Below are 115,343 nucleotides of genomic sequence, written 5' to 3' on the forward strand. Positions count from 1 at the left end.
ATGTCAGGAATTATTCGCGTAACACCAGCAGAATTGGATGCTATGTCATCACGTTACAGTCATGAGTCAAGTGAGGTTGCTTCTCAAATCGGCCGTTTGGACGGAATGATTGGCGAATTGCAATCCATGTGGGAGGGTGCTTCTAGTGCAGCCTTTGCAGAACAATATGAAAGACTTAAACCGCATTTCAACGATATGCGTGAGCTTTTAAGTGAGGTTAGTGTGCAATTAAGTCGTACTGGTCAAGCTCTTCAAGATGCTGACCAACAAATTGCTAGCCAAATCAGAGGGTAAGAGTTGCAATGTGAAGGATGAAAACATAGAGCGTCATTCCACTGCGGAAGGCGCTTTTCCTTCTTTTTCTTCTATTTTGGTTAGCTTTAATACTCTTTTCGAGAGGTGAGATTTGTGTATATAGAGATTACAGTAGACCTTTCTAAGTATAACGGGAAAATTATTGACCTCCGGCTATCCGATTATTACACGATGAAAAAAATGATTGATATTGCCTGGCAGGCTGCTTCCATCTCAGAACCAAAGCGAGAAGGACATTGGATACGCGTGGTAAACAAAGATAAGTTGTTTCCAGGGCATTTAACTATGTCTGACTGTGGAATTACGACCGGCGATCGAATTGAAATCATTTAAGGAGAAATGGATATGGCCTCTAAAAAGAAAGAAAAGATTAAACAAAGAGCTAAAACAATTAAAACTTATACATATTTAAAAAACAGAACCGGTGCGGAAATAAATGAAGAAGCAAATAAAACCACATTTGTATTCCAGAAGGAACGAGTTGCTTTTAAACGTACAGAGGAAATTATCTTCTTAAAAGAAGTAAATCCTAAAATATCTAAAGATATAGTTATCACAGATGACGAGCTAATTCTTCAGGCAATGATTCCAAAGGATTATATGCGTTTTAAAGACATTCAGAGGGAAGAGGAAAAATCCAGATGGATGCTTGGTTATCAGCTAGTAGAAAAAGTATACTCACATCCATATCCTCGATTAAATCTGATTGTATGTCCTGAAAATATTGTATATAGCAAGGCTGTTGAGCCGATGTTTCTCTACTACGGTGTTCTAGGGAGTCTTCCGCCATATGAAACGGATGAAGAGAGGCTTTGGCTAGAGACAAAAGCAGTAGTAGCAGCTGCAATTGATGGTTCATTTACCTTTGAAGAGTATTTAAAGTACTCCGAAATATTAGAGCTAAAAGAAATTGGAGCTACCATAATGGGGATGAAGAATAGTCAATCCCTTTTAGACTACATTGCAGAACAAATGGAACAACTAGAAATAAAAGAAAGGAGCAATGTAAAACTACCAAGAAAGAAATGGAATTGGACAAAATATTTAGCTATAGGTCTAGGCATTTTAATTCTTCCTGCAATCATATTTACTGTTATTTATTTCGTACATGAAAAGCCTAAACATGAGGCATATACATTGAGTCACGAATACTTTCTTGGCCAGAATTATAGTCAGGTAGTGACATTATTAAGTCCATATAGCGTAAAAGGGATGCCTTATGTTGTTCTTTATGAGCTAGCTTACGCCTCTGTAACAAATGAAAGACTTGATGAGGAACAGAAGAAAAACGTACTATCCAATATCACGTTACAGACCGATTCCTCCTATTTAAAATATTGGATACATTTAGGGCGTGGGGAGGCAGAAGAGGCCGTTGACCTAGCGCGAGGAATGGAAGACGGTGAGTTAATTACATTTGGTTTATTAAAAAGACGTGAAGAAGTTAAGGCAGATAAGGATCTGAGTGGGGAAGAAATGCAAATACAGCTTAATGAAATAGATCAAGAGGTAGAAGAATACGAAAAATTAATGTTAGAAGCAGAAGAGGCTGAAAAAGAAGCGGAAGAAAATTCTAAGAACTAACATTGTAAATACGACATATAGCGTTCTATTCGTTTTATTATGTATTCAGTATTTGCTCGCACAAAATTATGAGTGATTGAAAGAAGGTGTTCAGATTGTTACAGCTATGGGTGTTTTATGGAGAAGATTATCAACGAATAGAACTAAAAGAAAAAGACTTCACAGCGCTTACCATTGGCCCAGCTATTGAGCACGATGTGACCGTACAAAACTTTCCGTTTCTTTTTGGAGAAATTAAGATAGAAAAAAAGGAAAATCGTTTAGTAGTTAACGATGGGTCCCAGGAGGTTGGTGAGTTAACAGATGAAAACAGTTTAACGATCGAGCAAAGAGAAAGATTTCTAAAGCTCTATATAACATCAGCTGCGCTCCAAGCAAAGACATACTATACCGACTATGAAAATGAGGTATCTTTTGACAGTAAAGGGGATAATGCAACGTTTTATCGTCATAATTTACAGTTTCCTGAGATAGAGCTTGGACATTTCTCTGTAAATAAAATTAATGATGGTTGGATAATAAAGAAGGATTTTCTTTGTCCCTTATATTTGAACGGAAAAAGATGTCAAGCAAATCAAATTATCCAATTAGGGGATGTCCTTCAATGGGCTTTCATGGAGATAAAGCTCGTTAAAAGGGATTTAATCGAGGTAGTTACTAGCTCAAACTATACAAGTTTACTACCTGAAATAGAGCTTCCCAAATCCGAAAGATATAGTATGTATCCTGAATATAGACGAACTCCTCGGATGATATATGACCTCCCGGAGGATAAAGTATCCATATCCTTTCCAGCTCAGGAAAGTGATTCAACAGGAAGAAGTTTGTTATTAACGATTGCCCTACCACTTGTAATGCTTATTGCGATAGGTACAATCACGATCTTTGTACCACGAGGACTATTTGTCATTATCTCCATTACGATGTTCATGGCGGTTCTTGTAACCTCGACGATTAACTATTTTAAGGAACGAAAAAAGCGAAAAGAAAACGAAGAGAAGCGAAGAAGAGTATATGCAGCGTATATGGCTAATTTGCGTGAAGAGTTGTATGAGCTCTCCGAAAAACAAAAATTTGTTTTAGAATATCATTTTCCTTCATTCGACGAAATGAAACAAATGACTGAGGAGTTATCCGGTCGTATTTGGGAAAAAAGCTTAGAGAGTCATGACTTCCTACAGTTTAGATTGGGTAAGGGGGATATTCCTTCTAGCTACGAGATAAAGCTTACATCAGGAGACCTGGCAAACAGAGAAGTCGATGATTTGTTAGAAGAGGCTCAAAGAATGGAAAAAGTATATCAAACGATTCCATCTGCGCCAGTCACAACTGACCTCCATAAAGGTATTTTAGGTTTGATAGGTAAGGAAAGTGTTATTAAACGCGAGCTTCAACAGATTATTGGACAATTGGCATTTGCTCATAGCTATCATGATATTCGTTTTATTAATATTTTTAAACATGAAGAATATGAGGATTATGAATGGATGAAGTGGCTTCCCCATTCCACCCTTCCAAATATGCACGCGAAAGGCTTGATCCATAACGAGGAAACTCGCGATCAACTTCTTTCTTCTCTATATGAAATAATTCGAGAACGCGACGTCGATGAGATGAAAGGGAAAGTGAGATTTGCTCCCCATCTTGTTTTTATCATCTCGGATACCTCCTTAATAGCGGAGCATGTCATTATGGAATATTTAGAGAAAAAAGACACGAGAGAATTAGGCTTCTCTGTTATTTTTGCGGAATCTGCTGAGGAACGAATGACTGAGAATGTTCATACACTTGTCCGATATGTAAATGAACAAGAAGGAGATATTTTAATAGAAGAAGGGAAGGCAGTTAACAAGCCATTTCATCTGGATGAGTACGATTCAGCTACGAATGAACGATTTTCTCGTATGCTAAGAACTTTAAATCATCAAATTGGGATGAAAAATTCTATTCCTAATTCTGTAAGTTTCTTAGAAATGTTCGACGTCAAAGATGTGGATGATATTCCGATTAGCCAATACTGGAAAATGAATGAATCCGCTAAATCATTAGCCGTTCCCATTGGATTAAAGGGTAAGAAAGAGCTTGTTCATTTAAATTTGCATGAAAAAGCTCATGGTCCCCATGGATTGTTGGCAGGGACAACAGGTTCTGGTAAAAGTGAATTCCTTCAAACATATATTTTATCGCTAGCAGTTCATTTCCACCCACATGAGGTTGCGTTTCTATTAATCGACTATAAAGGAGGAGGTATGGCTCAGCCATTTAAGAATATTCCTCACTTATTAGGAACAATCACAAATATTGAAGGTAGTAAGAACTTTAGTATGCGTGCCCTTGCTTCGATTAATAGCGAACTAAAGCGGAGACAGAGGCTCTTTGATCGCTATGAGGTTTCTCATATTGATGACTATACAACGCTTTATAAAAATGGTGTGGCATTAGAGCCTCTCCCGCACTTATTTCTTATTTCTGATGAGTTTGCGGAGCTAAAGAGTGAGGAGCCAGAATTTATTCGAGAGCTAGTAAGTACTGCTCGGATTGGGCGTAGCTTAGGAGTTCATCTAATACTGGCAACTCAAAAGCCTGGCGGGATTATTGATGAGCAAATTTGGAGTAACGCTCGTTTTCGTGTTGCTCTGAAGGTACAAGATGCAAATGATAGTAAAGAAATCCTAAAAAATAGTGATGCTGCTTCTATTACAGTCACAGGTAGAGGTTATTTGCAGGTAGGGAACAACGAGGTTTATGAGCTATTCCAATCGGCTTGGAGCGGGGCACCTTATATGGAGGAAACACTTGAAGGAGAAGAAGACATTGCTGTTGTAACTGATTTAGGACTCATTCCGCTTACCGGAATCGAAACGAAGGTAAGTAAGAAAAAAAGCAATATGACCGAAATCGAAGCAATGGCAGCTAAAATTGCACAAACGCAAGATGATATGTCAATTCAAAAGCTACAAAGTCCGTGGCTGCCTCCTTTAGCATTAAGAATCACCCCGTTCGAGTATGCAGAACCACAAAAGGATTCATTTTTGTTAGGTATGATTGATGAACCAGAAAAACAGGCACAAAATCCAATCTATTACGAGTGGAAGAAGGATGGGAATGTAGGTATTTTTGGTTCCTCTGGATATGGAAAATCGTATACCCTATTAAGAATCCTACTAGGCATAGCGCAGAATCTTAAACCTACAGAGGCTCATCTATATATTTTAGATTACGGAAATGGTTCCCTTCTTCCTTTAAAACGACTTCCGCATACGGCGGATTACTTTACCATGGATGAGGAATTAAAGCGTGACAAGCTAGTTAAGCTATTAAAAGATGAAATTTCCAATAGAAAGGTAGCCTTCCAAAATGCCGAGGTAAGCAATATCCATATGTACAATAAATTATCGGATACTCCTTTACCATTAATTTATGTTGCCGTGGATAATTACGATATTGTGCGTGAAGAAATGGAAGAGCTAGAAGCACAGCTGATACAGTTTGGTCGAGACGGTCAATCTTTAGGTATTCACCTTCTTATTTCCGCAACTAGAGTGCAATCGATCAGACAGTCTCTCATGAACAATTTAAAAACGAAAATAGTTCATTATCTAATGGATAACACGGAGTCTTACGGTGTAATCGGTAGAGTCCCATTTGACTTAGAGCCTTTCCCAGGGAGAGCCATTATTAAGAAGGAAGACGCTAAATTTGCACAGCTTTTCCTACCAGTGCAAGGGAAAGATGATTTTGAGGTACTTGAATCTTTAAAATCAGAAGTACAAACATTAAGAGCTGCTTATGCAAGTCAGCAAGGTCCAAAGCCTATACCAATGTTGCCGCTTGAGCTAAGCAGCAACAACTTCCAAAATTATCTAGAAGAAAAGTCTGCCCAAGGTATGGTTCCACTGGGCTTAGACGAAGAGACGGTTCGACCAATCATGATTAACTTCAAAAAGAATCGTCATCTAATGTTAATCGGACCTGTTCAACGAGGCAAAACGAACACAATCAAGTGGTTAATACACCAATTAATGGACCAAGAGAATGGTTTTGTTGCTATCTTTGATTCATTCGATCGGGGACTTGCAACTTTCTCGGACGATCCACAGGTGGAATATTTGGAAACGAAGGATCGATTGATCGAATGGATTGCACGCGTAGAGCAACATTACACAGAGGTAGAAAACAGTTATCTAGAGAGCTTACAAAATGGTCAATCACCAAAGATTATACCTGCTCACTTTATCATTGATGGCTATACAAGATTTTTACAGGTGGCAGATGTGGGCATCCAAGATCGCCTATCTAAGCTTATGAAGAAATATACACATCTAGGCTTTAATGTGATTGTATCTGCTAACAATTCAGAAATAACTAAGGGATTCGATGCGTTCACTAATGAATTGAAGCTAGTTCGACAAGGATTAGTCTTTATGAAAAAATCGGAGCAAACGCTATATACAGTTCCTTATGAAAGAAAAGAGGCTGAGCTGCCACTAGGCTATGCTCATTACGTATTCAATGGAAATGCTACAAAGGTTTTAATTCCGTTATGTAAGATGGAGAGGAAGATCACGCAATGAAAAACTTAAAAAGCTCGGGGTTGTGGAAAATAGTTGCTGGGATTGTTTTAATATTAGCTCTCCCTATTTTGTTCTTCCAACTGATGGGGGTCAGTATATTGGATTTGGATAACCCAAATAAACGGGTTATCGCAATTGTAAATGAGGACCAAGGTATTACAAAGGGGCAGGAGAATATTGACATGGGGGTAGAGGTAGTTACAATTCTAGCTACCGACTCACCATATGAATGGAAGGTAGTTGGTCGAGGGGCTGCTGAGAATGGGCTAAAATCCAATCAATATGAGGCAATCGTGTATATTCCTTCTAACTTTTCATCCAATATTATGTCCTATGATCAGCAAAACCCTGCCAAGGCAGAGTTTTCGTATAAAGTGCACTCTCAAAAGGCTGGTCTTCGTAAAGAGCGTGTACTACATGAAATAGAGTCAGCTAGCAATCGAGTGAATGAAAAAGTATCAACTCTATATTGGACTTATGTGGCTCAAGAGATGGATCACATCAAAAAGGAATTCGCCAACATTTTAGGTAAAGAGACTGAGTTTTTAACGACAATGTCTGATTACTATAAACCTGAATCTGAAACGCTTGCTGAGGAAATGAAACGACAAAAAGAGCAGATGGCCGGATTGCTTTCCACGATCAGCTCCGCAAATAATTCCCATGCATCTAGAATTCAAAACGCAGAGACCTTTGGTAACCAAATGGATGGATTTATAAGCTATGTTCAGCAATATAAAGTCTTCCAAGATAGCCAAAAAGAAATTTTGAAGCAGGTTCAGGATGATAGCTTGGCCAAGATAAAAGTAGCGGCATTTTCGCAGGCGGAGAAATTTAACAAAACAGTACAACAGCTTGAAGAAAGCAATGAAAAGTTAAACGATGAAATATATAAGGTCAATGAAATCATAGATGTCAATCAAGAAAAATTTAATGCTTTGTCTGAGCTACGAAAAGGTGAGGTAGACAGACAATTGAATGATCTGCTTGCCGTCCAAAAAACTGCAATTGATCGTTACAATTTCTCTGTTCTTAATAGTTTAGAAAAAGGAATTGAGGCTAGAAAGAATGGTACAGCTGTTTTAGGTCTAATGGATATTGGGACAGATCCACAGCAGCTAAATACAATTCGCGAAGAAATGGAGCGCAAGGCTGCAGCTAAGTCGGAAACTCTTCTTCCAGGCTTAGAGGAAGAGCGTACAAAGGTCAATGAAATTCTGACCGCGCTACAATCTTTAAAAACAAAAGTAGCAGAAACAGACCCTACTTCTACTTTAGTAACTGATTTAGAGCAGCTGCAAGGAGAGCTGACGAATGTTACTGCTCTTATTTCTCAAAAGGAAGGTATTTGGAATAACTCAAAGCAAGAAGGAACAAATGATTATGCTGCAGCAACTGAGGAATATAAAAATCTTTTAACTAACTATAATACGGTATATGGAGAATACAAATCCGTTCAACAAATCATCGACACCTATCCGGCTGATACAGTGAGATTGGGATTAGAGATTAGCCAAAAAGAAGAAGCTCTATTGAATCACGCTCAATTAACAGCAGAACAGAAAACTAGATTACAAGAATTATTTAGTAAAAGAGTTACCAATACGGAGCTAAGCTCTTTATTGTCCTATTACGCAACACTAGAGCAGTTCGAATTCACATTAAATGAAGGTGGAGATAGCGTCAATAAGGATGCACTGCTTGAGGATGAAATTTTAACTGCTTTACTAAAAAATGTCGTAGACGTAAATGATTTGGAATTAGAAAGCTGGACTGCGGTTGAAGAAAGTATTCCGCAAACGCAATTAGGTATGACAGACCTTAGCACAACGTTTGCGGCTATTATGTCAGGTCAAAGAGAAACGGTAGAAGAACAGCATTTATCACTACTCAATGATTTAGACACTATTGATAAGCAGGCAAATCTTTTGCTACAACAGATTCAAAACCCAGCTACTATGTTAGGCACTGGTGAGCCTCAACAAACGGTAGGTGAAGGAGAGGTTGTTTCTAGTCAACAAAATGTAAGTAATCAGCTTCTTTCACTTAGCGAAATGATGAACACCTTATCAGAGCGCCAGAATAACCTAGTGAATTATGCGAATGATTTACATGCTAAAGCAGATGATATTAAGTCAACTTCTAACGAGTTTAGTAGCAAATGGGAAACTAACGTGGATGCAATGACCGACTTTGATGGAGACATACAAAGTTTCCTAGCTAACACATATGTGGATGGACAGGAGAATGGATATGCATTTAACCATTTTGTTAATCCATTAGGAGTAAAAGGAGCAACTGCCGTATCAGAAGATGGACAAAAAGTTCCGCCAGTTATTTTATTTATCATATTACTCATTAGCAGTTTATTAATAGGGTATTTTACTTATCAATTAAAGGATGGGGCAATTGGGCTTCGCGTAGCGATGACGATAATTTTATCCGTTCTAGTAGGAATAATTATCAGCTTATACAGTGTCAATATGTATATTCTTAATGATGAACGTGCCATTCAGTGGACGATTTTTACAGTGCTATTGCTATTGGCAAGTGCTTCTATAGTTCGAGCGGCATTAGAATTTGGTCAGGCAGCAGGCTGGCTGGCTAGTATAGCACTTATGTGTGTGTATATCGTTCCTTTACTAATACTTGCAGTTCCAGATGTAAGTGTTCCAGATATTTTATCGAATGTATATTTATCTATTAAATATGAGGCAGACACAAACTTTTTGGTGGGAGTAATTATTACAGGCGCTATTGCTATAGTGATGCTAGTAATTTCGTATTTTGTGAGCAAGAATAATGGCCAAAATGCTACAACTGTAGATGAAGCCTATGAAAGCTAACAAAATTATTTTGATTATCTTCTGTGCAGCACTACTCTGTTTTTTTAAAAGTGGAGAAGTGCTAGCAGATGAAAATAAAACAATTGATGAATTAGAACCTTTGCTATATGAAAAATTAGAATTCAAGAAGAATACCGATTATCTACACGATGTAAAGAAGACCGAAATGAAAAATACTATTCCTGTTAAGCAATTTAATATCTATTTTGATGGTAGAAATAAGTTACCTGATCGAAACGACTCCGCTTTCTTATTTCAACATGCTGAAAGAGGAGAGAATAGTACGGTAGCAGCAAGATCGGTAGAATTAAAGCTATTTACTTCAGGCGACAAAGAGACAAAAGTACAAACGAACACCTCTTTTCAAGAGGAAGAAAGCTCAAGCAACAATCTTCTTATCTTCATTTTTCTTTCCATTATAGTCATTGGGATTATCATTCTTTTCACTGTATTTTTACCAAAGCTTGCTCAACCAGCAAACGGTGTTTCTAGAAGAAAAGATCAAAAACCTTTAGGAGAGGGGTAATAGAATTGATCGCACATTATTATGCCATGATAGCAAAAAAAGAAGAGGAAATAAGAAGATTGAACGAGTGTCAATCCTCTTTAACTGGAAAACAATCTGAGTTTACATCGAATGAACCGAAATGTATGGAACCGGAGTTAACTACTACAACCTGGTACGGGACGCTAGCCACTGCTTTTGATGAAATACGTGAGTCAGGAATAAAGGCTCCTTACCAAGAAATTATTGGGACGCAATTTAGCGCGGTGTTTAGCGCAATTTCAGCTAAAATAGCAGAAATTCAAGCAGAAATTGCCGCTCTTAGGGCAACAATCGCAAGAATAGCGGCGGAGGAAGCTGCTAATCCGGGAAGATATACAGGAGTATAACAAAGGAGGTCTTTTTATGACTGAGGTAAAAATTGTCTACGCTGATGTAGAAAATCAATTAAAGGAAATGACGGCTGCAAATGAGGGACTAAATCCTACAAAAGAGTCGCCCATTGAAGGAAATGTATTAGATGTCGTTGATAAACTAAATGAACTTTCTACAAATCTAGAAACCTTATTGACTAAATACCAGAATTTATTGAATGAAAATATCCTTACTACTACTAGTTCTGTTGAATTTATGAAAGAAACGGATGAAACATTATCCACGGGTATCAAAGGCTCTGGAGGATATAGGATGTTGGCGCAATGAAGGTACTAGATGTAGATTTACTTCAAACTGGTATAAAGAGCAATTTGGATATGTTGACTCGTTTGGAAGAAGAAATAAAAGAAATAGAGAAGACTATAACAGGCTTAGTGGGAATGGATAGTAGTCTAAAAGGGCAGGGTGGAGAAGCTATTCGCTCCTATTACAATGATTGCCATCTTCCTTTTCTGAAATTCTTTTTACAATTTAAACAAAATTTTAAAACAAAGCTTGACCAGCTAAAATCTGCTTTAGATTCATTGGAGCCAGACACAGAGGGGTATATTCAGGAAAGTTTCCTTTTAAATGAGGTAGAAGAAGGATTAGCTGAAATATCTAGAATTACTGGTAATTTAACAGATGAGTCCAATGCCATAATGGACCAGGTGTCCGATATTGTGGCACTTCCTCATTTAGATGATAGTGACGTTCAGCAAGGGGTCATCGATTCTAGAAAAAAGAAAGATGACACAATAACTGACTTGAACGAGTTTGACTCAACTCAAGTATCCTCTATGCTATCAGTCGAATCGAATATAAAAACAATGGATACATGGTTACAGGAAATGGAAGGAATGATGAGCTCAGGGCTCTCCGACATTCATTTTCCTGCGGAAGCTTGGGCTCAATATACGGCTTATACCCCAATTTTGAGTAATCTATCGAGCAGTGTAAACGATCCAGGTTCTGTAGCGGAAAAAGATGCTTCTGAAAGTACTGGGGATGTTTCAAAAGATGGTAATTTTAGTGAGTATGTAGGTCATTATGGTAATGCTAGCACTATCATAACTGACACTAAATCGGGTATTCACATGTATAATGCTACTAAAAACGGGCAACTATCTACTTCTAGGCATTTTGTTCCTGAATATGGTAAAACTTCCTACCGAATTAATGCTAGTGCTACAGCTATGGGGAAATTAGGTTTTCCCAATGAATCTGGAGGAATGCTTAAATATGCTGGAAAGAAACCTGGACAGTCAGGCTGGTCAGCAAAAGGAGAAATGGTTTTAGAAAAACATCCCCATCTTCGGTATTGGGGAGATAGCGCCACTTTTGGTGAGAAGGTAAAGACCGTTGGTTCTGCAACGTTTAAAGGAGCTGGAACTGGTTTTACTGATTTAGTAGACTTTAAAGGAGTTACACAAAATGGTGTGGCAAAAGGATTACTAAAAGGAGCTACTAAAGGAGTTGCCCCTCTTACTGCTGCGTTGAGTTTTAATGATAATTATAATACCGCTAAGGATGATGGATTGAGTGGAGGAGAAGCCGTAGCAAGAGCTACAGCAGATACCGCTGCTGATGTCGCGATTGGGAGTGCCATTCAAGTAGGCCTGACTGCAGCTGGTACTGCATTTATACCAATACCAGGATTAGGAACATTTGTTGGAGCAATAGCAGGAGTTGGGGTCAATATGTTACTAAACGCTAAAGGGAAAGATGGTAAATCCGCTTTGGATACACTGAAGGGATGGTTCCATTAAGAAAGAGGAGAGAAATTTGGCAAGTAGGTTAAAGGAAGAGGATTTTGAGGTATTAAGGATTCCTTTAGAGTCCGGGAGACAAGGGCCAGCTCAATTGGCAGTAGCATTAATTTTAGGGGCAATTTTTATGCCACTGATATATGCTTTAGAATACTATGTGGCATCATACGATAGTATTTTTCCTTATAAACAGGAAATTCTGAATGTGCACTTTTGGTTTACAATTATTTTAGCCGCTTTGTCAATTGTTTATGCTATTCCATTCATTTATCGTAGAAGCCAAAAATTCCAATATTTATTAAGCATACTAGTTTCTCAAAATCTTTTTACATTTCCCTTATTTATTTGTGCTTTATTTTTCATCGGGAGAGACGGAGAAGGGATGAAGGCTACGCCTGAATCTCTTCTAAACTTTACATATGTTTTATTATTTATTGGTTTACTGGTTTTTGTTGTAACATTTATAAGATTTTATATTTTATTAAGAAAAGGGCAGTATAGAAAGGGTTCTCGTAAAGAGCAACTTCGAACAAAATTTGAGAAGAAGTCCTTGTTATCTACTGCTATATTTGTGGGAATTGGTTTAGTATTGGTTCTCCAATTTATCATTAGGAAATCTGCTATCAATGATTTCAATATGTACGGTGTAGTCCTAATTGGTATAACTCTTTTTTATGTTATGCTTTTTATTCTTCCGGAGCAGCTTATTATTCTATATTGTAAAATGCGTTTTAAAAGCTTTAATTATAATGAACGTGGTTATTTAAATGGTTTGGAAACTGATCTGAGAGGGTGAACTTGATGGGGATTGAATTATGTGCACTAATGTTTGAAAATTTGCTAGTCTTTAATGCCGAGGGGAATAAGGAAGATTGGCAGGAAGGTATTTATCATTTAGAGGATATTGCATTAACCAAGGATGTATATAGAAATGGACCTTTGTTTTTCTCGTTTAAAAGTGTGAAAGATAACGAGTCTTTTGGAAAATTTACTTATTATCTTCCGATAAATAGTCAAGTGGAAGTTGCAGAAGATGCGAACTTTTCTTTTCAAAAACACTTTAAAGTGGATAGAGCATTATTATTACGCCAGGCGGATGAAAAACTTAATATAAACACTGCGTTCGATGAAATAAAATCCTATTCCAATTTAAATAATATAGAAATTGAGGATTATTATTATTGTATCCTTCTAAATGTTTATGGGGAATACATAGTAGATTTATATGTACCATTAAAAAGCCAGGGTGATGAATAATGATAGTAGAGGACCATCAAATTGCTTATCGTAACGTAGTATCAAAAAAATATAATTTTGTTCCAGAAGAGATTGAATTAGCCTTTCAAGACTTCGTACAGCTATTATCGAAGCATAATTATTCACCAGCAGGTGTAGTATTTTATACTATTCTTAGTGAACCAACCGCAGAGGTTATGACTGCAGAGATATTTTTGACAATAAATGAAGATAGCTTAGTTATTCCTAGTGAGGAAGCTGTTAAATTTACTAGCTATTTTTGCGTAGACAATTTACTGATGACTAGAGTAAAAGATGATTTCGTTTTAAAATCTCAAGAAAAATACTGGGAGTTATTTAGCTATATGGAGCAAAAAAAATATGTTCAGAAGACCCCACTTTTCATTCAAATGAAAAAAATGCATACAACTAATTCTACATACGTGGAAATGAGCTTAGGCGTATTTTAAGGTTAATAAGTGCCCGGTTTGTAGCATTTTTAAGATGAAAATTCAAGAGCCCTTATTAAAGCCTGTACCCGAGATGGTATGGGCTTGCTTATTATTTATTACAGGTGCCAGGCACTTGTAATATATTGGTCATAATTCATAAGAGTATAGACATTTTGAAAACGCATCCTTTTAAGAAGGATGCGTTTCGTTTTATTTGGTATAAGAATGACTCTTTAATGTTAACTTCTAGCTCCAACGTGGTTATCGCTGTTTCTTAACTTGAATTCGTGCAACTTGGTTTAGATTAATGGTGTATTGGTTATCTGTCACCACGAACATTCCACCATTTATGTATTCGCGCTCTGCTGTTCTAATATCCGTGTTTGTTTCAAATAATAGTTGATGGCCATCGTGAAAAGATAATAAAAATTTATATTTTTTTATTTCATCGACGTTCTCCAATTTTTCACCCCCTTTTAATCGATAGTATCATTTGAATAAATTAATTTCAATATAATTGGTAATAAAGTGTGAAAATTTACTCATTGTATTTGCTGAGTAAATATAAATAGGTATAAGCCCTTTCTTGGTATATAATAAGTGGACAAACATAATTGTTTTAATAGAAGCTAAAAGGAGTTTGAATTGATTGAGTAAAAAGTCTATAAAAAATGAGTTGCCTGAAAACTATGAAGAGCTAAAGAAAGCAGCCAATCGTACTGGAAGCTGGAGAACTCGTCTTAGTGCCGTTGAAGAATTAGGAAATTATAATACAAGCCAAGTAATAGATATCTTAAAAGTTAGATTAACCCATGATCCTGTATTCCAAATTCAAGAAGAGGCTTTCCGCGCATTGCTAGAATTAGGAGAAAATGTAGAATTACCTAAGCGTAAAAAGTTTGAACTAGTTAAAGGAGCGAACAAGGTGTTCGTTCGAGTGAAAAAAAGCTTACCAAAAGATCATACTTTTGATGAGTATTTAACTAAGCTAAAAAGAATGAGAATCGATGTTTATGATGCATATGAGGGTGAAAAGGGCTTAGACTGGTTAGAAGAAGAGTGGAAAAATTTAAAGTAACCTTTTAGAACAAGGTCAATCGAGCTAGATGATTGGCCTTTTTTTATTATAAAATACATGATTTCTGGCTTTATATAAATAGCTTGAGAGATTTTATTTGTACAAAAACTTGATTAACTTTATAGTTCTTTGAATTTTTTTAATATTTATATAAAATTAACTTTAAAGATAGAGTATAATATTATTTTAGGAAAAGTTTTAATTTTTATTCTAGCCCAGCTCCTATCCTTTGAGGTAAATGGGTGCTTGGATTTAATTATATTTATTGAAATGGAGGGAATACAGTGACACAACTATTATGGAATACTCCCCAAAAGCTTCGCGAATTGTTATGCGAGCTAGTGAGCTGGAATAGTATCACCTTAACTGACGGAGAAAGAGAATTTGCACCAAAATTATTAGAAAAAATTAGAGAAATAGAATATTTTAAAAATCATCCAAGTCAACTGCAAATGCATGATGCTGGTTTGGGGAGACAAGCGGTTACAGCTTTATATAAGCATCCAGAAGCGACTGAGACAGTAGTGCTTATCAGTCATTTTGATACAGTTCAAACGGAAGAGTATGGAACATTGGAGCCACTGGCATATTTCCCAGAGGAACTGACGAAAGTGCTAATGGAGAATCCAAGTGAACTGCCTGAGGGAGCACGCGCTGATTTAGAAACAGGTAAATATTTATTTGGCCGTGGGACTATGGATATGAAGATGGGTTTAGCCTTACATATGCAATTAATAGAAAAAGCAACTTTTGAAGAGTGGCCAATTAATTTAATTCTTACAAGTGTCCCAGACGAAGAGGTAAACTCTGCAGGGATGCGAGCCGCAGTAACTCAGCTAGTAAGGCTGCGAGAAGAATTTGGACTTAACTATAAACTGTTTTTAAACAGTGAGCCTTCCTTTTCTCAAAATCCTACTGACATAGACGAATATATATATTCAGGAACTATCGGTAAAATAATGCCTGCCGCATTGTTCTATGGTAAAGAAACACATGTAGGAGAGCCAATGAAGGGGATGACGGCAAACTATATTGCTTCTTTCTTAACGCAACGTATGGAATTTAACCCTTTGTTTACAGAAAAGGATCTTGGTGAAAGTACGCCTCTACCTGTATCTTTGCAGCAAAAGGACTTGAAAATGTCTTATTCTACACAGACTCCTTACCGAGCAGTTGCTCTATATAATGTATTTTTATTTAAAAGAACAGCTAAAGAAATTATGGATTTGTTTGAACAGGTAGCTAATGAGGCAATGACGGAGTTGAATCAAACTTATAAAAATATTTGCGAGCGTGAACATGTAAAAGGGGTAGGACAGGTCAAAGTCTTAAAATATGAAGAACTGCTTGCTTATGCAAATAAAAAGCTTGGAGAAGAAGAAGTACTTAGGTTAAAGCAAGAGGCTTTGCTAGATGAGGAATGGGATGACAGAGAAAAATCTCTTCGTATAGTCGATAGTTTGATGATTCAATGTCAGGAGCTGGCGCCAGCGACGGTTCTACTATTTGCACCACCTTATTATCCTGCAGTGAATACTTCTCATGATTCAATCATCAAAAATGCGGTTGAGCTAATGAAGAAATCGGCCGAATCCTTTGATAATACAGTAAAGCAAGTTCACTATTTTAATGGAATATGTGATTTAAGCTATGTAAATTATGAGGACGAAGGAAATGGCTGGACCTCATTTGAAAGTAACACGCCAGTATGGGGTGATACGTATAGCATTCCATTTGGAGACATGGCAGAACTAAAAGGACCGGTATTAAACGTTGGTCCATTTGGGAAAGATGCTCATCAAAAAACAGAGAGATTACATATAGATAGTGCTTTTGTTGAAATGCCTGTAATGTTGGAAACACTCATCAAAAGTTTATACTGATATATACAGAATATTGCTTGGTTCTTAAAAGTGTAGGGAAAGTCATTTTGACTTTTTCTACACCTTTTTTATTGGTTCATGATTAGAATTTGCCATTCTGAAAATTTATTGACCGGGAAATAAATGAATTGTTACAGGTGCCAGGCACCTGTAACAATTTAATCACGAAAGGGCTTCTTCTGTTTTCTCTATGTGGTTTTTTAGATATTGAAGAACGCCGGTTGTAAATAATTCTACACCTACGGAAAGCATATTTTCGTCAATATCGAATTTTGGATGGTGATGACCGAAAGAGTTTTCTTTTCCGATGCCGATAAATGTAAATGATGCAGGGATTTCATGTGAATAATAAGCAAAGTCTTCTCCTCCGAGAATTGGATCTATATCGATTACTCTCTCTGCTCCAAATAAACGAGTTGATGTTTGTTTTATAGAAAGAGTAAGGTCTTTGTCATTCATTAACGGTGGATCACCATGAAGGTATTCTAACTCATATTTAGCTCCAAATGACTTACAAACGCCGTCTACAATTTCTTCGACTCGCTTATGGATTAATAGGGAGATGTCTTTGTTAAAGTAGCGAACAGTTCCAGATGCAAAAGCAGTGTCAGGAATAACATTGTAATTACTGCCAGCGCTTAATTCTCCAATACTGATAACGGCATGGTCTATTGCCTTAATACTGCGACTAACAATAGTATGAAGCTGAGTAATGATATGTGAAATGACAAGTGTCGGATCAATAGTAGTTTCTGGCATAGAGCCATGACCTCCACGTCCAAGGATTTTAATAGAGAAGCGATCAACTCCTGCCATTGTTGCTCCTTCTCTTACACCAATTATTCCTGTTGGAATTGGCTCCCACAAATGATAACCAAATATAGCATCTATACCTTGAAGTCCATTTGCTTCAACTATTTCTACCGCACCGCCAGGAACTTCTTCCTCAGCATGCTGAAATAAAAGATGAATTTTTCCATATATTTTATCTTTGTTCTCTACTAAAACTTTGGCGATTCCAAGTAAAATGGCCATATGCCCATCATGGCCACAAGCGTGCATTACTCCACTATTGTCTGATGAAAATGATAGGCCGGTTTCCTCTAATATTGGTAGGGCATCCATGTCTGAACGGATAGCGACAGTTTTCCCAGGATGAGCTCCCTCTATAACTCCAACTATATCCTTACCGGTAATAGAATAGGTGTAAATATTAAGTTCATTGAGTCTCTCCTCAATATAAATTTTCGTTTTTGTCTCGAAATGAGATAATTCAGGGTTTTTATGTAAATGTCTTCTTTGCTCAACAATCCATGAATTTAAAGAGGTACTAATCTTCATAAAAATTAACTTCCTTCCTTCAAATCTTTTTTAGTAAGTATACATTCTTCCTTTAAAAGTGGGAATAGGCATTACAGAATTATTGCAGGTGCCTGGCACCTGCAATAATTCTGTAATATAATTTGCCGATTAATACAAAAAGCTGCTCAGGTTTAATGAGCAGCTTTGTTGTTTATAGTTTGAATTTGTTAATGAGGTTTTGGAGTTCCTGTGCAACCTCATGGGTTTCTGCTGAACGATTGGATATCTCATCGATAGAAGCGGTTGTTTCTTCTGTCACTGCTGAGATGCTAGTAGTAACCTCTTCTATTTCACGCATAGATTCAGTCAGACTTTCAATAAGTGCCACTACTTGTTTAGAATTGTTGGCTTCTTTGGTTGTCATTTTGGATATAAGAGAAATTTCTTCAACTGTTTTAGAAACTGCTGTAGAGATGTCACGTAACGATTGAGAGGTTTGCTGAACTGTAGCATTTCCATTTTCGATTAGCTTTGTGCTTTCATTAGTGGAATTAACTACATGGCCAATGCTCTCAGTGATTTCACTTACAATTTTTTCAACCTGACTGACTTCTAGATTAGATTGTTCTGCAAGCTTACGAACTTCCTCTGCTACTACTGCAAAGCCTTTTCCGTGCTCTCCAGCACGAGCGGCTTCTATTGATGCATTTAGAGCTAATAGATTTGTTTGAGCTGCAATTCCTGCAATGGATCCGGTAATTTGCTGAATTTTATTAGTTGCTTCATTCAATTTTACAATTGTTGCACCAGTTTCAATGGAGGAGCTGTGTATTTTCTCCATATCCCTGCTTGTTTCTGCAGCACGTTTAAGCCCTTCTTGAGCAGTTTGCATTGTGGACATGGAGTGTGTCGCACATTGGTCTGCAGTTCCTTTAGAATGTTGTAACCCTTCTGCTAGATTGTTTAAAATAGCGGAGGAACTTTCTGCGGAAGCTGTTCCAGTAGAAATAGATGCAACGTTTTCACTCATATTATTGGCGATTTGGTGAATGGCTTCCTTCATTTCATTTAAAGAGAAGGAAGTCTCCTCGGAATTTCTCGTAAGTTGGGAGGAGGTATTTTGGACAGTGCCAATGATAGTGCGTAAATTTTCAGCTACTGTATTAAGCGTTATACTTAAATCGCCAATCTCATCCTTGCTAGTAAAATTCGTATCCTTAACGGACAGATTTCCTTTTGCAATCTCTCCAGCGTGAGCAATCAAAACCGATAAAGGTTTCGTCTTTCTTCTTATTAAAAATAAAGTCGCAAGAGAAGCTAAGATTAAAGGAATTATACTTACTAATAATCCCTTGCTTACTACGTCCCAAGTACGCTCCGATACGATGTCTGCATTGAAATCTATTACACTAATTGCAATTATTTCTTTCGTAGGATCGTGATCCTCAAAAATAGGTGCATATCCTGATAAGCGATTCATCCCAGCATATTCGTAGCTTTCTGAATAAGTAGAGTGACCCATCGAGACAAGCATATTTATAGCTTCTTCGTCTATGTAAAATTGATCTCCTGCTTTAAAGCCGGTTTCTTTTAAATTATCGTCTAGAGCTAATATCTTTCCATCTAAATCTAGTATATATTGCGTTTCAAATATATCTTTGTGTGCAGTTGTCCAATTTAGCTTTTCACCTATGCTGTTAACTGCAGCAGAGTCTCCGGATAGAATTTTTTGGACATCCTCTGGCGTCAGTAGGCCAGTAGTTATATTAGCGCACCCATATGCTTCAATACCAGCTGCTTTATATAGTTCCCCATAGGCAGTTTTATAGGTAGCGATAGAAGTGATAGTTAGCATGACAATCATTACGCCCACAATAATAGCCCCAAGATGGGTTGTAAGAGTATTCTTCCATTTCCATTTCACAATAGATATCTCCTATTCTATTTTTTAATTGATGAAAACTTATTAACCTTCTATTTATAACACGTTTTTACTAATAAAAGATAGAGGAAATGTACATATTACTTATAATACTTACATAATAATTAGGCATATTTACTTAAAAATACATATTTTTAATTAGGGAGAGAGTATTAGCATAATTTTTGCTTGTAATCTTTTTGTTACACAAATGTAAAAGCGCTAGTGTTTATTCCATGTTAGGATGGGTATAGATAAAATTTCAACGAGAAAGTAATAGAGAAATTTTTCAATACTTCTTTGGGGGAACATCAACTTTGAAATCTATGTTAAAAAAAATCATCACTATCTTTACTCTGACTCTAGTTTTAGCCATGGGAACATTTGCAGGAAATACAGAAGCTGCTAGCACTGTAGCGTCCAACAAAATAGTATCAAGTGCGAATAATTTAATAGGAATAAAATATCGATATGGTGGTACAACTAAAGCAGGATTTGATTGCTCAGGATTTATTGGATATGTATACAAAAGCAACGGAATCTCTCTTCCTAGAACAGCTGCTGGAATGTATAGTAAAGGAACATCAGTAAAAAAAGCTAACTTAGCTGTTGGTGATCTAGTTTTCTTTAATACATCAGGTAAAGGTGTTTCACATGTTGGAATGTTCATCGGCAACGGAAAATTCATTCATGCTTCTACTTCAAAAGGAGTAAGAGTTGATAAAATAAACGATCCATATTATTGGGGCAAGAAATACGTAGGCGCTAAAAAAGTAGCGAACGTACAAGTAGCGAAAAAATAATGAGATAAATAAAACCGTTTCGGCTAAAGCTGAAACGGTTTTTTGTGTGCATAAACTCTAAGGTTAGTCTTTTAATAATAGGGCTAGTTGGAGTGCTAATGCATCCTGAAAGTTATTAGGATTATAGCCTGTCAAATGGGCTATTTTGTTTAATCGATAGGTAAGCGTATGGCGATGAATTCCTAGTTCTTCCGCGCAAATACCTAGTTGCAGATTGCTTTCAAAATATTTTTGTAAAGTTAGCTGTAACTTCGAGTCAAGGTGTTGAAGTAATCTTTCTGTATACGTTTGAATTTCAAAGGCTTCTTTACTTTTGAAAAGTGAATATATTTCTACTTCCTCAAAGGAAACGATTGGTTTATTAGGATTACCATACTGATGGGCAAGCTTAGCAGTTTGGTATGCATAATGAACCTGTTCTAGGTTGGCAACTTCTCTTCCCAATCCTAAAGAAATAGAATAATATTTTGTCAATTTATCAGCGAGTAAAGAAACCTTACGGGAAAACGTTTCTTGATCTAACCCAGATATTAAAATAAAATGCTCACTCGCCTGATAATGTCCTACTAAAATGGAGTCAGTTTCTAAATAAAACTCTATCTCCTCTATAATATTTTGATAGGAGGGAGACTCAGGATCAACCTCAAGCATCATAGCATAAAATGGAGCTTTATTTTGAAAGCCAATTTTATTTAGTCGTTCCTGTAAATACTTCTGGATAGGCTGTCCACTCATTAATTCTTCAAATACCAACTCTTGAATTTTTCGTTTCCACTCTCTTTCTGAAACGATTAAGGCTTGATGAACCATCATTTCTGTTGTGAGTTGAACGAGTTTTGAGATTTCTTCAATCTCTTGTGGCTCTCCGGTGACTCCCATGACTCCAACTAAATCCTCCTGAAAAAATATAGGCAAATTAATGCCTGGTTTTGTTCTAGGAAAAAGGTGATTATTATCTTTTGTAATCCATAGAGGAGACTTAGTTCGGGCTACTTCAATTGCTCCTTCATGAATTCGGTTAACTCTCATCTTGTCTCCCGAGGCAAGAATGACTCCATTAGTTTGCATAATATTAATGTTTCGGTGAAGACGAAGCATAGTCTGTTGGACAATTTGCTCGGCTAATTGTTTGGTTATCAAAGTATTCACCTCAATGTATAAAAAATCTTCTGTTATAATACAGATAATTTATACTTTAAGTATAATGCAATGACTTTTCCTTTGCACTATAATTTTTGTAAGCGCTTCACTTAAAAGGAGGAGATCTTATTAAAATTGTTGTTAGCCCTGATTCCTACAAGGGTTCATTGTCTGCAACTGAAGTTGCAAGAGCCATTGTAGAAACTATTAATCAAATTAACCCAACTATTGAAACTGTATTACTTCCTGTAGCAGATGGTGGAGAGGGGACATTAGAGCCTCTTATTTTTGCAACTAAGGGACGTTTTGTGAATGCTACTGTAAGTGACCCGTTAGGAAGACCTATACAGGCATTGTATGGCGTTTTAGGAGATGGAGAAACCTGTGTCATAGAAATGGCAAGGGCTTCAGGTCTTACTCTTTTAACTGAACAGGAAAAAAATCCGCTAGAGACATCTACCTATGGAACTGGAGAGCTTATTCGACATGCTCTCGATCAGGGATTTAGAAAATTCATCATTGGGATAGGTGGAAGTGCAACCAATGATGGCGGGGTAGGAATGCTTCGTGCATTAGGTATGAAATTTAAGAATAAAGTAAAAGAGATAATCCCTAATGGAGGGGGCTATCTTGGGGACATAGAAGAAATTGATATTAGTGGATTGGACGAAAGATTGCAAGGTTCCCAGTTTAAATTGGCTTGTGATGTAGACAATCCTTTGATAGGTGCTAATGGAGCAACTGCTGTCTTTGGTCCTCAAAAAGGCGTGACCCCTGATATGATCAGTCATTTGGATGCGAATTTACATGTTCTAGCAGACAAAATTGCTGAAGTAACAGGTATTCATGTGCATCATACACCTGGTGCCGGTGCAGCTGGAGGACTTGGAGGTGCATTTCTTGCATTTTTTCCTGTCCATTTGAAGCCTGGTATTGAGGTGGTTATGGAAGCCATTCATTTTGAAAATCAAATAGAGGGTGCTGATTTTATTATTACAGGTGAAGGAAAAACAGATCAACAAACTCTATCTGGAAAAGCACCAATGGGTATTGCTAAAGCTGCAAATAAAAGAGGTATTCCGGTTATATTAGTCTCAGGATTCATAGAGGCTGAAGATAAAGGTGAATTGTCATCCTACTTTTATAAGCTTGTGAGTATAGTAGACGATTCCGTAAGTGTAGATGAATCTATGGAAAATCCGATTCATCATTTGAAGGCAAAAACAAAGGAAATAATGCAAGCTATCCTAAAGAAAGAGGTGTAGGAAGATGTTGTTTTTAGTTATATTGTTAGGGGTAATTTTTGTTGTTGTTGCTACAGCCATTTTTAAGCTCCACCCTTTTTTAGCTTTATTAATTAGTGCTTTCTTTGTAGGAATTGCCTCTGGTATGCCATTGCTAACAGTGGTAGAGAACGTAAACAGTGGTTTTGGTGGGTTGATGACAAGTATTGGTATTGTAATTGTTGCGGGAACAATTATTGGAGTTATCCTAGAAAAGTCTGGTGCAGCATATCGGATGGCAGAGGTTGTCCTTCGTATTTTAGGTGAAAAACGACCACAGCTCGCTATGTCAATCATAGGCTTTATTGTTTCAATTCCTGTATTTTGTGATTCTGGTTTTATTATTCTATCAAGCTTAAAAAAATCATTAGCAAAACGTGCGAAGGTCAAGGTAGCTTCAATGGCAGTCGCTTTATCTACAGGTCTTTATGCGACTCATACATTAGTTCCTCCTACACCCGGTCCTATCGCAGCGGCAGGTAACATTGGGGCAACAGATTATTTAGGTACAATTATTTTAGTTGGTTTATTTGTTGCAATTCCAGCTACTATTGTTGGGTACTTATGGGCTGTTAAGGTAGGTACAAAAATTGATGTACCTGCTGACCATGAAGAGGCGCTAGATTATGAAGAGGTTATCAAGTCTTTTGGGAAAATGCCTTCTACATTTAAATCTTTCTTGCCAATCGTCTTGCCTATATTATTAATAGGAATCGGGTCAGTAGCTGCATTAGTTGGGGATGAGTCAGGATGGACGAATTTCCTTAGATTCCTAGGTTCACCTACAGTAGCACTGTTGTTTGGTGTGTTTGCATCTTTCCTATTGTTACCTGAAATTAGTGAAAAAACGTTGTCAGGCTGGATCGGTGAAAGTTTAAAAGAGGCAGCACCGATTCTATTAATCACAGGAGCTGGTGGTGCGTTTGGTACTGTTATTAAAAACTCGGGAGTAGCAGAATTACTGCAAGAAATGGATTTAGGAGTTCTGGCAAATGGAGCATTATTCCTGTTAGTACCATTCCTAATTGCGGCAGCTTTGAAAACTGCTCAAGGCTCCTCTACAGCGGCGCTTGTTATTACATCATCTTTAGTAGCCCCAATGCTTCCAACTTTAGGAATAGAGGGAGCATTACCGCTTGCATTAGTCGTAATGGCGGTAGGAGCAGGTGCAATGACAGTCAGCCATGTCAATGATAGCTATTTCTGGGTAGTGACACAATTTAGCGGTATGAAAGTTACAGATGCTTACAAGGCGCAAACAATGGCAACACTACTGCAAGGTATTACCACTATCATCGTCACAGCAATTCTTTGGTTCATATTTGTGTAAGTCGTTTAAGAGGTTGACTAGTATGTTACAGGTGCCTGGCACCTGTAACATAATACACCCTGTAAAATAAAAAATTGCAAAGTAAAAAACCCCATTTAGACACTGCTTGCCAGTGCTTAGACGGGGTTTTAGAATTTACTTGAAGTTCATCATGTCGTCGCGATAGTTTTGTTTTAAGTCAGATTCAAGGAAATTCATGTAACGAACGAGCAATTGTGAAGCTTTTCCTCGAGTAAGAACTTCGTTAGGGTTAATACGATTCTTTTTGTCAGGATCGATTAATCCTAATTCACTTGCTACATAGATACTATCTTTTGCAGCTTTCGGTATTTTGTTATCATCGATAAATTTCGTTGTATAGCCAGGAGTTGGAGCACGTCCTTCCAAACCAAGCGAGCGTACAATAATAGTTACTGCTTCTGCTCTAGTGATGGATTTATTTGCACCAAAAATGTCAGCGTTCACCGGATTCACAATTTCTTTATTTAAAGCACTTTCGATATAGACATAGTTGGGATCTTTAACATCTAAATCTGTAAATATAGCTTTTTTTACATTTTTATTATTCTTTGGTTTTTCTTCTAAGACACGTAAATCTACTGCCTTTGCTACCGCCACAGTAAAGAGATCCTTTTTCATTGCTGCGTCTGGAGAGAAGAAGTTACTTGATTCATCGAAAATACCTAAAGAATAAAGTTTCTCTATATTTGGTTTTGACCAATGTTTTTCGATGTCTCGGAATTTAGGGACGATCAATCTTTCCACGGTAGGTGTTTTATCTTTGTATAAGTACTCAGTTCCCGTGGGGTTATACAGATTAAAAGGTATTTGATAATCATACTGGGCAACCATGTTAGACTTGCTTATAACAGAGTGTCCTCCAACAAAGCTAGAAAGAGAGGGAATATGTTTTTCATATTCTAACACTCTAGATTTACTGTCAGAAACCTTGCTAGTCACAAATGATGTCCCTTCTGGAGAATCTATTTCATAATCAATCAATTGGGTGTCTGTAGAGCCCCAGAAATTTTTGTAACCAACATTATTTCCTTCCATATAGACAGTTATTAAATCATTCGTTGTTGTTTTTCCATTTTTTTGAGTGCGTTTGTAAATTTTACGTGCGATTATATTCCCAGAATAATAATCAGTTGCTGGACGATTATCAATAACCGAACCTTGAGAAAACTGATAATCATCTAATGTAAATGTAGTTTTATTAGCCAATGTCACTTTTTCGGAATAACTCTTAATAGTAGTGTTAGCAGTCGTTTGATTCTTCTTTGTATGAATTGTTAAATCAGAAACATAGACAACGCTTCTCGTTAATTTATCTCCATACTGATTACTTAAATTGAATTTGTAGGTAGAGGTTAATTGATTTTTATTTTCTTTTTCAGTTACAGTTGCTTTTCCTGTGAATGTAATCGGAGAACCATCTAGAAAGAAAACCTCTTCATAGGAATATTCATCTAAAATGCCACCATTAAAATCTGGAACCTTGGCGCTAGCCTCATTTATACCTAGATTTAGTACAAGGAATATAGCCATCAAGGAAACAATTGTCTTGTTCATTAATTTGTTTTTCATTTTAATTTCATTTACCTCTTTCTGTATGTAATTGAGGGTATGAAACTTCATACCCTCCAAGTTGTTAGTCTACTAAAATAATTTTTGCCTGGTAATAGCTGCTGTGGATCATATAAAGTCGATCATTTCTTTTAATATCCTCTGCTTTTATCACTTTTCCTTCTTTTATGAACATAGCGTTAGTGAAATCTATATAGTTCCGCTGAGAGGCAGCAAGCCAATCGCCGTATAGCCATTCACTTACATCTTTTAGACTAAGCCGGTGGTCCCAATTATTAAAGTTGTATAAATTATTTAATCTACCAATGGAAACGGATGTTTCCGGTGTAGTATAACCAACTATTTTAGCCGCAACAATATGGTTATCCTTCACGTAGAAGTAAGCGTTTTTCCCCGTACTATAAGTAAAATCTTTTGTAGAGCTATTAGAATCCTCCGTTACTACTGTATCATTGCTGAAGCTGAAGTTAGCGTTCCCTGTTGAGTACCAATAATTATTAGAAAGCATTTGAGTATTAGTTAATGAAAGATGATATTGATTCGTATAACTAATTTGTCCAAAATACAATTGATGATCAGATAAGTTAGCGCTTTGGAAACCGTCGTTTGTTATATGGATGACATTAGCATATTGATTAGAAGAAGCTCCATTGGAAATGACAAAAGCTTTTCCACTAGGCTGAAGAGCAATAGGATCCACTAACCGGCCATTTCTAATAATAATTGTTCCACTATGATATGGAATGTTTCCAGAAGCGGATAATTTAATTGTCTTGTTTTTCGTATCTACTGCATTCAAATTCTCGTGAAGTGTTCGCTCATTTGTCTTTTTAATAATCATTTTTTGGATTACTTCTTTTCCGGATTGCTTCACTGTCACATAGTAAATCTCGTTGTTTCGATAATTACGAAGTTGGCTTTTATCAATTTTTTTAGTACCGAGAAAGATTGGTGTCTTATCTGTAAAACTCTTTGAATTTATAGTATTGCCGTTAGTGTTGCTCCAAGTCCAATTAATAAATGCTTTCTCTTCTTTAATGACTAGCTTATTTTGTTTGGAGTCAATTTGTTGAATGACACCTTTATATATATTTTCTACCTTGACACCATCTTTAGTAATTTCAATGGAGGATAAAATAGAATTGTCATATTCGGATGTTTGGAGTTTCACTCGATCTCCGACATATAAAACACTTAAATCTACTATTTTATTGTCTTTATATAATTCTGTTTCAGAATCTAAATAGAACCTGGTTGATTTTTTGTCTTTTAAATTTATTGAGATAAATTTTCCGCTTTTGTCTATTTCGTTTATAGTACCTGTAAGACTTTGACCAATGGCTTCAAGGTCACTCTTGTCAGGTGAATCTTGCTCAATTTGAACCAGACCGTTCAGTTCTATTATTTTGTTTCCCTGAAGCTCTGCTTCGACCCATACACCTTCCTTAAAGGCTCCAATAGAGGTAGGGGTTGAGTCCATGTATAGAGGGGTATATTTGTCTATACTTAACGTTATTTCTTTCCCGTTTTGATTCATCAAAATTATGTGAGTCAATTTTTTCTCTGTTGTTTTGTCAGCTAGTATGACCTCTTCATAAATTGTTTTGACGAACACGCCGCTTACCATCGAAGATGCTTTAGCAGGAGTGGACGAAAAAATGGTGCTTATTAAAAGTAATAAGCTGAATATGTATAAAGTATTTCTAAACACATATTTACCTCCTATCTTTTGGTATTTTCATATACTTTATCTATCGGATTAAAGAAGGGGATATTTAGACAGCAAAGCTTCAATTTAATTAATCATAGGAGGAAAATAAATATTCCTAAAAAATCCACAAAATGTTTTGAAAATTTTATAAAAAGGTATTTTCAAATTTAATAAAAGGAGTATAATTGCATATAATATATTGCACATCTATAAAAGTCGCAATTTACAAAATATTTAATTGATTGGGGAAATACGTCATGAATAGTGTAAAAATTAGAATCACTGAAAATGAAATGAAGAACGAAAAAACGCCAGCTAGTCAACTTGCCTTTGGTACGAAATTTACAGATCATATGTTTATTGCGGACTATACTGCAGGAATTGGGTGGCATGATCACCGTATTGTCCCTTATCAACCGCTTACGTTAGATCCTTCAGCTACGATATTACATTATGGGCAAACTGTATTTGAAGGAATGAAGGCATATTTATCGGAGGATGGAGTAGTCAGACTGTTTCGTCCCGAACAAAATATGAAACGAATGAATAGTTCATGTGACAGATTGAGCATGCCTCAAATAGATGAAGATTTTGCTTTGGAAGCATTAAAAGAATTGCTAGAGATTGATAAGGAGTGGATTCCAACTGAGCCAGGAACCTCTCTATATATTCGACCATTCATGATTGCAACGGAGGCTCATTTGGGTGTTTCCGCTTCTAAAACGTACAGCTTTTTGATCATTATGTCGCCAGTTGGTTCTTATTATAAAGAAGGTATTCATCCTGTTAAGATATTAGTAGAAAGTGAATATGTTCGTGCTGTTGCAGGTGGAACAGGAATGGCTAAAACAGCTGGAAACTATGCATCAAGCTTAAAGGCGCAGGAAGTGGCTGACAGAGAAGGCTATTCACAAGTTCTATGGTTAGACGGAATTGAACGTAAATATATTGAAGAAGTAGGAAGCATGAATGTGTTCTTTAAAATAGACGGAGAGGTTGTTACTCCATCATTGAATGGTTCTATTTTAGATGGTATTACTAGAAAATCCATTATTGAATTATTAAAATATTGGGGAGTGCCAGTAACAGAACGTAAGGTGTCTATGGAGGAAATACGCGAAGCTTATTTAGACGGTAAGCTAGATGAGGCATTTGGTACCGGGACTGCTGCAGTTATTTCTCCTATTGGTGAGTTACGTTGGAAAGGCGAATTATTCTATGTGAATAATGGAGAAACTGGCGAGATATCTAAGAAACTATATGATACTTTGACAGGTATACAACATGGCACTATTGAAGATCCATTTGGATGGGTCGTTGAACTAAAGCAGTAATAAGTATCGCTCCTAAAATTAGGAGCGATTTTTTTATGGCTCTCTTAAGTTTGAATTATATCAATTAAAATTCATCTCGTAACTAAAGTGCAAGTCCTGTCTAGTACGAAAGTTTTCACAATAAGCTACATAGTTTTCTTCTTTGATTTCTGGATATTTTGCTATCAAAGAGGGGAGTAGTTCGGTGTTTACAAAAGGATAGTCACTTTTTTTATCGTAAAAGTAAAAGGCAAAGGAGCTATAAGGATAATATTCCATTCTACTAGCCATAGCTTTAGAAGTTGTAAGTGGATTTTGGTGAATATAACTACTAACATTTAATAATCCAATGGGATCAGAAACCATACTGGAAAAAAATCTTGTTTCGTAAAGTTGTCCAAAATAATTATATTTTCGTTTGAAGTATTCAGAGTAGGTCTTGTTAATGGATAACATAACATCCGAAAGTGGTGTTTCAGGGGAGCGTATTAAAAGGTGATAATGATTATTCATAATGCAATAAGCAACAATAGTAAATTTTGATTTTTTATATGTACGTTGTAAAGCTCTAAAAAAGAGAGATACATCGCCCTCATTTAAGAATATATTCTGTCGATTATTCCCTCTCATTGTTACGTGATAATAAAGCTCCGGCTGCCAAATCCTCCTCATTCTGCCCATTCCAGTTACCTCCATCTGTCCTTTTAAACTAACATACTATAAAGCTCTCAGTTCTTCAATGACTTAAATTATGTAATATTCATAATAATTTGATTTTTGGTGTAAAAAGTCGTTTGAATTCCTATTTTGTCGCTAAATTATAGCCTAAAATATTATAAAGCAGCTTTATTACGAGAGTATTACTGGTGCCTGGCACCAGTAATACTCTCGTAATGTTTGGTTTAGGTTGCTTAAATAGGTTGTAGTAGATTGTGTTAAAATAGGTATAAAGAGGAGGGGTGCGTATGAAAGAGAATGTATTAATTATAGAAGATGAGGAAAATATTGCGCGTGTTCTTCAGTTGGAGCTGGAATTCGAGGGTTATTCTGTAGAGATTGCTTATACAGGTACAGATGGCCTTATAAAATATAGAGAGCAAGCATGGGATCTTGTGTTGCTAGATTTGATGTTACCTGGCTTAAATGGGCTGGATGTTTTAAGACGCATAAGAGCGACTGAGGCTAATACTCCAGTTATTTTGTTGACAGCAAAGAGCGGCTTAGAAGACAAAGTAAAGGGTTTGGATTTAGGAGCGAATGATTATGTGACGAAACCTTTTGAAATTGAAGAATTACTTGCGCGAGTGCGCTCTGCCATTCGCTTCAACAAGTCCTCTCTCCCTATACCGGTTAAGCAGGAGAATGTTCATGTCTTTCATTCTATCGTTTTAAACGAGCAAACTAGAGAGATTACTAATGAAGGGGATCAGGTAAATCTGACTCCGCGCGAATATGATTTGTTGCTGTATCTAATGAAGCATCCTAACCAAGTGTTAACAAGGGAACAACTGTTGGATGCGGTATGGGGATTTGATTATTATGGTGATACGAATATAGTGGATGTTTACATAAGATATGTGAGAAAAAAATTAGAGGAAAACGATCGCCTCTCTTACATTCATACGGTAAGAGGCGTTGGATATGTTTTAAAGGAGCTGAGAAATGAAGCTTAAAGTTAAGATTCATTTATTCTCAACTTTTTTGACGTTAATTATTTTAGGCTTAATGAATGTAGGAATCTATTTTATATATGAACAAATGGCATTCGACACTGAATACAATCAATTGAATAGTGACGTGGACGAGCTAGTCTCAGCTCTCAGTAAGATGGGAGTAGATGATGACCCGGCTACAATTCTGAGAGCTTTTATTCCACCAAATGGGGGTATTAGGGTTTTCAATAGTGAAAAAACCCCCATTGTATTTGTAGAATCTATCGAAGAGATGAATGAATATTTTCCAGAATTACAAGAGGGAGAACGATATACCTCAGGTTATTTTCATGGTGTTCCGGTTCTTACGATTATAAAGCCGGTAATTTGGGCGAATGGTGAAGTAGTCGAAGTACAAACTATGAAACAGCTTATTGAAGTGGATAAAAACTTGGACTTTCTACGATGGACTTTAATCAGTGTGACATTAATAGGGATGCTGCTTATGACTATTTCAAGTGTCGCTTTGGGAAACATCATTACGAAGCCTATTAACAAATTGATCAATACGATGTCTCAAAGCAGACTATCTGGAAAATATCAAAAAATAGAGTTAAGTAAAAACCGTAAAGATGAAATGACACAGATGGGCATTGCCTTTAATGAAATGATGGAGCAGTTAGAGGAAAACTACAACAAGCAGGAGCAATTTGTGTCTGATGCCTCTCATGAATTAAAAACGCCTCTAACTGTCATAGAGAGTTATGCGAAGCTATTGTCTCGACATGGCTTTAAGAATAAAGCGATAGCTGAGGAATCAGTGAATGCGATTATTAATGAAACGGCCAGAATGAAAGAGATGATTACTCAAATGCTTGTATTAGCTAAAGGGAATGGTCAGCAAACACAAAAAACAGAAACAATTGATTTATACGAACTTGTTGAAAGCACTCTACAATCTATGCGTACAGCTTATAATCGAAACTTTATCCTAAAAGGTGAGGGACCAATTTATGTAAACACAGATATGGAGCAGCTAACGCAACTTCTTTTTATTATTCTGGATAACGCTAGAAAATATAGTGAAAAGGAAATAAAAACAACAATATCAGAGTATGAGGAAAATACAGTGGTTGCGATTCTGGACTACGGTAATGGAATTCCTAAAAAAGATATTAATTATATTTTTGATCGTTTTTACCGAGTGGATGAGGCTAGAAATAGGAAAACTGGGGGAACGGGTCTGGGACTATCTATTGCTAAAGAGATAGCAAATCGACTATCTATAAAATTGGAAATAGATAGCACAGTTGGATTTGGTACTACAATTTATATTTTTATTCCAAAATCTCCAATTCTCATCAATTTTTAATGTTTGTCTTTTAAAATAGAATTGGGGGGAGGGAAAGCATGAATGAAATTTACTAAAATCAAAAAGTACTCATTGATTTTTGTATCAGTGACAGTTATTGTGGGCACTGGGTTCTTGTTGAATGTCACCCAATCGAACAGAAATTCTATATCAGAAAGTGAAGTTCGTTCCCAGCTAGAGCAATTATATGGTGCAGAGGTAACAGATATAACATTAAAAGAAGATGTGTATAAAGCACTTATTATGAAAAGCGGGACAGTTTATTTAGTTGAGATTAACCCTGAAAACGGTGACGTGTATTCATTGGAGCAAACTACTGAATATATGATTGAGGATTCAGCTTATTATGCAGGTAAAACACAAAGTGCTACATTTGACGATACTTTTGAAGTAATGGAATACCCATTGACTAGCAATATTCGACAAATAGAAAACAATAATAATATTGTGGTAGAAATGAGTCCAATCACACAAATTGAAATAAAAGAAAACAATAAAAACTCTATAAATAAAGTAGAAACTGCCCAAGCAACTGAGATTAAGTTAATCAAGTCTAGTATTTCTGCAACTTCTAAGATTGAGGAAAAGACTAACGATACTAAAGTTGATAAGCCGATAACAGAAGTGATTAAAAATGCAATAAAGGATGCCTTGAAAACTGAAAATACTAAAGTAGAGGAAGTTAAAAAAGACACCGTCAAAGAAAACGTTGCAAAAGCGGATGACACAAAAACAGAAGTAAAAACAGACTCTACTAAAATCGAGGGTATCAAAACAGATTCATCAAAATCAGAACCTGTAAAAAATGAAGTTTCTAAGACTGAAACTTCGAAGACAGAGAGTAATAAAACGGAGTCTGGTAAAGTGGAATCCGTTAAAACTGAGACTAGTAAAACAGAAACGACCAAAGCAGAAGAGGCAAAAAAAGAGGAAGTAAAAAAAGAAGAGGATGACTCTAAATCTTCCACTACTAGCACTACTCAAAGTGAGTCTAAAAAGCCTGAAGAACTAAAACCAGAGAAGCCAGCTACTGTTTTGATCACAGCTGAGCAAGCAACAAAAATAGCACAGCAACAACATAAGGGTACAGTTGAAAGTAATTCCTTTATAAAAACAAACGAAGGCGGTTACTATTTAATAGTAATGCAAACAGCGTCTACAGATGGTGAGTCAAAGGATAGTAAGGATAAGAAAACGAAAGCAACGATTCAGGTGCATGCGATTTCTGGAAAAATTCTTTCTGTGACATGGGAGTAATTAATTCTCATCAATTTCTAATAAAACTCTCTGTGTATTCTCATTTAGTTCCTATATGATGAACTTATAGCAAAATTAATATAAGTTGTTGAACAAGTTTTGAAGGAGCTTTTTCACCAACTAAGCATAATAGGGGATACTTTTTACACACGAGCGATAAAACGATGTGGAAGTAACGAAGGTAAAAAATTACGGCGATTTAAATATACCCTTGAGCGATAACAAGGAAAAACATCTCATTCTACCATCCCCGTAGAATGAGATGTTTTTATTATGTCTAAAGATAATTGCCTAGAGAGTATACAATTTGTATGATCGGACCTCTATTTGATTTCGCTTTTATTCCTAGTTTAAAATAAATGGACAATATAGGAGCAATATGGAAAAATTGTTTTGAATAAATAATCTAAATAAAAGTACTGAATAATTTTAGCTTACAATATTAATAGAGGTGAAAGACAAATGTATGACGTAGTAGCATTAGGTGAAATATTAATCGACTTCACTCCTTATGGTAAATCCGAAAATGGGAATATTTTATTTGAAAGAAATCCGGGCGGAGCACCAGCAAATGTACTAGTTATGCTGAGTAAGCTTGGATTAAAAACGTCCTTCATCAGTAAAGTAGGTGCAGACGAATTCGGAAAATTTCTAAAGGAAACTTTAGATTCCTATAAAGTAGATACAACTGGACTAGCTATAACTGACGAAGTGAACACCACTTTGGCTTTTGTTCATCTGCAGCCTAATGGAGATCGCTCTTTCAGTTTTTATCGAAAACCAGGTGCAGATATTACTTTGGAGGAAAAAGAAGTGAACTACAAATTAATAGACAGAGCCAAATTATTTCATTTTGGTTCTGTTTCAATGACTAATGAACCTGCAAGGCAAGCCACTCTTAGTGCAATTCAATATGCTAAAGATAAAGGATTACTTATTTCTTATGACCCCAATTTACGTGAAAACCTGTGGGAGGATTTGAAAGAAGCGAAGAAAATAATCTCCGATAGCTTATACTTTGCGGATATATTAAAAGTATCTGAAGAAGAGCTTCTTTTTTTAACCGATTCATCTGACTATAAAGAGGGAACAGAAACATTATATAGAAACTACGGAATCTCATTAATTTTTGTAACTCTTGGAGAAAATGGATGCTTTTTTAGATATAAGGATAAAACTGAAATTATTCCACCTTATGTAGTGAGAGCTATTGATACAACCGGATCCGGTGATGCATTCTTCGGAGCATTGTTGTACAAAATTTTAGAGAAATCTCCTATTGAAGAAATGAATATAGAAGGTCTAAAATCTAGTGTGCTCTTTGCAAATGCTGCAGGAGCATTAGCTGCTACTAAGAGAGGTGGCATACCTGCTCTTCCAGATTTAAAGGATATTACTCAGTTCCAAGAGGCAAACCATAAAATATAATTAAGAAATAAAATATTTTTGAATTATCTTCATGCTATTAACGAAAAAAACTGCACTACCTGTTGGTAGTGCAGTTTTTTTGTTTACTATTTTCTTTTTGTTAGTCTTCCGATGGCAAATGCACCAGCTGCAATACCAAGGATTGTATTTGTTTTTTTGTTGAAAACTTGTTTTACGACAAGGTTCATGTTCGCTGGTCGTTCTGCAAGGCGACGCATGAAGTATCCATACCAGTCTTTACCGAAAGGAACGTATGTGCAGAAGTTATAACCTTCTTTAGCAAGCTCTAGTTGCATATCCGTGCGGAAACCATATAGCATTTGGAATTCAAATTTGTCATATGAAATATTGTTGTCTTTGATAAATTGTTTAATATGGTTAATCACATTATGATCATGTGTTGCGATTGAAGTGAATTTACCATTCAATAAATGCCATTCAATTAATTCAATGTAATTTTTATCGATTTCTTCTTTTGTTTGGTAGGCTACATCTGCTGGTTCTTTATAAGCACCTTTTACGATTCGAAGTCGGAAGTTTTTATACTTTTGAATATCTTCAGCAGCTCGGAAGAAGTATGCTTGAATTACTGTACCTACGTTATCAAATTCCTTAGACAATTCGTCTAGGATATCAAAGGAAGGTTGTAAATGTTTGTTAGATTCCATATCGATATTAATAAATGTATCGTATTTTTTTGCTACTGCTGCGATATCTTTTAAGTTTTGTAATGCAAAATCATAATCTATATCTAGCCCTAATTGAGAGGGTTTTAATGAAATATGAGCATCAACCTGATGTTCTTCAATTGCTTCAATAACAGCGATAATTTGAGCTTTTGCTTCTAAAGCTTCTTCTTTTTCAAAAACAAACTCACCTAAATTATCTACCGTACAAGAGATACCTTGAGCATTAAGTTTTTTAATACTTTGCATTGTTTCTTCGATATTCGTTCCTGCTACAACATGTTGAGCACCCATTTTTAAACCATATTTTTTAGCTGCTCCGTTTAATGCTTTGTTTTCTGATAATGTCATAAAAATATCTTTTAACATGATAATACTCCTATCTCTATTGGGATAACTAATTATAACATAAATCACTTTCATTCGTAAAAATTAGCGTGAGTCGACAGGGAATTAACAAGAAAAATGATGAATTATTAAGATATTATAAATATTTGAAAACATCTTGCTAAATCTATTGAATTACGATAACTTTTAGTAGTATATGAATATTTTGACAGATCATATATTAGATAAACTAGGAGGTAAGACATGAAGAACAAGACGATCAAAAAAACGGCGGTAGCTGCAATTGTGGCGACATCATTATTTTCTGCATCTAGTATTTCCTTCGCAAGTACATCTATCCAACAGGTGATTGACAACGCAAGAAAAGATATCAAACAAGCTTCTTATTCTTATTCGACACCTGCTCAAGCAGGCAAATTGGCAACGAGCAAAGAATTATACCCTATATTAAATAAAGCAAAAGCAAATTATCAAAAAGCTAAAAACGAAATTAACAAATCTAATGTAAAGAATAAAGCAGCACTTCTAAAAAGCTTAGACGATTTATATTATGAACGTGTAACAAAAGGACTTATTCCGTATATCGATGCGTATAACTATGCTGACAAATATTTAACACCGATTATGAATGAAATTGAAGCAGCAGAAGCTAACAAAGACTGGGCTAAGATCGAAAAAGGTTACCATAAGCTATCTGCTCAATTAAAAACTAGAACTGCTATCTTATACCGCTTTACAGGAAGAGACGCTCGTCGTCTATTACTAACTCAATATAAAGATCCAGCTAACGAAGTAAGAAATGAATTGATGGTTCCTGTAACTGTATTTATGAAAGTTAACCAAGCTGAAGCCCTACTTTCTGCAGGAAAACAGGATGAAGCAAACAAAGTGATTGCAACAATCCAGCCACTTCTAGAGAAACTCCCGAATGAAAAGGATCTACCAGCGGTTAACCAGCTTTTGGAGATGGTACACAGCTTAAATTCTCAAGTTGACGCAGATTTTTCTCTATCTCTAATGCATGTAAATGATACTCATGGTCATGTGGAGAAAGCACCAAAGCGAGTCACTGCAGTAAAGGAGTATAGAGCTTCTCACAAAGACGCTCTACTTATAGATGCAGGGGATGTATTCTCTGGAACGCTTTACTTCAATGAATTTAAAGGCCAAGCAGATTTAGAATTTATGAATCTAATGAAATATGATGTGATGACATTTGGTAATCATGAATTTGATTTAGGAACTTCTACAGAAGGACATAAAGCATTAAAAGAGTTTATCGAAAAATCTAATTTTCCGTTTGTTAGTTCAAACGTGGACTTCTCACAAGATGATTTGTTCAAAGGGTTATTTAATGTAAAAGTATCAGATGATCCTAAAAATGGACAAATCTACAGCGGTATTGTAAAAGAAATAAACGGTCAAAAAGTTGGTATCTTCGGTTTAACTACTGCTGAAACAGAAGGTATCTCAAGTCCAGAAAAAGTAAAATTCACTGACTACATTAAAGCAGCTCAAACTATGGTTGATGAGTTCGAAAAGCAAGGAATTAATAAGGTTATGGCTGTCACTCATATTGGTTATGATGACAACCCGGCAGTAGATAATGACTTAATGCTAGCAGCTGCAGTTACTGGAATTGATGTAATAGTTGGTGGACATAGCCATACAGAGCTGAAAAAGCCTGTAGTTGTAAGTAAAGATAGTAAAGGTGCTGAAAAGGATCCTACTGTTATTGTGCAAGCTTATCAATATAGTGATTTCCTAGGAACTTTAGAGGTAGACTTTGATAAAGAAGGTAAAGTAATTGCTCATGAAGGTGAGTTAATTCCAATTAAAGATCAAAAAGATGATGAGGAAGCCCTAAAGCTTTTTGAAAAGTACTCAACTAAAGTAAAAGAAATTGAATCAAAAGAAATTGGTGTATCTACGGAGAAGGATTTAGAAAATCCTCGAGTAAGCGAAGATGATTCACAGCCAAGCGTACGTAAAAACGAAACAATTTTAGGTAATATCATTACAGATGGTATGCTAGCTAAAGCTAAAAAGTATGATAATAAAGTAATTATGGCGCTTCAAAATGGCGGAGGTATACGCTCAGAAATCAAAGCGGGACCACTCACAGTTGGTGATGTAATTACTGTTCTTCCTTTCGGTAATACACTAGCTACAATGGAAATCAGTGGTGCTGACTTAAAAGCAGCATTTGAGATTAGCTTCAAAACCTATCCAAAGGAAAATGGCGGATTCTTACATGTGGCAGGTGGTAAGGTAACATTTGATTCTTCTAAACCTGCTGGAGAGAGAGTCGTTTCCATTCAATACTATGGAGCAGATGGTAAATTAGTAGATATTAAGGATAATGAGACATATGTAGTTGCCACAAATGCGTTCACCGCTAAAGGTGGAGATAGCTATGATGTGTTTAAGAAAATCTACGAAGCTGGTAAAGTAACTGATTTAGGTCTTTCGGATTGGGAAAACCTACGTGAACAATTAGAGTCTCTTGTTAAAATACCTACAGAAATTGAAGGTAGAATTGTTGATGTAAAAAAATAAAATAAATCCTTTAAACCCCTTATCTTTTTAAAATAGATAGGGGGTTTTTATATGCACACTTATTTCCAACATAACGTAAAAAATAAACAAATATATTGTATGTGTGGTCGGAAATGGATTTCTATTACTCTAAAATTCACTTCTTTTTTATTTGTTCGTAATATTATGTCAGAACCTTCTCTTTCATAACAGTTGATTAACAATGATTTTACAACCGTTTAGTAAGAATTATGCGGGGTATTTTAAAGATTAGGCACCTGATATTTACACTTAGGTGTATATCTAACTTCCAGCTTCAAGTCGAAGCGAGTGCTTACTTTCCAAAAGAAAGAGGAGGCGTTTTCTTATGAAGAAAACAGGTATAAAAGCAACAGCTGCAACAGCCCTTCTATCAGCTACAATTTTAGGAGGACCTTTAGTTGGCAGTGCACATGGAGGACCAGGAGATCACGGTGGCCCTAGTAAAGATAAGGGACATTCAAAAAACGGATATAAATCTCATCAAATGATGGAGAAAAGGGAACAGCAGAAAGATGAGCGTAGAGACGGATTAGAGCAGAAACGTGGCCAGTGGAACAATAATGTTGATAACGTCAGTAATGTACAGGATAAAAAAATTGATAGAAGTAAAGGAAATGCGGGAGTGGCCCATCAGGATAGGGAACATGTGAAACCAAATATGCCAGAAGTTTCAGGAGTTACTTTTGCAGTAGCAGACGCTTATGGTAAAAATACTATTTTGCCACTGTTAGCAAACATTAATACAGCAGAGGCAAAATTAGATTGGCCAGTCCTTGCAGAAAATTATCATCTGCTATCTAAGGAATTAAAATATGGCACGGCTATTTTTTATAAAACGACCGGTGAAGAAAATAGAAGTACCCTGATCGCTAACTATAAAGCACCTGCAGAAGAAGCAAGGGGAAAGCTAGCTTTACCATTGTCCATTTATACAGGACTAGTCCAAGCTGAAAAAGAGCTGGATGAAGGTAATGTAGCGAAGGCATGGAAAAAAATTGAGAAACTTAAAGTACTAGCGAGCAAATTAGACAATGTGGAAAACAATGCTTTACAAAAGGACATAGTGAATAAAGTAAATGCTTTAGAGGAAAATGTAAAAAATGATCTCCCAGATCAAACTTTCTCTAAGCAACTATAGGCTTTAATAAAGTGATCTCCCTTACTTGCTAAAGTTGTAATTTGATAGCTTAAACAGAATAAAATTTATAAAAGGGTTGTAAGTGTAGCTTGGCACTTACAACCCTTTTAGTAAAGTATATGCTTTCTTTTTATCTACAGCGAGCCTCTATAGAAAAAGCTATAGTAGATGGTCGTTTAATTGTTTACTAACTTGATTTCTTAATATGCTGATTTAAATATCCAACGGTCTATTGTGAATTTTTTTATAGTCTCCATATTCGGTTCATAGCCTATTCCGTATCCAGTCGGGGCAGTAATGTATCCATCTTTAGCAATAACCTCTGGACTAATAATATCCTCATCCCAATAACGGGAAGAACTAGATGTATCTCCTGGAAGAGTAAAGTTTGGTAAGGTTGTAAGCGCAATGTTGTGTGCCCTACCGATACCGGCTTCTAGCATACCTCCACACCAAACAGGTATATTTTTTTCCATGCAATAGTCATGTATTTTTTTCGCTTCTGTCAGTCCGCCAACACGACCTATTTTAATATTAATAACTTTAGCGCTGCCTAATTCTACTGCTTTTTTAACATCCTCTAGTGAGAGAATACTTTCATCCAAGCAGATGGGAGTTTGTATTTCATTCTGTAGCTTAGCGTGGTCTACAATATCATCGTAATCTAGTGGTTGCTCTATCATTAATAGATTATATTGGTCGAGCTCTTTTAATAATGAGATGTCTTTAAGTGTATAAGCTGAATTAGCATCGGCCATTAAAGGTATATTTGGGAAAGCTTCTCTTAGAGCTGCTATTAAATTGACATCTTGTCCAGGTTTTATTTTGACTTTAATACGTTTATAACCTTCATGTATGTAACGACGGACTACGTTTAATAGCTGCTCTGTGCTCTTTTGTAAACCAATACTTACTCCTACTTCAATTTTTTTAACTGAACCACCGAGTGCCTCGGAAAGTGTTAAGTGATTTCTTTTTGCGTAAAGGTCCCAAATGGCTCCCTCTATACCGGCCTTTGCCATATTGTTTTTTCTTATAGGAGAGAATATGGCAGATACTTCGTCAGGGTGGTTTATTTGTTTATTTAACACTAAAGGGATTAAAAAATCTTTTATGATATGTAAATTGGTTTGAAAGGTTTCCTCGTTATACCAAGGCGCTTGGAAGGCAGTAGTCTCACCCCAGCCGATATTTCCCTCTTTATCCATGACTTCAACGAGTAGGAAAGGCTTCTCTTGAACACTACCAAAGCTAGTGACAAAAGGGGTTTTCATATTCATATTCAGATGATGTAACGTTATTTGTTGAATGATCAATTTTATATGGCTCCTTTGTTTGGAGGTACTTCAGGATTTTTTAATAAACTGATAATAATTCACCGGCTCATTGGTTTTTCGAACTGCAATAATAGAGTAATCCTCTATAAATAAAGTTTGAATAATTTTTCTAATTTGCAGATTCCACTTTAATGCTAAATCAGGCTCGGTAACCCGCATTTCCTGTATCAGTTGAGGAATTGGCACCTCATATGCTTCCTCTGTCGGAATAAATAAACAAGGTTCAATTAATACTGGATAATTATGTTCTGTAATGGCAATTTGAAATGGTTGTTTAAAAGTTTTATTTTCCGACATCCAATTATCCTCCACTTTCTCACTCTTAATCTACCACTTTTTCATAACTGTTTCATTGATATTCCATGTAATTTTATGAATCCTCGTCAGTACTTTCAAAAAGAAAATGACTCGGAATACTTTGATACATAATCTGCCTATTTTTGAAGGCATCCTTTTGCTCCACAATTAACCCAGAAACGATAGCATTCATAAATGAAAATAAGGGGGCTACTGCATCAAAGGTCGATTTATTTTGAGAAAACACAGGAAATAATACGTCGCTAAATTCATGAATAGGAGCGAGCATAGAATCACTGATACCAATAACATAAGCCTTTTGTTTTTTGACAAGCTCAGCAATTTGAAGTGTTTCCTTCAAATAACGATGAAACGATATAATGATGACAACTGAATTCGAGTTCATCTGGGAGACAGTTCTAATCACATCTTCAGTATCTGGTCTTATAAAGTGAACATTTTCTTTTACTAGCCCTAAAGAAAAGGAAAGCCAATTCGCTGCTGGATATGAAGTACGTAGACCCAAAACGTATATTGCTTTAGCCTTTGACAGGCGCTGAACAGCTGCATAATAAGAAGCAGCATCTATTTGATCCATAGTTGTGAGGATGGATTGGCGATCTTTCTCCATAACCTGTTTATGAAAGCTATCTTCTTGAGACAGCTCAATTTCTGTGTGCTGATAGGGGCTAGTCGTGGGTTCATTTATAAAAAAATGTTCTCGCATTCGTTTTTGAAGCTCCACATAGCCTGAAAAGCCAAGAGAATATGAAAATCGTATAACAGTTGATTCACTTATCCCTATTCTTCCACCTAATTCGGCGGCGGAACAAAGCGCAATATCCCTAGGATGATCTAGTACATAAGTAGCCATCTTTTTTTGACTTTTAGACATACTAACGAAGTTATCTCGAATCAGATTATGTAATATCACATTGTTCTCCTTTTGAAGTTAAGGCATTATTTGAGATCCTTTTTGAAGTAGAAGCTTCATTTTCTATTATTGCTTAATTTATCATAATATTCCATTGATTACAATTACTTTTTGGTAAATGGTAATTATTACGTAAATTGTTTATAATAGCTTAATCGTAAAACGAAAAAACCCACTTATTAGTGGGTTGAAATTATTTTGTATTTTCTTTTTTCTCGTTTTTTTTATCCTCTTCGGCGATAAAATCAGGACAACCTTCTCCAACCATGTTAAGAGAGGCGATCTCATCTAAATCTCGCCTTCTTTTCATTTCATTCGGATCAACAGGATTTGAATGCAATTATTATCCCCTCTCAACTTTTACTTCAATATATTCTTTCAAAAAAGAAAAAAGTCCAAAAAAATATTTTGTCCATAAAAAATTGCTTAAATTTGTATTATGTGCAGGAATTAAATCACAAATGATTCTGATAATTGTAAAAATAAAATGAAATAGTAAAATAAAATTAATAGAGGGGAGCGTTAATCGTGCCAGTTAAACATTTTGTCCATGGAATGAATAAAAGTATTAGTCATGTCGAAAAATCTGTAGAACAAATGGTATTTCAAACGAGTATGACTAAGGCGGAACAACAACAAATTATGCAAGCTTTACTAGAACTAAGTGAAAAAGTAAAACTGATTGAAACATATATTAATATGGAAAAAAGAAAAGACATCTCTTAATGTCATTTCTTTTAACAAATATTTAAGCATGCCCAGGTTATAAAGACTCGTAAGAAAGTGCCTCAGCAATTTTTGTGATCTCTGTCAAAGGTGGATGACAAATATTGTTTTGACATATTTGCACAGATAAGGCCTGTGGCGAATCGTTCATTGACCACACATCAAATGGTCTGTATGTTGTCTGCAGGAGAGTGGTAATATCTCCAAATGGATGACCGCTTAATTTTATTTGTCTACCATTACTATTTTGTGACATAAAGCCAATTAGTAAAGAAAGATGAGAGGTAGGGTACAGTGTGATTTCCTCAGCAAAAGTTGTGACTGTTCTTTCAGCCTCTTTCAGTAGAGCCATGTCATCTGTAATTTTTGCTAGTTTCCATAACTGCCAGGCAACGGTTCCGTTTCCGGAAGGAATAACCTGATCCATCACGATTTTTTCTCGAACCAATAGTTTTTCGGCATTATTGCTTGTAAAATAAAATCCTCCGTTTACTTCATCCTTAAATTGCTGTGTAATTATTATTGCTGTTTTTTTAGCTTTTTCTATATATTTTTCTTTTCCTGTAGCCTCATATAGTTCGATAAATGCCCATAATAAATTAGCATAGTCATCCAAATATGCGATATGCTTTGTCTCGCCTTCTCGATATGTTGCATATAGTGTGCCTTCCCTTATAAGATGGGATTCTATAAATTGAAGTGCATCTTTTGCTAATTCGATAAAGGGAGAGTTAGTAAATACGGCTCCTGCCTTTGCAAGTGCAGCGATCATCAACGCATTCCAAGAAGTAATCACTTTGTCATCCAAATGAGGGGAGACACGTGATTGACGCTGCATTAATAGCAAGGTCCTTGAATTCTCTATACGTTCCTCCCATTCATCCTCTGATATATTAAACTCTTCTAGAATAGAAGCTGGATCGATATAAATCAGGTTCGGTATGTTTTCGCCCTCGAAATTTCCTTCTTCCGTAATATCATAGGTCTTAGCAAAAAGTAAGCCTTCCACGCCTCCTAAGACCTCCATTATTTCATGATAAGACCAAGTATAATACGTACCTTCTTTACCTTCACTGTCTGCATCAAAAGCAGAATAAAATGCACCATTTGGATGTAACATTTCTCTTTTAAGAAATTTAACCGTATTATAAACAATTTCTTCATATTGCGGGATTCTGGTGATTTGGTACGCCTCTGTATAAACCATTAGAAGTAAGGCTTGATCATATAACATTTTTTCAAAGTGAGGTACAAGCCAAACCTCATCTGTAGAGTATCTAGCAAATCCATAGCCGAGATGATCATAAATTCCACCACGAGCAATCCCATCTAAAGTAGTTTCTACTATGTTTAGAGCGTCTGCATCCTTTGTTGTATCATAGTATCTCATCAAAAAGAGCAGGTGAAGAGGAGAGGGAAACTTTGGCTCTTTTCCGAATCCGCCATATTGGGAATCAAACATACTCGATAAATGTTTGAACGCAGTTTCAAATATAGAAGGTGGTAGAGTTTTGTCTTGACCCATTTCCTTTTCGGTAGCTTGAAGTGCCGCAGTGAGCTTTTCACTAATCTCTTCTATATGTTCAAATTCGTTTTGAAATACATTATGTAATCGTGGCAGCAATTCAAGCAAGCCGGGTTTTCCGTACTTTTGTTCCTTTGGAAAGTAAGTTCCTGCATAAAAGGGCTTTTGCTCAGGTGTTAAAAAGACATGGAGTGGCCATCCTCCTTCTCCAGTTAGCATCTGGCAAACGGTCATATAAATAGAATCAATATCCGGGCGTTCCTCTCGATCAACCTTTATGGATATAAAATACTTATTTAAAATGTCGGCGATTTCTTGATCCACAAAAGATTCTTGTTCCATCAAGTGACACCAATGACAACTACTATATCCAATACTAACAAAGACCGGCTTGTTCTCTAGTTGTGCTTTTTCAAATGCCTCCTTGCTCCATGTAAACCATTCGACTGGATTATAAGCATGTTGCAGTAAATAAGGAGATTTTTCAGTGATTAGTCTATTAGGTTTATTATTAGGCATTAAATCAACTTCCTTCTGTAAGAATGATTTATTTGTACTTTACCCAATAATTGATCTTTTAATAGTTATCAATGGCTTTAGTATTATATTTTCTTATATATAAAGCAGAGTTAACATCTAGTTTGTATAGAAAAATATATAAATATAATTATATTCTATTTGTCTTTTTAAATGGTACAATGTGGAATGTATATAGTGTAAAGGGATTTATATACATAAGATTTTAGTAACTAATAGGTAATAAATACAAAAGGATTGTGTATGTAAATGAAATTAGAATTGCTTTTAAATGAAGTAAAGAATATTAAGGGAAATCATGAACTTATTCAACGGAAAACTGGAGGCTACTATAATATTTTTGAGATTACCAATATTGCTCATGATGAGGTACGGATATGCCGTTTCCTCTATGATTTATTAAATCCGAAGGGTAGTCATTATCAAGGAAATATTTATTTACAACTTTTTATCGAACATGTCCTTCAATTAGAAATACCTTTAACGGAAATAGAACACGTTAATGTATATCGTGAATTCTTAATTGAAAATAATCGGAGAATTGATTTAGTCATTCAGACGCCTAATTATTTTATTCCAATTGAAGTTAAAATTTTTGCAACAGATCAAGAAAATCAGTGCGCAGACTATTTAAAAGTAGCCCAAAATGCCAACGTTTTTTATTTAACTCGTTTTGGTGAAATGCCTTCTGATAGTAGCATTATAGAGAAGAAACACATTACTCCAATCTCTTTTTCTCTAGATATTATCAAATGGTTAGATAAATGTCTTGAGCACCGTGATATTATCAAGGTTGCATCCATACGAGAGGTACTTTTTCAGTTTCAATCAGCTATTAGGAATTTTACAAACCAATTGGAGGATGAGCAAGAGATGGAAATAAAAGAGCTGCTGAAAACCTCGTCTGCATCAATGAAAAGTGCTGTTGCAATTGAGAAGAGTTTAAAAGGGGTAAAAACTGATTTATTGCTTCGTATATTTAAAGGATTAGAAGAACGCATAGGGTTGGGAAAATTACATAATACATATGATTATGAATTTAATAACATGAAAAAAATAGAAACCTTTTATGATGTAAAGGGCAGTACTTGTCCAGGGATTAGTTATTTATATAAAGAAAATGTGAAGCCAGGAGTGGATATTTGGTTTCGACTTGAAATAGAAGATTATTTAGATGCTGGATTTGTCGTGGCTAAAAATTCAGAGCTTACTCAACAGGTTTTAACTGAAGAAGAAATTAAACTTCATATTCCTCATTTAAATCCCGAGCTCTTAAACTGGTGGGCGTATTGGGAACACTTACCTGTAGATGATGCAAATCAAGTTCCTAATTTTAAATATTTAGATGATGAAAATTTATATTTTAAGCTTTTTGATGAATGGTATTTTAAAGAATTTATAAACGAGTCAATGAAACGAATTGAATTAATTTTTCCATATAGAAAGTAAAGTAATTTTCGAGGTAGGATTTTTTTGCTCTATCATTATACAGTTGCTAGTAGAACGCGAACGTAGCTAATACCCCTCAAAAAGCCCAAAAAATGAATCATGTTTACATAAAAGTAAACATGATTCAAAACAAATCGGCTACAAGCTAATACCGGTAGAAAGTAGTAAAAAGTTTAGTGAAACAACTGCTACTGAGATGTGCATTAAAACTGTTAACCAGTTTTTGCTCGAGCTTTGGAAATCCTGTACAGTCATAGCTACTGACCATATGAAAATAAACAAATATGCTAATTGTAAAAATATTGCTGGCAACATCATAACACCTCCTCTTTTCTATCATATTGCGACGAGAGGAAAAGAACTCCACTAATGTCTATCTTTTATTTATTAGACTTTTATTGAATGTAAAAATGTTAACAATGGCATGCTAAAGCTATGAATTTAGTATCTCTCTTACAAATGTTAATTTCACATAAAGTATGAGATAACAAATGCAGAAGTTAAGTTGCATAAAGTATGGTGATTTCTACTAACTATGAACGCATTAGCTTTGGAAAGCGACAAGTTCTCCATGAAGCCTATGCGTCTTTTTGATGCTGTAACTGTCTCAGTCGTCCTAATGGTTTTTCTGACCTCCTGGAAATAAAGTTATAAAACCTTTGACAAGCTATAATAAATCGTGTAAATTATCCAATGGACGAACAATTTATATTTTATACAATAAAAATATTCGTGTTTAGGAGTGTTGTAACGTGGAAAACGTATTTGATTATGAGGATATTCAATTAATTCCTGCGAAATGTGTGGTTAACAGTCGTTCTGAATGTGATACTACAGTTTCTTTAGGTGGACATAAATTTAAATTACCGGTTGTGCCTGCAAACATGCAAACAATCATTGATGAAAAAATTGCATTGTATTTAGCGGAAAATGGATATTTTTATATTATGCATCGTTTTCAGCCAGAGGAACGTGTAGATTTTATTAAGAATATGCAATCCAAAGGTTTAATCGCATCTATTAGTGTAGGTGTAAAAAAAGAAGAATATGATTTTGTTGAACAATTGGCTAATGAAGCATTAGTTCCTGAATTTATTACAATAGATATTGCTCATGGTCATTCTAACGCAGTAATCGATATGATAAAGCATATTAAAAAACATATACCGAAAAGCTTTGTCATTGCTGGCAACGTGGGAACACCTGAAGCTGTGCGTGAGTTAGAAAACGCTGGTGCAGACGCTACGAAGGTAGGAATTGGACCAGGCAAGGTGTGCATTACAAAAATCAAAACTGGCTTTGGAACTGGCGGTTGGCAATTAGCTGCATTACGCTGGTGCGCAAAAGCTGCTAGTAAACCAATTATAGCGGACGGTGGAATTCGTACCCATGGTGACATAGCTAAGTCTGTAAGATTTGGAGCATCCATGGTTATGATCGGTTCGCTATTTGCAGGACACGAGGAATCTCCTGGAGTAACAATTGAAAAAGATGGTAAACGTTTTAAAGAGTATTTTGGATCAGCTTCTGAGTTTCAAAAAGGTGAAAAGAAAAATGTAGAAGGCAAAAAAATGTTCGTTGAGCATAAAGGGAATCTTGAGGATACCTTAAGAGAGATGGAGCAGGATTTACAATCTTCTATTTCTTATGCAGGTGGAAACAAACTTGACGCTATACGTAATGTAGACTATGTAGTCGTTAAAAACTCCATCTTTAATGGAGATAAAGTATATTAAAAAGTATCTTATTTTGGAAATAATTTCTATTAATTAACAAGGTGATATGGTACAATTTCTCTGAGATTATTATTATTTCAATAACAAAAAATAGGGAGTGTTTCATATGGCTGTTAATGTATATATTAACTTTAATGGGAATTGTCGAGAAGCAGTAGAATATTATAGCCAAGTTTTTAAAACAGAAGAGCCACAAATAATGACTTTTGGTGAAGCACCAAAAGATCCAAACTTTAGTCTTCCAGATGAGGTCAAAGATTTAGTTATGCATACTCGTCTTAATATTGGTGGTAGTAATGTGATGTTTTCAGATACTTTCCCTGATTATCCTTTTGTTGTTGGAAATAATATTAGTTTAGCTTATATGAGCGAAGACGAGGCAGAAATTAAAGCCGCTTTTGAAACTCTTAAAGAGGGTGGAAAAGTTGGTATGGATATACAAGAAACCTTTTGGAGTAAGTGCTACGGAATTGTAACAGATAAATTCGGGATTGAGTGGCAATTGAGCCTTGAAATGAATAACCATTAGTACATTTTAAAGAGGATGGGACAAAACCCACCTTAGAAAATTACGAGTCCCGAAAATTTACCGATTAGTAAATTTTCGGGACTCTTTTCTATTACATAGTGGTGTTCTCCGCTACAGTGGACGCTTTCCTAGGGCACGGATCGAGCCCATAGTCTCTCCCACACGCTATCTTAAATAAATATCTTGCCTGGATTTAAAATACCATTCGGATCAAAAAGTAATTTAATAGACTTCATCAATTCTACCGCTTCGCCATGCTCTTTTAGTTGATACTTCATCTTCCCGACACCTACACCATGCTCACCTGTACAGCTCCCACCTAATTCTATTGCTTTCATGGCAATTTGGTCGTCTGTATATTTTGCTTTAGCTTTTTCTACAGGATCGTTAGGATCATACATGACCATCGTATGGAAATTACCGTCACCTACGTGTCCAAACACACCACCGATAAGACCGCTTTCCTCTAATAGTGTACGACCGAATACTACCATCTCGGCTAGCTTAGAGATAGGTACGCATGCATCGGCACCAGTAGAAGCTTTTCCTTTAATATGCTTGTAAGAATAGGCTAGCTCATGACGAGCCTTCCACAAATCGGCACGATCTTTTGGGGTATTGGCGCGTTCCCAATTGCTACAACCGAATTCCTTCATTAATTCTTCTACAACCGAAGCTTCCTCTTCAACAATGTTAGGTGTACCTGCAAATTCAAAGAATAGTGAATGCTCTTCTGGGAACGCATAGCCCCCATAACTATTCACTTGTTTAATACTCTCAGCATCTACTAGCTCCATTCTAAGTACTTGTATCCCACAGGACAAGACTGCCTGAGCAGCTTCTGCACATTCTCCAGGTGTATTAAATGTACAACGTGCAGCTAAAACCTTTTCAGGTATGCCATGTAGCTTGAGTGTAGCCTTTGTAATAACTCCTAACGTCCCTTCGGAGCCAGCCATTATTCCATTCAAGTTGTAGCCAGAAGAGGACTTCTTCGCCTTTGAACCAGTATGTATGACAGTGCCATTTGCTAGAACAACCTCTAAATCTAATATTTGGTCTCTCATAGACCCATATCGTACGGCCGTTGTGCCGCTTGCATTATTTGCGATCATTCCTCCAATCGATGCATCCGCACCTGGATCAATTGGAAAGTAAAGTCCATGCTTATTTATAAATTCGTTTAGCTGAAGTCGGGTGATGCCTGGCTCTACTGTTATCATCAAATCCTCAGGATAGAATTCTATAATTTTTTTCATATTATCGAAGTTCATAGAAATTCCTTTGTGAATCGGAATAGCTTGACCTTCTAGTCCGGATCCTGCTCCATAGGGGGTAACAGGAATTTTATGCTCATTTGCTATTTTCAATACTTTCACAATATCTTCTACGCCTTCTGGAAAGTACACAAAATCTGGCTCCACGTAGGGATGGGAGGATTCATCTCGACTATGTCTATATAATTCTGATTCGCTTTTACTTATTTTTTCTTTTCCAAGTACCTCTACAAATTGCTCATATAAATAGGTTTCCATGACAATCCTCCTGTAAATCTAAAAATTCAAAATATTTATTTACAATAATATTAACATAATATATTATTCATGTATACAGTATACAGAAAGGAGAATGCTCTTTGTGAAAAAGCTATTTCCAAAAGAATCTCTTGCTGATCAAGCTTTTAAGGCTTTAAAGGATGCAATTATTACGGGCAAACTTCCCCAGCAGGAAGAATTACCAGAAGAAAAGTTAGCGGTAGATTTAGGGATTAGCAGAACTCCAATACGTGAAGCTATAAAAAGGCTAGCAGTCGAGGGTCTTGTACAGTTAAATAAGTCTAAACCAGCAACTGTAGCAACTTTTAAGAAAGAGGACGGACTCCATTATATGGAGATACGAAGGCTTTTAGAAATCTACAACATCGACAAACATGCCCATCAAATCTCTGAGGAGATACTGTGCGCCTTACAGGATAACCTAGTGGAGCAATTAGCATCGATTAAAAACGAAAGCTACAATACATTTATTGACTTAGACCAACAATTTCATTTGCTAATCGGAAGTATAGGAGCCAATCGCAAATTGAGTGAGCTGATAAATGAAGCCAATGCTGGAAGTAATCGTGCTTTTTTAATACTCTCCAACACGTTAGAGGTCAGTGCAGAGGAAGCCTATTATGAGCATGAAGAAATTTTAAAAGCGCTTCGAATACATCATAACGATTTAGCCAAACAACTTATGACTCGTCATCTAGATAATGTAGAAAGAAGATTTTTATCATATTTTAATGAGGAGGATAAGAAATGAAGAAATTATTCACATTACTAATTATTACATTAATTACGTTAAGTGCATGTGGAAGACCATCCACCAATACATCAACATCTAGCTCGGGGGAAGAACAAGATCAATATACTATTAATCTTGCATATTTGGTGTCCGAAGAGCAGTCCACACATTTAGCAGCCAAAACATTTAAGGAAAAGCTAGAAGAAGAATCTGATGGACGTTTAAAAGTAGAGTTATTTCCAAATGGACAGCTATACCCTTCAGACAGAGAGGCTATTGAAGCTGTTCAGTTAGGTAACATCGAAATGACTATTCCAGCAGTAGCACCATTGGCATCTTTCAATAAAAAGTTCATGGTTTTTGATTTGCCATTTTTGTTTAATGATCATGAGGCAGCATATAGAGCGCTTGATGGAGATTTAGGGGATAAGTTGCTTGCGGAATTAGAGAGTAATGATATGAAGGGATTGGTTTTCGCTGAGAACGGCTTTCGTCATATGTCTAATAACAAAGGTCCAATTGAAGGTATAGCAAATCTGAAGGGGTTGAAATATCGAACGCTTGAAAACCCCGTACATACGGATACCTTTAAGGCCTTTGGGGCAAATGCCTCTCCATTTGCTTTTGGCGAATTATACACAGCACTTCAACAAAATACATACGAAGCAATGGAGTCTCCAATTTCTTTGTATTATACTAACAAATTTTATGAGGTTCAGGATTATCTAACTCTTACTAGTCATGTTTACGCTGCAACTATTTTGTTGATGAACAATGATTTCTATAATAGCTTACCTGATGACTTGCAGGAGCTAGTACAAACTGCTTCTGAGGAATACAGAACAGAACAACGAGAAATTGCACAAAAACAAGATGTAGAATTCCTAAAAAAATTACAAGAAGAAGGAATGAAAGTCAATGAACTGACTGAAGAGCAACGCAAAGAATTCAAAGATGCAACTCAATCCGTTTATGACAAATACGTAACTGAAATAGGAGAGGATCTTGTCCATATGGCAGAGGAAGCAAACAAACAATAATGGAGCAGGGGTGAAATGTATATGCTAAAGAAATTTGCCAAGTTCGAAGAGATATTGCTAGTCTTCTCCCTAGTTTTAATGGTTGCACTAATTTTTGGTCAAGTAATAGGCAGATATGTCTTCTCCTCAGCACCAAGCTGGACAGAGGAAATGGCAAGATATATTCATATTTTCCAAGTTTGGATTGGCGCAAGCTATGCGGTCAAATTAAGACAGCACATTAGAGTGGAAGCGTTTATTACTCGCTTCCACGGGGTGTTTCGCCAAGTACTAGAAATATTATCTATCCTGATTTGGTTTGCAATGGCACTATTTTTGGCGGTATTTGGTACAGAACTTGTTCTGAGTAGCATTAATCATGGTCAACTGGCACCCGCTATGCAAATTCCTATTTGGATTCCTTATTTGGCTATACCACTTGGTGGAATTGGAATGGCAATCCGATTAGTGATTCAAATAAAAGAAGTCATACGCGGCAATTATGAAAAACCTGAAGAAGAGGAGATCATACTATGACGGTAGCTCTTTTGTTTGGTACTTTGTTTATTTGCCTATTGATTGGCGTTCCTATTGCAATTTCGTTAGGGGTTTCTGCTTTAGTCGCTATTTATTTTGGTTCGAACCTTCCACTCGGCATTATAGCTCAAAAAGCATTTACATCTTTGGATTCTTTCCCCCTATTGGCAATCCCTTTTTTCATGTTAGCAGGGGTTCTGATGAGTAAAGGAGGAGTCTCTAAAAGGTTATTGGATATGGCTGCAGCCTTAGTAGGTTGGATTGTTGGAGGGTTATCTTTAGTAACTATAGTGGCATCTATGTTTTTTGCAGCTATATCAGGATCAGGACCTGCAACGGTAGCAGCAATTGGTGGTTTTATGATTCCTGAAATGAAAAAAAAGAAATATGATGGTGGATTTGCGGCTGCTGTTTCCGCTTCTGCAGGATCCATAGGTGTGATTATTCCACCAAGTATTCCTTTTGTTCTTTATGGAGTAATTGGGAGTGTGTCCGTAGGAAGTATGTTCCTTGCAGGAATATTACCTGGTATTATTATCGGTATTGGTCTTATGATCACTGCTTATTTTATTGCTAAAAAACGTGGCTATAAGTCAGAGGACAACGCAAGCTTTTCATTTAAGGATGTATTAAAAGCTACATACGATGCAAAATGGGCATTGCTAATACCTATAATTATTTTGGGTGGGATTTACGGGGGCTTTTTCTCTCCTACAGAAGCTGCAGTAGTAGCAGTCGTCTATGCATTAATTATTGGATTGTTCGTGTACAAGGAGCTTACTTGGAAATCCGTTTTTGAATGCTTTCGTGAAGCGGTCGTCATTAATGCTACTACGATGATTATTATTGGACTTTCAGTATCTTTTGCGTATTTTATGACTTTAGAACAGGTACCCAATGATATTTCTTCTTTCTTGACTGAATTATCTACCAATCCAATTGTCATTTTAATAGCTATTAACATCATACTATTAATAGTAGGAATGTTTATCGATACAATATCTGCATTAGTCATCCTAACACCGATCCTTTTGCCAATTGTTATTGCCGTTGGTGTCGACCCTATTCATTTTGGGGTAATATTAGTTACCAACTTAGCGATTGGTTTTATCACACCACCACTTGGTGTAAACTTGTTTGTAGCTTCTAGTGTAGGTAATGTAAAGTTTGAAAAAATAGTAATGGCTGTCATTCCGTTTTTATTCAGCATGATCGTTTGCTTAATCCTAATTACTTTCTTACCGAGTCTATCTTTATGGCTTCCAAGCATTCTAGGCAATAAATAATTGTGAAAGAAGGATAAATAGATATGTCTTTAAACATTAATCCACGTGCAAGAGCACTTGAACAACCTGGCATTCGTCAGTTTTCTAATCAGCTCGTTAACTTCCCAAATGCTATTAATCTTACAATAGGACAACCAGATTTTCCAACTCCACAGGCAGTAAAGGATGCTGGAATAAATGCTATTCAAAATAATTTAACTGGATATTCTCATAATGCTGGATTAATAGAATTACGAGAAGCAGTTAATAATTTTTTTACAGACAAATATGGTTTCTCCTACAATCCTGCTAAGGAAATTGTCATTACGAACGGGGCCAGTGAAGCCATCGACACAGTATTTCGAACAATTTTGGAAGAGGGCGATGAAGTTATATTGCCAGCTCCTATCTATTCCGGCTATGAACCTGTCATTAAATTTTGTGGAGCTAAGATTATTTATCTAGATACGACAAACACTGGTCTTCAACCATCAGCCGATGCACTGGAAAAACTTATAACCGATAAAACAAAAGCTATTTTGTTTAATAATCCATCAAATCCTACGGGCATGGTCATTGAAAAGAACGTAATGGATGACCTAGTTGAAATGCTGAAGGATAAGGAAGTTTATATTGTCTCTGATGAGATTTATAGTGAAAATACCTTTTTAGGAGAGCATGTTTCCTTTGCTTCATATCCGGTGCTAAGAGAGAAATTATTTTATATCCACGGTGTTTCAAAATCCCATTCAATGACAGGCTGGAGAATTGGATTTATATTAGGTCCTGAAAAAATTATGGAGCATGTGCTTAAAGTACATTTATACAATTCAATTTGCGCTTCCTTGCCATCACAGTATGGTGCGTTAGAGGCATTAACGAATTCGAAAGATATCCCAAGTGCGATGAATGTAGAGTATGTAACAAGACGTGATTATGTATATAATCGTTTGTTAGAAATGGGCCTACCTGTCATTAAGCCTAACGGAGCATTTTATATATTCCCTTCTATAGAAGCATTTGGCATAAAGTCATTTGATTTTGCTACTAAGTTGCTACATGAAGGCGGTGTTGCTGTTGTTCCGGGTAGTACATTTACTCCATATGGAGAAGGATATATTAGAATTTCCTACGCTTATTCCATGGCAGTTTTAGAAGAGGGTTTAAATCGTTTAGAACGTTTTATAGAAAAACTATAATTAATAGTCCCAAAGATTTCTATTACATGACGAAATGGAGAATACAATGAAAAAAATTATTTCGTATTCACTTGCAATTGGTATTTTTAGTAGTGCTCTTTTTACTCCAGTGGCTAATGTACATGCGGCTTCTCTAACAAAAGCGGAAACACTTGTTCAGAGAGCGCAGAAAGAAGCGACGGCTCTAAAATGGCAAATTTCCTACGAGCATACTAACTCTATTAAAACTCCAGATATGAGGGTTTTTAATTCGACTAAATCAGCTTACCTAGCGGCACAAAAAGAAATTGCATCGATCAATGACTCTGCAAAAAGAGCTGAACTAGAAAAAAGGTTAGAGGAAACGGTAGGGAGCCATTATAAGCGTTCCATGGGATACGTGGATGCAATCACGTCTGGAAATAAAATTCAGAAACTATCAGATACCCTGGAACTAGAGTACAGGAAGGACCCAAGCTCTAAACTTACGGAAACAGCTTATCGTGCCTTGTCTGAGGAGATTAAAAAACAAGGAAAGCTTCTCTATAAAGTATACGGCAAGTCTACGCGTGAAGCTTTTATTACTAAATATAAGTCGCCTGCCGAACAGATGCTACTTAATGTAAAATCTGCGAAAACAGCTACAGGCTTAATCAATGACCTGGATCAGGCGATTCAAAAGAAAGCAAAACAACAGGAAAAGGATTCTATTTTAAATCAGTTGTTTTTAAGTTTAGAAGCGCTAAAAGATGATTCTATGTATTATCAATTATTTGATGAATACAGCAAGATAATTCGAAAAGACTCTAATTTTCTTTCTCAAGAAAAAGAATTAACAGCTTATTTTGAACATATGAATCAGCTAATAAATAAAAAGGATATAGCTGGAGTTTTTGCATTGTATAGTGAGGAATTTCCGGACTATCAATATTTGAAAGAAGATATTCAAGGCTCTTTCAATGAAAATGATACAAAATTCGAATTGTTAAATGCATATGTCTATACAATCATTAGTGATTATGCCTATGTTGAAGTGGAGGACTTGGCGACAACTGGGAATCAGAAAGAATCTATTCTAAATGTATACTTACTGAAAAAAGAAAGTATGGAATGGAGAATTGTGGATATTTTTACTCCTTACTAATATATGAATTTCTAACAACCAATGGGCTATAAACTTGTTGGTTGTTATTTTTTGTTTGAAAGAATGTTAGAATTATTAATATAGAAAATTCTAATAACTTTATAATTGCTTTCGAGGAGGAAAATAAATGAAGAAACTTCTTTTAACAGGATTTGAACCGTTTTTAAATTATACAGTGAATCCAACTATGAAAATTGTAGATGAATTGGATGGTTTAGAAATCAATGGTTATAAAGTGGTTAGTAGAATCCTAACGGTAGACTTTCTTTTGTCTGGGCAACAATTACTTCAATTATTGGAGGATGAAAAGCCAAATGTCCACATTTCATTGGGCTTAGCAGCTGGCAGATATAAAGTCACACCGGAGAGAATTGCTATTAATGTTAAAGATGGAGATGCAGACAATGTAGGAAATAGACCAATTGATGAACCTATTCAACCAGAGGGAGAGCCAGGTTACTATTCCACGCTACCAATTCGCAAAATGGTTGATAAGCTAATAGAAAATGGTTTTCCTTCAGAAATTTCTAATACCGCTGGCACTTATCTTTGTAATAATGTGATGTATGAAGCATTACATTACGTGAATACGACTAATAGTTCTATAATATCAGGGTTTATTCATATCCCAGCCTCTCATGAACTGGCTATTGAGCATGGTAAAGTTCCAAGCTGGTCTCATGAAGATTTAAAAAATAGTGTTATCACTTGTATAAGTGTTTTAGATTCTAATGAATAGAGATAAGCCTAAGTTCTTTAGAACAGGTGAGAGAACCCTGCGTTTTAGTTTCCAGGAGGCTATTAGTCACGAAATACTAAATAACGTACATTCCTTTGCCGAAATGATTTCTTTGGAATGGAGTCATTATATAGAAGAAATCGTACCAAGCTACCATACGGTTACTGTTTTTTTCTACACTTCGTCTACTTTAGAGAAGGCAAATATAGAGGAATTACTAATAAAATGGCAACAACAAAAGCAAATGGATAAAAACAAATCGACTATATTAGTACATATTCCGGTTTGTTATGAAGAGTCATTTTCAATTGATATAGATAGAGTAACTTCTATTAATAAATTATCTAAAGAAGAGATTATTAAACTTCATACGCAAACTTTATACACCGTTTATATGGTTGGATTCTTGCCTGGTTTTCCTTATTTGGGTGATTTAAATAAAGATATTTGCGTATCACGTTTAGATAAACCCAGAGCTTTTGTACCAAAAGGATCTGTTGGAATTGGTGGAAGTCAAACAGGTATATATCCAATCGACTCCCCAGGAGGGTGGAATATAATTGGTAGGACCCCTTTGGAAATATATTCGGTTAATCGAAAATCACCATTTTTATTGAAAGCAAGAGACCTTCTTCAATTTTATCCTATTTCTTTGAATGACTACAAAGAGTTAGAAATCGAATTGGAAAAGGATCCAGAGGCAATTTATCGTTTTGTAGAGGAGCTGTGACCATGAGGATTGACATAAATGCTGATGTTGGAGAAAGCTTTGGTAGCTTTAAGGTAGGAGAGGATGAAGAATTATTTAAAGTCATTACATCTGCAAATATTGCTTGCGGATTTCATGCTGGAGATTTCACGGTAATGAACAGTACAGTTCAAGGGGCAAAGAAAAATAATTTATCTATTGGTGCTCATCCTGGTTTTCCTGATAAACAAGGATTTGGACGTAGAAATATGAATATGTCTCCAAATGAAATTTATGAAATGATCATTTATCAAATAGGGGCGTTAAAGGCTTTTTGTCAGATTCATAATGTACAGCTTGCTCATATAAAACCTCATGGAGCACTATATAATATGGCAGCTATAAATAGTTCTATTGCTAGAGCGGTAGCTCGAGCAGTCTATGATATAGAACCGAATGCGATTCTATTTGGCTTAAGTAACAGTGAAATAATAGTCGCTGGGAAAGATCTTGGACTTCAAACTGCCCAAGAGGCTTTTGCTGATCGACTTTATGATGAAGAAGGTTATCTCGTTAGTCGAACTGAACCAAATGCTGTGTTAGCTACTGTGGAGGATGTTGTCAATCAAGCATTACGAATTGTAAAAGGAAATGAAGTAAGGACCAAGACAGGTAATATAATAAGTATTCATGCCGATACTTTGTGCTTTCATGGTGATGGAAAAAATGTCTCGTCTATAGTTAAGAAAGTGAGAATGGTGCTAGAGGAAAATAATGTAAAGGTTGCACCTGTGGAGTTGAGTAAGTGAAAGCACTATTTAAAGTAATAAAAGAGGGGGTATACGCCTCCTATCAAGATTTAGGAAGAACAGGGTATCGAAAATTTGGTATGCCAGTGGCGGGGGCGATGGACAAGTTTGCTTTTCAAATAGGTAATAAAATAATGAATAATTCTCCAAATTCCCTTACTTTAGAAATATTTTTAGGAGGAATTTCTCTAGAAGTATTAGATACTCATAAAATAGTCATCTGTGGAGCAGACCTCGAAGCTGCTTTAGATGGAAAGCCCATAACTTTATGGAAGTCTTTTAGTGTCTTTAAGGGACAAGTCTTAACTTTTAAAGGACCAAGGGGTGGAAGTATTGCATATATAATACCAGTAGGAGGGTTTTGTGCTGACACAGTCATGAACAGTAAATCTGCATATCCACGAGCTGACATAGGGGGTTTGTTGAAGCCAGGAACGATCTTGTTTGTCCCAGATATCCCTTATAGTAAAGTGCAAACTGGTTTAATACCATCTTTTATTCCTAATTATGAAAAAGAAGTTACTGTAAATGTATGGAAAAGCCCCCATTTGTCTTTGTTTAAACCAAAAAGTATCGAGACTTTTTTGGACTCGGCATACATTTATAAAGCTGGTGATCGAATGGGGTACTACATAGAGGGCCCAGAGCTGGAATTTGTTTCAAATGGAGACATCTTATCCGAGGCTACACAGTTTGGTACTATCCAAGTCTCTAATAATGGTCAGCCTGTTATTTTAATGGCAGATGCACAGACAGTTGGCGGATACGCAACAATAGGAAAGATAGCTGAGGAGGATTTGTGGAAGGTTTCTCAGTTGAAAATTGGTGGTATAATACATTTTCAATGGATTATATAACTAAACTGTCATAATTTACGAGTATAGAGTTACCGTATTTTATGACAGTTCTAAAAAATGATATTTATAGCTGGTTTGTAAAAGATAATATTTGCGCTTCTACAGAGCTTTCACTACATTTTTAAATGCTCGTTCATTTCCCTGGAAATATCATTTAATTCATCCTCGTTCATCATATAATACCAAATACCATTCTTTAACTCTCCGACACCGTCCTCAAAGGATAAAGATTCAATCGTATTTATGCTTTTTTTATATTCCTTTTGTATATTTAGCATCTGCTCGAAGGTCATATTGGTTTGTATATTTTCTTCGATAATATAGAGGAGCTCATTATGCTTTAAGAGTATGTTAAAGTTGGCTCCCTTTTTTAGTAGGGATTGAATTACTTGTTTTTGACGTAATTGCCTTCCAAAATCTCCCCGTGGATCATCCTTACGCATTTGTACATAATCTAAAGCCTGATCTCCGTGTAAGCTAATTTCTCCTTCTTTGAAGATAGTATCATTCACCTGGAAGCTCCTGTCATTGTTAACTGTCACGCCACCTATAAAATCCACAATGTCCTTAAATCCTTCCATATCTATTTGAATCACATAGTCAATTGGAACATTTAGTAGATTTTCAACTGTATTTACAGACATTTCTATGCCCCCGAATGCATAGGCATGATTGATTTTGTCTTGAATTTCTTTTCCGATGATCTCTGTATAAGTATCGCGAGGAATGCTAACCATTTTAATGGATTCGCTAGTAGGGTTCACTGTTAGGAAGAGAATTGTATCAGAACGTCCTTTATCTCCTTCTCTTTTATCCACGCCTAAGATTAATAAGGAAAAAGGGATTTTCTTCTGTAACACAATCTCATCTTTTCTTAATACAGAAACTTTTCTTAGCTCTGGCTCATGTATTTCTTGAAGAGTGGTCGTAACGTCACTATATACATTTTGGGCATAAAAAAATAAACCTATAAAAATACAAAAGAAAAATAATAGAACTAACAGGATGATATTCTTTTTAGACATAAAAAGTCTCCTTAAATAACATATTCTTATGTATTTGTATGAATTTATTGAAGTAAGTAGTAGTAATATATGTCCTGTTAGAAAAGTATTTTTTATGCTTGAGCTAGTAAATTGAATATTTCAATATATAGATAGATTTTTATTGAATATTTGATTTAGATTCTTCTGCATTCTCCATCAGCACCGATTCATAAAATGATTAAAAAATAGTTGTTTAATGTAATTTTGTGATAATTATCACAGGGTGTTCGATTGAATATAGGTATAATTATTCGTGAAAGGGGTGTAATTATATGAAGGGGTCTGTGAGAAGTAAACTTTTAGTCCTAGCTTCAATCGTGATATCAATACCTTTACTAATGGTAGGTCTAAACAATTATTTATTGGCAAAAAACGAATTAGATGAATTAGGCAAATTAGGAATTCAAAATGGTACCTACGCAATTTTGGATTTAATTGATGAGTTAAGCAAAGAGGTAGAAAAAGGTAATTTAACTTTAGAAGAGGCACAGGGCCGAGCGGCCGATAAAATCATAGGCCCTTTAAATGAAGACGACAAACGATCGATCACTAATCCGGCAACCTTTGGGGACAACTTCTATTATTATGTAATGGACGAGAAAGGTACATTATTGGTGCACCCTAGCATGGAAGGAGAAAATTTATATAATAATCAATCCGAAGATGGTAAGTATTTTATAAGAGATGTAATAGAAAAAGCAAAAAATGGTGGGGGGTTCGTTTCTTATAAATGGCCACTCCCTAGTGACCAAGAGCAAGTGGAGCCTAAAATTACATACAGCATATTAGAACCTAACTGGGGTTGGGTGGTTGTTGCTGGCACGTATGAAATGGAATTTAATAAAGGTGCAAACACCATTTTACTTACTACCATTGTCACTATTATTATATCTCTTTTATTGGGAATTGGGCTCTTCTGGTTCTTTGCGGGAAAAATGACCTCTTATATAAAGAAGATTATGGTTACAACCTCGGATATAGCGGGCGGAAAGCTTAGCGGAAACGTTATTCCTATAGAAACAAAGGACGAGCTAGGTCAGCTAGCTATAAATGTAAATAACATGAAAAAGAGTCTAGAGGAAATGGTAAGTCAAACAAAAATATCATTAGAGCATATGAGAGATTCCTCTGAAGCACTTAGTGCGGTGACGGAAGAAACAACTGCAGCAACTAGTGAAATTTCTCATGTCATCACAGAAATCTCTAAGGGGGCAGTTATACAAGCGGAAGATGCGGAAGTTGCTTCTGGCAAAGTAAATGACCTTTCTGCTGTGATAGAAAAAACGCTTGAGCAATATAAAGAGATTATAGATGGTGTTAGCCAAATGACGAACGTGCAAGAGAATGCCGTATCTAACATAAATATTTTGACTAACAATACCGATAGATTTCAAATCGTTATGGATGTGCTTCAGTCGAACTTTACTCAGCTTACTAGTCGGATGGGAGAAATAGGGCAAATTGTTCAAACGATAAATGATATTTCTGCTCAAACTAATCTACTTGCTTTAAATGCTAGTATAGAGGCTGCTAGGGCAGGAGAGCATGGCAAGGGTTTCGCGGTGGTGGCAGAGGAAGTTAGAAAGCTTTCAGAAGGTACCCAAGTTGCTACGAACAGTGTAGGCAGTCTCTTAAAACAAATTGAACAGGATACACATTCGGCAGAAGAAAAAATGAGAGAAACCCAATTTATCTCAAATGAACAAATTATTTCAGTAGGATATACAAAACAGGCCTACCTCGAACTATCTAATTCAATCCAACGAATAAAGGAAGGGCTTATTTATTTAAACGATTTAATGAATAAAATGTACTCTAATAGAGAAGTAGTTGTCGGAGCAATTTCTAATATTGCTGCAGTTGCAGAGGAATCTGCAGCTGCCACTGAGCAGATGAATGCTTCTATAGAAGAACAAAGTAATGCAATTGCTTCTATTATGAATTCAGCTCTTCAACTTCAAGATGAGGCAGAAAACATGCATGACTTGGTATCGAGATTTGAATGAAATATTTGATAGTTATAACTTCATAACTAATGGAACATTCGAACTCCTATAATAGAATATGCAAAATATGGTTTATCTTCTTTCTATGTTATAATAGATACATATTTTTATTAAATAGAGGAGTTTTAAATGATGTCAAATTCACCCCAAAAATATAAAACAGAAATTAATTTCTCAAATGACTGGGACATTTCAACACAGGATAAGTATATTTTCCAATTTTTTCATCAACAATTAGAGGATTTAGAAGCTAACCAATTACATGTACATGGAGTAAAGCTATATAAAGTAGAATCAAGTATAGTCGTTACAGCAATTTTAAGACACTCCCTTCCTAAAAAGTTATTGTTAGAACAAGTCGTCCTACTAGTAAAAAATAAGGATGGTAAAGAGCTTGCTAAAAAGCAATTTGATATGGCTTTATTCGGAGAATTAGAACCATGTACTGCGAGACCATGGAAGTTCTTATTTGAAGAGGCTGATCTATTAGTGCCGCTTGATGAAATTGAAAACGAGATGGACTTTGAAATGGCATTTGAATATTATGAAAAAGTTATAAGTGACTTTGAATTATATTTAGATGAAAACTGGTCTAACGGCCTTACAGTAGATCAACAAGGATATGTTAAAAATTTAGTATCAAGTCTAGAGCCTATTAAAGTAAATGAGATTTCTATAGTAGGGTTCCATTTCGAAGAATCTGAACAAGCTGTTAATATATTTATCATTATACGAAATGCTTTTTCTCAATCATTAACTATAGAAAATCTGCCTATACAATTGTTTGATGCTACAGGAGCTATAGTTTGTAAGCTTGGTTTCCCAATTGGGGAATTTCAAATCGCATCTAAACAGGCAAGACCAATTAGCCTTTCCTTTTCAAAAGAAGTTTTCCAAAAAGAGAATCCTGATTTTAGTTCATGGAAAATTGAAATGGTTCCACAAACACTATAAAAAAACAGTCTAGAGGAAATCCTCTAGACTGTTTTTTATTCCATATCCTTTGTTACTTGTACTTGTAGGTAATAACGAATGACATCACGGAAGAAGGAGTTAATCATTTTATTGAAAAGATCCAAAGCATCAAATGAATATAATCGATAAGGATCTTCTTGCGCATATCCTCTGATGGAAATTCCTTCTCTTAAATGATGTAAGTTATCTAAATGGGTAATCCAGTAACGATCCAAGGTTTCAATATAAATGGCTTGAATATCATTCCAACTTTCGTCTTTTGAATCTATACTTTCGAGTGTTTCAAAAGATTGATTGTATACTGACTCCAATGCTTTTGTTAGTTGTTCTTTGTTTTCAGGGTCTAACACTGTAAATTTACTATCATCTTTTGTAGTCAGCATTGTCATTATTCTTACTTCATCCATAATTTCATTAAGGATTGACGAAGTGGACTCTTCTGAGTTTAATTCAGGAATCTCTTGTACAAAGCCAAAGTAACGTTCTTGAAGTGCTTTTTCAATTAAATGCTTCATGTTCTCAACATGAAGTGCTCTTTCCCGATAGCTATAAATAACTTTTTGCTGGTCATTATTTATTTCATCTAGTTTTAAAAGGTGGGAGCGGCTTGAAAAATGAATGCCTTCAATAACCTTTTGAACATTATAAACAAATTTTGTTGGATTTGGTGAAACAATAAGGCCCGTTTCGTCTGTTTTTACTTTGTTTTTATACCTAGCAAACTCTTCTTCGTCATAATAATAAAATAGCTCATCCTCTAAAGATACAATAAATTGCGTACTACCAGGATCTCCTTGGCGACCACTACGCCCCCTCAGTTGCATATCTATACGAGCACTGCTGTGTAGCTCGGTTCCGATAATGTGTAAGCCCCCAAGTTCTGCAACTCCATCACCAAGTAGAATATCAGTTCCTCGACCAGCCATGTTTGTAGCGAGCATGATTTTATGCATCTGACCAGCATTTGAAATGATAGCGGCTTCATCTTCTTCAGTTTTAGCATTTAAAATGTTGTGTTCAAGACCAGCTTCTTTCAGACGTAAAGAGAGCAATTCTGATTGTTCGATTGAAGTTGTACCAATCAAAACTGGTCTACCAGTCTCGTGAAGTTTTTTTGTTTCTTCCACAATTCTCTTGGTTTTATCTTCATGCGTTAAATACACTAGAGTATCCATGTCAATTCTTTTGTTAGGCTTATTTGTAGGAATTTCCGTTACTCTTAAGCTATAAGTTTCCCAAAACTCCTCTTTCGAAGGAACAGCACTACCTGTCATTCCAGAAACATGTTGATATAGTCTAAAATAATGTTGAATAGTAATAGATGCTTGGGTGTTGTTTTCTTCTTTAATGGAAACCTTCTCTTTAGCTTCTATAGCTTGATGTAAACCATCACTATAAGTTCTGCCCTCCATTATGCGACCTGTGTACGGATCAACAATCTGAATTTTGTCATCCTTTACAATATAATCTACGTCTTTGCGCATTATCACTTTTGCTCGAAGTGATTGCATAGCGATGTGCATGAACTCACGATGTTCACTATCATAGACATTTTTTATTCCAAATGCTGCTTCTAGTTTATCTGCCCCTTTATCTAATAGGACAATTTGTTTTGTTTCTGGATAATAATCATATTCCTTTTTATCCTCGAAAGTGTCGATCACCATATGCATTATTGGAAAAAGGTTTAAACTTGCATTTGATTTGCCGGCAATAATCAACGGAGTTCTTGCCTCATCGATTAAGATGCTATCTACCTCATCTATTAATGCATAGAAAAGTGGTCGTTGAACTAGCTGGTCTTTACTTTGAATCATATGATCTCTTAAATAATCAAAACCAAATTCTGTTCCTGTTCCGTAAGTGATATCGCTATTATAAGCAGCTTGTTTTTCATCACTTTCTAAGCCTGCTACATTTAACCCTACTGTAAGACCTAGAAATTCAAAGAGTGGTTTCATTTGCTCATAGTCCCGTGTAGCCAAATATTCGTTGGCAGTAATAATATGAGTACCTTTACCATAAGCAGCCATTACATAAGCAGGTAGAGTGGCTACTAAAGTCTTACCTTCACCTGTTTGCATTTGTGCAATTTGCGACTGAGTTAAGACAGCGCCTCCCATTAACTGAGACTCATAGTGTCTCATTCCTAATACTCTCTTAGAAGCTTCACGCACTACAGCAAAGGCTTCAATAATTAGTTCCTCAGGAGATATTCCATTATTTAATTGCTCTCGGAATTTATCAGTATATGCTTTAAGTTCTGTATCACTTTTTTGAGCAAAAGTTTCCTCTAAGGAATTTATTTTATTTACAATCTTATTCAGCTGTTTTAACTCTATAATTTCTCCTGAAATCATTTTCTTAATAGATTCTAGCATATATGTCTAATCTCCTATCTTTTATTTCCAGTATTATTATATCATGAAACATTAGTGGTAGCATTTGCTATATATATTGCTAACATTACATTTTAGTTACATGATTATATTTTAAAAGTTACCAAATCATGTTAAAGTTAGAATAGTTATGAAAGGGGTTAGAATGTTGAAAAAAATTAGTTTGACGATGATTGCTGTTATGTTAGCTTCGCCAATGAGTAATGTCTATGCTGAAAATATTGTAAAAGAGACAAGTGCTGAACAAGTTAAAGAGATAGAAAGTTTAGTAAGAGAAGAGCCAATAGAGGAAACTGTTGAGGTAGATAACTCAGAAGAATGGTTGGACGATATCATTGAAGAAAAACCTGTGGAAGAAGTTATTGAAGAAGGCTATGAAAATTTAGGGCCTATGATTTTTAAATCTTCTGCTGTATCTGCCAAAATCGCACCAAATAGTGAGGGCGACTATTTTATTTATTACATCATGCATGGCTCTCCAGCGGCTCTAGTTGTTGTTGACTATAAGTCAAAGGAAATCTTACATACGTTTACGTTAGAAGATTCAAAAAGTGCATGGGGATTAGATGTGGATGAAAACGGTAAGCTTTGGATTGGTGGATCTGTTTCTAGTGTGCTTTATAGCTATGATCCTAATGAGGAAGTATTTGAAAAACATGGAGCTATTTTTTCAAACAAAAGCGACACTTCTATTCAGGATTTAATTGTATCTGGTAAAAAAGTATATGCAGGCTCTGCATACGGAGGATCATTGGTAGCTTTCGATACGGAAACAAAAGAGATTGAAGAGTTCGGACAAATTCGTAAACGCAAAGAATTTGTAAAAGCTATTGTAGCAGATGAAGAAAATGATGAAGTGTATGTTTCTATTGGCTCTCCTATGGACTTACTTATTAAAAAGCCAAATACAAAAAATTTTACAAGCTTTCTTCCTGTTAAGTACATGTCAGAGAAGTATGCTCAAGATTTAGTTCTAACAGAGGATTATGTTATAGCAAGATTGCATCCATCCAATATGGCAGTAATTTTTGATAGAAAAACACTTAAGATAGTTGATGAATTTGAATTGAATTCAAAGACTGTCTCTACAATATCTCCTAACGGAGAAGGTATGTATTATACAAAAGGTCAACAGTTGGTAAAGTATGATTTTGATACTAAAGAGCATACAGAACTTGGCCTGTTTTTACCTAAGGGAACTGAAGCGATTAATTTAGATTTCATTATAACAAGCCCAAAACCTGCAAAAGATGAAAATGTTGAAGCCAAGGAAAATAGCTTACCTGAAAATCCAAAGGTAACAGACCCATCAATTAAAAACAATTCAGGTAAAATTACCGTGGATTCTAATATCACTACTACATTACCTCCGGTTATTGGGAATCCGACTGAAGAAGATAACATTGAAGCACCTATTGAAGAGGAAACGAAAGAATGGATTTTATCAGGGATGGTCGATAACTTAGGTCAAATCTTTGAATATAATCCGCAAACAGGTGAAATTAAACATCAATCTTTTGATTTGCCAGAGCAACCAGTGGAATTATATACATTAGCATCCAGTTCCGATGGGAAAAAGATTTTTGCAAATGGATATATGTCCGGAGGTCTAGGGGTTTATGATGTTCAAACTGGAAATAAAGAACTTTACCGAAATGTGAGTCAAATTGAATCCATGTATGACATTAACAACAAGCTCTATATTGGTGCGTATCCACTTGCTAGACTGCTAGTATACGATCGCTCTAATCCATGGGGAAATGGGAATCCAACAGAAGTCATTAGAATGAGTGAATATGGACAAGAACGTTCAACAGCTGTTACACCATACAACGGTGGTAAAGAAATAATATTAGGCACGCTTCCTGATACAAGCGTCGGTGGTGGGGCATTAGTGTTCTATGATACCGCTACGAATAAAACGGAGATATTTGAAAACTACATTTATAACCAAAGCATCGTTTCATTGGTAAGCCGGGGTACACAAGTATTTGGAGGAACTTCTATTCATGCGAACCAACAAATAAATCCTCGTGGAGCAAGACTATTCTACTTTAATAGATACAACCCTGAAGATAAAAAATACATTCATCTTCCATTTAGTGCAAGTATGATTACAAGTTTAATAGTAGATAAAGAGAATAAAATTTGGGGTATGGCAGATGGAAAGCTATTTAATTATACAGATGAATGGACAGATGTAAAAACAGTTGAATTATTACCTCTTATATCCGGTCGTTTCCGTAATGCACAAATCTTAGAAGGTGTCGATGGCTACATTTACGGAAGTGTGGAAGGTAAGCTATTCCGCGTTACTAAAGATACTTTACAGGTTGAATGGTTGAAGGATAAAGGAGTTTATGGGCTTGAACAGGACTTAAACGGTAACCTTTATTACTACGATGGAAGCAACCTTTGGAGATATACGATTGAGAAGAATAGAGGAAAACAAGCTGAAAAAGCTGAGAATTAAAGGAGAATTAAATTAAAATGAAACGAAAATTGCTATACCTTTTTGTCGTTTTTGCAGTTGTCACGAGTTCACTATTCCAACCAAGTCAAGTAGAAGCGCAAGCAACGAAAGTATATTGGGACGGTATTTTAATGGTTCCAGGTCAAGTGGGAAAAATTAAAGTAGTAAAACCGATCAACCTATGGAAACGTACTTCAAATGGTCTAGTGTTTGAGAAAATTCTAAAGCCAGGGGAACAATATCGTGTTTACCGATATGATAATTTATACGGTGGCCAGTACGGTCTAGGTGGAGGAATGTATATAACAAAAATGGCGGGATATGTGGAGTACAAAACACCGTCTAAAGCAAAGCTAAAAGAATTGGAAAACGCTCAGGGAGGAACTCCTTCAGTAGGAAATCCTTCATCAAATCTGTTTCCCAAGGAAGCTATTCCTAACCTATCTATTGGAAAGGTAGCAGCTCAGGCAATTACGCAAATAGCTCCTGGAGTAAGGAAGAAGCTTATAGATATTGAGGGGGCTGTAGGTCCTCAAAAGTTATTTGTCATTGATTATGATGGTAAAACATCCAATATCCAAATGAAGACAGAGCTTGCTAAAGATCAAATAATCGGGTTTGAGACTACTTCTTCTCAAGCAAATAGTGTTCCTCAAAATGATTCTTATCACGTAGTAGCAGGTGTCAATGGAGATTATTTTGATAAGCAAGGCCAGCCTGTTGATTTAATGATGATTGATGGAACAATTGTATCGACACCACAAACAGCATTAAGTGATCTAGCAGTACTAGGTATTACATCGAACGGAAAGGCAATTATTGGTGCTCCTCAAGTAGCGATGAACCTTTCTGTAAACGGAAAATCTTATCCAATTAACTCTGTTAATAGAAAAAGGTTAGCCAACCATTTAGTAGTATATACAAGAGATTTTGCTCCAACTACTAATACGAATGAGTTAGGTACTGAAGTTCGTGTCAAAATTGACTCAGGGAAGCTCAATGGCGGAGAGACGCTAGTAGGTACAGTTACAGAGATAATAAGCGGCGCTGGAAATGCTGCTTTAAATCCAAATGAGATTATTTTGTCTGGACATCATTTTGCAGGTGATTTCTTACAAGGTATAACTGTTGGTGACCAAATTCAAATTGCTACTAAGTTTACTCCAGCTGAATGGAATGATGTTAGAGAATCAGTAAGTGGAAGATATCACTTAGTTAAAAATGGGGCACTTCAAACTATTAAAGTTGCGGGAGTTGCACCTAGAACAGCGGTCGGAGTCAGAAAAGACGGAAGTCTATTTACAGCTGTAGTAGACGGGCGTACAACTGGAAGTAAAGGACTTACATTACAAAATACTGCAAAGCTAATGAAAGATCTGGGAGCTAACTACGCGATGACTTTTGACGGCGGGGGCTCTTCCACAATAGTAGTAAGAGAGCTTGGAAACAATAAAGTAACTGTTGCCAACAAACCCTCGGATGGCTACGAACGTTCTGTAGCTAATTCTCTTCTATTTGTTAGCACATATAAAACGGGTCCAGTCGCAACAATTGCTCCTGCATCTGATGTGGTAGAAGTGTTCCAAGGTGCTTCTTATACTAATTTATCAGTACCTGTTAAAGGGATAGACCAATTTATGAATCCCGTAGCAATTTCTGGATCAGGAAAAGTAACATCCTCTATTTTAACTAACTCAAATGGGAAGCAGGTCGTAAATGCAAAACCTGGTACCTATGCAGGGATAGTCAATTATGAAGGAAAAACTACTAATATACAATTAAGAGTAACAAACACGCTTGATAGTATAAAAGCTTCAGAAAGCTCTCTGCAAGTAGCTAAAGGACAAACTGTACAGCTGTCAGTAAGCGGTATGAAAAATGGACAAGCGGTATTAACAGATGCAAGCGCGTTTACTTGGACTAGTTCGGTAGGTAAAGTCCAAGCAAACGGTAAATATACTGCACTAAATAAAGATGGTATTGGTACTATAACTGTTAAATATGGTTCTAAATCGTTAAGTATTCCTATTATAATAGGTGACGTTCCACCAACTATTCTAGAATCATTTAACAAAGGGATATTTAACTATGAAGCTACTAACGACCGAGCTAATAATGTTACTATCTCATCTGTAACCAATGATCGTGATGGCTCGAAAGCTATAAAACTAACTTATGATTTTAATAATACTACGGGAACTTCCGGTGCATATATTAATGCTAAAACTAATTTAACAATTAGTACTCCTTTAAAGAAAGTTGGTATGTGGGTTAAAGGAGATGGTAAAGGGAACTGGTTAAGGTCCCAAGTAATAGATGCTACAGGTAAAACGGTACAATTGGACTTTGATAAAAACGTAACTTGGACTGATTGGAGATTTGTTACTGCTGAGGTACCCGCTGGACTTTCTTATCCGTTAAAAATGGACCTTCCTGTTCGTTATATGCAAACAGAAAATGCTAAGAAAGCAAATGGTGAGATTATCATTGATGACATTCAAGCTATTTACAAGGATTAAAATGAGTAAATAGTAGTAGTTGTTGCGTAGCAATTTAAGGTATGATAATTTAATAAGTATCGATTTTTGCTAACTTGGAGGGAAGTACATGACTTCGGAAGAAAAAAGTAATGAAAACAAAACTGAAGAAAGTGCCCAGAAAGTAATAGGTTTCTATAAGAGACAGGCTTGGGCGGCTAAGGTTTTTGAAAAAATAGAACAAGAAAATATTGTAGAAGATGGAAATGGAATAGTACTTGTTTCTTCTATTATTCAATCAAGCAACAACTTATACTTTCCTGCCTTTATGAGAATAAACCTGAAAGAAAATGGGAAAGTAGCTGGGGCTTATATGATTATGGAAGAAGATGATAGCTTTAAACTATTGCCATTAGAGATATTGCTAGAAGAACCTGAAATGGAAGGACTGCTTCCACTTAAGTATCGAACGATTGAAAAGATAGAAGGCGACACTTATCAGGTTAATTGGCCAGAATTCTCGTAATAAAGTACTAGAGAACAAGTAAAACTTTTTACTGGAATAGAAAGGACTGATTTTTGCTCATACTAAAGCGAAAAGTCAGTCTTTTCTTTCTTTATATTAAATTTGGTTACAAAGCTATTTTTATAGTATAATCATTTATTGAAGAAACTTTCATGTCGTTAGTTCGTCTATTTTGTAGAACCTAGCGATAAATGAAAATAAAAAAACAAGGATGATATTTTTGGATATAAAATTACTTCTTGCTTTTATCATATCTATGGCCACGGCAATCGCAGTTACCCCGTTAGTAATCAAGCTTGCTCATAAAATAGGGGCTGTGGATAAACCTTCTGAAAGAAAAGTACATCAAAAAGTGATGCCTCGTTTAGGCGGACTTGCGATTTTTATAGCAGTAACAGTTGGTTATTTCGTTGCGGGATTGTATGAAGCAAAGATTACTGGAATTATGGTTGGGGCTATAATTATTATTGTCTTAGGTATTATCGATGATAGACATGAAATCTCCGCCAAAGTAAAATTATTAGGTCAAATTTTAGCAGCTTGTGCAGTAATGGGTAGTGGACTAACTATTGAGGTTTTAAATATCCCTTTCTTAGGAGTATTTGATCTTGGTATCTTCTCATATGTAGTAACTCTTTTTTGGATTTTAGCAATTACTAATGCTATAAATTTAATCGATGGATTAGATGGACTATCAGCTGGAATCTCATCCATTGTATTTGCAAGTATCGCATTTTTAGCATTTTCTGCAGATAAAATGTTAATCCTTACACTTTCTTTAATATTACTTGGAAGTACATTAGGGTTTCTATTTCATAATTTCCACCCTGCGAAAATTTTCATGGGGGATACGGGTTCAATGTTTTTAGGGTACGCTATTGCTATTTTGTCTCTTTTAGGACTATACAAAAGTGTTACACTCTTTAGTTTTGTAGTTCCAATTATGATTTTAGGAGTACCAATTTTTGATACTTCGTTCGCGATAATACGGCGATTGGTTAACAGGAAGCCTATTTCAATGGCAGATAAATCACATTTACACCATAGGTTATTAGCTCTTGGACTTTCGCACAGAGATACCGTGTTGGTAATATATGGTTTTGGTTTGATATTTAGTATATCAGCCATTACTTTTGAAACACTAACGTTACGCTGGGCGATTTTCATTATTTTATTTATCTTAATTGCATTTGAAATAATTGCAGAGAAAATTGGACTTGTGAATGAGGAATATCGACCAATTATTTCTGTTTTTCAAAAAGTTGTTGGGTATAAGCGTAATTAACCACTAGAAAACTCTTTAGAAGTTCATTTGGCCACTTATGAGTGGTTTACGCTTTTCACATATTAAATAATTCATACAGGGTTGGTGTAAACAAAATGAAAGTACCAATGTTAGATTTATCGGAGCAATATGCATCGCTGAAAACAGAAGTTTTAGAAGCATTAGATGGAGTTATGAGTAATTCGGTCTTTATTCTAGGAAGCAATGTAAAAAAACTAGAAGCAGATATTGCTGAGTATAGCCATGTGGCGCATGGTATTGGTTGCGGTAATGGTAGTGATGCAATCCACATTGCACTACAAGCAGCAGGAGTAGGACCTGGAGATGAAGTAATTACAACTCCATTTACTTTTTTTGCTACTGGTGGAGCAATCGTTAGAGCTGGTGCAACACCTGTTTATGCAGATATTGACCCTGTTTCTTTCAATATAGATCCAGCTGAAATAGAAAAGCATATCACAGATAAAACAAAGGCGATTATACCGGTCCATTTATACGGCCAAATGGCTGATATGGTAAGTATTCGTAAAATAGCGGACAAGCATAATTTAATTGTTATTGAGGATGCCGCACAAGCAATAGGAGCTCGACAAGGAGATTTTACTGTTGGAGAGTTAGGGGATGCTGCAACTTACAGTTTCTTCCCAACGAAAAACCTTGGGGCATATGGTGACGGTGGTATGATCGTTACTAATAATGAAGATATCGCTGAAAAGTGCCGTGTAATCCGTGTACACGGTAGTAAGCCAAAATACTATCATAGTGTATTAGGTTACAACAGCCGACTTGATGAACTTCAAGCTGCTGTATTGAACGTTAAGTTCCCTCATTTAGAAGATTGGAGTAAACTACGCAGAACTCATGCGGATTTTTATACTCAGCTATTGAATGAAAAAGTTGGAAACTATGTTAAAACTCCTGTTAAGGTAGAAGGTTTCCATCATGTATTCCATCAGTACACAATTCTAACTGAGCGTCGAGATGAGCTTCAAGCTTACTTAAAAGAAAATGGTGTGGAAACTATGATTTACTATCCACTTCCACTACATATACAACCGGTATTTGAAAGCTTAGGGTATAAAAATGGGGATTATCCTAAAGCTGAAAAAGCAGCCAATGAGGCTCTTTCTTTACCAATGTTCCCTGAGCTAAAAGAAGAACAGCAAAAATATGTAGTAGAAAAAATTGCTGAATTCTTTTCTGGAAAATAATGATTGAACAAGTAAAGGGAGACGTTTTTGCGTTTCCCTTTAACTACCTATATGAATGTATTTAAAGGAGAAGAGATATGTCAGAAAATAAATCGTATCGTCTATATGACTCTCTAGAGTTTTTCTGGAGGAAAAAGATTTGGTTCATTATTATACCGATCATTGCAGCTTTAATAGGTTACGGAGCATCATTCCTAGTGCCATCAGACGGAAAGTATGTTGGTAAAAGCACAATCTTTACCGGCTCGGTAAAGCTAGAGGCCTTAACTAATCCAGACCATATTATGACAAAATATGGAGAACATTTTACTGGTGAGACAGAAGTTTTTGTTCCTACAAGAAGTTACATAAAAACAGAGACTTTTGGAGATAATGAAGAACAAGTATCAAAAGAATTAACGCAATTTAATGATCAATTACTCGCAGGTTTAATGGAGCAACATGATAAAGTCATTGGTGGAACAGAAAAATATGCATCTATACAAACAGAACGTATTGAATCTCTAAAAACTGCTATAGAGGATTACAGAAAAGTATTAAACGAATCAGATAATCTAACAGTAATTAATAATTTCACAACATTGTTATCCACAGCAGAGATGGATTTAACTAATGCACTAGCAACAGAGCAAAGAGTTAGAAATGACATCATTGCTTATGAAAAGCCAAGCCTTGCTGCTGAAACTTATGTTGTAAAAACAAAGACATATGGATTAGAAGGTGCAATAGCAGGATTCATATTAGGGATTTTATTAGCAATTCTTACTTTATCTATGTGGAAGTATATTATAGATGCTAGAAAGAGCAAAAGAGCTTAAATAAAGAACCCAGTCTTATAAGACGTGACAATAGCATCAATTATTAAATAGTGGGTTGATATATGAATCCTAGAGATGCTATTGTACGTTATTAAAGTGAAGAATATTAAATGATAAATTGCTTAGGATATGATGGTGTGATAATTTACTATTGATATTTTGAGTTATCTTAGATTAGTGAATAATTGAGCAACACCTATAAAAGGAGAGAAAAATAATGTCTACATATTATGAAGAATTATTGGCAAAAATTGAAAATCATACCGCTGTTATTGGGGTTGTAGGTTTAGGTTATGTTGGCTTACCGCTAGCAGTAGAAAAAGCTAAAGCTGGTTATCACGTTATTGGCTTTGATGTACAGGAATCTAAAGTACAACAAGTAAATGAAGGTATTAACTACATTGGTGACGTAGTAGATGTTGATTTGAAGCAAATGGTAGAGTCTGGTCATTTAAAAGCTTCTTCTGATTACGGTTCAATTAGTTCCGTTGATGCTGTAGCTATTTGCGTACCAACACCTTTAGATATTTATCAACAGCCTGATACTTCTTATGTAGAAAGCTCAGTACATGAAATTGCTAAATACGCTAAAAAGGGAACATTAGTTGTACTTGAATCTACTACATACCCTGGTACAACAGAGGAAATTATTAAAACAGCGCTTGAAGAGAAAGGGTTTGTAGTTGGAGAAGACATCTTTATTGCTTATTCGCCTGAACGTATCGATCCAGGTAATAAAAGCTTTAATACTAAAAACACTCCAAAAGTAGTTGGTGGTATAACTGATAACTGTACAACAGTTGCAGCGGCTCTATACAGCAATGTTTTAGACGGAGACGTACATAAAGTTTCTAGTCCAGCTATTGCTGAAATGGAGAAAATTTTTGAAAATACATTCCGTCATATCAATATTGCACTTGCTAATGAAATGGCAATTCTTTGCGAAAAAATGGGTATCGATGTATGGGAAGTAATTGATGCAGCTAAAACAAAACCATACGGCTTCATGGCATTTTACCCAGGGCCAGGGCTAGGCGGTCACTGTATTCCAATCGATCCATTCTACTTAACTTGGAAAGCAAGAGAATATAACTATCACACAAGACTAATCGAGCTTGCTGGTGAAATTAACAACTCAATGCCGGAATATGTAATTACTCGTGCAATGCAAATTTTAAATGATGATGGTAAAGCGTTACGTAATGCTAAGGTTCTTTTATTGGGCGTAGCTTATAAAAAAGATATCGATGATATGCGTGAATCTCCATCCCTAAAATTAGTTGAGTTATTAATGCAACAAGGTGCAGAATTTAAAACGGTCGATCCGCATGTAACTTCATACAGAGTAGCAGGACAAGTAATTGAAACAGTTGAGTTAACTGACGAATTATTGGAGTCAGCAGATATCGTTGTGTTAGCTACGGATCATACTGGTTTTGACTATGCGAACATTGCTCAAAAATCTAAAGTTATTTTTGACACTCGTAACGCGTTTAAAGGAATCGAAACACCAAATCGTTACATTAAACTTTAAGGGCGGGATTATAAATGAATTTTATACATGAAACTGCCGAAATAGGCGAAAATACGACAGTTGGACATTTTTCTGTAATAGAAGAAGGAGCAAAAATTGGCGATAATGTTCGCGTAGGCAATCGTGTTACAATTCACGCTGGTACCATCATTGGAGATGGTACCACCATCGATGATGGTGCAGTAGTTGGTAAACAGCCAAAGCCTGCTAAAACAAGCACAATGCAAATCACTAAAGAGATACCGCCGCTTGAGCTAGGTAAGGAATGTACAATTGGTGCAAATACAATTGTCTATAGAGGGGCTAAAGTTGGAGAAAGTACATTAATCGCTGATTTAGCAACTGTACGTGAAGATGTGGAAATTGGTTCTTATGTAATCATTGGTCGCAATGTAACAGTTGAAAATTTTGTTACTATCGGAGATCGTACAAAAATTCAATCTAACTCATACATTACTGCACATTCTACTTTAGAGGATCATGTATTCATTGCGCCTTGTGTAACTACTACTAATGATAACTTCATGGGTAGAACAGAGGCACGATTTGACAAGATTAAAGGTGCAATTGTTAAGCGTGGTGCTCGTGTGGGCGGAGCATCTATTATTCTACCTGGTATAACAATAGCTGAAGAAACATTCGTAGCGGCTGGAGCAATTGTGACAAAGGATACGGAAGAAAAAACTGTAATTAAGGGATTCCCAGCAAAATTCTTGAAAAATGTACCTGAGGAGGAGCTTCTCTAAGTGTTCTCTCAGTTAAAACGTTTAGGAGCGGATTCGCTCCTTTATGCATTTATGAACGTAGGAACTAAACTAATCGCTTTTATATTGTTTCCTTTGTATGCACATTATCTTGAAAAAGAATCCCTAATTGGTGTGCTTCAAATGGTAGATACTACCGTATCTATGCTTACCTTCCTAGTGATATTTGGAACCGATTCTGCTCTTGCCTATTATTATTTTGAATATAAAGACAAAGAAACCCGGGAGAAGTACGTTCGCTCAGTTATGACTTTCCGTTTATCTATGGTTATCTTACTTTTTGCCATATTTTTAATCGGTGGAGATTGGCTGGCTGCTATAATATTAGAATCGGCAGGCTACTCACAGCTATTCTATATTGCTTTAGGTACGTTGTGTTTAGATACAATCATTACACTTGTTTTAACCATTCTAAGATACGAGTTTCATACTAAAAGAGTGGTATTTACAACTATAGGTAAAATGTTATTAATCGCAGTTGTTTCGATACTTTTCTTAATGTTTGTATGGACTTCTCTAGAAGGAATACTTGTAGCACGTTTAATCAGTGTCGCAATTATTGTAGTAGTCTTAATAAAGCCTACTAGAGTATATTTAAAACCACTGTTCGATAAAGTAATTTTAAAGAAAATCTTAGTTTACGCAGCTCCTTTAGTGCCAGCGTCTTTAGCATTTTGGATAATTGCCAATGCCAATAATTTCTTTATACGCGCATATGGTACGTTAGATGATGTTGGTATATATGGGACAGCTATTAAGTTTGCAACATTTATCACATTATTGACTAGTGGGATCCAGCTAGCCTGGAGACCATTCTCTATGTCTTTAAAGGATAAAAAAGATAGCCCTCAATTATTTGCAACATTATATGCGGCATTTTTAATAATTGGCAGCTTTGGAGTTTTAGCTTTAGCGACCTTCATGCCACTGATTATTTTGGTTATGCCGGAGAATTTTAGAATTGCATTTCAATATGTGGCACCAATATCGATTGCAACATTTTTAAGTTTTTACTATATGATTGTTTCTACAGGGATATTTTACTCTAAACAGACAAAACATATTTCTATAGCATTTGGTATTGCAGCAGTTGTTTCGGTTGTATTGAACTTTATATTCGTGCCGTACCTTACTATTTGGGGAACTGTTATTTCATATGTAGCAGCATATTGTTTAGCCTTGTTTATGGTATTTCGTAAAAGTCAGAAACTATATTATGTACCTTTTTCGGGATTTAAAATGGCTTGGACAATATTATGGCTAATAGCTGCAACACTTGGAATTGTATATATTCAATTAAATGATTTAAATAGCTGGTTAATCCTAGGAGTATGGATAGCATTTATCATCCTGGTTTTACTAGTTCGCATGGATAAATATTTTGTAAAAAGAAAGTAATGGGGGATAAGGCATGTCGAAAAAATGTATAACTAACCTTAGGCATAAAGATTTTTATCCTATAAAAGGCGCTGGGTATGAAGGTTTTTTGAGAGGATACTTCTACTATGAAAATCAATATGTCACCCATGAAAACTTCGCTAGCATTATTGATGAAGAAATATTAGCTTCCAAGGACTTTGCTAAGTGGAATGGAGAATATGCACTTGTCTTTACTACTGATGGGTGCACAACTCTTGTTACGGATATGAAACGTTCTATTCCGCTGTTCTATTCAATGGATGACTCAGGAAACTGGCTAGTACAAGACTTCATACAGCCTCATGAAGGAATGAAGATGAATTCGGAGGCAGAGGAAGAATTCCTCATTACGGGCTTTGTTTTTAGAGACAAGACCTTATTTGAGGAATGGAAGCAAGTTCCTGCAGTGTCTTATCTTATTTTAAAAGAAGAAGCATTCCAACACTATTATTATTCATATGTATTACCAAAAGAGACAGAGCCAATTGATGTATTCGCAAAAGAGCTTAAGCAAGTTTTCAATGACTTGTTTGATGATTTAGCAGATAGATTAAAGGATCGTCAAATTGTCATTCCGCTAAGTGGTGGGTATGACTCACGGTTAATAGCATTAAACTTAGTGGAACGTGGTTTAAAGGATAATATTACTGCCTTTACATACGGTAGGCCAGGAAATGGAGAATCCACTGTAAGTAAGCAGATTGCCGACAAACTTGGTTTAAAGTGGAAGTATTTTGCCTACGACAAAAAGATGTGGGAAGATATGTACAAGTCTGAGGAATGGAAGGACTATGTAGTGTATTCTAGCAATGGTGTTTCAGTAGCACACTTGCAAGACTTTCCAAGTACCAAGTTACTTGTTGAGCAAGAAGGCTTACAGGATGCTGTATTTTTACCAGGTCATTCATTAGATTATCTAGCTGGCGGTCATTTGCCCTATGAATCCATTGTAGATAAGCAATTTGAAAAGAGTGAAATTCAAACCTTTATCATGAACAAACATTTCCGTTTGTGGGAGCTTTCTGGGAAAGATAGTTACGCAGAAACGGCTATTGGAAAAGGGTTGTATCAAGATATTGAAGCACATTCGAATTATACCAATGAACGAGTTACTTCATTAATAGACGAATGGAACTGGCGTGAAAGACAAGCAAAATTTATCATTAATTCTGTTCGGGTATATGAGTATTTTGGACAAGGATGGTCCATTCCATTATGGGATGACCGTTTGATTCACTTCTTTAGTAAAATACCAGCGAATTTAAAGTATAAAAAGTATTTATATGATTATACATTGCATCAAATGTATCCAGAATATTATCCATTGCCACAAAAACCCGGACCTGAAAATTCTCTTAAAAATAAATATGGAATTCTCTACCCTATGTTGCGCAAAATATATAGAAAGAAAAATCTATATCGCAAATATTTTGATGAGCCGATGGAATGGTATGGGATCTATCCAACCTACAAGCAATATGTTCAATCTCTGACATTTAAACGAAATGGGCAGAAGTATGAGCATCCGTATAATATAAATTCGTTTATCGTAAAAGATATGATTCAAATGATGAAGGAGATTACAAAATGAAAGTTCTAACGATATTAGGAGCAAGACCTCAGTTTATTAAAGCCGCCGCTGTTTCACGCGTTATTCGTGAAGAGGTAACGGAGCTTATTGTACATACTGGACAACATTATGATGCCAATATGTCTGATATTTTCTTCGAGGAGTTAAATATTCCAAAGCCAGATTATCACTTAGGAATTGGTTCTGGGAATCACGGCAAACAAACCGGTGAAATGTTAGCAAAAATTGAGGAAATTATTTTAAAGGAAAATCCAGATTTCTTGCTAGTATATGGCGACACTAATTCAACTTTAGCTGGGGCGCTTGCCGCTGCTAAATTGCATATTCCAATTGTGCATATCGAAGCAGGTTTACGCAGCTTTAACATGAGAATGCCAGAAGAGGTTAACCGTATTTTAACGGATCATGTATCGACTTTGTTACTATGTCCAACAGACACTGCTATCCAAAATTTAACTAACGAAAATATTACTGCTGGTGTTTATAATATTGGTGACGTTATGTATGATGCAGTGCTGTACAATAAAACATTGGCACAGTCTTCTTCTACTATTTTAAAAAATGAAGAGCTTACTCCGAAAGACTATTTATTAATAACGATACATCGTGCTGAAAATACGGATGATGTAGAGCGTATGAAAGCCATTTTAGATGCGTTTACTCAAATACCTGAGAAAAAGGTTTGGCCAATACATCCACGCACTAAGAAAAAGTTAGAGGATTATGGATTCCAATTAAACGAAATTCCTAATTTAAAAGTAATTGACCCAGTTGGATACCTAGATATGCTTTCTTTAGAAACAAATGCAAAGAAAATCGTAACTGACTCCGGTGGCGTTCAGAAGGAAGCCTATTTTGCAGAGGTCCCTTGTGTGACAGTTCGTGATCAAACAGAGTGGGTAGAGACATTAATTGAGGATGCCAACATTTTAACTGGAACTGATACAAACAAAATCGTTGAAGCGGTTAAAAAAGAAGTAACTCCTTCTTATACTCCTGTTTTTGGTGATGGAAAAACATCGGAAAAAGTGTTAGCTTTACTAAAGGAATATTCAAGTAAATAAAGTAGGTGTGAGCATTGTTAATATTTAGCATATGGCTCTTTACTGTGGTGGCTTCCACATACCTTTTCAAAAAGGTTTCTGGAAGCCTTTCTCTTGTAAAGCCAAACATGATTTCTATCGTTTATTATTATTCTTTCCTTATCTCCAGTTATATTGGCGGATTATTAATAGCTTTAGGAATAGATGATTACTATATGATCAAAAGAATGGACCATGAGGAATATCGAATCATAGGTTTTATTTTATTGACCCTATTAATGATTTTATTCCCACTAACTCAGTTAGTTGTAGGTAGAATTTTAGGCTTTAATGCGGAACTAGAATTCAACAAGTATCTACAAGAACCCGTTCGTACAAGTGTAGATAAAAATAAGCGTATTTTTAGATTGGCATTTGGGGCTTTATCCGCTATTTCTGTTTTAGCAGTCGCTTATACCTTATTGAAGACGGCGAACGTTCCGTTGTTAGAACTATTAAAGGGGAACACATCAGAGCTTGCAAAGCTTCGGATTGATGCTAGCAGAGGCTTTAGTGGAATTGATGTATATATCCGAAACATCTTTGGAATTGCATTAACACCAGTGCTCTCAATTGTTGCATTTGTATATATGACTAAGTCGAGAGCTCTATACTGGAAAGTAGTTTTTTTCACATTGTTTATATCTAGTATATTGATTTCTACTTATGATTTAGCGAAATCTCCAATATTCTTCTATCTAATCATGTTATTGTTGGCGGGTGTATATACTCAAAAGCTCAAGCTAAATTGGAAGAGAATAAGCGGTTATATTATAGCAGGTAGCGCATTATTGATTGTTATGTATGTAGCTATACAAGGGGTAACTGAGCTAGAAAGCTTTTTGGCTTATAATTCCGGACCAATTGGACGAATATTGTTAGCACAAATTTCTCCTTTCTTTTTACATCTGGATACTTTCTCTCATTCCTTGAGCCCATTAGAGGCGAAGGGATTACCATCTTTTATCGCTGGTATTTTTGATATTGAGCAAGTGCGCTCGGCACGAATGGTAATGGAAAATGTGTTTCCGGAAAATATAGATAAAGGTACGGGTGGAGTACTTAACACTATTTTCCTTGGTGAAGCCTTTGCATCATATGGATATCTTGGGGTTATTGTAGCTATCATTTATATCGCTACTGTCATTCAGGTGTTATATATTATCTTTTTACGTTTACCGAAAACACCAGTTGTCATTGCATTATTTGTTTACTTTACGATTAATATTCCTAGAACGCTTGTAGGGGGAGTTGCAGACTTTTTCTTTAATCCTATTTGGATTATTATGACCGTTGTATTAGGAGGTTTGTTTATTCTGGAGCAGTATTTCCATGTTATTTGGAAATTCCTATTAAGCAAAGTACGAAAAAAAGGAGTAACACAATGAAGAATATTTTAATTTACTATCCTTTTACTCTTGCTACTAATCCTAAAAGTGGTTCTGCAATTCGTCCCATTGAAATGATTAAAGCATTTGAAAATTATGCTCAGAAAAATAACGTAGAAGTAATTGTCATCTCCGGCACAAGTACCGAAAGAAGACAGCTTTGGAACAAGATGATAGCCGAGAAAAAGCAAGAGCAAACATTGTTTTGCTACTCTGAAAATCAGACGATTCCCTTATGGCTTACAGATCCTGGACATATTCCGAAGGATTGGATTATCGATCATGATGTGTTTAAGACATTGAAGAGACTTCATGTACCTATTGGTGTTTTTTATAGAGATGTATATTGGAAGTTTGACGAGCTTTATAAGTTAAAGGGTATTAAAAAGACTGTTATGAAGACCATTTATAAGATGGAAGAAAAGTTTTATAAAAAGTATGTGCACACTTTATTTTTGCCTAGTGACGCTATGGGTAAATTTGTTAATATTGATACAGCTAAAATGGCACTTCCCCCGGGAGGACGCTTCACTGATATAACTACTAATGATCAAAATATTCAATCACCATTTAAGGGTATCTATGTGGGTGGTATAAACAGTGAGGATTATGGTTTGCCAACTTTAGTAGAAGCGTATGCAATATTAAATGAAACGCAGACTAATGGTGAATTGGTAATTGTCTGTCGAGAAGAAGAATACACGCAGCTAAGCAAAGAGGAAAAAGAAAAGCTAAACAAAGCATATATTGAGTTAAAGCATGTGAGTGGAACAGAGCTTCAAGCATTGTATGAGCAGGTTGATTTTGCTTTTATCCCACGTAAAAGATCTACATATAATGATTTTGCTGTCCCAATCAAATTAGTAGAGTATTTAACTGCAGGCTTGCCAATTGTAGCTACAAATTGCTCCGCTCAGGAGGATTTTATCCAATCGGGTCCCTACGGTGTTATCACAGAGGACAGCGCAGAGGGATTAGTAGAAGGTATGCAGGCTATACAACCAGACTATTTGCAGTTTAAGAAAAATATTCAACAAAGCTTTTTACAGCAGCATGCATGGAATACACGTGCTGAACAAGCTGCACAAGCACTTCTAGGAGGTAAAAAATGAAAATAGCAGTATTAGCTCCAAGTAAGTCAATTCATACTCATAAGTGGGCTTTATTTTATCAGTCTAAAGGTATTGATGTGAAAGTTTATACATTTAAGGATCACTATTCAGAGAACAATGCAAAACAGGTGCCAACAGAAATATTGCCAAAGGTTTTACCAGGTAAGGCTTCTTATATTGCCGCAGCACCTGCTTTAAAGAAGCTTCTTAAGGAATGGAATCCAGATATTCTGCACTCTCATTTCATCTCAAGTTATGGTTTATTAGGAGCAATAGTCGATTATAAAGTACATTTTGTTTCTGTATGGGGTAAAGATATATTTGATTTTCCTAAGAAAAATAAGTTAAATGAAAAGCTAGTAAGATTTACTTTAAGTAAGGCAACTGCCATATGTTCTACAAGCCATATTATGGCAAAAGAAACTAATCTTTATACAGATCGTCCGGTTTATGTTACACCGTTTGGAGTTGATTTAGGGATATTCCACCCTGCTCAAGAGGATACTGAGTTTACAGATAAAATTATTGTTGGAACGGTGAAAGCATTAGAGGACAAGTATGGGATTGCAGACTTAGTAAAGGGCTTTGCCTTATTTAATAAAGAATATCCTAACTCAGAATTGCTTATCACTGGTGATGGTCCTCAAAGAAAAGAATATGAACAACTCGCAACTGATTTAGGAATTTCTGATGTGACGACTTTCACGGGGAAGGTTCCTAACACAGAAGTTCCGAATATAATTCGCAAGATGTCCATCTTTGCTGTACCTTCTACAGAAGACAGTGAAAGCTTTGGAGTTGCAGCAGTTGAAGCAATGGCATGTGGCGTTCCCGTCGTCGTTTCAAATGTTGGTGGGTTACCCGAGGTTGTAGTTAAGGATGTTACTGGCATTGTCACAGACAAGGAAAGTCCAGACCAACTCGCAGCTGCTTTTAAAAAGCTAGCTAGAAATAATGAGATGAGAATGAAAATGGGTGAAGCTGGTGTCGCTCATGTTAAGAATCATTACAGCTGGATAGATAACGCAAATTATATGCTGACATTGTATGAAAAATATAATTTAGAGCGATAAAGGTTACTTCTTACGCTCTCAAGAAGAAAAGGTGATTATATGATTAAGAAAGCAGTTATCCCTGCAGCAGGCTTTGGAACAAGATTTCTTCCTGCAACAAAAGCATTGCCTAAGGAAATGCTTCCAATAGTTGATAAGCCCAACCTTCAATATATCATCGAGGAAGCAATCGCTTCAGGAATTGAAGATATTATCATCGTCACTGGACGAAACAAAAAATCAATGGAAGATCATTTTGACAAATCCATTGAATTAGAGCTTTTACTAAAAAATACAGGAAAACTAGAGCTGTTAGAGCAGGTAGAAAATATCTCTAATTTAGTTGATATCCATTATATGAGACAGAAAGAACCGCTTGGACTTGGGCATGCTATATTATGTACGAAAAAATTCATCGGTAACGAGCCATTTGCAGTGTTACTTCCGGATGACATTATCGATGCTGAGGTTCCAGCCTTGCAGCAAATGATTTCAAAATATGAGGAAGTACATAGCAGTATCTTAGGAGTAAATGAAGTACCTACAGAAGATGTACATAAATATGGAATCGTGGATTTCAGTGCTGCTGAAAATGGTTTGTTTTCGGTAAAGCGATTAGTGGAAAAGCCGTCTGCTCAGGAGGCACCATCTAACCAAGCTATTGTTGGCCGATATATTTTAACCCCTGGAATTTTTGAGGAATTAGAAAAAGTAGCACCGGACGCTAAGGGAGAAATCCAGTTAACGGATGCTATTGATTCTTTGGTTAAGAAAGAATCAATTTACTCCTATATGTTTGAAGGAAAACGCTACGACGTAGGGGACAAGTTTGGATTTTTACAAGCAACATTTGACTTTGCATTAAAGCGTGACGATTTAAGAGAACCGTTACTTGCTTATTTGAAGAATAAATTGAAAGATTAACGGTGATAGCTATGCGTATTGTATATTTATGTCAACATTTCCCACCTGAAACTGGTGCACCCCAAATCCGTGTTTATGAGGTAAGTAAAGAATTACTTGCTCAAGGACATGACATTCAAGTCGTGACTGCATTCCCACATCATCCTCATGGGATTATACCGGATGAGTACAAGGGGAAAAAATATGAATTTGAAATGTGGGATGACATTCCCGTTCATCGCACATGGATTTATCCTTCTAAAAAGGGTACCTTTTGGAAGCGTTTAGTCTCCTATTTCTCATTCACCTTTAGCTCCTTCTATGGATTGATGAAAACAGGGAAGGTAGATGTGATTATCGTCAATTCTCCCCCGATCTTTTTAGGGTTAACAGGTCTAATTGGCGCTAAACTTAAAGGAGCAAAATTTGTTTTTAATGTAGCTGATGTATGGCCTGAATCTGCAGTAAAGCTAGGACTTGTGAAAAACAAAATGTTCATCAAGCTAGCTGAGATATTAGAGTCGTTTCTATATAAGCATTCATGGAAAATTGCAACTGCCACAGATGGCATTAAATCATATATTATTAACCATTCCCAGCCGGAGGAAAAAGTATTTGTATTGCCGAATGGTGTAAATACAAATTTCTTTTATCCACAGGAAAAAAATGTAGAATTCTTAGAAAAATACAATCTCCATGAAAAATTTGTTTTTTCATATGGAGGGAATCTAGGTTATGCGCAAGGCTTAGAGTACATTCTATACGCTGCTAAACAGATGCAAGAAACAGTTCCTCATGCACATTTCCTAATTGCAGGAGCGGGTCCTGAAGAAGAAAAGCTACATAAGCTCAAAGAAGAGCTTGGCTTGCAAAATACAACATTTTTAGGGCATCTACCTTTAAAAGAAATGCCTAAACTATTTTCAGTGAGTGATGTAAGTATTGTTCCACTTCGTGATATACAATTATTTGAGGGAGCTCGACCTTCTAAAATTTTTCCGGCTGCTTCATCAGCAGTTCCTGTGCTTTACTGTGGAAAAGGAGAAAGTGCGAATATCATTACTCAAAATAACATAGGTTTAGTAGCACAACCAGAAAATGTTGACTCAATTTCTGAAAAAATGTTTGAATTTGTGGAAATGCAGGTAAATGATAGAAATGCCATGAAAGAAAATGGAAGACAGCTAGCAATGGGAGAATTTAGTTGGACTACCATCGTAAAAGAATTACTACAAAATATTACACAAAAGTAATTTTCTTTGCAATATACACCATCCATTAAATTATGTATAATAAATTAGATAAAATTTAAAAGTAAAGTAGGGAACTAATATGACTACTTCACGTCAAAAGAACAGGAAAACGAAGACGAGAAGAAAAATTTTATATACAATACTTATCGTTGCGATGGTGTTATTGTCTGGAGTTATCGTCTTTGCAACTAATTTGTCGTTTCAAACCAAAAATGCTGTAAATAAAATTTATGAGCCACTAGAGCGTGAGGAAAAAACAGAGAACGAGGCAATAGACAAATATGACAAAGCTAAGGCGGAGGATTCTGCTTTTACCATTTTGTTAGCCGGTATTGAAAATCAAGAAAAAGCAAAATATGGTCGTTCCGATGTTCTTATTGTCGCAACAGTAAATCCAAAGACAAATAAAGTATCTATGGTTAGCATCCCACGTGATACTAGAGTTTATATTCCTGATTTAGGATATAACGATAAGATTAATCACTCGTATGCAAACGGTGGTATAAATTATACTATTAATACGATAGAAGAATTATTAGATATTCCAATAGATTACTATGTTTCAACAGACTTTCAAGGCTTCGAGGACATCGTAGATACTGTTGGTGGAATTGAAGTAGATGTGCCATTTACGTTTAAAGCGCAGCTAACAGGTAGTTTAAAATGGAAGACGTATACACAAGGTACAATGGATCTTAACGGTAACGAAGCTCTTGCTTATGTTCGTATGAGAAAGAGTGATCCAGAGGGCGATTTAGGACGCAATAAACGACAAAAGCAAATTATTCAAGAAATAATTGATAAAGGCACGAACTTATCAAACATAACTAAGATAGATAACATGATCGAGGATATTGGTAACAATGTCAAAACGAACATACCATCATCTGAATATTTTGGATTGATCAAAACATATCAAAAGTTAAAATCTACTCCATTTGAACAACTCCAATTAAAGGGTTACGATGACACACGTAATGGAGTTTACTATTTTATTCCTGATGAAGAAGCTTTAGATGAGATCAGTGAGCAATTGAAACTTAACTTAGATGATTTTGGACAAAATGCTAAAACAGAATTGAATCAATCAACTAAAATTACAGATTTAACAATAGGAGAGTAAAAGGAACAGTCATTTGGACTGTTCCTTTTACTCTTTTTGCTATTTTAACCGATAATTAAACACCTATTAATCCATTTGTTGGATTGTTTTATGGTAAAATGTGCATTAAAATGTAGAAAACACACGTTTCAAGGAGGAACAAATGAAAAAAGTAATCGCATCATCTGTTTTAGCAACTTCTGTCCTTTTGCCCATTAATCTTCTAACGAGTGATACACTTCACACAAGTGCTGCTACTAATTCAGCGATCACTTCTGCTCAGTTATCAGGTAAGGCAATGATAACATCTAACAACGTCAATATTAGAAAAGGAGCTACAACTAGCTATAGCAGTGTTGGAAAGGTCCAAAATGGACAGCTAGTTACTATAATTGACCGCTTTACAAACGCTAGCGGTGAATTATGGTATAAAGTGAACTTTGATTCAACGACTGGCTGGGTGATTAGTAATTATGTAAAAGAGGTTTCCAATGCTGTTGGTGGAAATTCGACTATAAATGGCAACTCTTATGTCGGTTCGACACAGAAAATAGGAAAGTCTGCAACAAATTTGAGAAGTGGCGCAACTACTTCCTATAAGTTAATAGAGACAATTCCTGCTGGAACTTCACTAAAAATATTAAGCAGCTTTACTAATGCTCAAAATGAAGTTTGGTTTAATGTTGAGTATAAAGGCAAAAAAGGGTGGGTGCTTTCGGAGCTATTTCTTTTAAATGCTACGAATGGAGATACTGCGACTTCTATGAAGGTAGTTAAACAATCTACTGTACACAAAGGAGCAACCACAAGTTATGCAGCAGTAGCTACAGTAAAGGCAGGAACAACTTTGACTGTTCACCAAGAGTTTACAAATGCTGCTAAAGAAAAATGGATGCAGGTAACCTATGCAACAGGTAAAAAAGGCTGGATTCAAGCTACAGCTTTTGAACAAGCTACAGTTGATTCGAAGACAGTTGTAAAAGCATCTACAGTACATTCAGGAGCTACAAAAAGCTATAAGGTCGTAGCTACGATTAAAGTAGGAACAAAATTAACTATCCATCAGGAATTTACAAATGCCGCAAAGGAAAAGTGGTATCAAGTGACCTATGCTACAGGCAAGAAAGGATGGATATCTGGAGAAGCATTTGATAGTGTATCTACTTCACCAGAAACACCACCAACTGAAACACCTGATATTGGACAAGCTATTGAACAGAATACAAATCTAGTAGTCTCCGTTTCTGTCGCTAATATGCGTTCAGGCCCTGGTACTTCCTACGATGTTGTAACTCAATCTCGATTAAACGATTCATTTATCTCTACCCATTATGCATTAGATGCAAACAATGAAAAATGGTATAAAGTAGGTACAACAAGCGGAGAAGCATGGCTACATCAATCAGTAGTAACCGTTGGTGGCGATGTGAATCCAGGCAATGGGGAAACTGGCACTATTCAACGATATAATGCTTTAATTTATGCAGATAGTAAGTTTAACTCAGCAGTATTACAGGGGTTACCGAGAAATACAACATTCACTGTGTTAAATAAAGTAACTGGTACGGACGGGACGAAGTGGTTAAACATTAAAGCAGGCTCTGTTGTAGGTTGGGTTCCAGATTTTGAGGTAAGTGAAAGTATACCGACTAAGTATGCTACAAAGGCGTCCACTGTTTACAGCAGTGCAAGTGCTACCTCTAAAAAGATAGAATCTATTTCTGCTAGCTCGCCACTAAGAATTTTACGTTCATTAAACAGCTGGTTAAACGTTGAAACACAAAGTGGAAAACGCGGATGGATTCAAGCTTCTCTAGTAGGCGATGCGTCTCCAATCTCACTTATCAATGGAAGAGCAGAAGTACGCAATGGGCAAAATTATTTAGTTTGGACGAAGCCTTCAAAGTTTAATATTACTTACACAATGCCTTCAGCAAATGTATTAAAAGTTAATGGTAATCTATCGAATATTAGCGAGATTGCCTCAGGCTTAACGGGAGTAAAAAGCATGAAGGTTGAAAAAGTATCCGGTGGAACATCAGTATTGACTGTGACATTTGATCCAAATTATACGTACACAATAAGAGATTACGATAAAGAGTTAACGATTAAAGTCGTGCCTAAAGGATTGGCAGGTAAGAAAATAATTATTGATGCTGGGCATGGTGCGAAGGATCCTGGCGCAGTAGGATCTAAAGGTACAAAGGAGAAGGATGTAAACCTTGGAACAGCTAAGTTTCTAAAGGCTGAGCTTGAAGCAGCAGGTGCTATTGTAACCTTAACGCGAAGCACAGATGTATTTTTAGAGCTAAAGGACAGAACAGATATTTCTAATGCTTCTGATTATGATGCATTTATCAGTATCCATGCAGATTCATTCTCTTCTACATCTAAAGGGACTACTACTTACTACAATTCGTCTGTAAGCTTTAATGGTCCTAAGAGCTTTACCCTTGCAAAGAGTGTCCAAGCGAACCTTGTCAAAGCGGTTGGAACATACAATCGTGGCGTGAAACAGCAAACATTCTATGTAAACCGTATGAATGAAATTCCATCAGTATTAGTAGAGTTGGCATTCATTTCAAATCCTTCTGAAGAGGCATTATTAGCTTCAGATGCATTCCGTAAAAAAGCAGCAGTTGGAATTCGTAAAGGAATGGAAGAGTTCTTTAAACAGTAAAAATTTAAGATTAGGAAAAAGTAACCGATAAATCTCCTAGGAATAGTTCCTAGGAGGGCATATCCGGAGTTTTTTTGACAGATTTTTTTCAAATAGTTAGTTTAGCTCCAGCGCCTTGTCTCTCGAGGAAAATGGGAAAATACTGTGGTGGCTTGTTAGCTGCCTCTTTGCTTATTCTCCATTTGCTTTTCGGGGCACATAGGCGCTGCAGCTTTTTTATAACAAAAATCTCTGTCGATATGTCCAAATGTTGTGTTATTTCTAGCGATAAAATAATAAGAGCGAGGAAGGTAAACAAAATGAAAAAGAAAATTCTAGCAACGGTTGGTATCGTATTAGGTTTAAGCTTTCTAATTGCAATTAATACACCAGCGACTACAAAAGCAAATTCTAATCTACTATTAGCTTCCGTTGACTGGGTACAATCACAATTGAACCCTTTAACTACAAGAGTATCTACTCTAGAAAAACAAATAAAAGAACAGGATGCTTTGATTAAGCAGCTACAAAAAGCAGTTGCAGAGGGTGGAACAGTTATAACTCCTCCTACTACAACACCTACTCCACCTGATAACTCTACGGATTTACCATCAGTTGTGTATACAAATGCTAATAATGTGAAGGTACATAGTGGAGCAACTCGTAATTACAAGGTGCTTGCAACATTTACAGCAAACAAATCATTAAACGTAATTGACAAGCATGGTTCAGGCACTAATTTATGGTACCGTGTAGAAATATCTTCAACTGTAAAAGGTTGGGTTCATTCAGAGGATGTTACAACAACAAAACCTAGCACTGCAACACCAAGTTCCGTTGTAGCAAAAGAAGCACTTAATATACGCAAAGGTGCTACAACTAGCTATGCTTCAATCGAGCTAGTAGCTAAAGGAACTTCTTTAAAATACATAAGCTCCTTTAAAAATGCAAAAGGTGAAACATGGTATAATGTTCAATCCCCAAAAGGAAACAAAGGTTGGGTGCTGAGTACGCTAACTGAGGTGAGATAATTGAATAAAAAATTTATAGCAGTATTAGCGGCAATTTCTTTAAGCTGTGCTTGTGCTAATACAGCATTTGCATATAATCAAGAGACTTATTCGAAGCAAATACAAGTTGAGGTACACAACACCTTTACATCCTCCTTGAACCTAAATGGTATATATAAATTAGAAAATCTTACAACAAAAGAAATGTTTTTTGCTTTACCTAATACACCTATAACATTTTCACAGGTAAATGGTGAGGTTTCCATTTATCAAAAGGGAGCAGCAATGTATTCTTCCCAAGGATATGCGTTACATGCTCTTACAGGAAATGAAAAAATAGTTGTTTTTAATGCTCCGGTAGATGGAAGAAAGGGTGCAACCGCAGATTATGCAGTTGTTAAGTCCTATAAGCCATTCCAAGGTGCAAAATATGTAGCTGAGTTCACGAATGTAAAGGGAGAGCTTTGGTATTCTATAACCGATGAACAAGGTGCCTCCTCTTGGGTTCCAGCAACAAATGCAACCGTAGAATCTGTTGTATCTCAACCACTTGGTAAAACACCAACTGGAACACAGTATCGAGGTAGCTTCAATGTAGTAAAATCAGCAACTAACGTACAAATTGTTAACAGACTAGACTTAGAAAATTATTTAAAAGGCGTTATTCCTAATGAGTCGCCTGCTTCTTGGCATATTGAAGCGTTAAAAGCTCAAACAGTAGCAGCACGCAGTTACACTTTGAGCAAAGCGGGAATCTTAAGTAGTACTACTAAGGACCAGATGTACAAAGGCTATACATCTGAGCACAAAAACTCAAATGCAGCTGTAGATGCTACGAAGGATTTAGTAGTTAAATATAATGGTAAGCTTGTACAGGCATACTATTATTCCACTAGTGGAGGTAGAACGGCAAATATTAGTGATGTTTGGAATTCAACACAGGTGCCACAATTTGTTTCAGTAGATGATTCAATTGAGCAATCCCCTTACAAAAACTGGTCTGTTCAAATTTCAGCAACTAATATTTTGAAGAAGTTTGGTTTTAGCACATCTGATCAGTTGCTAGATGTTAAGCTAACAAAGGGCGGAGCAAATGGAGAGGTAACAGCAGTAACAGCTGTCACAAACTCTGGAGAGAAAACTATCACAGGTAACGAAACAGTAATGAGAAACGTTTTCTTAGATGCAGGCAACAAATCTTTAAAATCGAACTGGTTTGATATTTCATTCACCAAGCCAACAGGCGGTGTAAATGACATTACAGTGCAGCAGGTAAATGGAACGACTCCGATAGATTCGTTAAATGGAGTTTCTGTTCAAACTGCTAACGGTGTCGTATCTATACCGGATGGCTCAGTAAGCATTCAAACAAGTAGCGGAGTCGTAAACACAGATACTGTTCAAACAGGCATTCAGTCAGTTACAGTGAACGGTAAAGGCTACGGACACCGAATCGGTATGAGTCAGTATGGAGCGAAGTCACGTGCAGAAGCTGGTTGGACATACGATCGGATATTGAAGCATTACTATCAAGGCGTTACAATTGAAAAATATTAACCTACCAAAAGAAAAGGCAAGAATGTTGTTAAATCAACATTCTTGCCTTTATATATTTAATGAGTTCTAGTCTTCATGTATTTCTTTTTTATCCCCAAAACTAAACAGTAAATACATTGTAGCCGTAGCAATAGCGAAAATGACTGCCCCCGTAATTGGTAAGTAAATCGTCTCTATGAAAAGTGAAATTGTCATAATGAGAGTAAATGATACGATCATATGCCCAAAATATTTATGGAATTTTTGATGACTATTTGACTTTAGTTCTATGAAAGCATCTAGCGCCATTATGACGATAAATTCAACGACTCCATAAACAATAATAAACCAAATTAAACTTGACCAACGTTCAAAATCAATGCCTACAAGCAATAGGATTCCAATCTCAGCTGCAATGGAGATAGCAAGTGTCCCGATGACGATAAGGATAACTATAAGAATACCAAGTGCTTTTCCAAAATTTTTTTTCATACAGTTCCCTCATTATTCTTGATGTTATTATTCATAAAAAAGAGTGGAGACAAAGTAAAAAATAACTTTGTCTCCACTCTGAAAGCTATTATTATGGTTTGATAAAGTTTTGAGTGTAATAAGGAATGGAGCCATGTGTCCATTTGGCAAAGTAGACGCCAACTCCTACATGAGTGTATGCAGTGTTTATAACGTTTTTACGATGTCCTAATGAATTCATCAATGCTTCATGTGCAAAATATGGATCTGTGTAGCCCATTGCGATATTTTCCCCGGCATTTCTAAATTGTACTCCGCCATTTGCTAAGCGGTCAAAAGGAGATTCACCTTTTAAGTTATTATGATTGAAGTAATCATTAACACCCATGTCTACACTATGCTTTCTTGCCACATCTGCTACCTTTGGAGCGGACTGTAGCACAGGAACCCCATGAGCTTTTCTTTCTGCATTAATCAAATGAAATAATAGATTCTCGTAGCCTGTTTCTAGAGTAGTAGATTTTTTAGGATATAGATTTGGATTTATATTAATCAATTGGTAGTCTACTAAGTAGATTGCCGAGATTTTATTGTCATTATGCACGTCTATAAAGAAATTTGCTTCATACTTTGGTAAGGAGTACGTAATGATTTCCACAGGATATGTGTTTCCAGTAGTTTCGTAGCTTTTACCAAATTCATTTTCTAGCTGACTTATAGTATTTGATACGGAAATTCCGTTTACTTGAAAGGCTTTGTCCTTAGTATATATGGAAGATATTTTATCACTTAATGTACTGATTGCATAAAATTTATCGTAATTATTATGGTAAATTCCAGTAATAGCTCCAAACTCATTTACTACTGATTTCTTGGCTGCTCCCAATTGAGCGTTCACAGTTGAAATATTGTTACCAATTGTAAAGTTTGTAGTTGCAGCCTTTGTCGGCTTACAATTTAATTGATTGAGCTTAGTTTTAGACGGCGTTTGATATAAAATTGTTGAATCGTCCTTAATTACTAATCCGCCACCAAGATGGTAGTATGTAGATTTATTTGCGTAAACTCGAAAATTTTCACCTGGCTTTACTGTTCGAGAGTATTCAAAGGTTCCATTCACATTTTTGTATATGGTTGTAGGCTTTTGGATGAGCACCCTACCAATTTGTCCTTTTTTTAACTCTACTCCGTCCCAGACGACCTTTTCTGGACAATCAGCTGCAAAAGTTATTGCCGGAGCAATACTTAATCCGAATAATAAAAGAAATAAAATTGAGAATTTTTTCATGTTTTTCCATCACTCCTCATTACTTTATTATAAATCAAACGACGTCAAACTCCAAAAATACTTTCTCTACGGTGTCGATTATTGCTTGTCCGTTTGTTATTTCTGTTACCCACTCTAAAAATTTTACCTCATCCTCCGCTTTTGTGTATACATAAATTTCCACTAAATCTGCATAGGCAATTTCTTTTAATTGGAAAATAGAGTTTCTTATTTCATTCTCCACTTTACCTAGCCATGTATAATCTATGGAGACTTTCATTAAGTGATGAAGCTGGCATTCTACTTCCCCAGTTGCATCTATCCCTTCTGTAGTAGCTTTTCCATAAGCCCTTATAAGGCCTCCGCCTCCCAGCTTAATACCACCAAAGTAACGCGTCACTACTACTACTGTATCCTTTAGTGCTCTTTTTTTAAGGACTTCAAGCATAGGAACTCCGGCTGTACCGCTCGGCTCACCATCATCGTTTGCTTTTTGAATATGGTCATGCTCTCCAATAATGTAGGCAGAGCAATTATGAGTAGCATCTTTATGCTTTTGTTTAATTTTATTAATAAAATCTTGCGCTTCCTCCTCAGACTCTGCTCGTTCTATATAAGTAATAAATCGGGACTTTTGAATAATAATTTCACTTTCTCCGTGACCCTTAACTGTTTTATAATTGTTTCTCATAATAAATTTCCCTCCTAAAGGCTTTGAAACATACTTGTAAAGTAAATTTAATTTATTTTTAGTCAATTAGTGCTATAATAGAGTTTGTCAGTAAAAATGAATGAAGACTCATGTTGAATGTCTAAAGGAGAAAAAACAGATGACGAACAAGAATCTCGAATTGCAATCGTTAGATGTTATTTTCGATAGAATGGTCGAAGTAATGGACCATTCGAAAAAGGATATATTCATTATAAGCGAACAAAGTCGTCAAAGCTTCGAAGAAATGAAAGTTGAGTTGGAAATAATTCGCGGAAGCATTGAGGCTGTCATACTGGAAGGCGACTCGCTTGAGGCAAAATCGAGACTTGCTCGTAACAGATTAGCAGAGGTTTCGAAGAATTTTAACTCATATGATGAACCACAAGTCCGAAGCGCTTACGAAAATGCAAATGAGCTTCAAATTAATCTTTTAATCAAACGCAATGAAGAAAAACAACTAAGACAGCGTAGAGATGAACTAGAACGAAGATTGCAAGGACTATTAGAAATGATAGAACGTGCAGATCAGCTTGTCAATCAAGTCAATATTGTCATCAATTATCTTACTTCTGATTTAAAGGAAGTTGGAGAAGCGCTTGAAAACGCAAAAATTAAACAAGATTTTACATTGAAAATTATTGAAGCCCAAGAAGAAGAAAGAAAACGTCTCTCACGAGAAATTCATGATGGCCCAGCTCAAATGCTAGCTAATGTGTTGCTCAGAACAGATTTGATCAACCTTACGTATCAGCAACGAGGTGGGGATGAGGCGATGAAAGAAATTATCGAATTGAAGAGCACCGTTCGAGATGCCCTTTCTGAAGTTCGCCGAATCATCTATGATCTCCGTCCGATGGCTTTGGACGACCTAGGTTTAATCCCAACGCTTAGAAAATATATTACAACTACTGGGGAATACAACCCTGCAAAAAAAATACATTTTCAAACGTTTGGAGAAGAACTTCGCTTACAGCCAAATTTTGAAGTAGCTATTTTCCGTCTAATCCAAGAATGCCTGACAAATGGACTGAAGCATGGTCAATTTACAGAAGCTTGGGTGAAGATTGAATGGGTGAAACACAAAATAAACATTATCGTCAAAGACAATGGGGTCGGTTTTGATCCAAAGGTAGTAAAAGAAAAATCATTTGGCTTAATCGGTATGCAAGAGAGAGTCGATTTATTAGACGGTACGATGAAAATTATATCGTCACCAGGAAATGGAACAACAATTTTGTTTAGTATTCCGCTAAATGAGGAATAGTAACTACAGCCGTTTTTAATAGGAGGAAATGACCAATGACAAAAATTATCATTATAGATGATCACCAACTTTTCCGCGAGGGAGTAAAGAGAATACTAGACTTCGAAGATACGTTTGAAGTGGTGGCAGAAGGAAGCGACGGTAGCGATGTACTACGCTTATATGAACAATACTTACCAGATGTTGTACTAATGGACATCAACATGCCTACAAAAAATGGCGTAGACGCTACAGAAGAACTAATGGAAAAATTTCCAGATGCAAAAGTTATCATGCTTTCTATCCACGACGATGAATCATACGTATCGCACGCGTTGAAAACTGGTGCATTAGGCTATATGTTAAAAGAGATGGATGCTGTGGCAATCGTATCAGCGATTAAAGTAGTAGCTAAAGGCGGCTCTTATTTACATCCAAAAGTAACACGTAATCTAGTGGCAGAATTCCGTCGTTTAAGCGAGCGCGAAAACAAAGGAAACTTCCACCAAACAGAAATCCGTCGTCCATTCCATTTATTAACGAAACGCGAATGTGAAGTTTTACAATTATTAACAGACGGACAAAGCAACCGCACAATCGGAGAAACACTTTTCATCTCCGAAAAAACAGTAAAAAACCATGTATCTAGCATTCTACAAAAAATGAACGTAAACGACCGTACCCAAGCCGTAGTAACCGGCATCAAAAACGGTTGGGTTGAAGTTCGATAATACTTCATATGACATTTACACCCCCTCTAATCTTTTGATTGGAGGGGGTTTTGTTTTTTTGGTAATACCGGGGAGAAGAGAAGCTAAACTATTGGGAGAAGTAACGAACCAACAGTAAACATAAAAATGTTGCAGAGAAGCGACAGAACCTTGCGGAAATGGAATAGAACCTTGCAGAGACCGAGCTAAACCTTGCGGAAACGAGCACGAACGTTGCACAAACGAAAAAACATTGCGTAGACGAGACAGAACCTTGCGGAAATGGAATAGAACATTGCAGAGAAAGAGCTAAATCTTGCGGAAACGAATACGAACCTTGCACAAACGAAAAAACGTTGCAGAGATGAGACAGAACCTTGCGGAAACGGCACGAAACCTTGCAGAGACCGAGCTAAACCTTGCGGAAACGAACACGAACCTTGCACAAAAGAAAAACGTTGCAGAGAAGGGACAGAACCTTGCAAAAACGGCATGAAACCTTGCAGAGAAAGAGCTAAATCTTGCAGAAACGAGCACGAAAGTTGCACAAAAGAACAATGTTGCAAAGAAGGGACAGAACCTTGCGGAAATAGCACGAAACCTTGCATAAAGATTACCTTTAATTATTGCTTCCAAACAAAATATCTCTTTCTACCATTTCCATGACCTTCTAAACTCTCAAAATTGTTTAATAAACGGGATGCTGTGTAAGGAGATTCCACAAGACAAAAGTGACGAAAATCCTTAACGGTCATTTGAGAGCTAATTAGCAAATAGAATTCTCTAATAGCTACCTTATGTGCATTCCGATCATTCTTCCCACAGCTCCGACATTTCCAAGTGGAGTAGTGTCTAAGCATTCCAAACGTACCACACTTTGGACATTCCACTCCTCGCACTAAATCTCTAGGTGAAATACGATAATATTCACATAACGGAGGCATAATATACGGTGATAGATTTTTCTCGATGTGCGACGTAATTTCTACAAACTTGACCAAAGAAACTGGCTCACTTAAGCCGTTGCTATGCATTTGATAAATTTTCTCCATCATGCTTTCTAGCTTAAATATAGGATAGTGGGAAGGTTTCTGGCGAATGCGACTGGATTTAGCGGTTATAATGACTGCACCAGTAACTTTCATGGTAGGGCACACGTTTCGGAGAAATTCTTTCATGAAGCGAATGTTGCGTGTGAGTTGAAAGTAGGGATTAGGGAAGGGAGTTTCTGTTCCATCAACTTCTTTATAAAATTCTTCCTCTTTAAAATACAAGTTACCACTCATGTTTTTGGATTCGATAACCATACAGCAGCGATCGCTAACTATTAAACAATCAATTTGTACTTTCCAATCTTCTAACACCAATCCCACATCAGAAAACACTTGTAAATTTCCAGAAAGCCTTAATTCATCTAGCTTAGCTACCAACCGATCTTCTCCTCGGTCACCAGCTTCACTACGACGAATATCATCTGCCACCAGCATATATTTCTCATGCTCACCTAACAATCTTTTTAATAAAATCTTCTGTACAGGATACAATACTAATATTCACCTCCATTCTAATTATATATGTTACTTCAAACGTCAGAAAATTTCATTATTTTATAAATTGAAACTTATTCATTGAGTTTTCGTCATAACTATGACAAAATAACCAACAGCAGGAGGGAAACAGATGAGACTAATAATCCAAGTACTTACTCTCGCAGCAATTACACTAGGACTTGCTGCTTGTAATGATAAAGAAGAGGTAAATCCAAGTTCGGGATCAGTGAACGATTCAACCCCATCACAAACGGAGTCAGCAATCGATCATGGAGCAGAGGATAAATCAGACGTAGGCTTCCAAATGTCTTCTGGTGGAGACATTGAAGAGGCAGCTAATGTATCCGAGGAAGAAAAAACAGCAGTATTAAATGCATTTAACGAATACATTGAAGCATTTAACGAAGAAGATATAGACCGCTATTTAAGTGTAATCTCCAAAAAGCCAGAGGGCTTCAACTATGAATCCGAAAAAGAACTAGTATTGGAGACCTTCGAAAACTACGATACTGTACGTACAGCTGAGGACGTTACTATTATTGAATATAATGACAAAGAAGCTCAAGTATATTCAAATATCCATATTGCACTTCACGAGCCAGGGTCTGGAGCAAAACTCGATCGTAATGGTCGTCAGGTGACGGTTTTTGTGAAGGAAGAAGGCAAATGGGTGGTAACAAGTGTCTATTTTATAGGCGAAACAACTGAATAAATCACCATATCCCCAGCATATATGACAAATATCATGTTTGGGGTCTTTTTATGCTTTCCTTTCCAATCCATATTCAGTAAACTAGAGTTAGGAGAGTGATTTCTTACATGACAAAAACGGTAATAGTGACTGATAGTACAGCTTATATTCCAGAAGATAAACGAGCAAGTTTAAACATTAAAATGGTTCCTCTTAGTGTCGTAATTGGTAACGACACATATAGAGAAGAAATAGATATTAACGCTTATGAATTTTACGATAAAATCCGAAATGAAAAAGCACTTCCAAAAACCTCACAGCCTTCTCTAGGAAACTTCGTTAACACCTTCGAAGAGTTAGAGAAAGATTATGACACCATCATTTCTATCCATCTTTCTAGCGGAATTAGTGGAACATTGGCAGGAGCAGAGCAAGCAGGAGGTATGGTCGAAGGTATTGATGTGTATACATTCGATACAGAGATTTCTTGTATGGTTCAAGGCTTCTATGTAATCCGTGCTGCAGAAATGGCGCAGGCCGGTGAAACTCCAGAAGTAATTTTACAAGAATTAAACAAGATGAAACAATCGATGCGTGCATACTTCATGGTGGACAACCTAGATCATCTTCACCGTGGCGGCCGTCTAAACGGCTTCGAGCGTGTCATTGGATCTGTGCTTCAAGTGAAACCAATCCTTCATTTTGAAAATAAAGTCATCGTTCCATTTGAAAAAGTTCGCACTCGCAAGAAGGCAATGAAACGAATTGCAGATATGCTAGAGGAAGATGCAAGCAAATACGATAAAATCAAGGCTACTATTATTCATGCCAACAACGAGCAAGAGGCTATAGAATGGAAAATTCTTTTAGAAGCAATTATGCCAAACGTTGAATTTACAATCAGCTACTTTGGTCCGGTTATCGGTACGCACCTTGGAGAAGGCTCCATGGGACTAGGCTGGTACCACGTAGAATCATAATGAAACAAGTAAACGAGCAATTACAGCAATTTCTCACTGGACGCATATGGCTTCGCGCACACACGCCTTTTCCGCGCGAGGTCATAGACGACCATATCCTCAGCGGCCACATTCATCTAAAACCAGGAATCAAAACGATTAAACCTCAAACAATATTTCAATCAACGAAACACATCTGCAATCGATGTCACAACACAAATCCATCATTATTTTACTCTTTCCAATGCGCCTATTGTAATGAAACCTGTACCTACTGTCGTCATTGCATCCGTATGGGACGAGTTAGTAGTTGCTCTGAACTGATAACTTGGGTCAAGGAGCCAGCTATCGGAACAACCGAGGACATTTTTGATTGGTCCGGTCAGTTAACTGCACTTCAACAAAGGGCAAGTGAAGAGCTTTTAAACAGTGTCCAAAATAATCAGTCTCACCTTTTACATGCAGTCTGTGGAGCAGGCAAAACAGAGCTACTTTTTCCATCTATCTTTGCCTCTTTGCTAGCAGGCAAAAGAGTATGCGTCGCTGCACCAAGAACTGATGTCATTTTAGAGCTGTTCCCTCGTTTTCAAAAGGTGTTCCCAAAAACTATCATCCATGCACTTTACGGAGGAGCAACAGACCAGGAAGGCTTTGCCACATTAATCCTGGCTACTACCCATCAGCTATACCGATTCGAAGATGCTTTTGATGTCGTATTTGTCGATGAAGCAGATGCCTTCCCTTATTATGCAGATGAGACTCTTAGACAAGCGGTTGTAAATGCTGCAAAACCAAATGCCGCTATTCACTATGTAACAGCCACGCCCACCGATTCCCTTCAAACAGTCAACCAATCCATTCTCTCCAAGCGATATCACGGTTATCCATTGCCTGTGCCTAAATTCGATAGCCTTTGGGGATACGCTAGACAATTAAAAAAAGGTAAAGTCCCGCGCAAACTACAGCAATGGGTAGATGAAAAAATTCAAAAAAATATCCCATTTCTCGTATTCCTCCCAACTATTGAAATGCTAGAGCAATTCCCTGGTGACTTACCTCGGGTCTATGCTGAGCATCCAGATAGAAAGGAAAGAGTCATGCAGCTTCGCGAAAAGAAAGTGCCTGGTTTATTAACAACTACAATTTTAGAAAGAGGAATCACTATAGAAAATGTTCACGTTGCAGTAGTAGGAGCAGAGCAGGATATTTTTACTGCTAACGCTCTCATACAAATTAGCGGGAGAGTAGGACGCTCCGTCAAGCATCCAGACGGAGACATTGTTTTCTTTCATCATGGAATAAGTCATGCGATGGATGAGGCAAAGGAGGAAATTGAAAGGTGGAATGAGCTATAAACTGTTTGATTTGTGGGAGTATATTTTCACGCCCAGCGACATGGAGGCGACTATTCCTCTATGAAATCGAGATTGCTAGCTGTGATCGATGTCACCAAAAATTTGAGAGAGCGGAAGACTCATTTGATTTCTCTGACTTTATTGGGACCGCCTACGAAGGAGCAGTCGATCAAGTTACATCATTTTATGCTTACAATGATGCGATGAAAAACTATCTCCATCAATACAAGTTTCTACAGGATATTGCACTTGCTGGCGTATTTGCTCGTGAAATAAATGAACTTCTTCGCATTAAGCAAGGAATGGTTGTCCCTATACCTATGCACCCGGAAAAATTAAAGGAAAGAACCTTCTCCCAAGTGGAGGAACTTCTAAGTAAAGCCGAGATTCCATTCCAAAACCTTCTTGTGAAAACTACTAGTAGTGTGCAGGGAAAAAAGTCAAAGAAGGAACGTCTGGAAGCCGGGATTTTATTTGAATCTATAAAAGATGTCCAGCCAGTACACTATATTTTATTTGATGATATTTACACAACAGGTGCTACCATTCATCATGCTGCAAAAGTGATGAAGGATGCTGGTGCTAAGAGTGTGGAGGCAATTACTTTAATAAAAGGGTAATCTGCCGATATAAAAGACAACTAGCAGAAATAGTGGAGGTATGGTCATGGGAGAACTAAAGAATTGTCCATCATGTGGCGAGTTTTTTAACTATACTGGGTTAAGAGAAGTTTGTAATCCTTGTGCGATGAATGAGGAAAAGCTATACGAAATCGTCTATCGATTTTTAAGAAAACGAGAAAATCGCGCAGCTACTGTTGATAGAATCGTAGAGGTGACAGGAGTGGATGAGGACCTCTTACATAAATGGGTTCGCAAGGGAAGATTACAGCCAGCTCTATTTCCAAACTTAGGCTATCCATGTGACAGCTGTGGCAAATTAACACAAGTAGGAAAGCTTTGTGCAAAATGCTCCGATGAATTGAAATCTGGGCTACGCCAGTTTGAGGCCGCAAAAGAATTTCGTGATAAGGTAAATAATCAAGAGGCAGTCTATTATAAGGATCAAAAGTAACTCTCACCATGTGTGGGAGTTTTTTTATCTGGTTCAAACTAAGTGCCCTTTAAGGTCAACTGGAATAAGCTTCGGTCGATAGTTCTACCTACTTGCTTCAGTCATAGAAGTCTAGTCAAATGGTAATGCCCTAAGGCTCATTTCCTATACCAATCTTTTCCTACAAAAGAACTCTAAACACTTTTTAAAACTTACCGAAATATAGAATAGATACTAATAGAAAGAAAGGGGTATGTACATGAAAATCACAAATCTAGGTGTCAATCAGATCAATCCATACAAACGCAATCAAATGCAAACAGAAAAAACACAAAATGCTTTGAAGACAACTGCAGACCAGTTAGAAATTTCATCAGCAGCAAAAAGTATGCAGACGAAATCTCCGATAGAGGTAGAGCAGGCAGAGCGCGTTGCTGCTATTAAAGCAGACATCGAAGCAGGCACTTACAAAGTGGATGCGAAGCAGCTAGCTACAAACATTTTGAAATACTACCAAATTTAAAGGAGACCCGAGCATGTCCATCGATAAGATTCTGCACTCTCTAACAAACCTAAATATGCTTCACAAAAGTTTGTTAGAAATTGCGTACAAAAAAACAGAGGCCATCAAAACTGGGGACATGGACAGTCTTAACCAACTGCTCAAGGACGAGCAGGCGCACGTAGCCGGTATTTCTCAGCTAGAGCAACAGCGTCAATTAGAGGTAACGGATTACCTTAGAGCAAAAGGAATTGCTCCGATCGACAACCCAACTGTTGCACATGTCTTAGAAAACACCAACACTGAGGAAGAAAAGGAGCAGCTAAGTACTGCACGTAAACAGCTTCTTCTCACATTGGAAACATTGAAAAACCAAAATGACTTAAATCAAAAGCTAACATTCCAATCATTACAATTCGTCAATATGACGTTAGATATGCTACGACCAAAGCCAGACCAAATAAACTACTCAAAGAACGAAGTAAAGCGTCCTTCAAAGGATAAATCCTACTTCGATTCTCAAGCTTAAGGAGGCCAACCCATGCGCTCCACATTTATGGGATTAGAAGCAAGTAAAAGAGGATTATTCACACAGCAGTCAGCACTATATACAACAGGACATAATATTTCAAATGCCAACACTCTTGGGTACTCTCGTCAAAGAGTAAACATGGAAGCTACTTTAGGTTATCCAGGGACAGGTTTAAATGCACCAAAGACTGCCGGTCATATAGGTACGGGTGTACAGGCACAGTCAGTACAAAGAATAAGAGATAATTTTATTGATAGACAATATCGACAAGAAACCACAAAACTTGGTTATTGGGAATCACGTTCTAATGCGATTAGCCAAATAGAGGATATTGTAACAGAGCCTTCAGATTATGGTTTAAATGCAGCCCTTGATCAATTTTGGAGCTCTTTACATGACTTAAGTGGAAGTCCAGAAAATGCTGCAACACGGCAAGTTGTAATAAACCGCGCATTACATGTAGCAGATTCATTTAACTATACAAATAAGCAACTGTCTGATATTCAAGCAAATCTAGGAAATGAAATAAAAGTATCTACTGACGATATTAATTCTATATTAAAACAAATAGCCTCTATTAATGAACAAATTCAAGCAATTGAGCCTAATGGCTATATGCCCAATGATTTATATGATGCGAGAGATTCACTAATCGATGAGTTATCCCAGTACATGCCAATTGAAACTGAACGTGTACCATCAGGTGGTAACGCTTTAGCGATTGCAGAGGGAAGCTTGACTGTTACTATGAAGTTAAAAGATGGTACTAAAGTAGAACTAGTTAACGGGAAAGAATTTGCACAGCTTGAAACTTTAGATACTTCTAATAATAAATTGGATGGTACAGACCTCTCAGCAGGATTTAAGGAAATTAAAATTACAGGTTTAGGTGGCGAAACAATTACCTATGATCAATTAGATCCTTCAAAAGGAAAGTTAGTTTCACTAATTGACTCATTTGGTCACGGAGATCCTGCCACCGGTTATTTCACAGAAACATTAGCAAAATTAGATGCTATGGCCAATGCATTTGTGAAAGAGTTTAATGATATCCATAAACAAGGATTCACTCTTGCAGAAGGGGCGACTGCTAGTACTAATAATCAGGAGTTCTTTACTGGAGTAGGAGCTGCTGGAATTAAAGTTCTAGAAGATATTATAAAAAATCCAAATTTAATTGCTGTTTCTGACGCTGCTGGGGAAGTAGGAAACGGAAAAAATGCAATTAAATTAGCGAACATGAAATTTAATAAATTACCTGATTTAAGTGGAGCAACAGTACAATCTTTTTATCAAGGAGTTATTGGTAAACTTGGAGTTGATGGAGAGCAAGCGAATCGATTAACAACGAATGCTGGAACAATACTTCTAACGGTTGCAAATAATCGCGCTTCTGTAAGCTCCGTATCTCTTGATGAAGAAATGACCAATATGATTACATTCCAACAAGCGTACAATGCGAATGCCCGTATGATTACGGTAATTGATGAGACTCTAGACAAAATAATAAACGGCATGGGTCGAGTAGGCTTGTAGAAAGGGGATATTTAAATGCGTGTAACACAATCAATGCTTTCTAGTAATATGCTTCGTAATCTCTCTAATAGCTATTCAAAAATGGGGAAGCTGCAAAACCAAATTAACTCAGGTTCCAAAATCACTCGACCTTCAGATGACCCAGTTGTGGCTGTAAAAGGAATTGGCTATCGAACAAACTTAAACAAGGTTGAGCAATATAAACGGAATATGGGGGAAGTAGAAAATTGGTTAGATACTTCTGATGATACCCTTGATCATGTAGGCATCGCTCTTCGTCGTGTTCAAGAGCTTGTTACAAATGCCCCGAACGATACAAATACAGATGAAGATCGAGAAAAAATGAAGAAAGAAATAGATCAAATTAAATTGCAGATTCGAGATTTAGCGAATACAAAGGTTGGAGAAAAGTATTTATTTAGTGGTACAAATACTTTGAGTCCGGTTTTTTCAACAGATGGTACAAATGATATTTTTGCGGGAGTAATTATAAACCCAGCACGAGGAATAGAAGGTTCAATAGAAGATACTCCTCCTGCAAGTGGGTTTACTAATTCTGTTGAAATTGAAGTATATGATGGTGTTAATCTAAATGTAAACACTGATACACTTGAAATGTTTGCTCAAATAGACGATATGCTCACAAATATACAAAAAGATTTATCTACTGCGGGTACTAGCGGAGCACAAATAGGAAGTCATTTAAGTACAATAAGTACTGTGCAAAATAAAGTGCTTGAAAACCGTGCAGATATTGGTGCTCGACAAAATCGAGTAGATATGATGATTAATCGTCTTGCAACACAAGAAGTAGTTGTAACAAAGCAGCTTTCTGATAACGAAGACATTGATTATGAACGTGTTATTACAGATATGATTACCCAAGAATCTATTCACCAAGCAGCACTTTCAGTAGGTGCCAAAATCATTCAATCCACATTAGTAGATTTTATTAGATAATTCAAGGCGTTTGGACAACCTGTTCAAACGCTTTCTTTCGAGGTGAGACAAATGAATTTTCCAAAGCTTCAAATACGGACCACAGATGCAAAGCTAGGACTTAATATCGTTAATGCTAAGCAAACAATTAAACAACCGAAGGCAACTCAACATATTGAACAACCTGCTGCTATTGTAGATATAGAAACAACTCGTGGTATTATGAAGATTGATTCTTCTCAAGCAAGAAGAGATATAGGATTAATAGGACCCCTCGAATCTGCTTCTAACTTTGCGGCAGAGGGTCGGAAAAAAGCCATGCAAGGGATAGCCAGGCGTGTTAGGGAAGGAAACCAAATGATGGATATCGCACATAACCAAAATGCAGTACCATCTATTGCGAAGCAAAACACATTTCCTCATAAAAAGGCTTTAGGTATAGATTTTATTCCATCGGTAGGTTCTGTAAAATTAGATTATGAGCCAGCTAAGCTGGATATAAATGTTCAAACGCAAAAGCCTATAATAAATGCTCAAATTAACAAACCGGTTTATGGCTATACACCAGGTAAAGTATCAGGGGTTATGATGCAAAATCCAACGATTGAAATCGACTTCATAGTCTAAAGGAGTAAAAAACATGAACATTGAAACAAAATTTTTAGGATCAATGGCAATAGATGAAAAAGATATTATTCAATTTCCAGATGGAATACCAGGATTTGAAGAAATAAAGGAATTTGTAATTTTACCCTTAGAAAAAGATTCACCTTTCGCAGTACTTCAATCAATTAAAGAACAAGAAATTGGGTTTGTTATTGCTTTCCCTTTTGCATTTAAAAATGATTATACATTTGATGTTTCAGAGGACGATAAAGAGGACTTGCAAATAGAAAAAAGTGAAGATTTAATCACCTACTCCATTGTTACATTAAGAGATCCATTCCATAGTTCCACTTTAAATTTACAAGCACCCTTGTTGATTAATTACAAAAAGCGACTTGCAAAACAATTAGTATTACAAGATGCAACCACTTATCCGATTAGGTTTCCTATTGAAGGGAGTGCTATTTAATGCTTGTTCTTTCAAGAAAGAAAGATGAATCTATAATGATTGGTGATAAGATAGAATTAAAAATATTGAGCGTAGACGGAGATCAGGTGAAGCTAGGAATTGTAGCTCCCCAAAATGTAAAAGTATACCGTTCTGAAGTGTATGAAAGCATTCAACAGCAAAACAAAGAGGCATTAAATATCTCTAAATCATTAATTGAACAAATTTCAAAAAAAAATATTTAATAAACTATTAAACTATCTTTAACTTGTACGATAATACTAGTGTAAGGCAGAAATGGGGCGGCCGACCTTATACTGCCAAACAAATTCCACAAGGACGTGGAACTAATTAAACCAAAATTCAAGGAGGAATCTCACAATGAGAATTCAACACAACATTTCAGCTTTAAACACACACAGAAACTTAACAGCTAACCAAGGTTCATCTGCTAAAAACTTAGAAAAACTTTCTTCAGGTTTCAAAATCAACCGCGCTGGAGACGACGCTGCTGGTCTTGCAATCTCTGAAAAAATGCGTGGACAAATCCGCGGTTTAGATATGGCTACTAAAAACTCTCAAGATTCAATCTCTCTAATCCAAACTGCTGAGGGTGCTCTTAACGAAACGCATTCAATTCTACAACGTATGCGTGAATTAGCAGTTCAATCTTCAAATGATACTAATACAACTTCTGACCGTGGAGAATTACAAAAAGAAGTTAAAGAATTAATCACTGAAATTGGACGTATTGCTAGCGATACAGAATTCAATACAAAGAAATTATTAAATGGTTCTGCTTCTGCACTTAACTTCCATATTGGAGCTAACGAAGGACAAAGTATTACATTAGCTATTTCTGATATGAGAGCAACTGCTTTAGGTGTAGATGCTATTACTATCTCTTCACAAGCAACTGCGGATGCTGCTATCACTACTATTCAAAAAGCTATTGATGATGTTTCTGCTGAGCGTGCAAAACTTGGTGCTAACCAAAACCGTCTAGAACACACAATCAACAACCTTGGAACTTCATCAGAGAACTTAACTGCAGCTGAATCTCGTATCCGTGACGTAGATATGGCTAAAGAAATGATGAACTTCACTAAAAATAATATCTTGACTCAAGCAGCTCAATCTATGCTTGCTCAAGCTAACCAACAACCACAAGGTGTACTTCAATTATTACAATAATCGTAAATGAAAAACCGAATTCCTTTTTGGAATTCGGTTTTTTTTATTGATATTTATTTATTCTCGCCGATATAGAACAAGAGGTGGAATTTGTGAATCTTGAAATAGAAAATATTAAAACTAAAACAAATGGATTTACTTTGAGAATAAACGGATATTTTTTGCATAGTAAATATAATCCAGTTAAAGAAGCCGAACAATTAGCCATTAATCATTTAAAAAAAAATCATATCCATATACTGTTTGGTAATGGTCTGGGGTATATAACAGAAGCTTTACTTTCGAAAATGGACGCTAAAAGTACATTATTGGTAGTGGATCCGTTAGTAGATGAATTATATAAATATAGTAAAAATACAAATAAAGCAACTATTATAAAGCAACTTACAAACGAAAACTTTGGAACTTATTTGGGAGCAAGCCTGGATAATTATAATAGAAATGTCACTATTTTTTCTTCACCAAATTACGATAAGTTATTCCCAAAAGAGTACAAAGAACTATTAAAATTAGTCAAAAATAAATTAAATTTAAATATCATAAATGAAAATACAGTTCGTTTTTTTGCTGACACTTGGCAGAAAAATTATATTAATAATCTCTTCTTGGCTCAGAAGGATTACTCAGTGAAAATATTAAATAAAAAATTTAACTGTCCCGTTATCATAGCATCAGGTGGACCATCATTAACAAAACAAATTCCTATGTTAAAAGAAAAATTGGAAAATGTCTTGTTAATTGCAGCGGGTTCAACTGTAAATACTCTGCTTTCACATGGAATTGAACCTGATTTTGTAATTTCAGTTGATGGTGGAATAGAGAATTACAATCATTTTCAAGAATTAAAGTTAAAAAAGCCACACCTTATATATAGTATGACAAATCATTATAAAATTAGAGACTCATTTCATTCTAAGTGTTTCTTTTTCGTTTCAAATGAATTTGTGAACTCAAAGGATAATATTGAGTATACTTTAAATAGGGAAGTTCCAATCATATTTGGTGGAGGCTCTGTAGCAAACTATGCATTTTCCATAGCAAGTTACATCTCAAATGGACCTATAGCATTGATAGGTCAAGACCTAGCATATACTTCCAATAAAACACATGCAGAGCATAATAAACACTATAAGATAATTGATGATCAATATAGAGAAGAAAGAGGGATGTTTTACGTTAAGGGTTATAATAACGAAGATGTCCTTACTGATTATGCATTTTTGTCAATGAAAGACACTTTTGAAAGACTTGTGAGTATAGTAAAACATGAAAATTCTATCTATAATTGTACAGAAGGTGGTGTGTTTATAGAAGGATTTAAACATGATACCTTTAATAATTTCTGCAGAAAATACGTAGGGAACAAAATTCAAAAGGATATTTTATTTCCTAATGAAATTAATGATTATAATGGATTTACAGAAAAAATTAAAGAGGAAATGACAAATTATAATAAAATTATTAGTTATTTAAATATAGGTTTACGGGAATTGAATAATAATAAAAACAATGTAGCTTTTTCAAATAATAGTTTAAGGAAATTGAAAAATGTGGATGAGGAAATAGGAAGGTTGTTCTCTAAAGTGTCTATGAGCACAATAATAAATCCTATTACAATAGATATTTTAAAAAAATTTCAAGAAAAAGAAGGTGAAACAACAATTGAAACCTTCAATCGAATTTATAACCAAAATAAAGAACTTTATTCTAGATTACTAGAAGCTGCAATAATATCAAAAAAATATACAGAGAACTTAGTAAAAAAAATAGAGAGTTGAAGAGGATGAAATTAATGAGCGATTTATTAAAAGATACAGTAGAGAGTTACAATAATTATTTAGTAAGATTGCCTATAGGTTGCCAAGAAATTTCGGACTTACTTAGAAAAGATCATATTATGGATGCCATGAATTTAATTACTAATTTTAGTGAAGGAGTTATATGGTTAACAACTGCTAACGACTTTTTTTTAAAGAGTAACTTACAAAGTGAATTAAATGCTAAAAAAATTCATGAGTTTTTATACGAAGTAAATAGTGGATTAGAAATTCAAGATTATATTCTTATTGCTGATATGTTTGAATACGAAATAAAACCTTTTTTTGACGAATGTCCAGCAATAGGATTTACAAACTGATTATGGAATTTAAGGTTGAGGTTGCCAAAAATGGGGAAAACACCTTACTCTTTAATGGAAAATATATTTATAGCAAATATAATCCTTCCAAAGATGCCGAAAAGTTTATTGAGAATGAAGTAGACTTTGACGCAAAAGGGTATTTATTGGTTGGTTTAGGATTAGGTTATCATTTAGAAAGTTTATTAAATCTAGCTCCCAATAAAAATATATTGTTATTATTGTTAGACATAGAAGAAATGAATATTTTTAAAAAACATTCCAGAGACAAGCAAATAATCTGTCAGAAAAATGTTAAGCTTATTAAAGCAGGAGATAAAATTCAAGACTATTTAGACTATCAAGTGATTTTACCGAATGTCTGGTTAAAAGCAATTTCTGAAAACCATCCATATTTTACAATTTTAGAGGATATTAAAATTAGACAAATGAGTTATAACTCTACAGCGCAACTTTTAAAAAGTAACTTTTTAAGTAATATTCAAAATAGAAACTTGTATGTTAATGGATTAAAAAATACTTTTGAAAATAAAAGTGCCTGTCTGGTATCAGGTGGCCCATCTTTAAATGAGACTGTGAAATGGCTTCAAAAAGCAAAAAACAAAACTTTCATTTTAAGTGTAGGTTCTTCATTGAAAACATTATTAATGCATGATGTTGTTCCTGATGCAATTATCATCACGGATCCGTCAATAAATGTTGTAAAACAAATAGAAGATAGTCGATATAAAGGCCTTTTGTTTTATTTATCAACAGCTAATAATGAAATGTCAAAGAAACATGATGGTCCTAAAATATTGTTATTTCAGCAGGGATATTTTCTGGCAGAGCAATATGTATTAAAAAACGAAAGTCCACTAATGGAGACTGGTGGGTCTGTTGCAACCACTGCAATTTCGCTTATTGAATATTTAGGCTTTAAAAAACTTTTTTTATTTGGTCAAGATTTGGGGTTTAAAGGTAAGAGAACACATTCTAATACATCCACTTCTGGGATTGAAATAGCTGAAAGTTTTAACTTTAGAAAAATACTTTCTAACAACGGGGAAATGATTAATACAACTCCTAATTTAAGTACCTATCATCGTTGGATAGAAAGAAAGGCAAGAAAGTCAAAAATGAAAATTTTTAACACGGCAAAAGATGGAGCTAAAATTGAGAATGTTCCAATGATAAAACAAGATATTTTTGTAGAATATCTCCAATCTCTTTCAGATTGTCAGTTTAAACAAGTATTAGAAAATAAGTTGAAAAACTAAAAAAGGTGAAATCAATGCAAAATAAGACATTATCTAAAAAAACGATATTAGTAACGGGTGGAACTGGATCATTCGGGAAAAAAATTATACGTAAATTACTAGAATTTGATATAAAAAAGGTTATTGTTTTCAGTAGAGATGAGTTAAAACAATATGAGATGGCACAGGAATTTCATGATAATAGAATTAGGTTCTTTATAGGTGATGTTAGAGATAAAGATAGACTTTATCGTGCATTTGATGGAGTAGATATTGTCATTCATGCAGCAGCAATGAAGCATGTTGAAGCATGTGAATACAATCCCTTTGAAGCTGTAAAGACAAATATTCATGGTGCGCAAAATATTATAGAAGCTGCTATAGACCGTGGTGTAGAGAAAGTCATAGCTCTTAGTACAGATAAAGCATGTAGCCCAGTGAATCTTTACGGAGCAACTAAACTAGCATCGGACAAATTATTTGTTGCGGGAAATTCTTACGTTGGTGAAAAGAAAACTCGTTTTTCTGTTGTTAGATACGGAAATGTCGTTGGTAGTCGAGGAAGTGTAGTACCATTCTTCAAAAAGTTAAAGGAGACAGGTACCTTGCCTATTACTGATGAGCGTATGACACGATTTTGGATTACTCTTGATCAAGGAGTTCAGTTTGTTTTAGATAATTTAGAGCGAATGCATGGTGGAGAGATTTTTATTCCTAAAATTCCAAGTATGAAAGTTACAGATTTAGCAATTGCAATAGCGCCTGAATGTGAAACTAAAATTGTAGGGATTCGTGCAGGGGAAAAATTACATGAAGCTATGATTACCGAAGATGACGCTCGTCATACAGTTGAGTTTGATGATTATTTTATCATACAACCTGAATTTTCTTGGTGGTCCAAAGAATTTGCTACGGGAGGAAAGCTTCTTCCAGAAGGGTTTAAATATGCAAGCGATATTAATAATGAATGGTTATCTGTTGAACAATTAAAAGAATTGGTGGAAGAGATTTAGGCACCGTTTTAAGCATTTACATATCAGATAATTTTTTGAAAGAAAGCGAAGAGTGACGTTTTATGAAAATAGTAGCGATAATTCAAGCTAGAATGACTTCCACACGTTTACCAGGAAAAGTTTTAATGCAAGTAATGAATAAGCCGTTACTAGCATATCAGTTAGAACGTGTGAAGTTATCAAAACTTATTGATGAGATTGTTGTAGCAACAACATTAAATGATACCGATATACCCATCGTCGAATTATGTGAGCAGTTAAGCATATCATGTTATCGCGGTTCCGAATTGGATGTTCTCTCAAGATACTACGAAGCAGCAATAGAACATAAAGCGGACATAGTAGTAAGACTTACATCAGATTGTCCACTTATAGATCCTGAAATAATAGATCAAGTAATTAATTATTATCTTAATCATAATTATGATTATGTTTCAAATACACAAGTGAGAAGTTTCCCTAGAGGAATGGATACAGAAGTATTTTCTCTTGAAGATTTAGAATTAGCTTTTAATAATGGTAGCAAAGACTATGAAAGAGAACATGTTACCCCTTATTTTTATTTGAATAAGGAGCTTTTTTCAATTGGGCAAGTGATATATGAAGATGATAAAAGCAATTTTCGCCTTACAGTAGATACAAAAGAAGATTTAGAGTTGATAACGATCTTATTGGAAAAATTGTATCTTAAAAATGGAGATTTTGGTTTAAATAATATTATTGAAGAGTTAGAAAAAGATACAAGTCTTGCTAAAATTAATGCTCATATCGAGCAAAAAAAATTGGGTGAGTAATTATAATGAAAATTATATTAATCGGTTCAACAGGAATGCTTGGGCAAGAGTTGTACAAAAAGTTCTCGCAAAAGGATTTTGAGATCTTGACCATATCAAGATCAAACAGTACAAATAATGTTGATTTATTAATAGATTCTAAAAAGGTAACAGATTTAATCACCCAAGAAAAACCAAATATCGTAGTGAATTGTGCAGCAATGATAAATTTAAAAGAATGTGAAAAAAACGTTAATAATGCATATATGTTAAATGCTAGGTTACCATCCATTATTGCAAGAGCTTGTAGTGAAATTAACTGTTATTTTATTCAAATTTCTACTGATCATTACTATGAAAATGATAAGAATCTACAACACTCTGAAAATGATACTGTTGTTTTATTGAATGAGTATGCTCGAACAAAGTATGCAGGCGAAGTCTTTGCATTAACAAATAACAATTCTCTTGTCGTAAGAACAAACATAGTAGGATTTAGAAATAAAAAGGATGAACCAACTTTTATTGAATGGGTTATTAAGTCATTAGTACAAGAACAAACTATTGTAGGTTTTGAAGATTTTTACACATCAAGTATTGATATTTATAGTTTTTCAAATATTTTAATAGAACTAATTGAGCAAAAATATAAAGGTATCATTAATATAGGTGCTAAAGATGTATATAGTAAGTATGATTTTATTTATGAGCTTGCAAAGAAATTTGGAAAAGAAGGAAATGTAGTTAGAGGGAAATTAAACGATTTTCAAGAAATTAAAAGAGCAAATTCATTAGGTTTAGACATTTCTAAATTACAAAAAGTTCTTCATAAACAACAGGTTCCTTCAAGTAAAGAGGTTATCAACCGATTATACGAAAAATTTAAAGAAGGTGAATTTCATGAATTATCATAGTGAGATTAATATAGGTAGTCAAAAAATCTCTATAAATGATCCAACTTATTTTATTGCAGATGTTGCTTCGAATCATGATGGAGATTTAGCTCGTGCTAAAGAATTGATTTGGTTGTCGAAGGAAGCTGGGGCAGATGCAGTAAAATTTCAGCATTTTCATGCTGATAAAATAGTAAGTGATCAAGGATTTAAGAGTCTTGGAAGACAAAGTAGTCATCAATCGAAATGGGAGAAAAGTGTATACGATGTTTTTAAAAAATATGAGCTAAACAGAGATTGGAATCTAGAATTAGTTAAAGAAGCCCAAAAAGCAAAAATTGAATTTCTCACAACACCATATGATATTGATGCTGTTGATGAAATAAATAATCATTTGTCTGCATTTAAAATTGGTTCTGGTGATATTTCATGGATTGAATTTATTAAATATATAGCACAAAAAGGTAAGCCGACTTTATTAGCAACTGGGGCATCAGATTTTTCTGATGTAAAGCGTGCGGTCAATGCAATAACGAATATTAATCCTAAGATTGTACTAATGCAGTGCAATACAAATTATACGGGAAGTTTAGAAAATTTTAAATATATTAATCTAAATGTATTAAAAACTTATTCTTTAATGTATCCAAATATGATTTTGGGTTTGTCTGATCATACACCAGGCCACTCTACTGTTTTAGGAGCCATAGCACTGGGGGCAAGAGTAATAGAGAAGCATTTCACAGATGATAATAACCGTATTGGACCAGATCATCCATTTTCTATGAACCCATC

104 protein-coding genes (1 of these 104 only partly in view) are annotated in these 115,343 nt (G+C 35.8%); 83 read left to right on the forward strand and 21 right to left on the reverse strand.

Going from position 1 to position 115,343, the window contains the following annotated elements; all coding sequences use genetic code 11:
* The 12 genes from ACQKNZ_RS04270 (at position 1) to ACQKNZ_RS04325 (ending at position 13,713) form a co-directional block, all read left to right on the forward strand.
* Positions 1 to 294 (forward strand): WXG100 family type VII secretion target, encoded by a 294-nt coding sequence (locus tag ACQKNZ_RS04270; protein WP_144537407.1) that lies wholly within the window; start codon positions 1 to 3, stop codon positions 292 to 294.
* Between the two features lie 114 nt (positions 295 to 408).
* Positions 409 to 648, forward strand: a complete 240-nt coding sequence (locus ACQKNZ_RS04275; RefSeq protein ID WP_151111032.1) for an EsaB/YukD family protein — start codon at positions 409 to 411, stop codon at positions 646 to 648.
* Positions 649 to 660: 12 nt separating this feature from the next.
* The gene (gene essB, locus ACQKNZ_RS04280) at positions 661 to 1,899 is read left to right on the forward strand and encodes a type VII secretion protein EssB (protein WP_427658314.1); all 1,239 of its coding nucleotides are present in this window, start codon (positions 661 to 663) and stop codon (positions 1,897 to 1,899) included.
* Between the two features lie 95 nt (positions 1,900 to 1,994).
* Positions 1,995 to 6,473: a type VII secretion protein EssC gene (gene essC / locus ACQKNZ_RS04285; RefSeq protein WP_427658316.1), complete on the forward strand. Its 4,479-nt coding sequence runs from the start codon at positions 1,995 to 1,997 to the stop codon at positions 6,471 to 6,473.
* Positions 6,470 to 9,319 carry a type VII secretion protein EsaA gene (esaA, locus tag ACQKNZ_RS04290; RefSeq protein WP_154311343.1) on the forward strand — a complete coding sequence of 950 codons (2,850 nt, stop codon included), beginning with the start codon at positions 6,470 to 6,472 and terminating at the stop codon, positions 9,317 to 9,319. The genes essC and esaA overlap by 4 nt, the downstream gene beginning before the upstream one ends.
* Positions 9,300 to 9,845 carry a type VII secretion protein EssA gene (gene essA / locus ACQKNZ_RS04295; protein ID WP_427658318.1) on the forward strand — a complete coding sequence of 182 codons (546 nt, stop codon included), beginning with the start codon at positions 9,300 to 9,302 and terminating at the stop codon, positions 9,843 to 9,845. Before esaA ends, essA begins: the two co-directional genes overlap by 20 nt.
* 5 nt (positions 9,846 to 9,850) lie before the next feature.
* Positions 9,851 to 10,213, forward strand: coding sequence for a YwqH-like family protein (locus ACQKNZ_RS04300; RefSeq protein ID WP_225215872.1), 363 nt, complete (start codon positions 9,851 to 9,853; stop codon positions 10,211 to 10,213).
* A gap of 16 nt (positions 10,214 to 10,229) precedes the next feature.
* Entirely contained in the window at positions 10,230 to 10,526 is a 297-nt protein-coding gene (locus tag ACQKNZ_RS04305; protein WP_144537419.1) for a YwqI/YxiC family protein, read from the forward strand.
* A complete protein-coding gene (locus tag ACQKNZ_RS04310) occupies positions 10,523 to 12,007 on the forward strand; it encodes a T7SS effector LXG polymorphic toxin (RefSeq protein ID WP_144537421.1) in 1,485 nt (494 codons plus the stop codon). Before ACQKNZ_RS04305 ends, ACQKNZ_RS04310 begins: the two co-directional genes overlap by 4 nt.
* 16 nt (positions 12,008 to 12,023) lie before the next feature.
* A complete protein-coding gene (locus ACQKNZ_RS04315) occupies positions 12,024 to 12,803 on the forward strand; it encodes a hypothetical protein (RefSeq protein ID WP_144537423.1) in 780 nt (259 codons plus the stop codon).
* 5 nt (positions 12,804 to 12,808) lie between these two features.
* Positions 12,809 to 13,264 (forward strand): DUF5085 family protein, encoded by a 456-nt coding sequence (locus tag ACQKNZ_RS04320; RefSeq protein ID WP_144537425.1) that lies wholly within the window; start codon positions 12,809 to 12,811, stop codon positions 13,262 to 13,264.
* The gene (locus ACQKNZ_RS04325; RefSeq protein ID WP_342578147.1) at positions 13,264 to 13,713 is read left to right on the forward strand and encodes a DUF5085 family protein; all 450 of its coding nucleotides are present in this window, start codon (positions 13,264 to 13,266) and stop codon (positions 13,711 to 13,713) included. The genes ACQKNZ_RS04320 and ACQKNZ_RS04325 overlap by 1 nt, the downstream gene beginning before the upstream one ends.
* Before the next feature lie 243 nt (positions 13,714 to 13,956).
* On the opposite strand, the gene ACQKNZ_RS04330 is transcribed toward ACQKNZ_RS04325, so the two are convergent.
* A complete protein-coding gene (locus ACQKNZ_RS04330) occupies positions 13,957 to 14,157 on the reverse strand; it encodes a hypothetical protein (RefSeq protein WP_144537429.1) in 201 nt (66 codons plus the stop codon).
* 187 nt (positions 14,158 to 14,344) lie between these two features.
* Between ACQKNZ_RS04330 and ACQKNZ_RS04335 the strand changes: the two genes are divergently transcribed.
* Positions 14,345 to 14,773, forward strand: a complete 429-nt coding sequence (locus ACQKNZ_RS04335; RefSeq protein WP_144537431.1) for a HEAT repeat domain-containing protein — start codon at positions 14,345 to 14,347, stop codon at positions 14,771 to 14,773.
* Positions 14,774 to 15,057: 284 nt separating this feature from the next.
* On the forward strand, positions 15,058 to 16,656 hold the full coding sequence (locus ACQKNZ_RS04340) for a M20/M25/M40 family metallo-hydrolase (protein ID WP_427658322.1): 1,599 nt from the start codon (positions 15,058 to 15,060) through the stop codon (positions 16,654 to 16,656).
* A gap of 162 nt (positions 16,657 to 16,818) precedes the next feature.
* Here ACQKNZ_RS04340 and ACQKNZ_RS04345 read toward each other — a convergent pair whose 3' ends face one another.
* The gene (locus ACQKNZ_RS04345) at positions 16,819 to 17,997 is read right to left on the reverse strand and encodes an amidohydrolase (RefSeq protein ID WP_144537435.1); all 1,179 of its coding nucleotides are present in this window, start codon (positions 17,995 to 17,997) and stop codon (positions 16,819 to 16,821) included.
* Positions 17,998 to 18,169: 172 nt separating this feature from the next.
* Positions 18,170 to 19,882: a methyl-accepting chemotaxis protein gene (locus ACQKNZ_RS04350; protein ID WP_229653931.1), complete on the reverse strand. Its 1,713-nt coding sequence runs from the start codon at positions 19,880 to 19,882 to the stop codon at positions 18,170 to 18,172.
* Between the two features lie 323 nt (positions 19,883 to 20,205).
* On the opposite strand from ACQKNZ_RS04350, the gene ACQKNZ_RS04355 reads away from it, so the two are divergent.
* Positions 20,206 to 20,682: a C40 family peptidase gene (locus tag ACQKNZ_RS04355; RefSeq protein ID WP_144538232.1), complete on the forward strand. Its 477-nt coding sequence runs from the start codon at positions 20,206 to 20,208 to the stop codon at positions 20,680 to 20,682.
* A 63-nt stretch (positions 20,683 to 20,745) separates the two neighbouring features.
* On the opposite strand, the gene ACQKNZ_RS04360 is transcribed toward ACQKNZ_RS04355, so the two are convergent.
* Entirely contained in the window at positions 20,746 to 21,822 is a 1,077-nt protein-coding gene (locus ACQKNZ_RS04360) for a CdaR family transcriptional regulator (protein WP_340862738.1), read from the reverse strand.
* 128 nt (positions 21,823 to 21,950) lie between these two features.
* On the opposite strand from ACQKNZ_RS04360, the gene ACQKNZ_RS04365 reads away from it, so the two are divergent.
* Positions 21,951 to 23,087: a glycerate kinase gene (locus ACQKNZ_RS04365; RefSeq protein WP_427658915.1), complete on the forward strand. Its 1,137-nt coding sequence runs from the start codon at positions 21,951 to 21,953 to the stop codon at positions 23,085 to 23,087.
* A 4-nt stretch (positions 23,088 to 23,091) separates the two neighbouring features.
* Positions 23,092 to 24,435, forward strand: a complete 1,344-nt coding sequence (locus ACQKNZ_RS04370) for a GntP family permease (RefSeq protein WP_144537441.1) — start codon at positions 23,092 to 23,094, stop codon at positions 24,433 to 24,435.
* A gap of 135 nt (positions 24,436 to 24,570) precedes the next feature.
* Here ACQKNZ_RS04370 and ACQKNZ_RS04375 read toward each other — a convergent pair whose 3' ends face one another.
* Together ACQKNZ_RS04375 and ACQKNZ_RS04380 are read right to left on the reverse strand one after the other, a co-directional pair.
* Positions 24,571 to 26,025, reverse strand: coding sequence for an S-layer homology domain-containing protein (locus ACQKNZ_RS04375; protein WP_186318106.1), 1,455 nt, complete (start codon positions 26,023 to 26,025; stop codon positions 24,571 to 24,573).
* Between the two features lie 64 nt (positions 26,026 to 26,089).
* A complete protein-coding gene (locus ACQKNZ_RS04380; RefSeq protein WP_427658327.1) occupies positions 26,090 to 27,736 on the reverse strand; it encodes a hypothetical protein in 1,647 nt (548 codons plus the stop codon).
* A gap of 257 nt (positions 27,737 to 27,993) precedes the next feature.
* Between ACQKNZ_RS04380 and ACQKNZ_RS04385 the strand changes: the two genes are divergently transcribed.
* Positions 27,994 to 29,070, forward strand: a complete 1,077-nt coding sequence (locus ACQKNZ_RS04385; protein ID WP_427658330.1) for a branched-chain amino acid aminotransferase — start codon at positions 27,994 to 27,996, stop codon at positions 29,068 to 29,070.
* 60 nt (positions 29,071 to 29,130) lie between these two features.
* Here ACQKNZ_RS04385 and ACQKNZ_RS04390 read toward each other — a convergent pair whose 3' ends face one another.
* A complete protein-coding gene (locus ACQKNZ_RS04390) occupies positions 29,131 to 29,730 on the reverse strand; it encodes a transposase (protein ID WP_186318107.1) in 600 nt (199 codons plus the stop codon).
* A 284-nt stretch (positions 29,731 to 30,014) separates the two neighbouring features.
* Here ACQKNZ_RS04390 and ACQKNZ_RS04395 point away from each other — a divergent pair, with 284 nt between their 5' ends.
* From ACQKNZ_RS04395 to ACQKNZ_RS04410, 4 genes are all read left to right on the forward strand, one after another.
* Complete coding sequence (locus ACQKNZ_RS04395) at positions 30,015 to 30,722, forward strand: response regulator transcription factor (protein ID WP_151111000.1); 708 nt, start codon at positions 30,015 to 30,017, stop codon at positions 30,720 to 30,722.
* Positions 30,712 to 32,073: a sensor histidine kinase gene (locus ACQKNZ_RS04400; RefSeq protein ID WP_427658333.1), complete on the forward strand. Its 1,362-nt coding sequence runs from the start codon at positions 30,712 to 30,714 to the stop codon at positions 32,071 to 32,073. Before ACQKNZ_RS04395 ends, ACQKNZ_RS04400 begins: the two co-directional genes overlap by 11 nt.
* 42 nt (positions 32,074 to 32,115) lie before the next feature.
* Positions 32,116 to 33,330 carry a PepSY domain-containing protein gene (locus tag ACQKNZ_RS04405; protein WP_154311331.1) on the forward strand — a complete coding sequence of 405 codons (1,215 nt, stop codon included), beginning with the start codon at positions 32,116 to 32,118 and terminating at the stop codon, positions 33,328 to 33,330.
* Positions 33,331 to 33,792: 462 nt separating this feature from the next.
* Positions 33,793 to 34,758, forward strand: a complete 966-nt coding sequence (locus ACQKNZ_RS04410; protein ID WP_154311330.1) for a carbohydrate kinase family protein — start codon at positions 33,793 to 33,795, stop codon at positions 34,756 to 34,758.
* 86 nt (positions 34,759 to 34,844) lie between these two features.
* Here the strand turns inward: ACQKNZ_RS04410 and ACQKNZ_RS04415 are convergent, their stop codons facing one another.
* A complete protein-coding gene (locus ACQKNZ_RS04415; RefSeq protein ID WP_151110992.1) occupies positions 34,845 to 35,813 on the reverse strand; it encodes a proline dehydrogenase family protein in 969 nt (322 codons plus the stop codon).
* 222 nt (positions 35,814 to 36,035) lie between these two features.
* Here ACQKNZ_RS04415 and ACQKNZ_RS04420 point away from each other — a divergent pair, with 222 nt between their 5' ends.
* Both ACQKNZ_RS04420 and ACQKNZ_RS04425 read left to right on the forward strand, forming a co-directional pair.
* Complete coding sequence (locus ACQKNZ_RS04420; protein WP_427658336.1) at positions 36,036 to 38,351, forward strand: 5'-nucleotidase C-terminal domain-containing protein; 2,316 nt, start codon at positions 36,036 to 36,038, stop codon at positions 38,349 to 38,351.
* A 346-nt stretch (positions 38,352 to 38,697) separates the two neighbouring features.
* Positions 38,698 to 39,510 (forward strand): hypothetical protein, encoded by an 813-nt coding sequence (locus ACQKNZ_RS04425; RefSeq protein WP_151110990.1) that lies wholly within the window; start codon positions 38,698 to 38,700, stop codon positions 39,508 to 39,510.
* Between the two features lie 200 nt (positions 39,511 to 39,710).
* Here the strand turns inward: ACQKNZ_RS04425 and menC are convergent, their stop codons facing one another.
* The 4 genes from menC to ACQKNZ_RS04445 form a co-directional block, all read right to left on the reverse strand.
* Positions 39,711 to 40,826, reverse strand: coding sequence for an o-succinylbenzoate synthase (gene menC / locus ACQKNZ_RS04430; RefSeq protein ID WP_144537462.1), 1,116 nt, complete (start codon positions 40,824 to 40,826; stop codon positions 39,711 to 39,713).
* Positions 40,827 to 40,856: 30 nt separating this feature from the next.
* Positions 40,857 to 41,144 carry a hypothetical protein gene (locus ACQKNZ_RS04435; protein WP_151110988.1) on the reverse strand — a complete coding sequence of 96 codons (288 nt, stop codon included), beginning with the start codon at positions 41,142 to 41,144 and terminating at the stop codon, positions 40,857 to 40,859.
* Between the two features lie 73 nt (positions 41,145 to 41,217).
* Complete coding sequence (locus ACQKNZ_RS04440; protein ID WP_144537466.1) at positions 41,218 to 42,078, reverse strand: MurR/RpiR family transcriptional regulator; 861 nt, start codon at positions 42,076 to 42,078, stop codon at positions 41,218 to 41,220.
* Positions 42,079 to 42,271: 193 nt separating this feature from the next.
* Complete coding sequence (locus ACQKNZ_RS04445) at positions 42,272 to 42,418, reverse strand: hypothetical protein (protein WP_427658339.1); 147 nt, start codon at positions 42,416 to 42,418, stop codon at positions 42,272 to 42,274.
* Positions 42,419 to 42,606: 188 nt separating this feature from the next.
* Here ACQKNZ_RS04445 and ACQKNZ_RS04450 point away from each other — a divergent pair, with 188 nt between their 5' ends.
* Positions 42,607 to 42,804 carry a hypothetical protein gene (locus tag ACQKNZ_RS04450; protein ID WP_144537468.1) on the forward strand — a complete coding sequence of 66 codons (198 nt, stop codon included), beginning with the start codon at positions 42,607 to 42,609 and terminating at the stop codon, positions 42,802 to 42,804.
* 37 nt (positions 42,805 to 42,841) lie between these two features.
* Here ACQKNZ_RS04450 and ACQKNZ_RS04455 read toward each other — a convergent pair whose 3' ends face one another.
* A complete protein-coding gene (locus ACQKNZ_RS04455) occupies positions 42,842 to 44,848 on the reverse strand; it encodes a thioredoxin domain-containing protein (RefSeq protein ID WP_340844240.1) in 2,007 nt (668 codons plus the stop codon).
* A gap of 267 nt (positions 44,849 to 45,115) precedes the next feature.
* Here ACQKNZ_RS04455 and ACQKNZ_RS04460 point away from each other — a divergent pair, with 267 nt between their 5' ends.
* On the forward strand, positions 45,116 to 46,315 hold the full coding sequence (locus ACQKNZ_RS04460) for a PD-(D/E)XK nuclease family protein (protein ID WP_144537472.1): 1,200 nt from the start codon (positions 45,116 to 45,118) through the stop codon (positions 46,313 to 46,315).
* Between the two features lie 138 nt (positions 46,316 to 46,453).
* On the opposite strand, the gene ACQKNZ_RS04465 is transcribed toward ACQKNZ_RS04460, so the two are convergent.
* Positions 46,454 to 46,630, reverse strand: a complete 177-nt coding sequence (locus ACQKNZ_RS04465; protein ID WP_154311326.1) for a hypothetical protein — start codon at positions 46,628 to 46,630, stop codon at positions 46,454 to 46,456.
* Between the two features lie 437 nt (positions 46,631 to 47,067).
* Between ACQKNZ_RS04465 and guaC the strand changes: the two genes are divergently transcribed.
* On the forward strand, positions 47,068 to 48,051 hold the full coding sequence (guaC, locus tag ACQKNZ_RS04470; RefSeq protein ID WP_144537474.1) for a GMP reductase: 984 nt from the start codon (positions 47,068 to 47,070) through the stop codon (positions 48,049 to 48,051).
* Positions 48,052 to 48,157: 106 nt separating this feature from the next.
* Positions 48,158 to 48,580, forward strand: coding sequence for a VOC family protein (locus tag ACQKNZ_RS04475; protein ID WP_144537476.1), 423 nt, complete (start codon positions 48,158 to 48,160; stop codon positions 48,578 to 48,580).
* 170 nt (positions 48,581 to 48,750) lie between these two features.
* Here ACQKNZ_RS04475 and ACQKNZ_RS04480 read toward each other — a convergent pair whose 3' ends face one another.
* Positions 48,751 to 50,115 carry an FAD-binding oxidoreductase gene (locus ACQKNZ_RS04480; protein ID WP_144537478.1) on the reverse strand — a complete coding sequence of 455 codons (1,365 nt, stop codon included), beginning with the start codon at positions 50,113 to 50,115 and terminating at the stop codon, positions 48,751 to 48,753.
* 103 nt (positions 50,116 to 50,218) lie between these two features.
* Between ACQKNZ_RS04480 and ACQKNZ_RS04485 the strand changes: the two genes are divergently transcribed.
* The 10 genes from ACQKNZ_RS04485 to ACQKNZ_RS04530 all read left to right on the forward strand — a co-directional run bounded on the left by ACQKNZ_RS04485 (position 50,219) and on the right by ACQKNZ_RS04530 (position 59,105).
* Positions 50,219 to 50,887 (forward strand): GntR family transcriptional regulator, encoded by a 669-nt coding sequence (locus ACQKNZ_RS04485; protein WP_151110978.1) that lies wholly within the window; start codon positions 50,219 to 50,221, stop codon positions 50,885 to 50,887.
* Positions 50,884 to 51,909, forward strand: coding sequence for a DctP family TRAP transporter solute-binding subunit (locus tag ACQKNZ_RS04490; protein WP_144537482.1), 1,026 nt, complete (start codon positions 50,884 to 50,886; stop codon positions 51,907 to 51,909). Before ACQKNZ_RS04485 ends, ACQKNZ_RS04490 begins: the two co-directional genes overlap by 4 nt.
* A gap of 21 nt (positions 51,910 to 51,930) precedes the next feature.
* Positions 51,931 to 52,425, forward strand: a complete 495-nt coding sequence (locus tag ACQKNZ_RS04495) for a TRAP transporter small permease (RefSeq protein WP_144537484.1) — start codon at positions 51,931 to 51,933, stop codon at positions 52,423 to 52,425.
* Positions 52,422 to 53,711: a TRAP transporter large permease gene (locus ACQKNZ_RS04500; protein ID WP_151110972.1), complete on the forward strand. Its 1,290-nt coding sequence runs from the start codon at positions 52,422 to 52,424 to the stop codon at positions 53,709 to 53,711. The genes ACQKNZ_RS04495 and ACQKNZ_RS04500 overlap by 4 nt, the downstream gene beginning before the upstream one ends.
* Before the next feature lie 23 nt (positions 53,712 to 53,734).
* Entirely contained in the window at positions 53,735 to 54,889 is a 1,155-nt protein-coding gene (locus ACQKNZ_RS04505) for an aminotransferase class I/II-fold pyridoxal phosphate-dependent enzyme (RefSeq protein WP_144537488.1), read from the forward strand.
* 46 nt (positions 54,890 to 54,935) lie between these two features.
* Positions 54,936 to 56,012, forward strand: a complete 1,077-nt coding sequence (locus ACQKNZ_RS04510; RefSeq protein ID WP_427658345.1) for a hypothetical protein — start codon at positions 54,936 to 54,938, stop codon at positions 56,010 to 56,012.
* 127 nt (positions 56,013 to 56,139) lie between these two features.
* Entirely contained in the window at positions 56,140 to 56,751 is a 612-nt protein-coding gene (locus ACQKNZ_RS04515) for a pyroglutamyl-peptidase I (protein ID WP_144537492.1), read from the forward strand.
* Positions 56,744 to 57,481, forward strand: a complete 738-nt coding sequence (pxpB, locus tag ACQKNZ_RS04520; RefSeq protein ID WP_144537494.1) for a 5-oxoprolinase subunit PxpB — start codon at positions 56,744 to 56,746, stop codon at positions 57,479 to 57,481. Before ACQKNZ_RS04515 ends, pxpB begins: the two co-directional genes overlap by 8 nt.
* 2 nt (positions 57,482 to 57,483) lie before the next feature.
* The gene (locus ACQKNZ_RS04525; RefSeq protein ID WP_144537496.1) at positions 57,484 to 58,248 is read left to right on the forward strand and encodes a LamB/YcsF family protein; all 765 of its coding nucleotides are present in this window, start codon (positions 57,484 to 57,486) and stop codon (positions 58,246 to 58,248) included.
* Positions 58,245 to 59,105: a biotin-dependent carboxyltransferase family protein gene (locus tag ACQKNZ_RS04530; RefSeq protein WP_427658348.1), complete on the forward strand. Its 861-nt coding sequence runs from the start codon at positions 58,245 to 58,247 to the stop codon at positions 59,103 to 59,105. The genes ACQKNZ_RS04525 and ACQKNZ_RS04530 overlap by 4 nt, the downstream gene beginning before the upstream one ends.
* Before the next feature lie 113 nt (positions 59,106 to 59,218).
* Here ACQKNZ_RS04530 and ACQKNZ_RS04535 read toward each other — a convergent pair whose 3' ends face one another.
* Positions 59,219 to 60,130: an LCP family protein gene (locus ACQKNZ_RS04535; protein WP_427658350.1), complete on the reverse strand. Its 912-nt coding sequence runs from the start codon at positions 60,128 to 60,130 to the stop codon at positions 59,219 to 59,221.
* A 293-nt stretch (positions 60,131 to 60,423) separates the two neighbouring features.
* Here ACQKNZ_RS04535 and ACQKNZ_RS04540 point away from each other — a divergent pair, with 293 nt between their 5' ends.
* Both ACQKNZ_RS04540 and ACQKNZ_RS04545 read left to right on the forward strand, forming a co-directional pair.
* Entirely contained in the window at positions 60,424 to 62,157 is a 1,734-nt protein-coding gene (locus tag ACQKNZ_RS04540) for a methyl-accepting chemotaxis protein (protein ID WP_340862749.1), read from the forward strand.
* A gap of 132 nt (positions 62,158 to 62,289) precedes the next feature.
* Positions 62,290 to 63,111: an SLAP domain-containing protein gene (locus ACQKNZ_RS04545; RefSeq protein ID WP_186318110.1), complete on the forward strand. Its 822-nt coding sequence runs from the start codon at positions 62,290 to 62,292 to the stop codon at positions 63,109 to 63,111.
* A 35-nt stretch (positions 63,112 to 63,146) separates the two neighbouring features.
* On the opposite strand, the gene secA is transcribed toward ACQKNZ_RS04545, so the two are convergent.
* A complete protein-coding gene (gene secA / locus ACQKNZ_RS04550; protein WP_154311317.1) occupies positions 63,147 to 65,513 on the reverse strand; it encodes a preprotein translocase subunit SecA in 2,367 nt (788 codons plus the stop codon).
* 166 nt (positions 65,514 to 65,679) lie between these two features.
* Here secA and ACQKNZ_RS04555 point away from each other — a divergent pair, with 166 nt between their 5' ends.
* The 20 genes from ACQKNZ_RS04555 (at position 65,680) to ACQKNZ_RS04650 (ending at position 92,747) form a co-directional block, all read left to right on the forward strand.
* Positions 65,680 to 68,004: a hypothetical protein gene (locus tag ACQKNZ_RS04555; RefSeq protein ID WP_427658353.1), complete on the forward strand. Its 2,325-nt coding sequence runs from the start codon at positions 65,680 to 65,682 to the stop codon at positions 68,002 to 68,004.
* Between the two features lie 17 nt (positions 68,005 to 68,021).
* The gene (locus ACQKNZ_RS04560) at positions 68,022 to 70,523 is read left to right on the forward strand and encodes a phosphodiester glycosidase family protein (protein ID WP_427658355.1); all 2,502 of its coding nucleotides are present in this window, start codon (positions 68,022 to 68,024) and stop codon (positions 70,521 to 70,523) included.
* A gap of 88 nt (positions 70,524 to 70,611) precedes the next feature.
* Positions 70,612 to 71,007 carry a hypothetical protein gene (locus tag ACQKNZ_RS04565; RefSeq protein ID WP_340862752.1) on the forward strand — a complete coding sequence of 132 codons (396 nt, stop codon included), beginning with the start codon at positions 70,612 to 70,614 and terminating at the stop codon, positions 71,005 to 71,007.
* 220 nt (positions 71,008 to 71,227) lie between these two features.
* Positions 71,228 to 72,292, forward strand: a complete 1,065-nt coding sequence (locus tag ACQKNZ_RS04570; RefSeq protein WP_144537513.1) for a glycosyltransferase family 4 protein — start codon at positions 71,228 to 71,230, stop codon at positions 72,290 to 72,292.
* Between the two features lie 95 nt (positions 72,293 to 72,387).
* Positions 72,388 to 73,503, forward strand: coding sequence for a DegT/DnrJ/EryC1/StrS family aminotransferase (locus tag ACQKNZ_RS04575; RefSeq protein ID WP_144537515.1), 1,116 nt, complete (start codon positions 72,388 to 72,390; stop codon positions 73,501 to 73,503).
* A gap of 77 nt (positions 73,504 to 73,580) precedes the next feature.
* Entirely contained in the window at positions 73,581 to 74,321 is a 741-nt protein-coding gene (locus ACQKNZ_RS04580) for a hypothetical protein (protein ID WP_340862753.1), read from the forward strand.
* 217 nt (positions 74,322 to 74,538) lie between these two features.
* On the forward strand, positions 74,539 to 75,855 hold the full coding sequence (locus ACQKNZ_RS04585; protein ID WP_144537519.1) for a nucleotide sugar dehydrogenase: 1,317 nt from the start codon (positions 74,539 to 74,541) through the stop codon (positions 75,853 to 75,855).
* 14 nt (positions 75,856 to 75,869) lie between these two features.
* Positions 75,870 to 76,601: an acyltransferase gene (locus ACQKNZ_RS04590; protein ID WP_144537521.1), complete on the forward strand. Its 732-nt coding sequence runs from the start codon at positions 75,870 to 75,872 to the stop codon at positions 76,599 to 76,601.
* Complete coding sequence (locus ACQKNZ_RS04595; protein ID WP_144537523.1) at positions 76,602 to 78,017, forward strand: oligosaccharide flippase family protein; 1,416 nt, start codon at positions 76,602 to 76,604, stop codon at positions 78,015 to 78,017.
* 13 nt (positions 78,018 to 78,030) lie between these two features.
* Positions 78,031 to 79,629, forward strand: a complete 1,599-nt coding sequence (locus tag ACQKNZ_RS04600; RefSeq protein WP_144537525.1) for an asparagine synthase C-terminal domain-containing protein — start codon at positions 78,031 to 78,033, stop codon at positions 79,627 to 79,629.
* Entirely contained in the window at positions 79,626 to 80,693 is a 1,068-nt protein-coding gene (wecB, locus tag ACQKNZ_RS04605) for a non-hydrolyzing UDP-N-acetylglucosamine 2-epimerase (RefSeq protein WP_144537527.1), read from the forward strand. Before ACQKNZ_RS04600 ends, wecB begins: the two co-directional genes overlap by 4 nt.
* Positions 80,694 to 80,707: 14 nt before the next feature.
* Complete coding sequence (locus ACQKNZ_RS04610; protein WP_340862756.1) at positions 80,708 to 82,099, forward strand: oligosaccharide repeat unit polymerase; 1,392 nt, start codon at positions 80,708 to 80,710, stop codon at positions 82,097 to 82,099.
* Positions 82,096 to 83,211, forward strand: coding sequence for a glycosyltransferase (locus tag ACQKNZ_RS04615; protein ID WP_340862757.1), 1,116 nt, complete (start codon positions 82,096 to 82,098; stop codon positions 83,209 to 83,211). Before ACQKNZ_RS04610 ends, ACQKNZ_RS04615 begins: the two co-directional genes overlap by 4 nt.
* Positions 83,208 to 84,284, forward strand: coding sequence for a glycosyltransferase (locus ACQKNZ_RS04620; protein WP_144537533.1), 1,077 nt, complete (start codon positions 83,208 to 83,210; stop codon positions 84,282 to 84,284). Before ACQKNZ_RS04615 ends, ACQKNZ_RS04620 begins: the two co-directional genes overlap by 4 nt.
* Before the next feature lie 39 nt (positions 84,285 to 84,323).
* Positions 84,324 to 85,187 carry a UTP--glucose-1-phosphate uridylyltransferase GalU gene (galU, locus tag ACQKNZ_RS04625; RefSeq protein ID WP_151110942.1) on the forward strand — a complete coding sequence of 288 codons (864 nt, stop codon included), beginning with the start codon at positions 84,324 to 84,326 and terminating at the stop codon, positions 85,185 to 85,187.
* Between the two features lie 11 nt (positions 85,188 to 85,198).
* Positions 85,199 to 86,419 (forward strand): glycosyltransferase family 4 protein, encoded by a 1,221-nt coding sequence (locus tag ACQKNZ_RS04630; RefSeq protein ID WP_144538234.1) that lies wholly within the window; start codon positions 85,199 to 85,201, stop codon positions 86,417 to 86,419.
* Between the two features lie 79 nt (positions 86,420 to 86,498).
* Complete coding sequence (locus ACQKNZ_RS04635) at positions 86,499 to 87,542, forward strand: LCP family protein (protein WP_427658361.1); 1,044 nt, start codon at positions 86,499 to 86,501, stop codon at positions 87,540 to 87,542.
* Between the two features lie 142 nt (positions 87,543 to 87,684).
* Entirely contained in the window at positions 87,685 to 90,201 is a 2,517-nt protein-coding gene (locus ACQKNZ_RS04640; RefSeq protein ID WP_340862758.1) for an SH3 domain-containing protein, read from the forward strand.
* A 299-nt stretch (positions 90,202 to 90,500) separates the two neighbouring features.
* Positions 90,501 to 91,211, forward strand: coding sequence for an SH3 domain-containing protein (locus ACQKNZ_RS04645; protein WP_144537541.1), 711 nt, complete (start codon positions 90,501 to 90,503; stop codon positions 91,209 to 91,211).
* Positions 91,212 to 92,747 carry a SpoIID/LytB domain-containing protein gene (locus ACQKNZ_RS04650; protein WP_144537543.1) on the forward strand — a complete coding sequence of 512 codons (1,536 nt, stop codon included), beginning with the start codon at positions 91,212 to 91,214 and terminating at the stop codon, positions 92,745 to 92,747.
* A gap of 66 nt (positions 92,748 to 92,813) precedes the next feature.
* Here the strand turns inward: ACQKNZ_RS04650 and ACQKNZ_RS04655 are convergent, their stop codons facing one another.
* The 3 genes from ACQKNZ_RS04655 to ACQKNZ_RS04665 form a co-directional block, all read right to left on the reverse strand.
* Positions 92,814 to 93,218 carry a YrvL family regulatory protein gene (locus ACQKNZ_RS04655; protein WP_427658365.1) on the reverse strand — a complete coding sequence of 135 codons (405 nt, stop codon included), beginning with the start codon at positions 93,216 to 93,218 and terminating at the stop codon, positions 92,814 to 92,816.
* Between the two features lie 91 nt (positions 93,219 to 93,309).
* Positions 93,310 to 94,485 (reverse strand): CAP domain-containing protein, encoded by a 1,176-nt coding sequence (locus tag ACQKNZ_RS04660; RefSeq protein WP_427658367.1) that lies wholly within the window; start codon positions 94,483 to 94,485, stop codon positions 93,310 to 93,312.
* Between the two features lie 34 nt (positions 94,486 to 94,519).
* Positions 94,520 to 95,155, reverse strand: coding sequence for a YigZ family protein (locus ACQKNZ_RS04665; protein WP_144537549.1), 636 nt, complete (start codon positions 95,153 to 95,155; stop codon positions 94,520 to 94,522).
* 139 nt (positions 95,156 to 95,294) lie between these two features.
* Here ACQKNZ_RS04665 and ACQKNZ_RS04670 point away from each other — a divergent pair, with 139 nt between their 5' ends.
* From ACQKNZ_RS04670 to ACQKNZ_RS04680, 3 genes are all read left to right on the forward strand, one after another.
* A complete protein-coding gene (locus ACQKNZ_RS04670) occupies positions 95,295 to 96,440 on the forward strand; it encodes a sensor histidine kinase (protein WP_144537551.1) in 1,146 nt (381 codons plus the stop codon).
* Between the two features lie 35 nt (positions 96,441 to 96,475).
* Positions 96,476 to 97,150 carry a response regulator gene (locus ACQKNZ_RS04675; RefSeq protein ID WP_144537553.1) on the forward strand — a complete coding sequence of 225 codons (675 nt, stop codon included), beginning with the start codon at positions 96,476 to 96,478 and terminating at the stop codon, positions 97,148 to 97,150.
* Positions 97,151 to 97,445: 295 nt separating this feature from the next.
* A complete protein-coding gene (locus ACQKNZ_RS04680; RefSeq protein WP_427658370.1) occupies positions 97,446 to 97,625 on the forward strand; it encodes a hypothetical protein in 180 nt (59 codons plus the stop codon).
* A 127-nt stretch (positions 97,626 to 97,752) separates the two neighbouring features.
* On the opposite strand, the gene ACQKNZ_RS04685 is transcribed toward ACQKNZ_RS04680, so the two are convergent.
* Positions 97,753 to 98,673, reverse strand: coding sequence for a nuclease-related domain-containing protein (locus ACQKNZ_RS04685; protein ID WP_427658372.1), 921 nt, complete (start codon positions 98,671 to 98,673; stop codon positions 97,753 to 97,755).
* A gap of 136 nt (positions 98,674 to 98,809) precedes the next feature.
* Here ACQKNZ_RS04685 and ACQKNZ_RS04690 point away from each other — a divergent pair, with 136 nt between their 5' ends.
* The 20 genes from ACQKNZ_RS04690 to ACQKNZ_RS04785 form a co-directional block, all read left to right on the forward strand.
* On the forward strand, positions 98,810 to 99,391 hold the full coding sequence (locus tag ACQKNZ_RS04690) for a nuclear transport factor 2 family protein (RefSeq protein WP_427658374.1): 582 nt from the start codon (positions 98,810 to 98,812) through the stop codon (positions 99,389 to 99,391).
* A 107-nt stretch (positions 99,392 to 99,498) separates the two neighbouring features.
* Entirely contained in the window at positions 99,499 to 100,350 is an 852-nt protein-coding gene (locus ACQKNZ_RS04695; protein ID WP_144537559.1) for a DegV family protein, read from the forward strand.
* Positions 100,351 to 100,622: 272 nt separating this feature from the next.
* Positions 100,623 to 101,684 (forward strand): DEAD/DEAH box helicase, encoded by a 1,062-nt coding sequence (locus ACQKNZ_RS04700; protein WP_427658375.1) that lies wholly within the window; start codon positions 100,623 to 100,625, stop codon positions 101,682 to 101,684.
* A 5-nt stretch (positions 101,685 to 101,689) separates the two neighbouring features.
* Positions 101,690 to 102,304: a ComF family protein gene (locus tag ACQKNZ_RS04705; RefSeq protein WP_144537563.1), complete on the forward strand. Its 615-nt coding sequence runs from the start codon at positions 101,690 to 101,692 to the stop codon at positions 102,302 to 102,304.
* 46 nt (positions 102,305 to 102,350) lie between these two features.
* The gene (locus ACQKNZ_RS04710) at positions 102,351 to 102,758 is read left to right on the forward strand and encodes a TIGR03826 family flagellar region protein (protein WP_144537565.1); all 408 of its coding nucleotides are present in this window, start codon (positions 102,351 to 102,353) and stop codon (positions 102,756 to 102,758) included.
* A 238-nt stretch (positions 102,759 to 102,996) separates the two neighbouring features.
* Positions 102,997 to 103,260 carry a flagellar biosynthesis anti-sigma factor FlgM gene (flgM, locus tag ACQKNZ_RS04715; protein ID WP_427658377.1) on the forward strand — a complete coding sequence of 88 codons (264 nt, stop codon included), beginning with the start codon at positions 102,997 to 102,999 and terminating at the stop codon, positions 103,258 to 103,260.
* A gap of 13 nt (positions 103,261 to 103,273) precedes the next feature.
* Complete coding sequence (locus ACQKNZ_RS04720; RefSeq protein WP_191696510.1) at positions 103,274 to 103,768, forward strand: flagellar protein FlgN; 495 nt, start codon at positions 103,274 to 103,276, stop codon at positions 103,766 to 103,768.
* Positions 103,769 to 103,780: 12 nt separating this feature from the next.
* On the forward strand, positions 103,781 to 105,307 hold the full coding sequence (flgK, locus tag ACQKNZ_RS04725) for a flagellar hook-associated protein FlgK (protein WP_427658379.1): 1,527 nt from the start codon (positions 103,781 to 103,783) through the stop codon (positions 105,305 to 105,307).
* 15 nt (positions 105,308 to 105,322) lie between these two features.
* Positions 105,323 to 106,267 (forward strand): flagellar hook-associated protein FlgL, encoded by a 945-nt coding sequence (gene flgL / locus ACQKNZ_RS04730; RefSeq protein ID WP_427658381.1) that lies wholly within the window; start codon positions 105,323 to 105,325, stop codon positions 106,265 to 106,267.
* Between the two features lie 51 nt (positions 106,268 to 106,318).
* Positions 106,319 to 106,873: a DUF6470 family protein gene (locus ACQKNZ_RS04735; protein WP_340862765.1), complete on the forward strand. Its 555-nt coding sequence runs from the start codon at positions 106,319 to 106,321 to the stop codon at positions 106,871 to 106,873.
* A 13-nt stretch (positions 106,874 to 106,886) separates the two neighbouring features.
* Positions 106,887 to 107,321 carry a flagellar assembly protein FliW gene (gene fliW / locus ACQKNZ_RS04740; protein ID WP_154311302.1) on the forward strand — a complete coding sequence of 145 codons (435 nt, stop codon included), beginning with the start codon at positions 106,887 to 106,889 and terminating at the stop codon, positions 107,319 to 107,321.
* The gene (gene csrA / locus ACQKNZ_RS04745; protein ID WP_151110906.1) at positions 107,321 to 107,545 is read left to right on the forward strand and encodes a carbon storage regulator CsrA; all 225 of its coding nucleotides are present in this window, start codon (positions 107,321 to 107,323) and stop codon (positions 107,543 to 107,545) included. The genes fliW and csrA overlap by 1 nt, the downstream gene beginning before the upstream one ends.
* A gap of 136 nt (positions 107,546 to 107,681) precedes the next feature.
* Positions 107,682 to 108,494 carry a flagellin gene (locus tag ACQKNZ_RS04750; protein WP_340862766.1) on the forward strand — a complete coding sequence of 271 codons (813 nt, stop codon included), beginning with the start codon at positions 107,682 to 107,684 and terminating at the stop codon, positions 108,492 to 108,494.
* Positions 108,495 to 108,586: 92 nt separating this feature from the next.
* A complete protein-coding gene (locus ACQKNZ_RS04755) occupies positions 108,587 to 110,272 on the forward strand; it encodes a motility associated factor glycosyltransferase family protein (protein ID WP_427658384.1) in 1,686 nt (561 codons plus the stop codon).
* 14 nt (positions 110,273 to 110,286) lie between these two features.
* A complete protein-coding gene (locus ACQKNZ_RS04760) occupies positions 110,287 to 110,631 on the forward strand; it encodes a hypothetical protein (RefSeq protein WP_427658386.1) in 345 nt (114 codons plus the stop codon).
* Between the two features lie 2 nt (positions 110,632 to 110,633).
* Complete coding sequence (locus ACQKNZ_RS04765; protein ID WP_427658388.1) at positions 110,634 to 111,890, forward strand: motility associated factor glycosyltransferase family protein; 1,257 nt, start codon at positions 110,634 to 110,636, stop codon at positions 111,888 to 111,890.
* Between the two features lie 14 nt (positions 111,891 to 111,904).
* Positions 111,905 to 112,882, forward strand: a complete 978-nt coding sequence (pseB, locus tag ACQKNZ_RS04770; RefSeq protein WP_340862770.1) for a UDP-N-acetylglucosamine 4,6-dehydratase (inverting) — start codon at positions 111,905 to 111,907, stop codon at positions 112,880 to 112,882.
* A 62-nt stretch (positions 112,883 to 112,944) separates the two neighbouring features.
* Positions 112,945 to 113,676, forward strand: coding sequence for a glycosyltransferase family protein (locus ACQKNZ_RS04775; protein ID WP_340862771.1), 732 nt, complete (start codon positions 112,945 to 112,947; stop codon positions 113,674 to 113,676).
* Between the two features lie 5 nt (positions 113,677 to 113,681).
* A complete protein-coding gene (locus tag ACQKNZ_RS04780; RefSeq protein ID WP_340862772.1) occupies positions 113,682 to 114,569 on the forward strand; it encodes an SDR family oxidoreductase in 888 nt (295 codons plus the stop codon).
* Positions 114,556 to 115,343 carry the 5' portion of an N-acetylneuraminate synthase family protein gene (locus ACQKNZ_RS04785; RefSeq protein ID WP_427658391.1) on the forward strand. The gene runs 289 nt beyond the window's last position, so only the first 788 of its 1,077 coding nucleotides appear in the window; it begins with the start codon at positions 114,556 to 114,558; its stop codon lies beyond the right edge, outside the window. Before ACQKNZ_RS04780 ends, ACQKNZ_RS04785 begins: the two co-directional genes overlap by 14 nt.

This window comes from Psychrobacillus sp. NPDC093200 (assembly GCF_050280345.1).
Lineage (GTDB): Bacteria > Bacillota > Bacilli > Bacillales_A > Planococcaceae > Psychrobacillus > Psychrobacillus faecigallinarum.

Bases quoted from the DNA above. Each gene is read 5' to 3' on its own strand.
- ACQKNZ_RS04270 (WP_144537407.1), top strand. From the start codon at position 1: ATGTCAGGAATTATTCGCGTAACACCAGCAGAATTGGATGCTATGTCA.
- essB (WP_427658314.1), top strand. From the start codon at position 661: ATGGCCTCTAAAAAGAAAGAAAAGATTAAACAAAGAGCTAAAACAATT.
- esaA (WP_154311343.1), top strand. From the start codon at position 6,470: ATGAAAAACTTAAAAAGCTCGGGGTTGTGGAAAATAGTTGCTGGGATT.
- essA (WP_427658318.1), top strand. From the start codon at position 9,300: ATGAAGCCTATGAAAGCTAACAAAATTATTTTGATTATCTTCTGTGCA.
- ACQKNZ_RS04305 (WP_144537419.1), top strand. From the start codon at position 10,230: ATGACTGAGGTAAAAATTGTCTACGCTGATGTAGAAAATCAATTAAAG.
- ACQKNZ_RS04310 (WP_144537421.1), top strand. From the start codon at position 10,523: ATGAAGGTACTAGATGTAGATTTACTTCAAACTGGTATAAAGAGCAAT.
- ACQKNZ_RS04320 (WP_144537425.1), top strand. From the start codon at position 12,809: ATGGGGATTGAATTATGTGCACTAATGTTTGAAAATTTGCTAGTCTTT.
- ACQKNZ_RS04325 (WP_342578147.1), top strand. From the start codon at position 13,264: ATGATAGTAGAGGACCATCAAATTGCTTATCGTAACGTAGTATCAAAA.
- ACQKNZ_RS04345 (WP_144537435.1), bottom strand. From the start codon at position 17,997: ATGAAGATTAGTACCTCTTTAAATTCATGGATTGTTGAGCAAAGAAGA.
- ACQKNZ_RS04355 (WP_144538232.1), top strand. From the start codon at position 20,206: ATGTTAAAAAAAATCATCACTATCTTTACTCTGACTCTAGTTTTAGCC.
- ACQKNZ_RS04370 (WP_144537441.1), top strand. From the start codon at position 23,092: ATGTTGTTTTTAGTTATATTGTTAGGGGTAATTTTTGTTGTTGTTGCT.
- ACQKNZ_RS04375 (WP_186318106.1), bottom strand. From the start codon at position 26,025: ATGAAAAACAAATTAATGAACAAGACAATTGTTTCCTTGATGGCTATA.
- ACQKNZ_RS04385 (WP_427658330.1), top strand. From the start codon at position 27,994: ATGAATAGTGTAAAAATTAGAATCACTGAAAATGAAATGAAGAACGAA.
- ACQKNZ_RS04390 (WP_186318107.1), bottom strand. From the start codon at position 29,730: ATGGGCAGAATGAGGAGGATTTGGCAGCCGGAGCTTTATTATCACGTA.
- ACQKNZ_RS04395 (WP_151111000.1), top strand. From the start codon at position 30,015: ATGAAAGAGAATGTATTAATTATAGAAGATGAGGAAAATATTGCGCGT.
- ACQKNZ_RS04400 (WP_427658333.1), top strand. From the start codon at position 30,712: ATGAAGCTTAAAGTTAAGATTCATTTATTCTCAACTTTTTTGACGTTA.
- ACQKNZ_RS04405 (WP_154311331.1), top strand. From the start codon at position 32,116: ATGAAATTTACTAAAATCAAAAAGTACTCATTGATTTTTGTATCAGTG.
- ACQKNZ_RS04410 (WP_154311330.1), top strand. From the start codon at position 33,793: ATGTATGACGTAGTAGCATTAGGTGAAATATTAATCGACTTCACTCCT.
- ACQKNZ_RS04415 (WP_151110992.1), bottom strand. From the start codon at position 35,813: ATGTTAAAAGATATTTTTATGACATTATCAGAAAACAAAGCATTAAAC.
- ACQKNZ_RS04420 (WP_427658336.1), top strand. From the start codon at position 36,036: ATGAAGAACAAGACGATCAAAAAAACGGCGGTAGCTGCAATTGTGGCG.
- ACQKNZ_RS04425 (WP_151110990.1), top strand. From the start codon at position 38,698: ATGAAGAAAACAGGTATAAAAGCAACAGCTGCAACAGCCCTTCTATCA.
- ACQKNZ_RS04435 (WP_151110988.1), bottom strand. From the start codon at position 41,144: ATGTCGGAAAATAAAACTTTTAAACAACCATTTCAAATTGCCATTACA.
- ACQKNZ_RS04455 (WP_340844240.1), bottom strand. From the start codon at position 44,848: ATGCCTAATAATAAACCTAATAGACTAATCACTGAAAAATCTCCTTAT.
- ACQKNZ_RS04460 (WP_144537472.1), top strand. From the start codon at position 45,116: ATGAAATTAGAATTGCTTTTAAATGAAGTAAAGAATATTAAGGGAAAT.
- ACQKNZ_RS04465 (WP_154311326.1), bottom strand. From the start codon at position 46,630: ATGTTGCCAGCAATATTTTTACAATTAGCATATTTGTTTATTTTCATA.
- ACQKNZ_RS04475 (WP_144537476.1), top strand. From the start codon at position 48,158: ATGGCTGTTAATGTATATATTAACTTTAATGGGAATTGTCGAGAAGCA.
- ACQKNZ_RS04480 (WP_144537478.1), bottom strand. From the start codon at position 50,115: ATGGAAACCTATTTATATGAGCAATTTGTAGAGGTACTTGGAAAAGAA.
- ACQKNZ_RS04490 (WP_144537482.1), top strand. From the start codon at position 50,884: ATGAAGAAATTATTCACATTACTAATTATTACATTAATTACGTTAAGT.
- ACQKNZ_RS04495 (WP_144537484.1), top strand. From the start codon at position 51,931: ATGCTAAAGAAATTTGCCAAGTTCGAAGAGATATTGCTAGTCTTCTCC.
- ACQKNZ_RS04500 (WP_151110972.1), top strand. From the start codon at position 52,422: ATGACGGTAGCTCTTTTGTTTGGTACTTTGTTTATTTGCCTATTGATT.
- ACQKNZ_RS04505 (WP_144537488.1), top strand. From the start codon at position 53,735: ATGTCTTTAAACATTAATCCACGTGCAAGAGCACTTGAACAACCTGGC.
- ACQKNZ_RS04510 (WP_427658345.1), top strand. From the start codon at position 54,936: ATGAAAAAAATTATTTCGTATTCACTTGCAATTGGTATTTTTAGTAGT.
- ACQKNZ_RS04515 (WP_144537492.1), top strand. From the start codon at position 56,140: ATGAAGAAACTTCTTTTAACAGGATTTGAACCGTTTTTAAATTATACA.
- pxpB (WP_144537494.1), top strand. From the start codon at position 56,744: ATGAATAGAGATAAGCCTAAGTTCTTTAGAACAGGTGAGAGAACCCTG.
- ACQKNZ_RS04525 (WP_144537496.1), top strand. From the start codon at position 57,484: ATGAGGATTGACATAAATGCTGATGTTGGAGAAAGCTTTGGTAGCTTT.
- ACQKNZ_RS04535 (WP_427658350.1), bottom strand. From the start codon at position 60,130: ATGTCTAAAAAGAATATCATCCTGTTAGTTCTATTATTTTTCTTTTGT.
- ACQKNZ_RS04540 (WP_340862749.1), top strand. From the start codon at position 60,424: ATGAAGGGGTCTGTGAGAAGTAAACTTTTAGTCCTAGCTTCAATCGTG.
- ACQKNZ_RS04545 (WP_186318110.1), top strand. From the start codon at position 62,290: ATGTCAAATTCACCCCAAAAATATAAAACAGAAATTAATTTCTCAAAT.
- secA (WP_154311317.1), bottom strand. From the start codon at position 65,513: ATGCTAGAATCTATTAAGAAAATGATTTCAGGAGAAATTATAGAGTTA.
- ACQKNZ_RS04560 (WP_427658355.1), top strand. From the start codon at position 68,022: ATGAAACGAAAATTGCTATACCTTTTTGTCGTTTTTGCAGTTGTCACG.
- ACQKNZ_RS04565 (WP_340862752.1), top strand. From the start codon at position 70,612: ATGACTTCGGAAGAAAAAAGTAATGAAAACAAAACTGAAGAAAGTGCC.
- ACQKNZ_RS04575 (WP_144537515.1), top strand. From the start codon at position 72,388: ATGAAAGTACCAATGTTAGATTTATCGGAGCAATATGCATCGCTGAAA.
- ACQKNZ_RS04580 (WP_340862753.1), top strand. From the start codon at position 73,581: ATGTCAGAAAATAAATCGTATCGTCTATATGACTCTCTAGAGTTTTTC.
- ACQKNZ_RS04585 (WP_144537519.1), top strand. From the start codon at position 74,539: ATGTCTACATATTATGAAGAATTATTGGCAAAAATTGAAAATCATACC.
- ACQKNZ_RS04590 (WP_144537521.1), top strand. From the start codon at position 75,870: ATGAATTTTATACATGAAACTGCCGAAATAGGCGAAAATACGACAGTT.
- ACQKNZ_RS04600 (WP_144537525.1), top strand. From the start codon at position 78,031: ATGTCGAAAAAATGTATAACTAACCTTAGGCATAAAGATTTTTATCCT.
- wecB (WP_144537527.1), top strand. From the start codon at position 79,626: ATGAAAGTTCTAACGATATTAGGAGCAAGACCTCAGTTTATTAAAGCC.
- ACQKNZ_RS04615 (WP_340862757.1), top strand. From the start codon at position 82,096: ATGAAGAATATTTTAATTTACTATCCTTTTACTCTTGCTACTAATCCT.
- ACQKNZ_RS04620 (WP_144537533.1), top strand. From the start codon at position 83,208: ATGAAAATAGCAGTATTAGCTCCAAGTAAGTCAATTCATACTCATAAG.
- galU (WP_151110942.1), top strand. From the start codon at position 84,324: ATGATTAAGAAAGCAGTTATCCCTGCAGCAGGCTTTGGAACAAGATTT.
- ACQKNZ_RS04630 (WP_144538234.1), top strand. From the start codon at position 85,199: ATGCGTATTGTATATTTATGTCAACATTTCCCACCTGAAACTGGTGCA.
- ACQKNZ_RS04635 (WP_427658361.1), top strand. From the start codon at position 86,499: ATGACTACTTCACGTCAAAAGAACAGGAAAACGAAGACGAGAAGAAAA.
- ACQKNZ_RS04640 (WP_340862758.1), top strand. From the start codon at position 87,685: ATGAAAAAAGTAATCGCATCATCTGTTTTAGCAACTTCTGTCCTTTTG.
- ACQKNZ_RS04645 (WP_144537541.1), top strand. From the start codon at position 90,501: ATGAAAAAGAAAATTCTAGCAACGGTTGGTATCGTATTAGGTTTAAGC.
- ACQKNZ_RS04655 (WP_427658365.1), bottom strand. From the start codon at position 93,218: ATGAAAAAAAATTTTGGAAAAGCACTTGGTATTCTTATAGTTATCCTT.
- ACQKNZ_RS04660 (WP_427658367.1), bottom strand. From the start codon at position 94,485: ATGAAAAAATTCTCAATTTTATTTCTTTTATTATTCGGATTAAGTATT.
- ACQKNZ_RS04665 (WP_144537549.1), bottom strand. From the start codon at position 95,155: ATGAGAAACAATTATAAAACAGTTAAGGGTCACGGAGAAAGTGAAATT.
- ACQKNZ_RS04670 (WP_144537551.1), top strand. From the start codon at position 95,295: ATGACGAACAAGAATCTCGAATTGCAATCGTTAGATGTTATTTTCGAT.
- ACQKNZ_RS04675 (WP_144537553.1), top strand. From the start codon at position 96,476: ATGACAAAAATTATCATTATAGATGATCACCAACTTTTCCGCGAGGGA.
- ACQKNZ_RS04690 (WP_427658374.1), top strand. From the start codon at position 98,810: ATGAGACTAATAATCCAAGTACTTACTCTCGCAGCAATTACACTAGGA.
- ACQKNZ_RS04695 (WP_144537559.1), top strand. From the start codon at position 99,499: ATGACAAAAACGGTAATAGTGACTGATAGTACAGCTTATATTCCAGAA.
- ACQKNZ_RS04700 (WP_427658375.1), top strand. From the start codon at position 100,623: ATGGGACGAGTTAGTAGTTGCTCTGAACTGATAACTTGGGTCAAGGAG.
- ACQKNZ_RS04710 (WP_144537565.1), top strand. From the start codon at position 102,351: ATGGGAGAACTAAAGAATTGTCCATCATGTGGCGAGTTTTTTAACTAT.
- flgM (WP_427658377.1), top strand. From the start codon at position 102,997: ATGAAAATCACAAATCTAGGTGTCAATCAGATCAATCCATACAAACGC.
- ACQKNZ_RS04720 (WP_191696510.1), top strand. From the start codon at position 103,274: ATGTCCATCGATAAGATTCTGCACTCTCTAACAAACCTAAATATGCTT.
- flgK (WP_427658379.1), top strand. From the start codon at position 103,781: ATGCGCTCCACATTTATGGGATTAGAAGCAAGTAAAAGAGGATTATTC.
- flgL (WP_427658381.1), top strand. From the start codon at position 105,323: ATGCGTGTAACACAATCAATGCTTTCTAGTAATATGCTTCGTAATCTC.
- ACQKNZ_RS04735 (WP_340862765.1), top strand. From the start codon at position 106,319: ATGAATTTTCCAAAGCTTCAAATACGGACCACAGATGCAAAGCTAGGA.
- fliW (WP_154311302.1), top strand. From the start codon at position 106,887: ATGAACATTGAAACAAAATTTTTAGGATCAATGGCAATAGATGAAAAA.
- csrA (WP_151110906.1), top strand. From the start codon at position 107,321: ATGCTTGTTCTTTCAAGAAAGAAAGATGAATCTATAATGATTGGTGAT.
- ACQKNZ_RS04750 (WP_340862766.1), top strand. From the start codon at position 107,682: ATGAGAATTCAACACAACATTTCAGCTTTAAACACACACAGAAACTTA.
- ACQKNZ_RS04760 (WP_427658386.1), top strand. From the start codon at position 110,287: ATGAGCGATTTATTAAAAGATACAGTAGAGAGTTACAATAATTATTTA.
- ACQKNZ_RS04765 (WP_427658388.1), top strand. From the start codon at position 110,634: ATGGAATTTAAGGTTGAGGTTGCCAAAAATGGGGAAAACACCTTACTC.
- pseB (WP_340862770.1), top strand. From the start codon at position 111,905: ATGCAAAATAAGACATTATCTAAAAAAACGATATTAGTAACGGGTGGA.
- ACQKNZ_RS04775 (WP_340862771.1), top strand. From the start codon at position 112,945: ATGAAAATAGTAGCGATAATTCAAGCTAGAATGACTTCCACACGTTTA.
- ACQKNZ_RS04780 (WP_340862772.1), top strand. From the start codon at position 113,682: ATGAAAATTATATTAATCGGTTCAACAGGAATGCTTGGGCAAGAGTTG.